This window comes from Achromobacter sp. FW305-C-28 (assembly GCF_058783235.1).
In genome coordinates this window covers 1-107,876 of sequence record NZ_JBYSYL010000011.1, presented here as the reverse complement: position 1 = coordinate 107,876, position 107,876 = coordinate 1, and the positions used below count along the sequence as shown (strand labels likewise).

The following is a 107,876-nucleotide window of genomic DNA, read 5'->3' as shown; positions in this document are numbered from 1 at the left end:
GGCCTGGGAAAAACGCAGCGCGCGCGCCGAACCCGACGTCAACGCGCTGCGGCGCGATCCCGCCTTCATGATGCGGTCGGTCTAGCCGGCCGCGGCGCACCCTTGATTCAGGGGCCTTAGCTGGCCTTCTGGATCACGCCCTTGAGCGAGTCCGCGATCTGCTTGGTGATCGTGCTCTGGATCTCGATCAGCATGGTCCATTGCTGCACCTGTTGCTGCATCTTCAGCATGTCTGCTTGCGACACGCTGCCGTCGGCGTTGGTGCGCATGTTCGACAGCGTCGTCTGCAGATTGCTTTCCTGCGAACGGATGCTGTCGTAGATCGTGTTGTTCACACTGTTGAAATTCAGGCCGGACGAGCCGGTCAATCCGTTCAGTGCCATGGTGCGTCTCCTAGCGGGTCAAGGGGGCGAAGGCGGGCGGCGCCGAGGCGTCGGCCGGGGATTCAAGGGAGTTTTCAGCCAACACGTCGCGCGCGGCGGCCGCGGCTTGCGCCACGGCCTGGCATTGCTGGAACGCCACCGGCACCAGGCCGGAATCGAGCCGTGTGCGTGCGGACTGTTCCAGCGTGGCCAGCTGTTGCATCAGGCGGGCGCGCAGGTCGGCGCCGCCCGGGGCGGCCAGGCGTTGTTCCAGTTCGGTCAGGGCGGTGGAGGTGTCCATGCGGGCGAGGGCGGTTGGAGGAATCAACGGGTCACGATGGCCGAGCGGGGGCCTTCGAAGATGATGCGGGTGGTTTCCACGGAGACCAGGCGGTACTTGCGGTAGACGCCGCCCACCAGGAGCTTACTGCCGTCTTCCAGCACGACAAAGGGCTGGGGCCCGCCGACCACGCTGCGGATCACGAACGGCACGCTGTCGGCGGCCGGCGCGGCGCTGGCCGCAGCCAGCTTGGCCACGCCCAGGTAATGCTTGTTGAAGTCGTCCACCAGCTCCTGCAGCCGGGTCTGCTGATCGTCGTCCAGTGCGCCGGGCGCGATTTCGAGGTGATCGGGCTTCCAGGCCAGCATCACGCCCGACAGGCCGGCGTCCACCAGCTGGCTGGACAGCGTGTCGCTCAATTGCTGTGTCAGCGCGATGTCGTTGCCCAGCACCGTCATGCCGGGCAGTTGCGCCCGCAGCGCATCCAGCGCCGAAGCGCGCTCGCGGGCGCTGCTCGCGATGCCGGCGATGTTCAGGCGGCCATCGCCTTCGTAACGCGGCTCGTAGCGCACATTGAACGCGCGCAGCGCGCCACGGGCGGTGCGCACGACCTCGTCTTCGTTGCTGACGCGCATGGCCGGCATCGGCCAGATCTGCGACAGCGCCGAGGCTACGGCGTCCTGTTCGGCAGCGTTGCGCACCCAGCCCGACACGGTCACCGTGCCGTCGCGCGACAGGGACACGTGCAGCCGCGAGGCCAGGCCCATGCGGTCGAACACGGCGGATATCTGGCCCACCGATTTTTCCGCGGCGGCCAGGCGCGGGTCGACTTGCGGGGCGCGCGTGGCGGTGGACGTGGGCATCAGCGCCAGGCCGATGGCCACCAGGATGGTCAGCACCACAGCGGCCAGGCCCAGCACCATCGGCCAGGAATCGCGTTTGCGACGCCGGCCCTGGGCGGGCGGCAAGGGCAGGCGCTGTTCGAGCTGGCGGTCTTCATCGCTGGAAGCGAGGGCGCCCACGGCCGGTGCGCGTGAGTCGGCGGCGGGCGCCGGCGCGGGCGCTACGCTTGCCGCGGCAGACTCGGCCGTCTGGGCCACGGCATCGTTGGCCGCATCGGGCACATGGGCCCAGGGATCTTCGCGTCGCGCGACCGTGATCCACACCGGTCCCAGCGGCACCGGGCGATTGAACGGCGTGCCGGGCGGGGCATCGGCGTGCGCGCCGGCCTGGCCGTCGTCCACGGCCAGGTCCCAGCCGCCCGCGCCGATGCGCACGCGCGCGGCGCGCGGACCCATGCCGTCGTCGGCCAGCACGATGTCGCATGCCGGGTCGGCGCCCAGCACCGAGCCATCTTCGACCAGGCAGCGGGCGTCGCGGTGCAGTCCGGACAGGACCCGCAGTTCCAGCGCTTCGCTCATGTCGGGGCTCCGGTTGCGCGCGAGGTCACAGGTCCACCCTGGCCAGCGGCTGCACGTTGATTTCCTGCGTCAGTTCCTGGTAGGACAGCACCGGCAGCTCATACAGGTCCTGCTCGATCATCTTGCGCAGGTAGCGGCGGATGTCCATCGACGTCAGCAGTACGGGTTTCTGCGCCGCGGCCGTCAGGTCGCCGGTGGCGCGCTTGATGTTGTCGACCAGCTTCCTGGAAGCGCCCGGGTCCAGGGCCAGGTAACTGCCGGCCGAGGTCTGGCGGATGGCGCCTCGCACGGTCTCTTCCACGTTCGGCGCCAGCAGGTAGGCGGGCAGGATGTTCTGGCCGCTGGAATATTTGTAGCTGATGTGGCGCTTGAGCGAGACCCGCACGTATTCGGTCAGCAGCACCGAATCCTTTTCCTTCTGGCCCCATTCGATCAGCGCTTCCAGCACGGCGCGCAGGTTGCGCACCGAGATGTCTTCGGACACCAGCCGCTGCAGGATCTCGGCGATCTTCTGCACCGGCATCACCCGCAGCGCTTCCTTGACCAGGTCGGGGAAGCGGTCTTCCATCGCGGTCAGCAGGAAGCGGGTTTCCTGGATGCCGATGAAGTCCGATGAATATTTCTTCAGCACGAAGGCCAGGTGCCAGGTCAGCACCTGGTGCGGGTCCAGAAACGGAATGCCGGCCGCGGACAAGGTGGGCGCCAGCGCGGCATCCACCCACAGGGTGGGAATGTTGGGCAGGAAGCGCTTGTCGGTGTCGTACGGCACTTGCAGCGCCTGCAAATTCTGTTCGGTATCGCGCACCAGTACCGCGCCGGGCCGCAGCTTGCCTTGCGACACCGGCACTTCGGACAGCAGGATGTTGTAGGTGTCCGGCGCCAGCGCGTCGTTGAAGCGCAACTGGATGCCCGGGAACGGCACGCCCAGGTCGAAGTACAGCGCGCGGCGTATTTTGAGCAGTTCGTCGTTCAGCTCGTCGGCATTGAAGCTGCGTTGCAGCGCGGCGGCCACGTCGATCATCAACGGCAGCGTGGGCGCGAATTCGGCGCTGCCGTCGGCGCGCGGCTTGGCCTGGGGCTTCTGGCCGTCGGCGGCCAGCGCCGGGATCTCGGTGATTTCGCCGGTCTTCTCGTCCACCACCTTGCGGGTGCCGCGCAGCAGCACGAAGCCGATGGTTCCCACCACGGCGGCCAACGCCAGGAAGGTCAGGGTGGGCATGCCGGGAATCAGGCCCATGCCGACTGCGATGGCCGCGGCGATCAGCAGCGCGCGCGGCTGGGCCAACACTTGTGCCCCGATGTCCTTGCCGACGTTGGACGGACCGTCGCCGGTCTGCACACGGGTCACGATGATGCCGGCGCAGATGGCGATGAATAGCGCCGGGATCTGTGCGATCAGGCCGTCGCCGATGGTCAGGATGGAATACACCTGCACCGCCTCGCCCGCGGTCAGGCCGCGCTGCATGGTGCCGATCAGAATGCCGCCCAGCAGGTTGACCGCCACGATGATCAGCCCGGCGATGGCGTCGCCCTTGACGAACTTCATTGCGCCGTCCATGGCGCCGTACAGCTGGCTTTCCTTTTCCACCACCGAGCGGCGCTTGCGGGCCTCGTCCATGTCGATGGTGCCGGCGCGCAGGTCGGCGTCGATGGACATCTGCTTGCCCGGCATGGCGTCCAGCGAGAAGCGCGCGGCGACTTCGGCCACACGCTCGGCGCCCTTGGTGATGACGACGAACTGCACGATGGTGAGAATCAGGAACACCACCAGGCCCACGATCAGGTTACCGCCCACCACGAAGTTGCCGAAGGTCTCGATGATGTGGCCGGCGTCGCCCTGCAACAGGATCAGGCGAGTGGTGGCGATGGAGATGCCCAGGCGAAACAGCGTGGTGACCAGCAGCACCGACGGGAACGACGAGAACGCCAGCGGCGACGGCAGGTACATGGCCACCATCAGCAGGATCGCCGACAGCGTCATGTTGGCGCCGATCAGCACGTCGACCAGGGTGGTGGGCAACGGCAGGATCATCATGAAGATGATCGAGACGATCAAGATCGCCAGGACGATATCGTTGCGGCTGGTGGCGACGGCGACGGCGCGGTTCAGGGCTTGCATGGGGCGGCTCAAAGCGTTTCCGTCTCGGTGGTCGCGGACGCCGGGGCGGGGCGCAGGGCAACATAGGCGCGCATGGCCGCGGCGGCTTCGTCGCGGCGCGCCAGGGCCAGCAGGGCCTGGGCGCGAATCAGGTGGAACGGCGCATCGACGCCGCCTTGCATGGCCAGCAGGTCCAGCGTCGACAGCGCGGCGTCGGCCTTGCCGGCGCGCAGCTGGGCCAGCGCCAGCGTGGCGAGCTGGCGCGCATCGGCCAGCCCCAGCGTCTGCAGGGCGCGCAGCACTACGGCGGTCTTCTCGGGCCGGTTGTTTTCCAGGTAGACGTACGCCAGCAGGCTGAGCAGCTCGCGGGCGTCGGGCGGCAGGGGCATGGCGGCGCTCATCCCTGGTACAACGCGCTGCGGTACATGGCGACCAGGTCGCGCAGGCCGGCTTCGTCTTTCAGCAGCCGCACGGCGCGGTTCAGCGCGCGGGCGTCTTCCGGGTTGCTGCCCTGGGCCTGTTCGGCTGCCGTGGCCAGCCCGTCCAGCGCCGACTGCAAGGCCTGGCCGAACTTGCCGGGCAGCAGCAGGTCGCGGTTGGCCAGCGGCGGGCGCAATTGGCTGTCCAGGTAGCGATCGGTGCCGGGGGTGTCCAGCAACTGGGCCAGCTGGGCCTTGACGCCGTCAGTGGGCGGGGCCAGTTCGTGGCGGTCCGGCAGATGCTGGCCGGCGGCTTCGCGGCCGGCGTAGGAAATGCCGTCCAGGCCCCGGTCGAAGGCATAGCCGTTGATGCGCATATCGGACATGGTGTGGGTCTCCGTCCCGGTCAGTCGGTGCGTGCGTCGTCAAGCCAGCGCGACAGCGCGTCCACCGCCTGCTTGAGCGCCGGGGCGCCGGCCTGGGCGGCAGGCAGCCGCGTCACGGCCAGCAGGCGCGGCAGGCCGTCTTGCTCGCGCAGCGCGGCCTGCACCGCATAGCCTTCCAGGCGGGAATGGTGGGCCCGCTTCCAGGCTTGCAGCAGGCGCTGCGGGGCGTCGTAGGGCACCGGTTCGGACACGTACACCAGTACTTCGTCGCCGGCCGCCTCGATGGCCACCCGGCGGCCCGATTCCAGCTGCAGCGCCACATTGCCGCGCGGGCCCAGGGCCAGCCCGTCCATGCCGATGTGCTCGCCGAAGGCGCTCAGCGCGCGGTCCAGGCTGTTCATTCGTATTCCTCGTCGATGGCCGCATCCAGGGCCAGTTGCGCCGCGTTCAGGACGGATTGGCGCGCGTCCAGGTCGGGAAACATCGGCACCGGCAGATCCTTGAGCACGGCGCGCACGCCACCCAGGAAAACGATGCGCGCACCGACCGACTCCACGCCATGGCCGGACGCCAGCGCCGAAAAGCGCGATTCCGATACCCATTTTTCGTTGCTGACGTTGACCAGGTCCTGCATCAGCCGGTCTGCCGCCAGCGTCGTGCCGTGTTCGCTGGCCAGCTTCTGGCCCAGCTCGGCGCAACCGTCCAGCACGGTGACGGCCACGCCTAATTGATACAGGTCTTGCATCAGGGCTTGCAGCCGGTCCGGATTGGTGGATGGGCGCGCGGCGGCCAGGTCCTGGCCCAGCGCCTGGATCAGTTGCTGCAGCCCGCGGGCCACATCCTTGCCGCCGAACCGTTCCAGCGCCAGGCCCAGGGTCTTGGCCAGCGACGATTCGCCCAGCACCACGTCCTGGTAGGTGCGCTGGAAGTCGGCGATGCCGCGGGCATCGTCGGCGTAGCCCGCCGCGGCGCCGATGGTGTTCAGGCTGGCGCGTATCTGCGGACCGCTTTCCAGTTCCAGGTCGGCCAGCGCCTCACGCAGGCCGTCCAGCACGTCTTCGGGGGCACCGTCGCGTTCGCCCTGGCGCAGGGCGTATTGCAGGCCCAGGTATTGGCGCGCCGCGTCGCCGAACGCCTGGGCGGCCGCCTGGCGCGGGTCGGCCTGGCCGGCCAGCAGGTGGCGGGCCAGCTCGATCAGCTTTTCCTGGGCGTCGGCGTCGTGGGCCTCGGCCAGGAAGGCGACGATCGCTTCGGCGCTGAGCAGTTGCAGCGGCGCTTCACGGCCGACCTTGCGTTCGGCGTGGTGCTTGTCCTCGGCCTTCTCGGCCATGTGCAGGCTGAGCTCTTCGGCGGAATCCGCCAGTGACACCTCGCCGTCCACCTTCACCGCGGTCTGGCCCAGCATCGTGCCGACCTGCGGCTGGCCGGACTGGATATCGGCGTCGGCGGTCGAGGACGAGAAAGCGGAGGAAGCGGGCAGGCCGGTATCGATACGGTTCATGGGGACGCGGGTAGGCGGCGGGCGAGAGCCGCGCATGGTCTGGGGTAGTAACGGTTGGGGCGGGAAAGTTCCATCCCGATTGCAGGGAACCCTGGCGCGGCATCCGTTACGTACACGGGGCAGGCAGCGGAAGTTTCAGGACCGGTGCTGCCAAGCCGAATTTAAGGGTTAACCCGTGATGGATCAGGGGCGCGCCGCAGACAGCGGGCGACCGTCAAAGGAGAATGGAATGTCTACGGTTTCCGGATTGGGAGTGGGCAACGTAGCCGGCATGGATCTGTCGGGCATGGACCTGGAGACCGCACTGATGACGGTGCAGACCCAGCGTTCGCAGATGCTGGAAGACGCCTTGCGCCAGCAGCTGGACGCGGTGAACGGCCGCAATGGCCAGATGGCGGGCATGAACGAGGCCATGAATGCCAAGACGGCAGACAACCTGAAGCTGGAGTCGGCCAACGTCAGCCTGCAGGACCAGATCGGCCAGTTGAAGGACCTGCAAGGCCGCCTGTCGGCCAGCAAGTGCCCCAATCCCGAGGGCTGGTACGGCCTGTCATGGGGGCAGGGCGATGACAAGAAGCTGTCGCACGATACCTTGGCCCAGATCAAGGCGGCTGGCTTGACGATCCCGACCGGCGACGACGCGCCCCGCGACGTCGACCGCAACGGCACCATGGACGCCAAGGGCCGGGTCGTGCAGAACTTCGTGGACCAATTGAACGGCAAGATCGCGGCGCTGGAAGCGAAGATCGTCGACAACGGCAAGACCATCGACGCCAACAAGCAGGCCGTGAACGAGATCAAGTCGTCGCTGGACAACCTGAGCAATACCCAGCAGATGGAAATGCTGCGCTTGCAAAGCCTGACCGGCAAGCGCAACGAGGCCTTCGACGTCATGACCAATTTCCTGAAGAAGATGCAGGAAAGCCGGTCGTCGATCATCGGCAACATGCGTTGAGCCCCCGGACGGCGAAAGCACAGAGGGGTGACCGATGAGCGGACCGGTGAGCGGCAGCCAGCCCATGCTGGGCGGGGTGAGCCTGGAGAGTTCCAGCGGGGTGCGCGGCGCGGACCTGGTGGGCGCCGACCAGGAAACGGCCATGCTGAGCGTGCAGGGTGAGCGCGGCCGCCTGCTGGACAAGCAGATCGAGACGCAGATCCAGGAACTGCGTGCGCTGAACCGCCGGCTGGAGCTGCTCAATACGGTGCAGGCCGGCTTGAAAGGGGTGCAGGCGCAGTTCAACGCCAACGCCAAGCACAACAAGGAATGGGACGATGCCAGCGGCGGCTGGAGCTTTCGCCGGGCCGACGAGATCAACCGGGCGGCCGCCGAGGCGGGCCTGAACCTGGGGTTTGCCTCGGACAGCAACACCTGGCGCCTGTTCGGCCACATGGGTGACATGAAGGAATTCGCCCACGCCTACCTGCCGCCCGACCAGGCCGACCTGCTGGTCAAGTGGCGCGACAAGGGCGACCTGCGCGGCCACTTCCTGGCCGAGACGCTGGTCAAGAAAATGGCCGGCGGCGACGGCTTCATGACGCCCGATTACCCAGGCCAGACGCTGAACCGCTGCCCGGGCGGCATCCGCTACGACTCGGACTATGGCGAACTGCGCCAGGCCGTGCAGCGGGTGCAGGGCGCCATCGACGAGACGTCCAACCAGCAACAGGACCAGATGCTGCGTCTGCAAGCCCTGACCAACCGCCGCAACGAGTCGGCGGAAATGCTGAGCAACTACGTCAAGAAGATGCAGGACAGCAAGATGTCGATTTCGGAAAAGATTCGTGGAACCTGAGGCCGGGTTCCGTTACTTACGCTGCATCGTCGGTCAACCGTCTACATCGAATCCGGGCAGTCAGCCCGGGCCAGGAGCCCATCTTGAACATGAACGTGAACAGCGCCAACGTCGGCAACGTCGGATTGAGCAACCTCGCCGGCATGGATATCGAGACCGCCCTGATGATGGTGCAGTCCGAACGCACCAAGCTGCTGGACAGCCAGCTCAAGAGCCAGATCGAGGAAGTGCAGAAGCGCAATGAGATGACCGGCGCCCTGAACGACATGCAGGCCAAGCTGAACGGCATGAAGGGCTCGCTGGAGTCCAAGGACGCCAAGCCGGGCGACGTGGTCAAGGGCAACGTCGGCACGCCGACGAACGACGCGCTGGCCAAGGACTACGCCATCCTGGCGTTCAAGCTGGGCATGGACCCGGCGCCCGTCAAGGCCACGCCGGTCAAGGATGCTCAGGGCAACGTCACCGGTGCGAACGTCACCGGCCTGCCGACCCGTGAAGGCCTGGAAAAGGCGATCCCCGACCTCAAGAGCAAGCTGGACGCCGCCAGCAACAGCCAGCAGATGGACATGCTGCGTCTGCAAAGCCTGTCGAACAAGCGCAACGAAGCCTTCGACACGATGACCAACTTCGTCAAGAAGATGCAGGACAGCCGTTCGTCGATCATCGGCAACATGCGCTGATCTGCCCCCAATAAATACGCCCACCCCGGAGAACGGCAATGGCCGATACCCAAGAGCAGAACATCCAGGACATCATCGAGCGCGCCGAAGCCGCCGTGCGCGATGCCCAGCGGTCCATCGAGGAATCCGACGACAAGCTGCGCAAGCTGGGCCTGGACCCGGACAAGGTCCGTTCGACGCTGCAGGCGCAGCCGATGGACGACCGCCAGCGCGACGAGGCCCAGGCCCTGTTTCGCCAGGACATGGAAGCGATCGACCGTGAAGTCGAGCAAGAAGCGGCCTATGCCCGCCAGCGCAGCGCACCGCGGGCCGCCGGCGCCCCGGTCAAGCGTCCGCGTACGATGGTCTGAACGACACGCACCAGGAGCCGCCCGATGACAACCGCCCAGGCGCCGATGACCGGCGAAGAGTACGCAGCGCTGCACGACCAGATCGTCGGCCAGTTGGCCCGAGGCGGCAGCCTGGGCCAGCTCAAGGGCATGACCGCCGACGAATGCGAGGCGCTCTATAGCCTGGGCTATGGCCTGTATGAAAAGGCGCGCTACGCCGACGCGCTCAAGGTGCTGGCCTACCTGGTGTCGCTGGACCACACCGAACACCGTTACCTGGTGGCGCTGGGCGCCACCGCCCAGGCCATGGGCAAGCATGCTGACGCGCTGCAGCAATACATGGCGGCCACCCTGCTGGACCCGCTGGAGCCGGCCCCGGTGTTCTACGCCGCCCAGTGTCTGCTGGAAATGGGCCAGTCTGACGCCGCGCTGCAATCGTGCGACCTGGCGCTGGCCATGTGCAAACCCGACCGCCACGCCGTGCTGGCCGAACGCGCACAGGCCCTGCGGACCCTGCTCGCCGCGCGCGGCGCCAAGGAGAATTGACATGATCAACATCAATAACGCCGGCATCAATCCGGCGCTGCTCAATCCCCTGGCCGGCGCCGATGGCGCGCCGCCGCCCGCCGCCGGCTTTACCGAGCTGGACGCCACGCAGTACGTGGCCAGGGGCGGTGCGGCCGACAAGCTGGCCGCGCTGGGCCTGCCGCCGCCGCCGGGCAACGCCTCGGCGGGTGTGGCAGAGGCCATGAACAAGCTGATGGCGTCTGCCGACACCGATATGTATGCGGTGATGGCGCTGCTGCAGAAGATCTCGCAAGAGCAGCGCAACGCTGCCCGAGCGGATCGGGCCGCGTCGATGGATGCGCAGACCCAGGCGCTGATGTCGGCGGCGGACAAGATCAAGGAAGCGGCCGAAGAACGCTTCAAGGGTGCGCTGGCCCAGGGCATCAGCCAGATCGTGGGCGGCGCCATCCAGGCCGGCGTCGGGCTGGGCGGCATGGGCGCGATGGGGGCATCGGCGCGCATGACCACCACGTCCAGCCCGTTGACGGCGCAGCAGACGGTCACGCAGGCCAAGCTGGACGGCTTTGCCGCCAATTCGTCGGGTATCGGCCAGGGCCTGAGCGGCATGGCCGGCGGCGTGGGCGGCATCGTCCAGGCCGCTTACGACCGCAAGGCTGGCGAAGCCGACGCGGCGCGGGCGCGGCTGGAAGCGGACGCCAAGGTATTCGAATCCGGCGCGCAGCACGCCAATGACTTGATGCAGCAGATGATGGATGTCATCCGCGACGTTCGCGACAAGCTCGGCGCCATTGAGCAGAGCCGCAGCGAAACGACCCGCGGCATCGCCCGCAACCTCTGAACCCGCCTGGGGAGCCACCACTATGGATATCCGGCCTTCTACCGGCAATGCGGGCCTGCCGCCCGCGCTGGACCCGTCCGGCGCAGGAGCGGTTGCGGGCGCCGCGGCCCAGGCCGCCTTGCAGGCCGCCAGCGGCCTGGACCTGGCGGCGCTGGCCTCGCAGTGGGCCTCGAGCGTGGCGCAGGCGCGCAACAGCGCGGGCGACGGCGTCACCAACGCCAACGGCAAGCCGGCCATCGCGCCGCCGGCGAGTGAATTCTCGGCCTCGGAAATGGTGGACCTGCTGCGCGCGCTGCAAGGCAAGACGCAGGATGCGCAGCTGCGCAGCGCCAAGGAAAACATCGAGAACAACCGCATCGAGCAGGCCAAGAACAACGAAGAGCAGTTGCGCAAGGTCGACGAGTGGATCCAGAAGAGCAAGGACGCCGAGAAGGGCGGCATCCTGGGCAAGATCTTCGGCTGGATCGGCGCCATCGTCGCCGCGATTGCGGCCGCGCTGATGGTGGTGGCCGCCGTGGCGGCGACCGCGGTGACTGGAGGCGCGGCGGGTCCGCTGATGGTCACGCTGGCGGCGATTGCCGTGGCAGGGGCGGTGAGCCTGCTGGCCAACCAGATATCGGCCGAGTGCGGCGGGCCTGAAATCAGCATCAGCAACCTGGTGACGCAGGTGGTCAGCAAACTGTTGCAGGCGTTTGGCGTCGAGCCTGAAATGGCCGAGAAGATCGGCAATATCGTGGCGGGTGCCGCCATGCTGATGACCGGCGCGATCCTGATCGAACCCGGCGCGTTGGGCAAGATGGCTGGCGCCATCGCGGTGCTGGCCGGGGCGGACCCGCAGACCGCCGGCTACATCGCCATGGCTGTCGGCCTGGTGGCCACGATCACCGTGGGCATCGTGATGGCGGTGGCCACCTTTGGCGCGGGCGCCGTGTCGGCCGGGGCCAATGCCGCGGCCAATGTCGGCTCGCAAACCGCGCGCACCGTGGCCGATTCGGCCAAGACGGCCGGGCAGGTGGCCTCGGGTGTGGCCTCCGTCGCCAAGGGGGCGGGCCAGATCGCCACCGGCGCCGAAACCATCAAGTCGGCCCAGGCGCAAGAGGCGGCCGACAAGGTGCTGGCTGACAAGAAAGCGCTCGAGGCCCTGCTGGTCAAGCTGCAGGCGTCGATGGAAGACGAGCGTGAAAAGATCAAGAGCGTGATGCAGGCCATGGATGAGTCGATGCAGATGGTCAGCAAGATGATCAACGCCGCGGCCGACAGCATGAGCCAGGTCACCGCCAATATCGGCAAGCGCGCGATGGTCTGACCCGCGCAACATCGGAACCCACACCATGTCCCAATCTTCATCCGCGAATGTGCGCAGCCCCTTCGGGCAGCAACTGTATGACGGCCTGGCGGCGCTGCCCGGCAGCCACCGGCTGACGGCTGACCAGCTTGAAGTGATCTACGCGATGGCCTATGCCCATGTGGCCCAGGCCCAGTACGCGCAGGCCTTGCCTATGTTCGCCTTTCTGTCGCAGTACGGTCCGACCCGCAAGCATTACCTGGCGGGCCTGGCTTTGTGCCTGCAGATGCAGGCCCGTTTCGAAGAGGCGATCCGCATCCAGTCGCTGATCGGCGTGCTGTTCCCGCCGTCGCCTGACGCGACCTTGCGCGTCGCCGAATGCCAGCTGGCGCTGGCTCAGTCCGATGCCGCGCGCGAATCGTTGCGGCTGGTGGTGGCGGCGGCAGAGGCCGACAGTGCCTATGCCCAGGCCGGCGCGCGCGCCGCTTCGTTGCTGGCGCTGGCCGACAAGGAGGCCCGCCCATGAGCGGCAAGCATCATGAACGATAGGGTGGGCGCAGGCTCGGCAACGGCCGTCTCGGGTGAGACGGCTTTTGTACTTGAAGCGGACGACGCGCGCTGCCTGGCCGAAGTCGGCTTCCTGGCCGCGGGCCGAGGCGACGTCGCACGCGCCGACGCCATCTTTCTTGCCCTGCGCGCCTTGCGCCCCGGGCGCGCCTACCCATGGCTGGGGCTGGCCGTGGCGCGCCTGAATGCGGGCCGGGCCGATGAAGCCGTGCGGCTGCTGGAGCAGGGCGAGGCCAGCGCCGCGGGCGAGCGCACGCTGCTGGCGGCCTGGCGTGGCCTGGCGCTGCAACTGGCGGGCCGCAACGCCGAAAGCGTGCGCTTGCTGCAGGCTTGCGCCGACACAGATGCCGGTGGCGAGGGCGCCGCGCTGGCGCGTTCGCTGTTGGGATTGCAAACCGATCAAGGTTAGGAAAATCATGGAAATCACCGCGCTTGCCGCCGCTTTGTCGCCGGCGCTGGACTCGGTCAAGGCCGCGCCGGCCGCCACGCCGTCCGAGCTGGTCACCGAACGCTTCAACCAGTTGATGGCCGCGCCCGAGGCGGGCGCGCCGTCGTTGACCGGCCTGCAGGCCGCGTTGCAATCGGCGTTCACGCCCGGGGTCGACGCGGCCCCGGCCACGCTGGGCAACCAGATCCTGTCCAGCCTGCGCAGCACCACCACCGAGTATTCGGAGAAGTGGCAGAACATCTCCGGCCGCCTGGACGCCATGTCCACCGAGCCGTCCATCGCCGACATGCTGCGCCTGCAAGCCGATCTGGTGCAGATCTCGGTGCAGTACGAAATGGTCGGCAAGGCCGTTTCGCGCACCACGCAAAACATCGATACGCTCGTCAGGATGTCCTAATGCACGCCGTTGCCACGTTGTCCCTTCCTGCCGACCAAGCCGCCTCACCGCTGCGCCGCCTGCGCTGGCTGTTGTTCGCCCTGGCGTTGCTGCTGGCCGCCTGCGGTTCGCGGGTCGAGCTGTTTTCGGCCGCCAATGAAAGCGAGGCCAACGAAGTGCTGTCGGTGCTGCTGGATGCCGGCATCTCGGCGCAGAAGGCCACCACCAAGACGGGCGTGGCCGTATCGGTGGACGGCCAGCAGGTGGCCCGCGCACTGGATATCCTGCGCGCTCGCGGCCTGCCGCGCGAACGCTTCGACGGCATGGGCCAGATCTTCCGCAAGGAAGGCCTGGTGTCGTCGCCGCTGGAAGAGCGCGCCCGCTACATCTACGCCCTGTCGCAGGAACTCACCAACACGCTGTCGCAGATGGACGGCGTGTTGGCCGCCCGGGTGCACGTGGTGCTGCCCGAGCGCGGCGGCGTCGGCGAGACCACCACGCCGTCCACGGCCGCGGTGTTCATCAAGCACCAGACCGGCTACAACCTGGACGCGTTGCAGCCGCAGATCCGCAAGCTGGTCACGCACGCCATTCCCGGGCTGACCGAAGACCGGGTGTCGATCGCGCTGGTGTCGGCGCAACCGGCCGGCGCGGCGGCGGCTGCGGCCAATGCGGCGCGCCAGGCCATGGGCATCGACCCCGGTGAAGGCGCATCCACGACGCTGACCGCGTGGCTGGTGGGGCTGGTCGTGCTGGTGCTGGCGTTGGCCGGCGTCGTCGGCTACCTGCTGTGGCGCTACGGCATGCCCAGCCGCACCCGGCCCGAGCGCCGCGAACCCGTGTCCGAAGGGCGCTAGCGATGACGCTGGCGTTGACCGTGCTGGACCGCCGGCTGGTTGAATTCAACCAGCTGCCCAGCCGTACCCTGCACCCCAGCCGCCATGCGGCCTATGCGTCGCCGGCCACGCTGGCGGCGATGGCCGCCGCGCCTGCGCTGGCGGCGCGTTGGCACCGGCATTGGTCGCGCGACATCCTGGATGCCCTGGGCCTGCGCCAGCGCCCCGTGACCGACCCGGAGCGCCCCGAACTGGCGCTGGCGCTGTTGGCCCCCGACGCGTTGGCGCAGTGCGCGCGTCGGCTGGGCGCCGTGCTGTGCGGCCCGCGGCTGCGCCGTGCCATTGCCGGCGACGAAGTGCGCGCGCTGATCGCGGACCTGGGCGCGGACTTGCTGGACTTTACCCGGCGCACCGCCGGGTCGCTGCACGGGGGCATTGTCGCCAGCAGCGCCTGGTCGCTGGCCGAGACGACCGCCGCGTTGGACACGCTGGGGCGCGACGCACTGCGCACGGCGCTGGCCGGCGGCGGCCCTGAATTGGCGCAGCGCGCCGAATTGAAATTGCCCGACCTGCCCGCCGGCCCATCCCCCCTGTCGGGGCAAGAGGCGCTGTCGCTGGGCTTGTCCCTACTGAAGAAAACGGACCCCACATGGCTTTCCTCATTCCCCGCGATCCGCTGACGCCGCGGGCTGCCGCCGGCCGCATCGATCCGGCCCTGCGCGTGCTGCGGGCCGCCGACCACGCGGCCTGGGCGGATGCCGAGCGACTGCTGGCGCAGGCGCGGGCGCAGGCCGACGAGATCGTCGGTGGCGCCCAGGCGGCCTTCGAGGCCGAGCGCGAACGCGGCTACGAGGAAGGCCGCGAATCCGCATTGCTGGACCAGGCCGAAAAGATGATCGAAACCGTGGGCCGCACGGTCGAATATTTCGCCGGTGTCGAAAACGAGATGGTCGAACTGGTCATGTCGGCCGTGCGCAAGGTGGTCGATGGTTTTGACGACCGCGAGAAGGTCATGGTGGTGGTGCGCAATGCCCTGGCAGTGGTGCGTAACCAGAAGCAGATGACGCTGCGCCTGAACCCGGCCGAAGTGGACACGGTGCGCGAGCAGATCAACGACCTGCTGGCTGCCTACCCCGGCGTGGGCTACCTGGACATCCTGGCTGACGGGCGGCTGGCGCGCGGCGCCTGCATCCTGGAAAGCGAGATCGGCATGGTCGAAGCCAGCCTGGAAGGGCAGATCCAGGCGTTGCGCCAGGCCTTCCAGCGCACCCTGGGCAGCCGGGTCTAGCCATGCGGCAATTCGACTACATCTCGGAAATGATGTCGCTGGCGCTGCAGGACACGCCGACGCTGCGCATCAAGGGCCGGGTCACGCAGGTGATCGGCACCATCATCAAGGCAGTCGTGCCGTCGGTGAAGGTGGGCGAGGTCTGCATTCTGCGCAACCCAGGCGAGAACTTCGAGATGAAGGGCGAGGTCGTCGGCTTTGCCCGCGACGCCGCACTGCTCACGCCCATCGGCGACATGTACGGCATTTCCACCGCGACCGAGGTCATTCCCACCGGCCGCGCCCACATGGTGCCCGTGGGGCCGGGGCTGCTGGGCCGCGTGCTGGACGGCTTGGGCCGGCCGCTGGATGAAGCCGAACTCGGTCCGCTGGAGGCCAGCAAGTTCTACCCCGTGTTCGCCGAAGCGCCGGACCCGCTCAAGCGCCGCATCATCTCCGAGCCGCTGGAACTGGGCGTGCGCGCGCTGGACAGCGTGCTGACCTGCGGCGAAGGCCAGCGCATGGGCATCTTCGCGGCGGCCGGTGGCGGCAAGTCGACGCTGATGGGCATGCTGGTCAAGGGCGCCGACGTCGACGTGACCGTGGTGGCGCTGATCGGCGAACGCGGCCGCGAGGTGCGGGAATTCCTGGAACACGAACTGGGCCGTGAAGGCCGGCGCAAGAGCGTGATCGTCTGCGCCACCAGCGACAAGTCGTCGATGGAACGGGCCAAGGCCGCCTATGTGGCGACCGCCATCGCCGAATATTTCCGCGACCAGGGCAAGCGCGTGCTGTTCCTGATGGATTCGGTGACGCGCTTTGCCCGCGCCCAGCGCGAGATCGGCCTGGCGGCGGGCGAGCCGCCGACCCGCCGCGGCTATCCGCCGTCGGTCTTCGCCACGCTGCCCAAGTTGATGGAGCGTGCCGGCATGAACGAGCATGGCTCGATCACCGCGCTGTACACCGTGCTGGTCGAAGGCGATGACATGACCGAGCCCATTGCCGACGAAACCCGCTCGATCCTGGACGGCCACATCGTGCTGTCGCGCAAGCTGGGCGCGGCAAACCACTACCCGGCCATCGACGTGCTGGCCTCGGCCAGCCGCGTCATGAACGCCGTCATCACGCCCGAACACAAACAGGCCGCCGGCCGGCTGCGCGAGCTGATGGCCAAGTACCAGGAAGTGGAACTGCTGGTGAAGATCGGCGAATACAAGCGCGGCGGCGACGCGGTGACCGACGAGGCCATCGACAAGATCGGCGCGATCAACCAGTTCCTGCGCCAGCGCACCGACGAACGGGCCACGCTGGCCGATGCCCTGGCGCAGATGAGCGCCATCGTGGGGACGCGATGAACGTCTTTGACGAGCTGCTCGCCATCAAGCGGTTCCGCGAAGGCCAGGCCGAGATCGCGGTGTCGCGCCAGCGCCTGCGCCAGGCCGAGGCCGATGCCGCCCGGCAGGCCTCGGAACAGGCGCTGACGGATTTCCGCGAAGCGGCCGACAGGCGCGAGCGCGAGATGTACCGCGACCTGTGCAGCCGTGTCGTGCGGGTGCGAGAAATCGAAAACGTGCTGCAGGGCGTGGCCGGCCTGCGCGAGGGCGAGCGCCAGTGCGAAACCGCGCTGGAACAGGCTGCCCAGCGCCTGCAGGAAGAAAGCCAGGCCCTGGCCGACAGCCGTGCGCGTCACCAGCAGGCGGTGCGCCTGACCGGCAAGTTCGTCGAGCTGGCCAGCATTCACCTGGCCGAGCACCTGAAGGCGCTGGAGCATAAAGAAGACATGGAAATGGAAGAGGCCGCCACGTTGTCGCGCGACCGCGAAGACTGGGAACAGCACGAGGAGTTCGAGCCGGCATGAGCATCGACCGACGCATCGGCCTGGAAACCGCGATACCCCAGGGAACCGGCCTGGCCCAATCCGATGGCCAGGCCCCCGGCCGCCACGCCAGCGACGCCGACCGGCGCGCGTTCGAGCAGGCGCTGGCGCAGGACCCCGACGCCGATGGCAAGCCGCCCGCGCCGCCTGCGGCGGCGACGCCGTTCTCGCTGTTTGGCGCCGCCGCATCGGCCGCGCCCGTGCCTGCCGAGGCGCCATCGTCGGCGTTGGCCGACGCGCTGCTGGGCAGCGCGGAGCAACTGTTGGTGGCCGACGGCAGCCAGGGCCGGCGCCAGGTGCGCGTGGAATTGAAGGACGACGTGCTGCCCGGCGTGAGCGTGTCGGTCTATGAAGAAGAAGGCCGCGTCGTCGCCGATTTCGTCTGCGCCAACGAGGCCTCGCGTGAACGCCTGAATGCCATGGCCCGGCCGCTGGCCGAGCAGTTGGCCGACAGCCTGGCGCGGCCGGCGCGCGTGCGCGTCAGCGCCGACGATCCCGAATATCCCTGCCTGGCCGAGACCGACGCTTCGGCGCCGGCTCGTTGACCCCTGGAACCCATGACCGCAAGTTTGCAACATCCCTTGCCGCGCCTGACCGCCAACGAAGCCCGCGCCCGCTCGCTGATCGCGCGCCACGGCGCCGACCTGTCCGTGACGCTGGCGCCGTTGGCCGGCACCGACGCCGAGCCGGCGCACTGGCGCCTGGGCTTCACGCCCGGCGTGCCCGACGCCCTGCGCCAATCCGCCACCCTGTCCGCCGACCTGGAATGGGCCGGGGCGCGCCTGCGCCTGGGCCTGCCGGCCAGCGCCGCCGATGCCTGGCTGGCCGCCCGGCTGCCGGGCATGGAAGCCGACGCGCTTCCGCCCGCCCTGGTGTCCACCGCTATCGAGACCCTGCTGGCCGAAGTGGTGGCCGGCCTGAGCGAGGCCTCGCCTGGCGGACCGGTGCGCGTGGTGGGCCGTGACGGCCCGGCGCCCACGTTGGCGCAGGCCTGGACGGTGGCCGCGCGCCATCCAGCCACGGGCCATACTGTCTACGCGACGCTGGAAGCCGACGGCCTGGGCCTGATGCTGCTGGCCGGCCTGGTGGGCCGCGCCGCGCCCGCCTCCAACGAGATCGACACCGACGCGGTGCCCGTGCGCATCGCCGCCTGCCTGGGCTGGACCTGGCTGCCGGCCGCGGACCTGCGCGCCCTGGCGCCGCGCGACACCGTTTTCCTGGACCACAGCCTGGTCACGCCCGACGGCGAACTGTGGCTGGGTGCCGGCGGCCAGGGGCTGCGGGTGCGCCGCCAGGATTCCTCATACCTCATCACTCAAGGCTGGACTTCCCTCATGACCGAGACGCCGCAAACCCCGGCCGATGCCGAAGCGGGCGCCCAGGCGCCGCTCGATATCGACGCCATTCCCGTTCGGCTCACGTTCGAGCTGGGCGAGCGCCAGATCACGTTGGGCGAACTCAAGCAGTTGCAGCCCGGCGAGACCTTCGACCTGGAACGGCCGCTTGCCGACGGCGCTGTGCTGGTGCGCGCCAACGGCGCACTGGTCGGCAGCGGCGAACTGGTCGAGATCGACGGGCGCATCGGCGTGACCTTGCATCGCCTGGGCAAGGCGGGCGCATGAGCGGCGCGGATCCCATCAGCCTGGCGGTCGTACTGGCGCTATTGGCGCTAGTGCCGTTGGCTGCCGTCATGACCACCTCGTTCCTGAAGATCGCGGTGGTGCTGACGCTGGTGCGCAACGCCATGGGCGTGCAGCAGGTGCCGCCGAACATGGCGCTGTACGGTCTGGCGCTGATCCTGTCGGCCTACGTGATGGGGCCGGTGGTGATGCAGATCGGCGATGAACTGCGCGCCCCGCCCGCCGTGGTGGCGCCGGGCCAGCCCCAGCCTGACCGGCTGGAAGGCATCCTGGATGCCGTGGCGCGCGGCGCCGAACCGATGCGCGCCTTCATGCTCAAGAACAGCCGCCCCGAGCAGCGCGACTTCTTCATGCGTACCGCGCGCGGCCTGTGGGGCGAGCAGCAGGCGCGCAACCTCAAGCAGGACGACCTGCTGGTGCTGATTCCGTCGTTCCTGCTGTCGGAACTGACCGCGGCGTTCCAGATCGGCTTCCTGCTGTACCTGCCGTTCGTCATCATCGACCTGATCGTCTCCAACATCCTGCTGGCAATGGGCATGATGATGGTATCGCCGGTCACGATCTCGATGCCCCTGAAGCTGTTCCTGTTCGTCATGGTCGACGGCTGGACGCGGCTGATCCAGGGCCTTGTGCTGTCCTACGCCTGAGGCCGCCATGGGAACCGTCGACCTCGTCTCCTACATGACCCAGGCGCTGTACCTGGTGCTGTGGCTGTCGCTGCCGCCGATCGCCGTGGCGGCGATCGTGGGTACGCTGTTTTCGCTGTTCCAGGCGCTGACGCAGATCCAGGAACAGACGCTGTCCTTCGCCGTGAAGCTGATCGCCGTGTTCGCGACCATCATGCTGACCGCGCGCTGGCTCAGCGCCGAGCTCTACAACTTCACGATTTCCGTGTTCGATCTCTTCTACAAGATCCACTAGGAGCGACACGCGGCCATGATCTCGGGCATCACCTACGTCGAAGCGAAAGTCTTCCTGGGCACGCTGGCGCTGACGCAGCCGCGGATCCTGGCGCTGTGCGCGATGCTGCCCCTGTTCAACCGCCAGCTGCTGCCCGGCATGCTGCGCTACGCCATCTGCGCGGCCATCGGGATCGTTCTGGTGCCGGCGCTGTCGCCACGCTACGTGCAGATGGACCCGTCCGCCATCGAACTGGTGCTGCTGGTCGTCAAAGAAGTCTTCGTCGGCCTGGTGATGGGCTTTCTGGTGGCGATTCCGTTCTGGATCTTCGAGGCTGTGGGCTTCGTGGTGGACAACCAGCGCGGCGCCAGCCTGGGCGCCACCATCAACCCGGCTACCGGCAACGATTCGTCGCCGCTGGGCATCCTGTTCAACCAGGCCTTCATGGTGTTCTTCCTGGTGGGCGGGGGCTTCACGCTGATGCTGACGATGCTGTACGACAGCTTCCGGCTGTGGGACCTGTGGGACTGGGCGCCTACGCTGCGCCGCGAAAGCGTGCCGCTGATGCTGGATCAGCTGGGCCGCTTCCTGCGGCTGACGCTGCTGTTTGCCGCGCCGGCGATCGTCGCCATGTTCCTGGCCGAAGTCGGCCTGGCGCTGGTCAGCCGCTTCGCGCCGCAGTTGCAGGTGTTCTTCCTGGCCATGCCGATCAAGAGCGCGCTGGCCCTGCTGGTGATGGTGCTCTACATGAACACGCTGTTCGAGTATGCCGCCGAGGCCACGGGGCAGATCAGTTCGGCCTTGCCGTTCCTGGACAACCAATGGCGGGCGCCATGAGCGGCGAAAAGACCGAACAGCCAACCACCAAGAAACTGCGCGACGCCCGCCAGAAGGGCGACGTCGCGCACAGCAAGGACTTCACCCAGACGCTGCTGGTGCTGTCGCTGTTCGGCTACATGCTGGGCAACGCCCATGGCATCGTCGAGGCGCTGGGCCGGCTGATCCTGATTCCTTCGACGCTGGTAGGGCAGCCGTTCGAGCAGGCGCTGCCGCTGGCGCTGGACGCGGCGCTGCGTGAAGCGGTGTACCTGGTGCTGCCGTTCGTGCTGATCGTGCTGGTGGTGGGCATGTTCTCGGAATTCCTGCAGGTGGGGGTGGTGCTGGCATTCGAAAAGCTCAAGCCGTCGGCCAAGAAGCTGGACGTGATGAGCAACCTGAAGAACATCTTCTCGAAGAAGAACCTGGTCGAACTGATCAAGTCCATCGTCAAGATCGCCTTCCTGTCGGTGCTGGTGACGCTGGTGGTGCGCGACGCGCTGCCGGAACTGATGGCGGTGCCGCACAGCGGCCTGGCCGGTCTTGAGGCCGGCGTGGGCGGCATGATGCGCACGCTGATCATCAACATCGCCGTCGCCTACGTGGTGATCTCGCTGGCCGATTTCGTCTGGCAGCGCATGCAGTACCGCAAGGGGCTGATGATGAGCAAGGAAGATATCAAGCAGGAATTCAAGGAGATGGAGGGCGACCCCCACATCAAGCATAAGCGCAAGCACCTGCACCAGGAAATGGTGATGCACGGCGCGGTGGCCAATACCCGCAAGGCGTCGGTGCTGGTGACCAACCCGACCCACCTGGCGGTGGCGATCTACTACGAGCCCGGTGAAACGCCGTTGCCGATGGTGCTGGCCAAGGGCGAGGGCGCCCTGGCCGAACAGATGATGCAGGCCGCGCGCGAAGCCGGCGTGCCCGTGATGCAGAACATTCCCCTTGCGCGCGCGCTGATGGCGTCCGCGCAACCCGATCAATACATTCCCAGCGAGTTGATCGAGCCCGTTGCCGAAGTCTTGCGGCTCGTCAGGAAACTGGCTGGCAATCCGGACGCCCCGACATGAACGCACATCCCCTGATTTCCGCCTATGCCACGCGCCACGGCCTGGCGCCTTCCGCCCGCCCCGACGGCCGCGTGACGATGGTGATCGACGACACCTATCGGGTACACCTGCAACCGGGCCGCGACGGCTGGCTGGCCATGAGTGCGCGGCTGTGCGCCTTGCCCGCCAGGAACGCGGGCCGCGACGAGCTGGTGCAGGAAATCGGCAAGCTCGCCGCCGGCATGCTGGCGCAGCATGCCGCCGCCTGCGTGGTCGATCCGCAAGGGCGGGCGCTGTGGCTGCAGCAATCGCTGCGCCCCGGCAGCAGTGAGCTGGATCTGGACGAAGCCATGGGCGCGTTTGCCAACGCGCTGTCTTTTTGGGCCGGCGCCGTGCGGCGGCTGGCATGAATATGCGATACGGGCGCTGCGCCCGAGGAGAAAGCGTGTTGAAGCGGATGATACTGGCGACCGCGTTGTCGCTGGGCCTGACGGCAGGTGCGCAAGCCGCGCCGAACTGGCCGAACGTACCTTATAGCTACTATGCCCGCGATGAAAACCTGCAGACGCTGCTGCGCGAATTTGCCGGCGGCTTCAGCCTGTCGCTGCAGCTCGGGCCCAACGTCACGGGCACCGTCAACGGCAAGTTCAACGCGAATACGCCCACCGAGTTCCTGGACCGGTTGGGCGGCGTCTACGGCTTCAACTGGTTCGTCTATGCGGGCACGCTGTTCGTCAGCCGCACCAACGACATGAAGACGCGTTCGGTCAGCGCCATGGGCAGCTCGATCAGCGCGTTGCGCCAGGCCTTGCAGCAGCTGGGCGTGCTGGACCCGCGCTTCGGCTGGGGCGAATTGCCGGACCAGGGCATTGCGCTGGTGTCCGGCCCGCCGGGTTACGTGGACCTGGTCGAGCGCACCGTGGCCGCGTTGCCGATGGGCGCGGGCGGCCAGCAGGTGGCGGTGTTCCGGCTCAAGCATGCCTCGGTCAACGACCGCACCATCAGCTATCGCGACCAGAAGGTGGTGACGCCGGGCCTGTCCACCGTGCTGCGCAACCTGATCACCGGGGGCGGCGGCGGGGCCAATAACGAAACGCTGGCGGCCATCGCCGCGCCGCTGCGCGATAACCCGCCCGCCTTTCCGCTGGTGGGCGGCGACAGCGCCGCGCCGGCAGCCAGCGCAGGCGGAGGCCAGGCGCCCGCGCCCGCCAGCGCCGGCAAATCGGGCCTGCGCCTGCGCGAGCCGACGGTGCAGGCCGATGCGCGCTTGAACGCCATCATCGTGCAGGACATTCCGGACCGCATTCCCATCTACCGCAGCCTGATCGAACAGCTGGACCTGCCCAGCACGCTGGTCGAGATCGAGGCCATGATCGTGGACGTGAATTCCGATCTGGTCAGCGAGCTGGGCGTGACCTGGGGCGCGCGCGCCGGCACGACCTCGTTCGGCTACGGCAACCTGGGCCTGGGGCCCAGCGGCGGCCTGCCGCTGGAAAGTGGCGCGGCGCTTTCGCCCGGCACCATCGGCATCAGTGTGGGCAACACGCTGGCGGCGCGCTTGCGCGCGTTGCAGACCAAGGGCCAGGCCAACATCCTGTCGCAGCCATCCATCCTGACGGCCGACAACCTGGGCGCCATGATCGACCTGTCGGACACCTTCTACATCCAGACCCGCGGCGAGCGCGTGGCGACCGTCACGCCGGTCACCGTGGGCACGTCGCTGCGCGTGACGCCGCGCCACATCGAGGCCAAGAGCGGTTCACGGGTGGAACTCACGGTGGACATCGAAGACGGCCGCATCCAGGAAGAACGCCAGATCGACAACCTGCCCACCGTCAGGAAGAGCAACATCAGTACCCTGGCCATTGTCGGCAACGACCAGACGCTGCTGATCGGCGGCTACAACAGCAGCCAGAATTCCGAGCAGGTCGACAAGGTGCCGATCCTGGGCGACATCCCGGGCCTGGGCATCCTGTTCTCCAACAAGTCCAAGACCGTGCAACGGCGCGAACGCCTGTTCCTGATCCGCCCGAAGGTGGTGGCGATCAATGGCGAAATGGTGGCTACGCCGGGCGGCGCGGGCACCGGGCCGATGCTCAACGCCACCTGGGGCGGCGATGGCCGCATGACGGCCGGGCAGTACCTGGACCTGGCGCAGAGCCAGCGCACCCGTATCCTGTTCGGGCCGAACGTGGAATTGCGGCGTTCGTCCGGGCCGTTGCGGGCGTCGGAATGGCTGGAAGGCACGCCGACCGCCGATCCGGTCGCCACGCCTGTGCTCGAAGGCAAGTCGAGCGCGCGGCAGGGGCCGGTGATCCAGATCGAGCCGGTGGCCGCGCCAGGAACGGGCAGGGCGCCGTGAGGATGGGGGTGTGACGAGCGAATGCAGCCGCCGGGACGGCTCGTGCGGCGGCACGGCCGCACGCCGTCCGCGCTCAGTCGTCCAGGTGCAGGCCTTTTTCGGCCAGCTTGTCGCGCAGGGCGGAACGCGCGCGCGACAGGCGGCTGCGCACGGTGCCGATCGGCACGGTCAGCAGGGCGGCGGCTTCTTCGTAGGAAATGTCGTCCAGGCCGACCATGAGCAGAATGTCGCGCATGTTCGCCGGCAGTTCGTCCAGCGATTCCTGCAGTAGCGCCATGGTCTGGTTCTGTTCCAGGATGCGGTCGGGGGTCAGGTCATTGGAGGCATGCTCGGCCAGCACGCTGTCGCTGACGAAGTCATGGCGTCGTTCGGGGGCCCGCGACAGGTAGTTGCGCACCAGGTTCAGCGCAATGCCGTACAGCCAGGAAGACAGTTGTGATTCGCCGCGAAAGCTGCGGTATGAGCGTGCGGCTTCGACAAACGCCTGCTGGGCCAGGTCTTCGGCCTCGGTGGTGTTGCCGATGTGCTTGATGATGAAGCGCTGCAGCCGGGTGGAATGTTCCCTCACCAGGTCCCGCAGCAGGTATTCCTCGCCCGTGTCCCAACCCGGCCCGTCGCCGTCAGCGCGAATGGGCCGCAGATCCGCTTCCGGGGAAGCGGTTGTGCAATCGCTGGGGTTGTTCATGGAAGGGGAAAAGAAACGTGTATTAAGCTACAAGTTACTACCGGCATGAGGCGAATTATCGCAGCATAGCGGTGTCACAATATTTCGAAAATGGAAATATTGAGGCAAAAGTAGCTTTTTTTTAGTCAGAAATGTAAAGATAAGTAAACCGCTTCGGCTCGGTTTTTAAGGCTGACAATCGGGGACGCAATGCGGCGAAGGCGGACTCCGTGCCTCGAGGGGGGGCCGGGGGGCGGCGGCGTCCAGGCGCGTCGAATGCCTACGACTTGAGCAGTTCGCGCAGCCAGCCGGCTGCGGTGCCGAGCGCAACCGGGCTTTGGCCCGATTGGGCGGCTTGTTCAAAGCGGGCTTGCATCGCCTGATCCAACGCGCTGCGGCGGGCGGCATCGAGGCTGGCCGGCGCGACGCCGGCATCGGCACAGGCCTGCTGGAAAGCCGGTGCGCCGTGGGCGGCCGACAAGGCGAGCCGCGTCAGGAAATCGACGCCGGAAAGCGCGTCGCGGGATGTCTGCGCCATATCGAGCGCCAACGCGACGGTGCGTGCCGATAGCGGTTTGCCAGGGTTGGGCTCCAGGCCCAGTTCGCGCGACACGGCGCTGGCAATGCCTTGGCCGTAGCTGCGGGCCAGTGCCTGGGCGAACATTTCGGTCGTGTCGACATTGGGCGCGACCCATGCCACGCTGCGGCCGCCGGGCGTGGTGCCCATGCCCAGGACCTGAAGCTTTTCGCCCGCGATGTCGACATAGATGTCTTGACCGCTCTCGGCGGCCTTGGCAAAGGCGTCGAGGGAGACGAATGACGACGAAGGGGTAACCGATGAGATTGTCATGCAGCCAATAAATCCGGCGTGTCCGAAATCCGGCCAGAAAGAGGTCTTAACGGCGGGGTCTGATTGCCCCTGTGATTAAGTAACCCCGATGGCGCTTTAGTTCCATCGCCAGGACACGTACGCGGATTTTAAGCTATTGCGAGCGCGCGGACGGGCGCTGCGAAACAGGGCGTTACCGGCTTCGCAGGCGCAGCCGTGCGTCATTGCGCCTCGTAGACTTCGTCCGCCGCCAGCAGGATATCGACGGGCGGGTCAAAGCCGATGACCCGCGCGGTCTGCAGGTTCAGCGCGATCTTGGCCGGGTCGATCCACACCTGGCTCAGTTCGCGGGCCTTGGCGCCGTTGAAGATGCGGGCCATCGTCTCGGCGTAGAACAGGCCCACGTACGAGTAGTCCGCCTGGGCCAGGCTCAACAGCAGCCCGTGCTTGACCTCTTCCGACCCCAGCATCGAAAAGCTGGGCACGCGCGCCTGGCGCAGGATCTCGGCCACCGTGTCGACCGACGTGGGCGTCACGCCCCGGTGCACCGTCACGTAGGCCGCATCGATCTGCGGCGCCAGCTTGGCATAGCATTCCAGCGCGTTGCGGGTGGCGACTTCGGGGGCGATGCCGTTGGACGGCGCGTTGCACGTCAGCACCTTGAAGCCCTGTTCGCGCGCCACCTGTTCCACCGCATCGACCGCGCTGTAGGTGCGGCCTTCGGGGCTGTCTTCATAGACCAGGCCCAGCCGCTTGAATGGCACGATCTCGTGGAACAGGCGCACCTGGCGCTGGTAGCGTTCGGGCTGCACGCGGGCATGCAGGTTGTCCAGCCCGCTGTCCTGCGCCGACCGGGTGATGCGGGCGCCGACGGCATCGCTGGTCGAGGCCACGATGGTCGGCACCGGCGCGCCCATGCCCGCCATGTCCTGGCCGGCCCAGGTGCCCATGGCGATGATCAGGTCGATGTCCTTCTTGCCTTCCAGCCGCTGCTTGATCGATTCGCGCACGGCCGGGCGCTGGGCGGCGTCGAAATTGCCGGGCTGCCACCAGGCATCGCGCACGAATTCCAGCGTGTCGCTGCGGGTGTTGTCGGCCAGGAATTCCCACATCTGCTTGCCGCTCAAGCCGTCGGGAATGGTGGGCACGGTGATCCAGCCCAGCTTCTGCAGGCCGTCCACGGTCACGCGCAAGGTGCGGGGATATTCGCTGTAGTCGCCGCTTTCGAAATAGCCGATGCGCCATTTCTTGCCATCCGGCCGGGGTACGGGCTTGGTGGGAAACACTTGCGGGGCCGCAGCGGGCGCGGCCGCTGCCGGCGTCCCGGTGGGGACCGCCGATGCGCCAGACGCCGCGGCCTGGGCCAGGCACGCGGCGGGCGCCAGCAGGGCCAGACTCAGCATTAGGGTGGGCAGCGATGTCTTCATGGGCGGCGGATCACGATCAAGGTGATGTCATCGGATTGTTCCGCGCCGTCGGCAAAGGCCTGCACGTCTTCCAACAGACGCTTGGCCAGGCTGGCCGCCGGCACGGGGGGATTGGACAGCACGGCCAGCAGGCGCGGATCGCCATACTGCGCATTCTGCGGATTGACGGCCTCGGTGACGCCGTCGGTATAGCCCACCAGCATTTCGCCGGGCGCCAGCAGCGTCGACAGGCAGCGGTACTCCAGGTCTTCCTGCACGCCGCAGGCGGGGCCGCTGCGGCCCTGCAGCAGCCGCACCACGCCGTCGGCGCCCACCACCGCGGGCGGCAGGTGGCCGGCATTGGCCCACTGCAGGTCGCCCGTGGTCATGTCCAGCACGCCGATCAGCAGCGTGACGAACATCATGTTCGGGTTGTTTTCGGACAGCCGATTGTTGATCTTCTGCATCATCAACGCCGGGTCGGTCTCGTCCTCGGCGGTGGCGCGGATCAGCGTGCGCGTGACCGCCATGAACAACGCGGCCGGCACGCCCTTGTCCGACACGTCGCCGATGGCCAGGCACAGCCTTCCGTCGGGCAGCGTGAAGTAGTCGTACAGGTCGCCGCCCACTTCCTTGGCCGGCAGCATCACGGCGTTCAGGTCGATGCGTTCGCGCGTGATGGCCGACAGCGGCACCGGCAACAGGCCCAGCTGGATCGCGCGGGCGATGTTAAGTTCGCTTTCGAAGCGTTCGCGCGCCGTGGTTTCGCGCATCAGGCGGGCGATGTTCTCGCGCAGCTTGCGGTCCATGAACAGGAACGACGACGCCAGCCGGCCGACCTCGTCCTTGTGCTTGGCCGGCAGCGCCGCGATATGGGCGGGCACGCTGGATTCGGCGGTCAGGTCCTGCTCGGGCAGCAGGCGGGCATAGCGGGTCAGCGTTTCCAGCGGGCGCACGATGCGCGCGGCCACCAGCCAGGCGCAGACCAGCGCCACCAGCATCATGCCCACGAAGATCAGCGCCTGGCGGTTCAGCAGTTCACGGGCCGGGGCGGTCAGGTCGCTCTCGGGCACCACCGCCACCACCGTCCAGCCCAGCGGCGCGAAGCGCGCGCTGTCGATCTGCCAGGGGCCGTCGCCGCCATCGAAGCGCAGGCTTTTCAGCTTGTCGCCATTATCTTGCCGGGCCAGCAGGGCGCGCAGCGTTTCGCCGCTGCCGTCCTTGGCGTCCAACAGGCCGGCGCGCGCCTGCGGCGGAGGCACCACCATGCGGCCGTCGTCGGTGGCGATGAAGATGAAGCCCGATTGGGCCAGCGTCAGTTTCGAGAGCGTGTCGCGCACCGAATTCTCGAGCTGGGTGCGGCGGGTCTCGATCTGCTCGATCACATCCTGGGCGCTGTCCGAAATGGCGAACACCCAGTTCCACGGGCGGAAATAGCCGAAATAGGCGTAGCGCGTTTCGCCATCGCCGCGCTGGGCCGATGGCGGCCAGCGATAGATGGCAAAGCCGTAGCCGGACGTGCGGCTTTCTTCCAGCAGCGCCTGCGCCAGCGGTCGGTTCTTGAAGTCGGACAGCGCCGACAGATCGCGGTCGATCATGTCGGCATTGCCGCTGGCCAGCACCTGGAAGTCGGCGTCGTAGACAAACGCGTAGCGCCGGTCGTCCAGTTTCAGGCGGTTGATCCAGGCGCGGGCCATGCCCTTGGCCGCGCCGGGGGTGATGATGCCGCGCTCGGCCAGGTCGGCGTAGGCGCCCAGCGCCGCCGCCACCACCGTGCCGCTCTGCATCAGCTGGCGCCGGCCGCTGCGCACGGTGGATATCTTGTCCGACAGCAGCGCGCCCCAGCGGGCCTCGGCATCGCGCAGCACCAGCTCCATCACATTGCTGACGGCGTGGCGTTCGCTGTTCATCACCGTGCGCGTGACATTGCGCTGCGTCGTCAGCATCACGAATGCCGCCACCGCCAGGAGCAGCGCTACGACCAGTAGAAAAATCTTGCTACGGAGCGAGCGCAACGACATGGGGGATAGTGGGGGCGGGTGAGGTGATGACGTGAAATAAGATGCAATTTGCATTAATTGTAAATACCATTGGTGCCCGTGTGTAAATACTTTGCGGCGGCGGGGCCCCATGCGTAGCGAACCAATACAAATAGTGCTCGATGGGTTGCGTCGCCGCCCCGTGCTGGAAGTCACATTGGCCTGTCTGGCCGTGCTGCTGCTGGCGCAGGCGCTGATCGGCGCCCTCAGCCTGTCGGCCCTGAACCGGCTGGTGGTGGACACCACCGCCGACCGCGTTGAAGTGGTGGCGCGGCGCGTCGCCGGCAACATCGAAAACGGCTTGCGGTTGGGCAAACCCCTCGAACAGTATTTCGGCCTGCGCGACACGTTGCGCGACGGCGTGGCCGGTTCGCGCGGCGTGCAGGGCGCGACGGTGCTGCTGGCCGATGGTCAATCGCTGGCCGCCCAGGGCGAGCTGCCCGAGGACGCGGCCGAACTGGCCCGCACGCTGGACACGCGCGGCACGCCCGGCGCCGGCCTGGCGCGGCGCGGCTCGGGCGCCATCGTGGCGGTGGCCGACGACCGCGTCACCGTCGCCGTGCCCTTGACCGCGGCGGGCGGCAAGGCGGTGGGCGCGGTGGTGCTGTCGGCCGCCAAGGATGGCGAAGCCAGCCGCCGCCTCATCATCGACAACCTGCAGGTGCTGCTGATCGTCACGGTGCTGGTCGGGTTGGGCCTGGCCGCGGTCTTCAAGTACGTCGTGCCGCTGACCTCGCTGGCTGCCGGCGGCCGTGCCCGCTTCGTGGTGCCGCTGCTGGCGCTGGTGGTGGCGCAGGGCGTGTACGCCGCCTACACCATCCATACCTTTCGCAGCGGCTGGCTTGAGGTCACGCGCAATAACGTAGGGCTGCTGGCCGAAGGCCTGCAACGCGACCTGAACCGCGTGCTGGGCTATGGCTTGGAAGTGGATCGGCTGCGCGGCGTCGATGCGCCATTCTCGCGGCTGGCCGGCACGTTCCCGGCAGTGGCGCAGATCGAACTGGCCGACCTCAACGGCCGCGTGCTGTACGGGGCCGACGCGCGCGGTCCGCTGGATGTCTCGACGCTGCCGCAGACGCGTCCGCAGCCCGACGACCTGACGCTGGTGCTGCCGCTGGGGGCGGCGCTGGCCGACCCCAAGGCGCATGGCGACCTGGTGCTGCGGCTGTCCAGCGACGTGATCGCCGCGGGCGTGCGCAGCCGCGCGCTGGATGCGGTAACGGTGGTGGGCGTGGCGCTGGTGGCCGCCATTGAAATGCTGTTGCTGCTGTCTTTGCTGATGAATCGCGCGTTCGCCGCGCGGGCCACGCTGCCGGATGGGTCGCGCGTGGGGCCCGACGACGAATCCGAAGTGGGCCGCATCGCGCGGCCGGTGATGTTCGGCTTTCTGTTTGCCTGGGCGTTGCCGCTGGGCTTTCTGCCGCTGTACGCACGCAGCTTGTCCGCGGGCGGCCTGGACCTGCCGGCCAACCTGCTGCTGGCCTTGCCGATCTCGGTGGAAATGGGCTGCGGCCTGCTGACCTCGCTGCTGGCGGGCCGCCTGACCGACCGCAAGGGCTGGCAGGTGCCGGTGCTGGCCGGACTGGGCGTGTCCGCCGCCGGCATGCTGGCCTGCGCCGCCGCCACCAATCTGTTGATGTTCAGCGCGGCCCGCGGCCTGGTGGGCCTGGGCTACGGCCTGACCTGGATGGGCTTGCAGGGTTTCATCGTCACGCGCAGCCCGCCGCAGTTCCGCGGCCGCAACATGACCGGCGTGATCGCGGGCCTGTTCGCCGGCCATCTGTCGGGCGCCGCGGTCGGCGCGATGCTGATGGAACAAGTGGGCTTTCGCGCCGTGTTCGCGGTGGGCGCCGTGATGCTGGCCATGCCGCTGGCTGGCGTGCTGGTGCTGATGCGGCCTTACATGGATCGCGGCCGCAAGCTGGCCGCGCAGACGGCGGGGCGCGCTCGCGCGCATTTCTCGGACACCCTGAAGCTGCTGTTCACACGCGATTTCGGCTTGCTGTTGCTGGGCAGCGTGATTCCGTTTTCGATCGCGCAGGTCGGCCTGCTGTCGTTCGCGCTGCCGCTCTACCTGGAAGCCGAAGGCGTGGCCGCGTCCAGCATCGGTCGCGTGCTGATGATCTATGGCCTGTGCGTGATCTACGTCGGCCCGTTGATGGGGCGCGTGGTGGATCGCAGCCGCATCAAGAAAAGCTGGATCGTGCTGGGCGGGCTGGTGGGCAGCATCGGCATGCTGGGCCTGTACTTCAACAGTGGCCTGTTGGCGGCCGCGGCGGCCGTGCTGTTGCTGGCGCTGGCCAGCTGCTTTGCCGGCGCCTCGCAGTCGCCCTACATGCTGGCGTTGCCGGATGTGCAGCGCTACGGCGCGGCCGGCGCCACCAGCGTCATGCGCGCGGCCGACAAGCTGGGCCAGATGGCCGGACCGCTGGTGGTTGGCGCGATGTTCGGCGCCGCCGGCATGGGCGCGGGCCTGGCCGCGACCGGTGTGATCTACCTGTGCGCGACGTTGCTGTTCCTGCTGTTCGCACCGGCCCGGCCGCGCGAAGAGACGGCCTGATCGAAGGAGGGCGCCGCGATGCGTGGGCGCCGCCATTCAGCGCGCCGGACCCGCGCCGGCCTGCGCCACCGGCACCCGGGCCGACAGGCCCGTCAGCAATTGCGCGGCGATGGTGCCCGCGGACGATGCCACTTCTTCCACCGACAGGCCGTCCGCACCCCATAGCGTGACGGGCGCGCCGATGGCCGCTTGCGGCACGGGGCCCAGGTCCACCGCCATCATGTCCATCGACACGCGTCCCAACAGGCGCGTGCGCGTGCCCGCCACCATCACCGGCGTGCCGGTGGGCGCGTGGCGCGGATAGCCGTCCGCATAGCCGCAGGTGACGATGCCTACGTCCATGGATTCGGTCGCCTGGAAGGCGCCGCTGTAACCTACGCCGGCACCGGCCTTGACGCGCTGGATGCCCACCACCTGCGAGTGCAGCGACATGGCGGGCAGCAGGTCCAGGTCAGCCGCGCTGCGGTCGGCGAACGGGCTGGCGCCATACAGTGCCAGTCCGGGCCGCACCCATTGCGTGGCGGCAGCCTGGGCGCCATGACGCAGCACGGCGGCGGAATTGCTGGTGGATACCGGGCCCGGCAGGCCGCGGATCACCTCGCGGAACTGGGCATCGGCCGTGGCGACGCCATCGGCCTCGTCGGCACGGGCGTAATGATTCAGGTGGCCGACTTCACCCACCAGGCCGCGTGCGGCCAGTGCGCCAGCGAATTCGAACGCCGCGCGGTAGTCGTCGGCGCTGAAACCGGTGTGGTGGATATCGCCCGCGAAACGCAGCCACACCCCGGGCCGTTCGGCCGCAGGCGATTGCGCCAGCCATTGCAACTGCGCCGCATGGGTAATGACCAGGTGCAGGCCGGGCGTGTCCAGCAGCAGCGTATCGGCCTGCGAATACAGGCCGCCGTACACCAGCACCGGGCCGCGCCAGCCCAGGCGGCGGCAGTTGCGCGCCTCGTCCAGGTGCAGCACCGCCAGGCCGTCCGCATCGCGCAGTGCGGGCAGCACGCGCGCCAGGCCATGGCCATAGGCGTCGGCCTTCACGGTGGCCCACAGGCGCGGCGCGCCGGCAGCCGGCAGCGCCGCGCGCAGGCGGGCAAGGTTATGGGCCACGGCGCCCGCGTCGACGCGGGCATACAGGGGGCGGGCAAGCAATCCTTCTGGACGATAGGGTGCGTTCACGGGCGGCATCTGGGCGTGGGCTGCGCGCAGGTACGCGCGCAGTCTATGCATGAGTGACAGATCGACCGGTTTTGTTCGGTACTTTCTGTCTATGCACTGCAAGTTGTCGATAGCGCGTATTGATCGGACGCGCCAGGGAAGGTCACGCGGCGCGCATGATGAGCGTCAGGCGGTTTTCGTCGCCCTGGCGCTCGTAGCGCAGGTCGTGCAGATAGTGCTGCATCAGCCGCACGCCGTGGCCGCCGATCTCGGCGTCATCGAGCGTCGCAGCCAAAGGCGGAGGCGGGGTCTGGGTGGGATCGTACGGCCGGCCATTGTCGATTATCTCCAGCGATATCCATTCGCCGTCCTGGCGGCAGGCAAGGCTGACGCGGGCGGGGTCCGGGGCAAGAAGGGGATCGTCGAAGGCGTATGAAACGATGTTCGTCAGCGCTTCGTCCAGGCTCAAGGACAGACCGAAACTCAGCTTGGGCGACCAGGTGTCGCGCTCGGCGATGGCCTCGATCCATTGCATGGCGGAGGCGACAGCGTGGGCGTCGGGAACGAGGTCAAGCGTATCGGGCTGAGAGGGCATGGTCGCCTTGCGTTCAGGGGTACACGTGCAGGTGCAAGTATGCCCGATTGGAGGCGGCAGGCGTAACGGGCAGCGCTGTCCGGCGTATGGAAGATTGCGTTTGGCAGCGCGGGCGCCTCGCGTATCATCTCGGCATCGCGCCGCCACCCGCATGGGCCGGGACCTGGGGCGCCGGTCACTTATCGGGAACCACTATGAATCTCGCAGTCGAGAAAGTTGGAGAAGTGCTGGTTGTCTCGCCCGAAGGCCAGATCAACAGCGGCAATGCCGCAGGCATCGAAGCCGACCTGCTGGCGCAGGTGGAAAAAGGCGAACGCCGCTTCGTGCTGGACATGTCCAACCTGAACTACATCTCCAGCGCAGGCCTGCGCGTGGTGCTGGTGCTGGCCAAGCGCCTGAAGCAAGGTTCGGGCGCGCTGGCGCTGTGCGCCATGCAGCCGCATGTGCGCGAAGTGTTCGACATCAGTGGTTTCCTGGCCATCCTGACCGTGGTCGACACGCGCCAGGAAGCCGTGGCCAAGGTCGCCTGAGCGACCCCTGGCCAGGCTTTACCGGGCTCAGCCCTTGCGGTTTTCGTAGGACGTATCCAGCACGTCGTCTTCGGGCGTGATGATGCCCGGGTCGCCAGGTTCTTCGATGGCGCGGCCGCGTCGCGGCATGCCGGCCACCGTCTCGCTCTGATCGGGCATCGGCAGGATGCCGGTGCCTTTGCGAGGGTCGACGGGCGGGGGGTGTTCGGCCGGCGTGGCGGGCTTGGTGGCGACGGGATCGGGCGTGTTTTTCAACATGGTCTCGGCTCCGGTTGCGGGCGTCCCAGGATGGCGGCGCACCGACAGTCACGTCCCATGTTAGGGCCGCGCGCCCGCCATCAGGGGGCTTTGCGCTGTCACGTTTGCAAGGGGCTGTTGCAGGGCCCGAACCTTATAATGCCGAGCGCCTCGCAGCGCCCGGTTTCCACCCTATTGCCACACCTACCTTGACCGAATCCGTCGAACGCTCCGTGCATGCCGAACTCGTCGCCGTCCTCGTCGCCGTCACCAACGGCGAACCGCGGGTCCTGACGACCGACGACGCACGAGCCTTGCCGGCCGGGCCGTTCGAACTGTCCCACCGGTCCTTGCAGGCGGGCTTGCGCGCCTGGGTCGAAACCCAGACGCATCATCCGCTGGGTTATGTCGAACAGCTCTACACCTTTGCCGACGGCGATCGCTCCGACGAATCGGGCGCGCGCGTCATGTCGGTCAGCTACCTGGGCCTGACACGCGAGGCCGGCGAAACCGGCGTGGCGCAGGTGGGCTGGCAGGACTGGTACCGCTATTTCCCCTGGGAAGACCGGCGCGCGGGCACGCCCGCCCTGGTCGACGCGCAGATCGTGCCGCGCCTGCTGGCCTGGTGCGACGACACGGCCGACGCCGCCACCCGCAACCGCCGACGCCAGCGCGCCGCCATCACGTTCGGGTTGGACGGCGCGGCCTGGAATGAAGACATGGTCTTGCAGCGGTACGAACTGCTGTTCGAGGCTGGCCTGGTGCCTGAAGCCGCCCGCCGCCAACCGGGCGCCGCGGTGGCCGTACTGCCGGGCGAACCCATGCGCCACGACCACCGCCGCATTCTCGCCACCGGCATCGCGCGGCTGCGCGCCAAGATCAAGTACCGCCCGGTGGTGTTCGAACTGATGCCGGCGCAATTCACGCTGCTGCAATTGCAGTTGGCCGTCGAGGCCCTGGCCGGCCGCGGCCTGCACAAGCAGAACTTTCGCCGCCTGATCGAGCAGCAGGCGCTGGTGGAAGAAACCGGCGGCATGGCCACCGGCACGGCGGGCCGGCCCGCCAAGCTGTTTCGCTTTCGCCGCGACGTGCTGCTTGAACGCGCCATTGCGGGCAGCAAACTGCCCTTGTCACGCGGTCTCTGACGCGTCACCCCTCCCGACGCGGTGCCTGTCCGGCATGCTGCGCCGCAGCTTGACAAGCAATATGCTCATCTCTAGCATAAGTGGTGCGCATTCCTTGCGCGCCTTTTTTAACTACTAAATACTCAAAATGAGCATAAAAGGTGTAGTGCCCGCTGCCGCCCGTTTGGCCGTTCCCGCCTTGCCGGATGTGATGCTGGAGCCGCTGGTACGCGCGGCCTTGCTCGAAGATCTGGGCCGCGCCGGCGACCTGACGACCGACGCCATCGTGCCCGCCGACGCCGTGGCCGAGACGCGCCTGGTGGCGCGCCAGGAAGGCGTGCTGGCCGGATTGGATCTGGCGCGCCTGGCGTTTCGCGCCATGGATCCCGCCATCGAATTCATCGTGGCGCAGCGCGATGGCGCCGCGCTCGAACCCGGCATGGAAATCGCGCGCATCCGCGGCAACGCCCGCGCCATGCTGACCGCCGAGCGGGCGGCGCTGAACTTCCTGTGCCACCTGAGCGGCGTGGCGACTGCGACGGCCTCGATCGCCCGCGCCATCGAAGGCCATGGCGCCCGCGTCACCTGCACCCGCAAGACCTTGCCGGGCCTGCGCGCCGTGCAGAAGTACGCGGTACGCGTGGGCGGCGGCAGCAACCATCGCTTTGGCCTGGACGATGCCGTGCTGATCAAGGACAACCACATCGCCCTGGCCGGCGGCGTCGAAGCCGCCGTGCAGCGCGCCCGCGCGGGCGTGGGCCACATGGTCAAGATCGAGCTAGAAGTCGACACGCTGGCCCAGCTGGAAACCGCGTTGGCGCTGGGCGTGGACGTGGTGCTGCTGGACAACATGAGCCTGGACGAACTGCGCCATGCGGTCGCCATGGCGCGCGGCCGCGCCATTACCGAAGCGTCCGGCCGTATCACCCCCGACACCGCCGCCGCGGTAGCCGCCACCGGCGTCGACCAGATCGCCGTGGGCTGGCTGACCCACAGCGCCAAGGTGCTGGACATCGGCCTGGACGCCTGAGCCCGGCCCCGACACGACAGTCAGAAACCATGAAACGCGCGCTGCTTTCCACTTCGCTGCTGCTGACCCTGGCGCTGGGCGCCTGCGGCAACCCGCCGTCCGGCGATACACCGTCCGATGCGTCCTATCCGACCCATCCCGTCACGATCGTGGTGACCTTTCCGCCGGGCGGCGGCACCGATCTGCTGGCGCGCCGCCTGGGCGCCAGCCTGCAAGAGCAGTTCGGCCAGCCCGTGGTGGTGGAAAACCGTCCCGGCGCCAGCGGCAATATCGGCGCGCGCATCGTGGCGGAGTCACCGCCTGACGGCTATACGCTGCTGATGGTCAACAGCTCATTCGCCATCAATCCTGGCGTGTATCGCAACCTGGGTTTCGCACCCAAGCGCGATTTCGCGGCGGTGATCAACGTGGCCTTCGTGCCGTCCGTCTTCGTGGTGCCGGCGGCATCGCCGCTGCACAACCTGGACGATGCCCTGAACGCCGGCCGCGTCGACAAGCCGCTGCCGTTTGCCTCCTGCGGCAACGGCACGCCCCAGCACCTGGCGGGTGAGATGCTGGCGCGCGCCACCGGCGCGTCGTTGCAGCAGGTGCCTTACAAGGGGTGCGGGCCGGCGCTGACCGATGTGATGGCTGGCCAGGTGGGGATGGGTGTCGTCACGGCCTCGAGCGCCGCGCCGCTGATCGCGGCGGGCAAGCTGCGGGCGCTGGCGGTCACCTCGCCGCAGCGGTCGCCGTTATTGCCCGAGGTGCCGACGGTGGCCGAACAGGGGGTGCCGAATTACGCGCTGGACCAGTGGCATGGCCTGCTGGCGCCGGCCGCCACGCCGCCGGCGGTGGTGGCGAAGCTGAACGCGGCGGTCGCCCGGATCGTGCAGCGGCCGGATGTGCAGGCGTCGCTGCGCGAGCAGGGCTTCACGCCGACCATCAGTTCGCCAAGGGCGTTCCAGGACATGATCAATGCGGATATCGACCGCTATACGGCGCTGACCGAGGCGATCGGGTTGCGCGCGGACTGAGAGGGGCGATCGAGGCCTCGGGAAGCAAACCCGAGGCCTCGATTGCACGGCCCCAAGCCTGGCCTCAGGCCACCGCCGCGCGGGCGTGCTGTTCCAGCTGTTCCTTCAAGCCCGGCTGCAACTGCAGCCGGCGCGCCAGTTCGTCCAGGTAGGCGCGTTCCATGTAGCTTTCCTCGTCCACCACCAGCAGGCTGGCCAGGTACATCTCGGCCGCCATTTCCGGGGTCTTGGCCGATTGCGCGATGGCGGCCGGGTCCAGCGGACGGGCCAGTTCGGCTTCCAGCCAGCGCCGGTCCTGCGCGTCGGACGACAGCTTGCCCATCTCGGTTTCCAGCAGGGCGCGTTCCTCGGGGCCGATGTGGCCGTCGGCCTTGGCTGCACCGATCATGGCCGTCAGCACCGCCGTGCTGTGTTGCTCGGCTTCGGGCGGGGGCAGGCGGTCCAGCGTCTGCGGCGGCCCGGACGGCGAGCCGGCCTGGTTGCGCTGCCAGTCGCCATAGGCCCGGTAGGCCAGGGCGCCCAGCGCCGCCATGCCGCCGTACATGGCGACTTTGCCGCCAATCTTGCGGGCCTTCTTGCTGCCCAGCAGCAGGCCCAGCGCGCCGGCGCCCAACGCGCCGCCGCCCAGCCCGGTCAGGAACGAGCCCTTGCCGCCCGTGGCGCCCTGCACCTTGGAACTGGCGTCGGACAGCAGGCCCTGGCCGGATTGCAGCAATTGATCGAGAAGTTGTCTGGCGCTCATGCGGCCCCCTGGGTGAACGCAAAGGATCTTGCGGATAGCAGTATCCGACCTTCGTCGCGCCAGGAAGTTCAGCTTACAGTCAGAAATGGATGTAGCGCACCCGGGTGGGCGCCATCGGCGGATGCTACAACGTCGGGCAGAGGCGGTGCGCGCGCGCCGCCCGCAACGCAAGGAGCCCCGCCCATGACGATCCACGTGCGCCAGAACGCGCCCAACACCCTGCAATTCACCGCCACGGCCGAAGGCCACGACCTGCCGCTGGACATGCCGCAGCCGCAGGGCGCCGGCCCGGACCCGCACGACTATTTCGATACCGCATTGGGCGGCTGCAAGGCCATGACGCTGATGGTCTACGCGCAGCGCAAGGGCTTGCCGCTGGAATCGGTGGGCGTGGACGTGGTGCGCGATGCCGGCGAAGAGCGCAAGGGCATCTACCGCCTGACGGCCAAGCTGACGCTGCACGGCGAACTGACCGACGCCCAGATCGATGAATTGCTGGCCGTGGCCGAAAAGTGCCCGATCCACAAGCTGATGACGGCGGTGGACGTGCAGGTGTCCACGCTGATCGTGCGGCCGGCCTGAACCAAAAAAAACGGACCCGCAGGTCCGTTTTTTTACTGCCCAAGGCAGGCTGGGCCGACCCAGGCCGGGTCAGGCCCCGTCCGGTATCAGTCTTCCATGCCCGGGACGACGGTCGAGAAGCCCGCATCCACGTGGGTGATCTCGCCCGTGACGCCGGCGGCCAGGTCCGACAGCATGAAGGCGGCCACGTTGCCGACGTCGTCGATGGTGACGTTGCGGCGCAGCGGCGCCTGGGCCTCGACGAACTTCAGGATCGCCGAGAAGTCCTTGATGCCGCTGGCGGCCAGGGTCTTGATCGGGCCGGCCGAAATGCCGTTGGCGCGGATGCCGCGCGGGCCCAGCGCCGTGGCCAGGTAGCGCACGCTGGCTTCCAGCGAGGCCTTGGCCAGGCCCATGGTGTTGTAGTTGGGCACCACGCGTTCTGCGCCCAGGTAGGTCAGCGTCAGCACCGAACCATTGCGGCCTTCCATCAGCGGCAGGGCGGCCTTGGCCATGGCGGCGAAGCTGTAGGCGGAAATGTCGTGGGCGATGCGGAAACCTTCGCGCGACAGGCCGTCCAGGAAGTTGCCGGCAATGGCTTCGCGCGGCGCGAAGCCGATGGAGTGCACCAGGCCGTCCAGGCCGTCCCAGCGCTTGGCCAGGTCGGTGAAGGTGGCTTCGATCTGGCTGTCTTCGGCCACGTCGCACGGCAGCACGATGTCGCTGCCGAACTCGGCGGCGAATTCGCTCACGCGGTCCTTGAAACGGTCGCCCACGTAGGTGAACGCCAGTTCGGCGCCTTGCTGGTGACAGGCGCGCGCGATGCCGTAGGCGATGGAGCGGTTCGAAAGCACCCCGGTGACCAGGATGCGTTTGCCGGCGAGAAAGCCCATGTGTGGTTCCTTTGAATTTTTTCCTTCTGGAGACCGCCTATTTTAAGGAGTTTGGCGGCTCCGCGGATAAAACGCCGCGGCGCCCTGGTGGGCGCCGCGCGATATGACGGGAGGGCCGGATCTCGGCCCCGGACTTCAACCGCGGGCGTTGGTGCCCGGCACGCGCAGCTGGGCGCCGATCTTGAGCGCATTGCCCTTCAGGTTGTTCAGGGCGCGCAGCGCATCCACCGAAGTGCCGTATTGCTTGGCCAGCGAGAACAGCGTGTCGCCCTGGCGGACCTTGTGGGTGCGCACGTTGGGGCGGGCCGACGCGCCGCGCGCGGCGGGGGCCGCGGCCTTGCCGCGCGGCGCCGGCGTCTTGGTGCTGGCCGGGGCCGAATCCAGCGCGCCCACGGGGGCGGCCAGCGAGGCCAGCTGCACGCCGCCCGTGCCGGGGTCGCCCGGCACCAGCAGCGACTGGCCCGACGCGACCTTCTGGCGCGAGCCGATGTCGTTGGTTTCACGCAGCTTGGCTTCGGTCACGCCGAAACGCTTGGCGATCGACGCGTACGATTCGCCGCGGCGCGAGTGGTAGACCTTCCAGGCGCTCAGGTCGCCCTTGTAGTTGGTCAGGTTGGCGTTGAAGATTTCGACGCGGTCGGCGGGCAGCAGCAGCGTGGGGCCGTGGTCGCCGCGGATGACGGGGCGGTTGAACGACGGGTTCAGGGCCTTGAATTCGTCCAGCGGCATTTCGGCCAGCTTGGCGGCGATTTCCAGGTCGATGTCGCTGTTCTTCTGGACCGTCACGAAGTAGGGCGTGTTGCCTACCGGGGGCAGCGCCACCGCGTAGCGCTGCGGGTCGGCGATGATGTTCTTGATGGCCTGCAGCTTGGGGACGTAGTTGCGAGTCTCGTCCGGCATGTTCAGCGACAGGTAGTCGGTGGGCTGGCCGGCGGCTTCGTTCTTGGCCATGGCGCGCTGCACCGAGCCTTCGCCCCAGTTGTACGAGGCCAGGGCCAGGTACCAGTCGCCCTGCATTTCAAACAGCTTTTCCAGGTAGTCCAGCGCCGCGTTGGTCGAGGCGATGGGGTCGCGGCGTTCGTCGCGCCACCAGTCCTGCTTCAGGTTGAAGTGCTGCCCGGTGGCCGGCACGAACTGCCACAGGCCGGAGGCCTGGGCGCGCGACAGGGCGGTCGGGTTGTAGGCGCTTTCGACGAAGGGTAGCAGGGCCAGCTCGGTCGGCAGGCCGCGGCGGTTGATTTCGTCGACGATGAAATACAGGTACTTGCCGGCGCGTTCGGCCATGCGCTGCACTGCCTCGGGGTGGGACGCGTAATAGTCGGTCCACTGCTGCGAGAGGTCGGTGTTCAGGTTGGGGATGGCGAAGCCGCGGCGGATGCGGTCCCAGGCGTCGGCCGGCGGGTTGGTCAGGTCAACCGTGCGGGACGTGTCGCGGGCGATGTAGCGCCCTTGGGAGTTGGTGGTGAGGTTCTTGCTGTCGGGGGATTTGGTTCCTGCGCAACCGGCGAGGACTGCCATCAGAAGTGGCAGAAGGAGTCGGGATAGCTTCATCGGGCGGTCACTTGAATTCGTTCTTCCATTCACGAAGGGAGGCAAAAACCTCTACCGGCGTAGTTTGGTCGCGGCCGGCCCAGTCAATTGCGGCGCGGACGACGTCAGCTTGCTGCGTACGCAAAAACGGGTTGGTCGCGCGTTCCTGACCGATGGTCGAGGGAAGCGTGGGAAGACCTTCTGCGCGTAATTGCTGGGCCCGCTGATACCACTGTTGCAGGGTGCGGTTGGCGGGTTCGACTGCCATGGCCCAGCGCAAGTTCGCTAGAGTGTACTCGTGTGCGCAAAAAACCTGTGTATCTGGCGGTAAAACAGAAAATTTTTCCAAGGAATCATGCATTTGCGCGGGAGTCCCCTCGAAAAGCCGGCCACACCCCCCCGCAAACAATGTGTCCCCACAGAACAGCACAGGCTGTTTTCCCGCCGCCCGGCCGACGTAGGCGATGTGTCCGGCGGTGTGGCCGGGCACGTCCAGCACGGTCAGGTCCAGGTCCAGTTCGGGGATCTCCACCCGATCGCCCTCGACCAGCGGCACGTCGCAGCGCGGCAGCGTCTCGCGGGCGGGCCCATATACCGTGATGCCGCCAATGCGGGACAATTCCAGGACGCCTCCCACATGGTCGCCGTGGTGGTGCGTGAGTAGAATGGCGCGCAGCTTCAGGCCTTCGCGGGCCAGCCATTGCAGCACGGGGCCGGCTTCGCCGGGGTCGACCACGGCGGCTTGACCGTCGCGCACGATGGCCCAGATATAGTTGTCGGTGAAGGCTGGCAAAGGCAAGACCGCGGCAGTGCTTTCGCGGCCGCCTGCGGGGGCGGTCAAGGCTTGCATGAGATTCGAAGGAATAAGACGTGGCAGAAGAGACTGCGCCGATTGTAGAACTGGCTGAATGGTTCCAGACGCCGCCCGGGCAGTATGCCCTGGCCTGGGAACGCGCGCAGTTCGACGCGGCCGTGGCGGACGTGTTTGGATATTACGCCTGGCAGGTCGGCCTGGCCGACATGAACCTGCTGCGCGCCAACCGCATGCCCTTCAAGGGCTATGTCGGCACCGAAACGCCCACGCCCGACAGCATCGCCGGCTGGCAGTCGCGGGTGGTGCTGGCCCAGCCCGAGGCCCTGCCGTTCGAATCCCAGAGCGTCGATCTGCTGATCCTGCCGCACGCGTTCGAATGCGCGGCCGAACCGCACAACGTGCTGCGCGAGGTCGAGCGCGTGCTGGTGCCCGAAGGGCGGGTGGTGATTTCCGGTTTCAATCCCTGGAGCATGTGGGGCGCGCGCACCCGCATGCCCGGCATGGAACCCTGGCTGCCGCAGCCGCCGTCGTCGCAGGTGTCGCTGCCGCGCCTGAAAGACTGGTTCAAGCTGCTGTCGCTGGAAGTCGAGCAAAGCCATTTCGGCTGCTACGCGCCGGCCTGCCGCAGCGAAAAATGGCTGCAGCGCTGGGGCTTCCTGGAATCGGCGGGGGCGCGCTGGTGGAGCCTGGGCGGCGCCGTCTACCTGGTGTCGGCCGTCAAGCGGGTGGCCGGCATGCGTATCATTGGGCCCGCCTGGAAGACCAAGCCCAAGCGCGCGCGCGCGGCGTCGGTGGTGGTCAATCGCCAGGCGGACGACGGTTTCGACCGCTCCTGAAGCGGCCCCGTCGCTTTCACTGTGACAGTACAAGGACATACCAGCAGCACCATGCAGGACAACAACGCGAACGACCAGAAAGTGGAAATGTGGACCGACGGCGCCTGCAAGGGCAATCCCGGTCCGGGCGGTTGGGGGGTGCTGATGCGCGCCGGCGCGCACGAAAAGACCATGCACGGCGGCGAGGCCCAGACCACCAACAACCGCATGGAACTGCTGGCCGTCATCGAAGGCCTGCGGGCGCTCAAGCGCCCGTGCATCGTCACGATCCACACCGACTCCCAGTACGTCATGAAGGGCATGACCGAATGGCTGGCCAACTGGAAGCGCCGCGGCTGGATGACGGCCGACAAGAAACCGGTCAAGAACGCCGAGCTGTGGCAGGCGCTTGACGACCAGGTGCGCCGCCACACGGTGTCCTGGCGCTGGGTCCGCGGCCACGCGGGCGACCCCGGCAACGAACGCGCCGACCAGCTCGCCAACCAGGGCGTGGAATCCATCAAGCGCGGCTGATCGGGTCGCGCCCAGGCCGGCGGCCCCCACGTCGCATCGGGATATACCCTGGGTCGGGCGGATTAGTGCTTTCAACGCGCTACAGGATTGTTCCAGTATGTAAATCCGGGTGCTAAAGTGCCAAGCCTTATTCCAGATCCAGCGGCGCCGCCCCTGCGGGGCATGCATGGCGCGCGCCGCGATACCGCCACATTCGCGCATGAAAAAAGCTGTACTGTTGGCCGCCGTCGCGGCCGGGTTGGCCGCGGGGGCCGCGCTTGGCGTATTCGTGCCGCGCTGGCTTGCGCCGGCGGCCGTCGAATCCAAGGCGGCCGCCAAACCGGTGCCCAAGGCCGCCGCCGCGCGGGTCGAGGTCGCCGCCGTCACTGAAATCCCGTTCGCCCGTGGCCTGTCGGCCGTGGGCAGCCTGCGTTCGGACGAGGCCGTCGTGCTGCGGCCCGAAGTGGCGGGGCGCATCCAGTCCATCGAATTCAAGGAAGGGCAGCCCGTCAAGCGCGGCCAGCCCCTGATCCGGCTGGACGACTCGGTGCCGCGCGCCGAATTGGCCCAGGCCCGCGCCAACCTGACGCTGGCGCAAAGCCACTACCGCCGCGCCGTGGCGCTGCAGGGCAAGGGCTTCGTCAGCCAGCAGGCGCGCGACGAATCGGCCAGCACGCTCAAGGTGCAGGAAGCCGCGGTGGCGCTGGCGCAGGCGCGCCTGGACAAGATGACCATCACCGCGCCCTTTGCCGGTTTTGCCGGCCTGCGCAGCGTGTCGGTGGGCGACTACGTCAACCAGGGCCAGGACCTGGCCCCGCTCGAAGCCATCGACCCGCTCAAGGTGGATTTCCGGGTGCCGGAAATGTATCTGAGCAAGGTCGGCGTGGGCCAGCAGCTGACGCTGCGCCTGGACGCGCTGCCCGGCCAGGAACGCCAGGGCCTGGTGTACGCCGTCAGCCCGCTGATCGACGCGGGCGGGCGTTCCATCCTGCTGCGGGCCACGGTGGCCAACCAGGATTCGGTGCTGCGCCCGGGCATGTTTGCCCGCGTGCAACTGATGTTCAATCAGGACAAGGCGCTGGTTGCGCCCGAAGCCGCGCTGTCGCCGTCCGGCGAAACGCAGTACGTCTACCGGGTCAAGGACGGCGTGGCCGAGCGCCGCGAAGTCACCATCGGCGAACGCCGCGAAGGCCGCGTCGAGATCCTGACGGGCGTGGCGCTGGGCGATCAGCTGGTGGTGTCCGGCCTGCAGCGCGTGACCGACGGCGGCGCCGTGCAGGTCGTGAACAACGGCGCCTGACGCCACATCCGCGAGCGGCTGCCCCATGCGTATCTCCGAAACCTGTATCAATCGGCCGGTGTTCGCGTCGGTGCTGTCGCTGATCATCATCCTGATCGGCCTGATCTCGTATTCCCGCCTGTCGGTGCGCGAATACCCCAAGATCGACGAACCCATCGTGTCGGTGGACACCACCTACAAGGGCGCCTCGCCCGAGGTGATCGAATCGCAGGTGACCAAGCCGCTGGAAGACCAGCTGGCCGGCATCGAAGGCGTGGACGTGATGACGTCGCGCAGCCGCTCAGAGCGCAGCCTGATCAACATCAAGTTCAACCTGTCGCGCAACCCGGACGCGGCCGCGGCCGAGGTGCGCGACAAAGTCTCGCGCGCCCGGCGTTTCCTGCCCGACGAGATCGACGAGCCCATCATCGGCAAGGTCGAGGCCGATTCCCAGCCCATCATCTACATCGCGGTGGAATCGGGTTCGTACTCGGCGATCCAGACGTCCGACTACATCAACCGCTACATCAAGACGCGCCTGTCGGTGCTGCCGGGGGCAGCCGAAGTGCGCGTGTTCGGCGAGCGCTTGCCGTCCATGCGCATCTACGTCGACCGCGACAAGCTCGCCGCCTACGGCCTGACCGTGCAAGACGTCGAGACCGCGCTGCGCAGCCAGAACGTCGAAATTCCCGCCGGCCGCATCGAATCGCGGGCGCGCGAATTCTCGGTGGTGTCATCCACCGACCTGCAGACCCCGACGCAGTTCGAGAACGTCATCGTCGCCAACGTGAAGGGCTATCCGGTGCGGCTGCGCGACGTCTCCAAGGTCGAGATCGGCGCCGCCAACGACCGCGTGCTGTCGCGGTTCAACGGCAAGCCGGCCATCAACATCGGCGTCACGCGCCAGTCCACCGCCAACCCGCTGGAACTGTCCAAGGCGGCGCGCGAGGAAATCGTGCGCCTGAACGAGAATCTGCCGGCCGGCATGAAGCTCACCATCGCGTATGACTCGTCGGTGTTCATCGAGCGGTCCATCGATTCGGTGTTCCACACCATCGGCGAAGCCATCATCCTGGTGGTGCTGGTGATCTTTTTCTTCCTGCGCAACCTGCGGGCCAGCATCATCCCCATCGTCACCATTCCGGTGTCGCTGGTGGGCGCCTGCGCGCTGATGTACCTGTTCGGCTTTTCCATCAACACGCTGACGCTGCTGGCCATGGTGCTGGCCATCGGCCTGGTGGTGGACGACGCCATCGTGGTGCTGGAAAACATCTTCCGCCACATCGAAGACGGCATGCCGCGCAAGGAAGCCGCGCTGCGCGGCTCGCGCGAGATCGGTTTTGCGGTGGTGGCCATGACCATGACCCTGGTCACCGTGTACGCGCCGCTGGCGTTTGCCACCGGCCGCACCGGACGCCTGTTCATCGAATTCGCGCTGGCGCTGGCCGGCGCCGTGCTGGTGTCCGGCTTCGTGGCCCTGACGCTCACGCCCATGATGTGCTCGGTGCTGCTGCGCCACCAGAGCAGCCACAGCCGCTGGTACAACCTGATCGAAGGCTGGCTCAACGGCATGAGCAACGGCTACCGCCGCCTGTTGGGCGCATCGCTGCGGCATCGCTGGCTGGTGGTGGTCATCGGCGTGGCCGTGGCCGCCGGCAGCGGCGTCCTGTTCAAGGTGGTCAAGAGCGAACTGGCGCCCATCGAAGACCGCGGCGTGGTGTTCGGCATCGTCAGTGCGCCCGAAGGCGCCACACTGAACTACACGCTGGACAGCATGCAGGGCATCGAGGGGTTCTACGCGGCCATTCCCGAAGCCAGCGGCAGCCAGGTCACGGTGGGCTTTCCCACCGTCACCGACGGCACGGCCATCCTGCGCCTGAAACCCTGGGAAGAGCGCGGCCGCAAGCAGCAGGCCATCACGCAGGAATTGCAGCCGCTGTTCTCGTCGCTGCCCGGCGTGCGCGCGTTCCCCACCAATCCGCCGTCGCTGGGCCAGTCCGCCCGGTCCAAGCCGGTGGAATTCATCATCATGAGCCAGGCGTCCTATGAAGAGCTGGCGCGCCTGACCGACGTGTTCCTGACCGAACTGCGCAAGTATCCCGGCCTGATGAACCTGGACACGGACCTGCGCCTGAATACGCCTGAATTGCGGGTGAGGGTGGATCGGGACAAGATGGCGGACGTGGGCGCCAACGTCGACACCGTGGGCCGCACGCTCGAATCGATGCTGGGCGGCCGCCAGGTCACCCGCTACAAAGACCAAGGCGAGCAGTACGACGTGATCGTGCAGGTGACCCCGCGCGACCGCGCCAACCCCACCGACATTTCCGGCATCCACATCCGGGCGCGCGACGGCAGCATGGTGCAACTGGACAACCTGCTTGGCGTGCACGAAGGCGTGTCGCCGCAGTCGCTGAACCACTTCAACCGCCTGCGCGCGGTCAAGATCGACGCCGCCGTGGCGCCCGGCTACGCGCTGGGCGAAGTGCTGACCCACATGCACCAGGTGGCCCGCGAAGTCCTGCCCAACACGGTCGTGACCGACCTGGACGGCCAGTCGCGCGAATTCCGCGATTCGTCCGGCAGCATCTACCTGGTCTTCGCCATGGCGTTGGCCTTCATCTACCTGGTGCTGGCCGCCCAGTTCGAAAGCTGGCGCAACCCCTTCATCATCATGCTGTCGGTGCCGCTGTCCATGACCGGCGCGCTGCTGGCGCTGTATCTCACCGGCGGCACGCTGTCGATCTACAGTCAGATCGGGCTGATCACGCTGGTGGGGCTGATTACCAAGCACGGCATCCTGATCGTGGAATTCACCAACCAGCTGCGCGACGAGGGCAGGGAACTGTTCGAGGCCGTCACCGAGGCCAGCGTGCTGCGCCTGCGGCCTATCCTGATGACCACGGGCGCGATGGTGCTGGGCACGGTGCCGCTGGCGCTGTCGACCGGCGCGGGCGCCGAATCGCGCCAGCAGATCGGCTGGGTCCTGGTGGGCGGGCTGATGCTGGGTACACTACTGACCTTGTTCGTCGTGCCGGTGGCCTACACCCTGATCGCCACCGCACGCAAGAAACCCGGCCCCGCCGGCAGCGCAGCGCATCCCCCGGCCGAGCCGGGCGCCCCGGATGCCCACACGCGGCCGACGTCTGCGGCCCAAGCGTCGGAATAGCTTTATGCGCCAGATCATCTTTGACACTGAAACCACCGGGCTGGACCCGGCCCAGGGACACCGCATCGTCGAAATCGGCTGCGTCGAACTGGTGAACCGGATGGCCACGGGCAACAACCTGCACATCTACCTGAACCCGGACCGCGACAGCGACCCCGAGGCGCTGGCGGTGCACGGCCTGACCACCGAATTCCTGTCCGACAAGCCGCGTTTTGCGGAAGTGGCCGACGAATTCGTCAAGTTCATCCAGGGCGCCGAGCTGATCGCGCACAACGCCGCGTTCGACGTGAAGTTCTTCAACGCCGAACTGGCCAAGACCGGCCGTGGCGTCATCACCGAATACTGCGACACGGTCACCGACTCGCTGCTGCACGCGCGCTCGCTCTTCCCCGGCAAGCGCAACTCGCTGGATGCGCTGTGCGACCGCTTCGGTATTTCGAACGCCCACCGTACGCTGCACGGCGCCTTGCTGGACTCGCAGTTGCTGGCCGAAGTCTGGCTGGCCATGACCCGTGGGCAGGACGCACTGCTCATCGACGTGGACGATAACGACCAGGGCGCCAATGGCGGCATGGTGCTGGCCCGCTTCGACGCCTCCGGCCTGCCGGTGGTGAAGGCCAGCGAGGCCGAACTGGCCGAGCACGAAACCTACCTGGCGGCGCTGGACAAGTCGGTCGGCGGCGAATGCGTCTGGCGCAAAATGGACGCGCCGGTGGCGGTCAACTGAAGTTTTTCACAGGCGACTTGCACACTTTCAAAAAAGCGTGCTAATATTTCGCCTCTTTCGGGGTGGTTAGCTCAGTGGTAGAGCACTGCCTTCACACGGCAGGGGTCACAAGTTCGAAACTTGTACCACCCACCAAAGACCCTCGAAGAACCTGGCCTGGCTGCAAAGCGGGTCAGCGTGATTCGAGATTGCGGTGCAAAGCAAGGCAGCAGTACAAAGCAATAGAGCCAAAGCATTAGAGCCAAAGCATTAGGCCAACCCCAGCGGTTGGCTTTTTTGTTTTCTGCGCCGGCTTTCTGTGTCTTCCTTGACGTGGCGCAAGCCACGCGATGGCGCTTGCGCGCTATCGTCCCCGGGGTTGTCTATGATGGAAGCTGAAGTATCGAGCTGACCTATCCAAGCCGACAACCCCGCTCCGGGAGACCCCCTTATGCACCCCAGCACCAACACCATGTTGATCATCATCGTCACAGGCGTGGCGCTCATGCTGGTCGGGTTCGGACTGCGGGACCGCAATATCGGCATGGGCTTGATGGGCATCGGCCTCATCACGGCCATCGGCACCATCATCTACAAGGCGTACATCACGTTCTATTGAGGTTCGTGTAGCCCGCGTGGGCCACGCGACGGCGGGCCGGGGCCTGCCGCTCAGCCCTTGGGCGCCGCCTGGCGCGCCACCCGTGCCAGCAAGGTATCGAGCTGGTTGGCGAAGGCCTTGCGGTCCGCCTGGCTGAACGAGGGCGGTCCGCCCGTATCGACGCCGCTGGCGCGCAATTCTTCCATCATGTCCCGCACCGCCAGCCGTTCGCGGATGGTTTCCGGCGAATAGCGTTCGCCGCGCGGGTTCAACGCCATCGCACCCTTTTCGAGCACCTGCGCCGCCAGCGGAATGTCGCCGGTGATGACCAGGTCGCCCGCGGCCGCGCGTTCGACGATATGCGCGTCGGCCACGTCAAAGCCGCGCGGCACCTGCACCGCGCGGATCAGCGGCGACGGCGGGGTGTGCAGCGCCTGGTTGGCCACCAGGGTCAGCGGCACCTGCCAGCGCTGCGCGGCGCGAAACAGGATGTCCTTGATGACCCCGGGACAAGCGTCGGCGTCGACCCAGATATGCATCAGCCCAGGGCCTTCTGCAGGGCTTCGGCCACGAGGTCGTTGGTGGTGATGCCGCGTTCGGCGGCGGCGGCGCGCAGCGCGTCGGCTTGCGCCTGCGACAGCTTCAGCGGAAACGGCACCAGGCCGGCGGCCTGGTCCAGCTTGCGCTGTTCGCGACGGTCGGGCGCCTGCGACGCCGTGCCGAAGCGGTCGGGCGTGGCGGCTTGCTTGAGTTGGCCGGCCAGTTTCAGCGCCTGATTCTTTTGCAGATCGAATTTATTCATGAAGATTCCTGATTGGGATCGCAATCATAAGCGCAAGCGCGATCAAGGCTTGCCGGGTTCGGTGGACGCCGGGCGGGTTTTGGGGTGTTCCAGCGCGGCCAGCCCTTCCTCGGCGCCGTCGTGCAGCGGCACCGTCAGGCCGCGCCGGGCTGTCGCCACGCTGACCTGGGCGCCCTGGGCCGAACCGGCGGCCAGCAGGTCCTGGCCAGTCTGGTAGACCGCGCGCACCACCTGCAGGGCCTCGTCGCGGGTCAGGTCGGACGTGGTCAGCAGCAGCGCGGCCATGCCGACGGTGGCGACCGGTTCGGGCTGGTTGGGGTAGGTGCCGGCCACGATGTCCATCGGCATCAGCGCGCTGTCCTGGGCCGCCAAGGTCTTGATCGCGGCGGAATCCAGCGGCAACAGCTTCAGATGTGCCTGGGTCAGCGCATCGCGCAGCGGCGTGGCAGGCACGCCGATCACCTGCGCCGCGGCGTCGATTGCGCCGGAATTCAGCGCCGACAGCGAACCGGCGAAGGGCGTGGGCACGGCTTCATAGTCGCGGCCCGCCTGCAGCCCATGCGCCGCCAGCACCGTTTCCAGCGTGGCGCGCACCGCAGAGCCTTCGGCCCCCAGCGCGATCTTCTTGCCCTTCAGGTCGCGTACCGTGCGCACCTTGGCATCGTCGCGCACGACGATGTGCACCAGTTCGGGATACAGGCTGCCCAGCGCGCGCAGCCCGGTGAACGGGCCTTGCGAAGCGAAGGGGCCGCGGCCTTCGTAGGCCAGCTTGGCCGTGTCGGCCTGGGCCAGCCCGACCACCGCATCGCCGCTGCGCAGCAGGGCGATGTTCTCGGCGCCGCCGCCGGTGATGAGCGGCGTGACGCGGATCTGGCGGGCCTGGCCCACCGCGCCCAGCGCCCGCGCGAAGGTGACGTACTCGCCCCGATCGGGGCCGCCCGCCAGCGGGTAACCCTGCTGCATCCGGGCCAGGCGGCCGTTGATGCGGGCCACCGAGCGTTCCAGTTCCTGCTGCACCACGTGCTGCGCCGTGCTGGATGCGCTGTAGGCGACCGAATGGGTGATCTGGTCCAGCGTATCCAGCAAGCGCTGGGTCACGGGTGGCGGCGCGCCGGTATCCAGCGACGGCGCCTCGGCGGCCTTGAAGCCGGCCGGCGTCACCAGCGTCCAGGCGTCGCCGTCCTGGCGGTAGATGGCGCTGGCGTGCGCCACGATGCGGTCGCCGGCCTGGTTGCCGCTGGATTTCACGCCGCTGATGCTGCGCGGGCCGGCGCCCAGCAGCGTCACCAGGGCGGCAGCGCCGGGCTGGTCCCAGGCGCCCAGCGAGATGTCGCGGGTCACTTCCAGGCGCAGGTCGTAATACACCACGCGGCGGGTCTCGCCGGCCGGCGCGCTGCTGTCGGCGGCCGAGCCCATGCGCTTGAGGTCATCGATGCGAAACAGGCCCGCGCCATAGGTGGCGGCCAGGCCGCGTTCGACATCCGCGCGCAGCGCATCGGTATCGGGCGCGCGGCCGCAGGCGGCCAGCAGCAGGCACAGAGCGATCAGCAGAAAGCGTTTCAGCATGCTCACATTCCCCCCACGAACGGCAAGGAGATCAGGGACGTCAGCACGATCACGTTCAGGATGTCCACCAGGAAGGCGCCGGTTACCGGCACCACGATGAAGGCCTGACGCGCCGGGCCGTGGCGGCGCGTCAGCGCCTGCATGTTGGCGATGGCGGTGGCGGTGGCGCCCAGCGAGAAGCCGCAGAACGCCGCCGACATGACAGCGGCCTCGTAGTCGCGCTTGAGCAGGCGGAACACCACCACGCTCGCATAGAGCGCGCAGAACAGCGTCTGCACCGCCAGGATCAGCGCCAGCGGTCCGGCCAGCCGCGCTACGCTGGTCAGGTCCAGCGTCATCATCGTCATGGCCAGGAACAGCGACAGTGTGATGGTGCCGATGATCTCCGTGGCGCGGTCGTCCAGCTTCAGCCCCAGGTGTTCGCCGCCGTTGCGGATCAGCACGCCGGTTGCCAGGCACCACAGGAAGTTCGGCAGGCTGACGGGCGCGCCTTCGACCAGCGTCGCCAGGAAGCCGCCCGCCACCAGGCAGACGAAGGCGGCGGTCATGGACGTGATGAACGAGGCCGCGGTCGAAGGCGCCTGCGCCTCGGCCAGGTCGGCGGCCTCGTGGCCGCCGTCGGCCTGCGGGTCCAGGCTGCCGCGCAGCTTGTGGCGCCGCATGATCCATTCGGCCACCGGGCCGCCCACCACGCCGCCCAGCACCAGGCCGATGGTGGCTGCGGTCATGGCCAGCGCCATCACGTCCTGGATGTTGTTGACGTCGGCAAAGCGCGTGGCATAGGCCGCGCCCGTGCCGTGCCCGCCCACCAGCGTGATGGTGCCGCCCAGCAGGCCCATCAGCGGATGCATGTCCAGCAGCCAGGCCATGCCCAGCCCCACCGCGTTCTGCAGCACCAGGAAAGGAATCAGCGCCAGCAGGAACGCAATCAGGCGCGGGCCGCCCTTGGCCAGCAGCTTCAGGTTCGCGGTCAGGCCGATGCAGCCGAAGAACAGCAGCAACAGCGTCGGCTTGACGCTGGTTTCCAGGGCCACCGACACGCCGCCCCAGGTGGACAGCAAGTAGGCGGCCACGGCGAACAGCAAGCCGCCGACGATCGGGTCGGGGATGCTGTAGCGCGCCAGTACGCCGATCCGGGAGGTCAGGACGCGGCCGATGGCGAGCACCAGGCAGCAGGCCAGCAGGGATTGGACTGGGGAAAGCGAAATCATGGATACCTTCGCGCCCCGCGGGGCGCAGTGAATTCAGAGCGGAAATGCACGCGCCATGTAGCTGGCTTGCGGCCCGTAGCCTTCAAGCTTGGCCGCCAGGTCTTGCCCGCCGGCGGCAACGGGTGCATAGCCGTGGCGGACCCAATACCCCACCGCCGAACCCAGCGACACCAGGCTGGCCCGCTGTAAACCGCACTGCATGGCGCCTTGGGCCGCGGCGTGCAGCAACGCCTGCCCGACGCCCAGGCCCTGGGCCGACGGCGCTACCGCACAGTCGTGCAGGAACCAGTGATCGGCCGGCTCGGGCAGGGCGGTCAGCGGCGCGTCCAGTGTCGGCGGCAGGCCGGCGTCCCAGGGGTATGACACCAGATAGCCCAGCAAGGCCGATGCAGGTTGCGGCGCGGCGGCATGCGCCACCCAGCAATGGGCGGGCGCAAGCGCCAGTCGGTTCAGGAAGAAGTCAGCGCTTTCCAGCAGAAAACCCGGGTAAGCCACGGCCTGGACCTGCAGGATGGCGTCGACGTCGCTGGCCAGCATGGGGCGAACTCGATAGTGCATAACCACCTTGTAAAACAAGAACTTCGCGCATTTTACCGGCGCGGGAAACCGGGGGCGGATGGCGTCCGGCCCCCTGCTTTACGTCCCTTCACATATCGGGGACAGAGATTCACGCGGCTTCATACATTTGGCCCGATCGGCTGCCTAGAATCGGTCGCAGGGACACCGCAATGGCCTGCGAAGCATTTCATGAAAATTCGACGAGCCCCTGCGCATACTGCTTGCCATACCGTCCCGCATTCCAGTTTTTCAGAGCCTTATGCACATCCAATTCCGGTCCGAGCCCCTGGGGCAGCAAGTCCTGACCAAAGCGTTTCCCGTGGAAACGGTCTGGCCGACGGCTGCCGCCAACGTGCCCTACGATGCCTGCGTGACTTGCGTCATTCCCTGCCTGAATGAATGCGAGAACCTGCGCGTGCTGCTGCCGTTGCTGCGCAGCCGCCTGGCCGCGCTGTGCAGTGGCTGGGAAATCATCGTGGCCGATGATGGCAGCACGGATGGCACCGAAGCGCTGATGGCCGAATGGACTCAATACGACGGCTTCCGCTACGTGCAGCTGTCGCGCAATTTCGGCAAGGAAGCCGCGCTGAGCGCCGGCCTGGAAAGCGCCACCGGCGACGTGGTCATCTGCATGGATGCCGACATGCAACATCCTCCCGCGCTGATCGAGCAGATGCTGGCCCGCTGGGCCGCTGGCGCTGAAATGGTCTACGCCGTGCGTGAAACCCGTGAGGACGAATCCTGGATCAAGCGCACGGGTGCGCGCTGGTTCTACAAACTGCTCAGCGGCGCCCGTGGCGTGGATGTACCGGCCCATGCCGGCGATTTTCGCCTGATGAATCGCGGCGTGGTCGACGCGTTGAATGCGTTGCCCGAGCGCACGCGTTTCATGAAAGGCCTATATGCCTGGGTGGGCTTCAAGGGCGAAGCGTTGCCCTACACGCCAGAAGAGCGCATGCATGGCAACAGCCGCTTCGGCAGCATGCGCCTGGCGCGGCTGGCGCTGGACGGCCTGACCGCCTTCACCACCTGGCCCTTGCGTCTGGTCAGCCTGGTCGGCGTGCTGTTCGCCGTGCTGTCCATGGCGTACGCCACCTACCTGGTGGTCGAATATCTGGTGTCCGGCAATGAAGTGTCGGGCTGGACCACGATCGTGACGGCAGTGCTGTTCTTTGCCGGCGTCAACCTGATATCGCTGGGCGTGGTTGGGGAATACGTCGCCCGCATCTTCGATGAGGTCAAGGGGCGCCCGCTGTTCGTGGTGCGCCGCCGTCAAGGGCATGCCGCCCGTTCCGACAAGGCCGCACACTGATGAGCACCGATACGCAACGCCCGGCGCGCTCCGAATGGATCCCGCCGGCTGGGTGGTTCCTGCTCGCGATCGGCTTCTGGCTGGCCTTCCTGGCCTGGGTAAGGCCTCTGACGTTGCCCGATGAAGGCCGCTATGCCGGCGTCGCCTGGGACATGCTGCGCAGTGGTTCGCATGCCGTGCCGCTCCTCGATGGCATGCCGTATTTCCACAAGCCGCCCCTGTATTACTGGATGACCGAACTGTCGTTCACCCTGTTCGGCGTACATCCGTGGGCCGCGCGCGTGCCGTCGCTGCTGGCGTCATGGGCGGCCATCGCCGGGCTATACGCTTTCGTGCGCCGCTACCGCGACGCCGCCAGCGCCTCCATGACCGCGCTGCTGCTGGCTACCTTGCCGTTCTTCTATGGCGGTTCGCAGTTCGCCAATCTGGACATGCTCGTCGCCGGCCTGATCACGCTGTGCGTGCTGGCCGCGGCGGATACCGTGCTGCGCGCCGAACGCGGCCAGGCCTATCGCTGGATGTCGCTCGCCGCCGCCGCGTTGGCCGGCCTGGCGGTGTTGGCCAAGGGCCTGATCGGTCTGGTGCTGCCCGGCGCGATCCTGTTCATCTGGCTGGTCTGGGGCCGCCGCTGGCGCGGCCTGGCCGCGCTGGTGTGGCCGCCTGCATTGTTGGTGTTCGCGATCGTCGCCGTGCCGTGGTTCGTGCTGATGCAGATCCGATATCCGGGCTTTTACGACTATTTCTTCGTCTACCAGCACTTCCAGCGTTTCGCTGCAAGCGGCTTCAACAACGCTCAGCCATTCTGGTTCTATCTGCCGGTCGTGGTCGGGCTGGCGCTGCCCTGGTCGTTGTGGGGCGGCGGCATCCTGCGCAAGGCTTTCTGGGCCGACGGCCCGCAGCGCGACCTGCGCCGCCTGGCCCTGATCTGGTTCGTCGTCGTGGTCGGTTTTTTCTCGCTGCCCAGTTCCAAGCTGGTCGGCTATGTGCTGCCTGCGTTGCCGGCGCTGGCATTCCTGCTGGCCGAAGTCATCGTGGCCGCCTGGCGCCAGAAGGGAGATTCCCTGGCGCCCCGACTGGTGCGCATCTGTGTCGGGGTCGGGGCGGGCATCTGCGTGCTGGCCATCGGCATCGCGGCGCATAGCGCCCGTGGCAGCGCCGGTCCGCTGGCCGCCGTGATCCGCCCGCTGGTACAGCCTGGCGATACCTATGTGTCGCTGCATACCTATCCGTTCGACCTGGCGCTGTATGCCCAGGCGCCGCAGCCGTCGTGGGTGGTGGACGATTGGCTCAATCCGGACGTGCCGGTGCGCGACAACTGGCGCAAAGAACTCTACGACGCCGCCAAGTTCGAACCCCAGATTGGCAAGCAGGTACTGATCAGCCACCAGGAATTCGATGCCCGCCTGTGCGCCGCGCCGGAAGGTTCGCGCTACTGGGTCTGGGGCACCAGTTCAGATGGCGGTAGCTACCGGGCGCTGCAAGGCTTGCAGCCGGTGGCGACCAGCGTGAAATACGTGATTTGGCAGGTGGTGGCGGATGCCGCCTTCAAGCAGCGGGCTTGTGGCGGAATGCCCAAAGCCGGCTCGTGATGAAGGTGCCGACCGCCAGGGCGATCAGGATGAGGGCCAGCAAGACGTCGTAGCTCACGGCCGTTACGCGCAGCAACCAGGCGTAAGCGGATTCATTGATGATGAAGCCCACGGCTGAAATGAAGAAGAAACGGCGGACTGCTATGGTCCAGGGTGTGTGGGAATGTCTGAACGTAAGCCGGTAGTGCCCGCTGAAGGAAACCACGAACGCCGCCAGCCAGCCGATCAGGTTGGCCACGAGCGGCGCGGCGCCCAAGCCCTCGACGCAGGCGACGGCGACGCCCCAGTGAGTGGCGGATGCTGCACATCCAACGGCGATGAACAGGCTGATTTGTTGAAGCAGGGCGCGCATGTGGGACGTGTCGAAGAAGAATGGCGGGGTGAAAGCATGAGCAAACGCATAGTGGTCTGCGGTGACGATTTTGGCATGAATGCCGACATCGATGAAGGCATGATTGCGCTGGCCGGCATGGGTCGCCTCAGTGCCGTCAGCTGCCTCGTGCAAGGCCCGACCTTTGCCGCCAACGCGCCGCGTCTGGCAGCCCTGGACATCGACATCGGCCTGCACCTGAACTTCTCCGAATCGCTAGGCCCGGACGATGCCGACGTACCGTCGTTGTCGCGCCTGATCTTGCGCGCCTATGCTCGCCAACTGGATGCGGCGTGGGTCGAGCAACGCCTCGAACGCCAGTTCGACGCGTTTGAAGCTGCATTCGGCGGCGCGCCCGATTACGTCGATGGCCACCAGCATGTACACCAGTTGCCGATCATCCGCGAACGACTGCTGAGCCTGCTCAAGCGCCGTTACGGCGCCAGCATGCCCTGGTTGCGCCAGACCACCCCCGGAGCGCTCTGCGGCATTCCCGCCAAGGAATCCATCAAGGCCCGCATCATCGGTGCGCTGGGCGCGGCCGAACTGGGCCGCCAGGCTCGCAAGGATGGCCTGCGCACCAATCGCCGGCTGCTGGGCGTGTATGGCTTCGAAGGCGGCAAGCGGCGCTATGCGGATCTGCTGCAGAACTGGCTGTTCAACGCCCACGATGGCGATCTGCTGATGTGCCATCCGGCGCTGGACACCCAGGGTGCCAGCGTCATGGCGCGCCAGCGCCGTGCTGAATACGACGTGCTGGCCAGCCCCAAGCTGGGCGAATGGCTCGCTGCCAATGGCGTGCGCATCACGCGCCTGCCGCTGGTGCTGGCCGGCGCTGCCGCACGCACCTCACGCACGCGGCGTCGCCAGGCCGCGCCGGGCTAGGGCGAAGCGTTCATCCCTGCCGCCTGGTGATGACGCCGCCGCCTAGGCCTGCGTCAGATTCTGCAGCAACCACGCACCGGCAGGCCCCAGCGGCCGCCGGGTCGACCAGACCGCATCCACCCGGATCTGCCGCGGCCAGCCCGGCACCGCCAGTTCCACCAGCTGCCCGCGGCCAAAGCGCTGCAGCATCCAGCGCGGCAGCTCGGCCCAGCCGAAGCCCAGGTTGGCCATTTCCAGCAGCATCAGGTAGCCCGGCGCCGACCAGGTCGACTGCGCGGGCGCGGGGTCCTTGTCGTCGAGCTCGTAGGTGCTCAGGCGCAATTCGCGTTCGCTTTTCAAGTGGTCGGCCGTGACGTCCTTGAGCGCGGCCAGCGGATGGCTGCGCCCCACGCACAGCACGATCTCGGACGCATCGCGCAGGCTGGCATGCGCCATGTCCGGCGGATAGCTGTCCTGCGCCGCCATCAGCCCCAGGTGGGCGCGGCCCTGCTGCACCAGCGCCACCACGTCCTCGTATTCCGCGATCAGGCATTCGAAGCGCAGCGCCGGATAGCGCTGGTCGATCTGGCTGAGCATGTTTTCAAAGGTTTCGGACTGAAACGTGTCCGACAGCACCACGGTCAGGCGCGGTTCCAGCCCGGCCGATAGCTGGCTGGCGCTGCGGTTCAGGCGGTCGTTCGCGGCCAGCACCTGCAAGGCCTGGGTCAAGAGCACCTGGCCGGCCTCGGTCAGCGCCGGTTGGCGCTGGCTGCGATCGAACAGGGTCACGTTCAGGTCGACTTCCAGATTGGCGATGGTTTCGCTGACGGTGGACTGGCTTTTGCCCAGCTTGCGGGCCGCGGCGGAAAACGTGCCTTCGGCGGCGACCTGGGCGAAGGTGGCCAGGGATTCCAGGGAGTGGCGCATAAAGGGGTGTTTATATCGGTTTTTCCGATGGATATTATCTTTATCGTACCGGAAATATCGTCGAAAATCGCCCCGTTACTCAAGCAACCGACCTCAGGTGGGTCATGACGCAAGCCAAGAAAACCCTCAAAGAACGCTTTTTCCACGCCTTCCTGTTCGAAATCCTCGCCATCGGCCTGTGCGCGCCCATCGCCGCCTGGGCCATGGGCAAGTCACTGTTCGAAATGGGCGTGCTGACCGCCGTGATCGCCTGGATCGCGCTGGTCTGGAACATGATCTACAACGCTGCGTTCGACCGCCTGGAAAACCGCCTGGGCATCACCCGCAACCTGCGGGTGCGGGTGGTGCATGCGTTCGGCTTCGAGCTGGGGCTGATCCTGATCGTCATCCCGCTGGCGGCCTGGTGGCTGCAGATCAGCCTGTGGCAGGCGTTCGTGCTGGACATCGCCCTGGTGCTGTTCTACCTGCCCTATGCGTTCTTCTACAACCTGGGCTACGACCGGGCCCGCCCGCGCGTCATGGCCTGGCTGACGCGTGGCGCCACCGACGCGGCCACCCCCGCCGCTGCTACGCGTCAATGACCTTGCGCGTGAACATCTCCAGGTAGTCCATCAGCGAATCGGCGCCGCGGATGGCCGCGGCGGCATCGCCCGTGGCGATGCCCTCGGCCATGGCCATGTGGCGCCGCGCGCCTTCCGTAATGTCGCCTTCGTGCTGGTAGGCATACCAGAAGCGGCGGCACTGGATGATCAGCGGTTCCACCGCATTCACCGCCGACACATTGCGACAGGCGTTGTGGCAGACGTGGTCCAGAGATTGGTCGGCCTGCATGTAGTCATCCAGGTTGCCGCCTTCGGCCGCACGGATCATCTGGGCCGCGCATTCCACGATCTGGCTGCGCTGCGCCGGCGTGGCGCGGCGCGCGGCGCTGGCCGCGATCAGCTGTTCCAGCGCCCGGCGGGTCTGGATCAGGTCCATGTGGTCCGCCAGCTGGATCATCGACACCCGCAGCCCGCGGCGGGGTTCCTGGCGGATCAGCCCGGCCGCCACCATGCGTAGCAGCGCTTCGCGCAGCGGGGTGCGGCCCAGGCCGGTTTTCTCCACCAGATCCGCTTCCACGACCGCGCTGCCGGGTTGCAATTGCAGCGTGGCGATCATGCTTTCGATCTGGTCGTAGGCGACGTCGGCGGCGCGCCGTTTGGGTTCTGCTCCGGCCATCAATTATTGTTTTCCTTCGTTTTGCGCCACTGCGTGCAGGCCAGCCATTCGCCGACGAACCCGCGCCGGAAGAACGACACGCACAACACGAAAATCAACCCGATGACGATGGTGACGACATCGCCCAGGGTGGCAAGGTAGTTCTGCAGGCTGACCACCAGGGTGGCGCCCACCACGGGGCCCCACACGGTGCCGATGCCGCCCAGCAGCGTCATCAGCAGCACCTCGGTGGAGGTGGCCAGCGACACGTCGTTCAGCGCCACCAATTGCAGCACCAGCGCCTTGAGCGAGCCGGCCAGGCCGGCGACCGAGGCGGACAGCACGAAAGCCAGCAGCTTGCACCGATCCGTATCGTACCCCAGTGAAATCGCCCGCGGCGCGTTGTCGCGGATGGTCTTGAGCACCTGTCCGAAGGGCGAATGGATCACCCGATACACGAACAGGAATCCCAGCACGAAGACCCCCAGCGCGAAGTAGTACATATGGGTGTCCGAGCTCAGGTCCACCAGCCCCAGGAACTTGCCGCGCGGGATGCCCTGCATGCCGTCCTCGCCGCGCGTCCATTTCACCTGCACGGCCATGAAGTACGCCACTTGCGACAGCGCCAGCGTGATCATCGCGAAATAGATGCCGGTGCGGCGGATGGCCAGCCAGCCGATCGCATAGCCGATGGCAGCGGCCATGGCCACGCCGCACAGCATGGCGATTTCGGGCGGCAGGCCGGCCGCGCCGTACAGGATCATCATCTGGCCGGCGGCGTAGCCTGCCCAGCCGAAGAACGCGGCATGGCCGAACGACACCAGGCCGGTGAAGCCGGTCAACAGGTTGAAGGCCAGCGCAAACAGCGCGAAGCACAGCACCTTCATGACGAACACGGGGTAGACGACCTGCGGAAAGAACGGCACCAGCAGGGCCGGCGCCAGCAGCAGGGCCAGGATACGGATCGAAAGCGGGAAGCGGGACACCTTATTTCTCCTTGCCGAACAGGCCCGCGGGGCGCATCAGCAGCACCACCGCCATCACGATGAACACGACCACGGTGGACGCTTCGGGGTAGAACACCTTGGCCAGCCCTTCCAGCAGGCCCAGCGCCAGGCCGGTGACGATGGCGCCCATGATCGAACCCAGGCCGCCGATCACCACCACCGCGAACACGATGTTCAAGAGGTTGGACCCCATCAGCGGATTGATCTGCATCACCGGCGCGGCCAGCACGCCGGCCACGCCGGCCAGCGCCACGCCAAAGCCATAGGTCAGGGTGATCATCACCGGCACATTCACGCCAAAGGCCTGCAGCAGCCGGGCGTTTTCGGTGCCGGCCCGCAGCAGCGCGCCCAGCCGGGTGCGTTCGAACAGGTACCAGGTCACCAGGCACAGCGACAGCGACGCCACCACCACGAAGGCGCGGTACACCGGCAGGAACATGAAGCCCAGGTCGAAACCGCCTTGCAGGATCTCGGGCGGCTCGTAGCCCACGCCCGAAATGCCGTAGAAGTAGCGAAAGCCGCCCTCCATCATCAGCGCGATGCCGAAGGTCAGCAGCAGCCCGTACAGGTGGTCCAGGTGGTAGAGCCGCTTGAGCAGCGTCTTCTCGATCACCACGCCGACCGCGCCGACGATCAGCGGCGCCAGCACCAGCGCGGCCCAGAAATTGACCTGGACGCCGGGACCCAGCAACTGCGGCAGTTGGGTAAAGCCGATCCACGCCAGGAAGGCCGCCATCATGAACTGGGCGCCGTGGGTGAAATTGACGATGTTGAGCAGGCCGAAAATGATGGCCAGCCCCATGCTGAGAATGGCGTAGAAGCAGCCGTTGATCAGCCCCACCAGCAGTTGGGCGAGCAGGGCGGGAAGCGATATGTCGAACATAGTGGGCGGCAGGCGGACACGCGGACGCGTCGGTTTCCAGGAAGGCGCGCAGACGGCGCGCGCCTCGTGCAGGTCGAACCGGCGCCGGGCGTGGCCGCCCGGCGCCGGCCACGCATTACGACTTGTTCAACGGGCAGGCGGCCTGCGGCTTGGGGAACACCTCGTCGCCCTTGAGCACCGATTTCACGTGGTAGTAGTCCCACGGCGCCTTGGATTCGGCCGGCGCCTTCACCTGCAACAGCAGCATGTCGTGCACCAGCGCGCCGTCGGCGCGCAGCTTGCCGTTGCGGATCACGGCATCGTTGATGGTCATCTCGCGCAGCTTGGCCATCACGGTCGGGGCGTCGTCGGTGCCGGCCGCTTCCACCGCCTTCAGGTAGGACAGCGTGGCCGAATACACGCCCGCCTGCGAAGCGGTGGGCATCTTCTTGGCCTTGTCGAAGAACTTGCGGGCCCAGGCGCGCGAGGCGTCGTCGAAGTCCCAGTAGAACGCCTCGGTCAGGTACATGCCCTGCGCCTTGGCCAGGCCCATGCTGTGCACGTCCGAGATATAGGTCAGCAGCGGCGCCACGATCTGCTTCTTGGTGATGCCGAATTCGTTGGCCTGCTTGACTGCGTTGACGGTGTCGTTGCCGGCGTTGGCCAGCGCGATCACGTCGGCCTTGGATGCCTGCGCCTTCAGCAGGAACGACGAGAAGTCGTTGCCGGGGAAGGGGTGGCGCGACACGCCGACCACGCTGCCGCCGTTTTCCTGGATCACTTCCGTGGCGTCCTTTTCGAGCGAGTGGCCGAAGGTGTAGTCGGCGGTGATGAAGTACCAGGTCTTCTTGCCTTCCTTGACCAGTGCGCGCGCCGTGCCCGCCGCCAGGGCGTAGGTGTTGGTGGTCCATTGCGCGTTCAGCGGCGAACATTTCTCGCCCAGGATGGCCGTGGACAGGCCGGCCGACGGCATCGTCACGCGATTCTTCTGCCGGGCGATTTCCATCACGGCCAGCGCGGTCGACGCGGTGGGGAAGTCGGTGATCATGTCGACCTTGCCCTGGTCGAACCATTCGCGCGCCAGGTTGGCCGCGACGTCGGGCTTGTTCTGGTGGTCGGCAGCCACTACTTCCACGGGCTTGCCCAACACCTTGTTGCCCATTTCCTCGGCCGCCATGCGGGCTGCGATCACGGAGCCGTTGCCGGCCAGATCGGAATACACGCCCGACAGGTCGGTCAGTACGCCGACCTTGACGACGTCATCGCTGATGCCGCCCTGGGCGTGGGCCACGCCTGCCAGGCCAAGCGTGCACAACGCTGCTGCGATTCGATTCAATTTCATCTGACTACGCTCCGGATAGGAATGGGGGGAACTGCGGTCGGAAAACCACGGGAAACTGCAACGACGGGGAACTGCGCGAACTGTCAGATGCCGAGCAGCGCGTTCAGCCGGTCTTGCGACTGCTGCACTTCGGCGCGGTCGATCACGGCGGCCACCTGGCCGTGCTCGATGACGTAATGGCGATCGGCCAGGTGCTGTGCGAAGCGGAAGTTCTGCTCGACCAGCACGGTGGTGTAGCCACGCTCTTTCAATTGCCGGATCACCCGGCCCAAGGCCTGCACGATCACGGGGGCCAGGCCCTCGGTGATTTCATCGAGCAGCAGCAGCCGTGCGCCGGTGCGCAGGATGCGCGCCATCGCCAGCATCTGCTGCTCGCCGCCGGAAAGCCGCGTGCCGGGGCTGTGGGCGCGCTCTTTCAGGTTGGGGAACATGGCGTAGATCTCATCGATCGACATGCCGCCCGGCCCCACCGAGGGCAGCAGCATCAGGTTTTCTTCGGCGGTCAGCGATGCATAGATGCCGCGCTCTTCCGGGCAGTAGCCGATGCCCTTGCGGGCGATCTTGTGCGGCGGCAGGGCGATGGTTTCCTGTCCCATCACCTTGATCGAGCCGCTGCGGCGTCCGACCAGTCCCAGCACCGACTTCAGGGTCGAACTGCGGCCGGCGCCGTTGCGGCCCAGCAGCGTCACGCATTCGCCCGCCCGCACGTCCAGGTCGATGCCGTGCAGGATGTGCGACTCGCCGTACCAGGCGTGCAGGTTGCGGATTTCCAGCATGGCCTGCGAGGTCGCGGCGCGCTGCGGGGCAGTGTCGATCGCCAGGGTCTCATTCATCTTCCGCTCCCATGTAGGCTTCGCGCACGGCCGGGTTGGCCGCGACCTCGGCGTACGGCCCTTCGGCCAGGATTTCGCCGCGCTGCAGGACGGTGATGGCATCGCAGATGTCGGCCACCACCTTCATGTTGTGTTCCACCATCAGGATGCTGCGGCCGGCGGACACCTGCTTGATCAGGTGCTTCACGCGGTCCACGTCTTCGTGGCCCATGCCTTGCGTGGGCTCGTCCAGCAACAGCAGTTCGGGTTCCAGCGCCAGCGTGGTGGCGATTTCCAACGTGCGTTTGCGGCCGTACGGCAGATCGCCGGCCGCCACGTCCAGCTGGCCCCGCAGGCCGACCTGGTCCAGCAATTCGTCCACGCGCTGGTGCAGCCGTTCCAGCGTGCTTTCCGAGCGCCAGAAGCAGTAGTCCACGCCCAGCTTGCGTTGCAGCGCCACGCGCACGTTCTCGCGCACCGACAACTGCGGGAACACGGCGGAAATCTGGAACGAACGCACGATGCCGCGGCGCGCGGTCTGCGCCGGCCGTTCGGCGGTGATGTCCACGCCGTCGTAGACGATCTCGCCGCGCGTGGGAATATGGAATTTGGTGAGCAGGTTGAAGACCGTGGTCTTGCCGGCCCCGTTCGGCCCGATCAGCGCATGGATCGCCCCGCGCCTGACGCTCAGGTTGACGTCGTTGACCGCCACGAAGCCTCGGAATTCCTTGGTAAGGCCCCGGGTCTGAAGGATGATGTCGCTTTGCATGGTGTCCGAGAGGCTGCGGGAAGACCGCGCGGCCTTTGGGGGCCGCGCCTGTTCTTCGTCCGGGGCGGGTGGCTTACTTCGACTGGTATTGGCGCGGCCGCTTGGCCAGCTGCGCCTCGATGATGGCGGTGCAGCGCTCGCGTTCGGCGCCCACCAGCGGCAGGCGCGGGCGGCGGACGTGTTCGTTGCCCACGCCGGCCAGCGTCTCGGCCAGCTTGATGTTCTGCACCAACTTGGTCGAGACATCCAGGTGCAGGAGCGGCGTGAACCACTGGTACAGCGCCAGCGCTTCCTGCCACTTGCCGGCCTTCATCAGGTCATACAGCGCCACGGTTTCGCGCGGGAAGGCGGTCACCAGGCCGGCCAGCAGGCCGTCGGCGCCCAGCGCCAGGGCTTCGAACGACAGGTCGTCCACGCCGATGAACAGCTGGTAGCGGTCGCCCAGCGTATTGCGCAGGTCGGTCACGCGGCGGATGTCGTCGCTGCTTTCCTTGATGGCCACCAGCCACTTGCAATCGGCCAGCTCGGCCATGTGTTCCGGCTTCAAGTCCACCCGGTAGGCCACCGGGTTGTTGTAGATCATGCAAGGCTTGGCGGCGGCTTCGGCCATCGTGCGGATGCTCTGCATCGCTTCGCGCGAATCGGCCACGTAGATCAGCGACGGCATCAGCATGAAGCCGTCCACGCCCAGCGCCACGGCTTCCTTGATGAAGCGCAGCGCTTCGCGGGTGCTGGTCTCGGACACATTGGCCAGCACCGGAACGCGGCCGGCGCTGACTTCCACGGCGCAACGCGTCACGGCCAGCTTTTCTTCCAGCGTCAGGGTGCTGGCTTCACCCAGCGAACCGCAGGTGACAAGGCCATGTACGCCGTTGTCGATCAGGAAGCCGAAATGCTTGCGCATGGCTTCGAAGTCGAGGGTTTCGTCGGCATGGAACTTACTGGTTACGGCAGGAAAGACGCCCTGCCAACGCACGTTACTCAACTTGGTTCTCCTCGTAAGGCCTGCGCCGCGAGGGGGGGAGCGGCGGGCAGGAGAAAGTCTAATATCGGTTAAATATATTTAGAAGATATTTTGATGTGGGAGTTTCCCCAGAGCGGGTTTTCCCCGGGGCAGGCGACAGAAGGGAACGCGTCGGCAGGGCGGCGCCTGCCATCCAGAGGGGGGGCCGGTCAGCCCGACTTGCGCTGGAACGCCCGGCTGGCGTCCTGCATGAAGGTCTTCACGGCCTGCTCGTATTGCGCGCCGCTGCGGAATGCGCCCGAGTGGGTGGCGCCTTCGATCTTGACCAGCCGCTTCAGGTCCGGCGATACGTTGCGGGCGGCGGCATACAGCTCGTCGCTCATGGTGTGCGGCACCACGCGGTCGGCGGTGCCATGCATGAACAGCATGGGCGTGTGCAGGGCGGCCAGCTTGTCGACCGAGTCGAACGGCTGCGTGACCAGGAGGCCCGCGCCGGGCACCCGGCCCCACTTCATGGTCGCCAGCATGGCGCCGATGCTGGTGAAGCTGGATTCGACGATCAGGCCGGCGAAGTCGGGCTGTTCCGGCCGCGCGGCCAGGTCGATGGCGATGGCGCCGCCCAGACTGTGACCGTAGACGAAGCGGCGGGACGCGTCCGGCTGCAGCCGCGCCAGTTCCTTCAGCCCGGCCATGGCGTCTTCCAATGCACTGGCCTCGGACGGCAGGCGCGGCGTCGACGCGCCGAAGCCGCGGTAGTCGATCGCCAGCACCGAATAGCCCATGCGGGTCCAGCCGTCGATGCGAAAGGCGCTGCCGTTCAGGTTCCAGCGCGCGCCATGCAGATACAGCACGGTGGGTGCATTGGCCTGCGGGCTTTGCCAGTACCAAGCGCGCACCTTGTCGCCATTGGCCAGCGCCAGGTCATACACCTGGGTGCCCGTGGCAGGCTCGCGCCACCAGGTCTGGGGTTCGGCTTGCGGCGAAAAAATGGTCTGCCGCTGCCAGGAATCCAGCTGCGAGCAGCCAACCACGCCGGCGGCGGTCAGCAGGGCGGCGCCGAACAGGCGGCGGAAAGTGAATCGGGGCAGGGCAGGCATGGAGAATATGACTCGCGCGAACGGATGCGGTTCCGCCGGCAGCTTACAACGCGGCCCGGCGGCCGATCGCATCAAGCCGTATCCGGATGCATCTCCCGGGCCAGCGCCAGCCAGGCTTGCGCGGCCTGCGACAGGTAGCCGCCGCGGCGCCACACCAGGCCCATCTCCCATTCCGTGCGGGCATCGCTCAGCGGCACCTGCGCCACGCCCGCGCAGCGTTCCTCGTCGGCCTTGATGCGCGGCAGGAAGGCCACGCCCAGGCCCGCCGTCACCAGCGCCACGATGAAATCGATCTGTCCGCTGCGGGCCGCGACGGCGGGCGCAAAACCCGCCCGCAGGCAGGCGTCCTGGATGATGCGGTTCAGCGCAAAGCCGCTTTCGAACAGGATGAAAGGCGAATCCCGCAGGTCGGCCAGGCTGACGGATGCCGCATTGGCGCAGGGGTGGTCGGCGGGCAGCAGCGCGATCAGCGGCTCGCGCGCCACCGGCTGCCATTCGAAGTTGGCGGACTCTGGCCGCAGCGAGGCGGCCAGCTCGATGTCGCCGGCCATGACCATCTCTTCCAGCCGATGGCCGCCATGTTCCAGCAGGCTGATCTCGATGCGCGGATAGCGGCTGCGAAAGCGCGCAAACATCGGCGCGAACAGTGCGTTGCTGCCCAGCGGCGGCAGGCCCAGGCGCAGCGAGCCACGCGCCAGGCCGCGCAATTCGTCCAGTTCGGCGTACAGATCGTCGCGTTCGGCCAACATCTTCACGGCGCGGCGGTAGACGATGTCGCCTGCCTCGGTCAGCCGCGGCGGCTGGGCCTGGCGGTCCAACAGGGGCATGCCGATTTCGTCTTCCAGCTGGCGCACGGCCTTGCTGACCGTGGGCTGGGTGGCGAACACCGTCTTGGCCGCCTGGGAAAAACCGCCCTGGCGAACCACCTCCACCAGCGCGCGCAAGGTACGCAGATCCATGGATATTCCTATATGGAATAGGGTGAATTCAACAAATTCATTTTATCTATGGCGTGCGCAGGCGTAAAACGTTTCCATCCGCTGGAATCGCCCCATGTCACCGCTGCTCTTGCTTCCTACCCGCACCGCCGTCCGATTGCGCAGCCTGCTGCGCCGCAGCCGCGTGCTGCAGATCACCCTGCTCATCCTGTTCTCGCTGCTGGGCCAGGCGCTGGCCAATGCCGCCGGCCTGCCGGTGCCGGGCGGCGTGATTGGCATGGCGCTGGTGCTGGCGCTGCTCGCCAGCGGCCTCCTGCGCGTGCGCAACGTGCATCGCGGCGCCAACTGGCTGCTGGGCGAGATGCTGCTGTTCTTCGTTCCCGCGGTGATGTCGCTGCTGGATCACCGTGAATTCCTGGGCGTGCTGGGCCTGAAACTGCTGGTGGTCATCCTGGTGGGCACCGCGCTGGTCATGGCCGGCACCGCGCTCACGATCGATCTTTGCTACCGCTGGATGAACCGCCATGCGGGCTGATTTCAATCTGCTGTTCTGGCCGCTGGCGACCGTGCTGGCCTACGTCTGCGCGCGGCTGTTCTATCGCCGCTACGCCTACTGGTGGACGTCCACGCTGGTGGTGGCGCCGGCCTTGCTGCTGGTCCTGGCCCTGGCGCTGCACACCGGCTATCGCGACTATATGTCCGGCTCGCATTGGCTGATGATGATGCTGGGCCCGGTCATCGTGGCCTTCGCGCTGCCGCTGTACGAGCAACGCGCGCTGATCCGCCGTTACTGGCCGGTGCTGGTGGCCGGCGTGGCGGTGGGCAGCCTCATCGCGGGCGCCAGCGCCTGGCTGTTGGGCAGCCTGCTTGATCTGCCGCCCGACCTGCGCCTGAGCCTGTTGCCGCGGTCGGTGGCCACGCCGTTCGCCATCGCGGTATCGGCGCATGTCGGCGGCGTGCCGGACCTGACCGCGGTATTCGTGATTGTCACGGGGGTGTTCGGCGCAGCCATCGGCCAGTTGATGCGCGGCTGGCTGCCCTTGCGTTCGGCGCTGGCGCGCGGCGCGCTGTTCGGCATGGGCGCCCACGGCGCCGGCACTGCCAAGGCCCGCGAACTGGCGGCCGAAGAAGGCGCCGTGGCCGGCCTGGTCATGGTGATGGCGGGCTTGTTCAACGTGCTGGTCACGCCCGCCGTGGTGGCGGGCCTGCTGGCCTAGGCGCAGTGCCGGATCGGGTTGGCCGGCCGTGGGGTGCGATGCCGAAGCCGGGCAGCAGTCAAAGGATCAGTGCAGCGCTTCCAGCACCACGGGGTACAGCGAGGCCACCAGCAGCAGCGCCATGCCGATATTGAACGCGCGGATCGCCCAGGGCTTGTGCAGCACGCGGCGCAGCGCCGTGCCGAACGTGACCCAGATGCCGATGCTGGGCAGGTTGACGATGCCGCACACCACGGTGGCGATGACCAGGTTGGCAAAGAAGCCGGCCTGCGGCGTGTAGGTGGCCACCACGCCCACCGCCATTACCCAGGCCTTGGGGTTGACCCACTGGAACGCCGCCGCCTGCAGAAAAGTCAGCGGCTTGGCGCGGGCCTCGCCTTCTTCCATGCCGCCCGAATTGGCGATCTTCCAGGCCAGGTACAGCAGGTAGGCGGCGCCCACGTACTTCAGTACCGTGTACAGCACGGGCACTTGCTGGAAAACCGAGCCCAGCCCGACGCCCACCAGGAAAATCATCAAGGTAAAGCCCAGGTTCACGCCCAGCAGGTGCGGCATGCTGCGGCGGAAACCAAAATTCAGGCCGGACGAGGCCAGCATCACGTTGTTCGGGCCGGGCGTGATCGAGCTGACCAGGGCGAACAGCGCCAACGGGCCCAGCAACGATAACGAGGCAAGCGGCACATCGGCCAGATTGGCGGGGAACAGCGTCATTTCTTGACTCCAACGATCGCGCGGCGCCCGCCGGCGATGACAACGATGACGGCGGCGGCAAACAGGAACGTCGCCAGGTCCACCGATTCATCAAAAAACAGGGCAGCGGCCAGCACCGTCAGGAACGGTTGCAGCAACTGGATCTGGCCGACGCGCGCGATGCCGCCCGCGGCCAGGCCACGGTACCAGGCAAAAAAGCCCAGGAACATCGACCCGAACGCCAGGTAAGCGCAGGCCCAGACCACGTTCGCGCCGGGCCAGCTGGCCTGCTGCGCGGCCATCCAGCCCGCCGGCACGGCAATCACCGGTGCGCTGATGGCCAGCGCCCAGCAGATGGTGCGCCAGCCGCCCAGGGTGCGCGCGGCGCGGGCGCCTTCGGCATAGCCCATCCCGCCCAGCACCACGGCCAGCAACAGCCAGAAGTCGCCGATGGCCAGCGTGCCGTGTCCCTGGCGCAAGGCGAACGTGCACACCAGCGCGGCGCCCACCAGGGCCCAGGCCCAGAACGACGGCGAGGGTCGCTCGCCGCTGCGCCACGCCGCGAAGGCCGCGGTCGACAGCGGCAACAGGCCGTTGAACACTGCCCCGTGCGACGACGACACACTTTGCATGGCCAAGGTCGAGGCCAGCGGCCAGCCCACCACGATGCCCACCGCCGCCAGCGCCACGCCCGGCCATTCACGCCGGTCGGGCCGGCGGCTGCGCGTGATCCAGAGCAGGGCCAGCGCCGGTACAGCGGCCAGCAAGGCGCGCCCCAGGCCCACCATCAAAGGCGGCAATTCCGACACCGCCACGCGGGTCATCGGCAGGGTCAGCGAAAAAATCAGTACACCCAGGAAGCCATAGCCATAGCCCTCCCAGGGCGACGCCACCGACGCGGCGGGCGCGGTCTGGGCCGACGGATACAGCACGGAGGGGCGCATGGAGATCATCCAGAAAACAGGGCCCCATGGTCGCCACTTGCGGGCCTGGGGCATTGCTGTCACTCTACCCATAGTTGTCGGTACAGTACCGGTACACTTCGGCATATCACTTTAACCACTGGCCTGGTGAAATCCCCATGACAGTTGCTCCCCCCTCCATGCCCTGGCAGCCCGTGCGCCAGGCGGACGCCACCCTGGTGGCGCAGTTGGCCGACGGCGTGGCCCGGCGCATCGACGAACAGGGCCTGCGCCCCGGCACTCGCCTGCCGTCCATCCGCAAGATGGCCGAGCAGTCGGGCGTCAGCCGTTTCACGGTGGTGGAAGCCTATGACCGGCTGGTGGCGCGCGGCCTGGTGCAGTCGCGCCGCGGCGCCGGCTTTTTCGTGCGCGCCCGCAGCGGGCCGCTGGCCCCGGCCGCCGCCCAGGCGGCGCCGCCGTTCGCAGCGCCCGCGCGCATCGATGTGGCCTGGCTGCTGCGCAGCATGTTCCGCGCCGGCGGCGGCCCCGGCATGCCGGGCGGCGCAGGCCTGTTGCCGGCCGAATGGCTGGACCCGGAGATGGTTGCCGGCGCCGTCCGCGCCGTGGGCCGGTCGGTGCGTGGCCAGTTGGTGTCCTACGGGCACCCCCAGGGCTTTGCGCCGCTGCGCCAGCAAATTGCCGCCTCGTTGCAAAGCGAAGGGGTGCCGGCCCACCCGGAACGCAACCTGTTGACCACCAACGGCGTCACCCATGGCCTGGACCTGATCGCCCGCCATCTGGTGCATCCGGGCGATGTGGTGTTGGTCGAAGACCCCGCCTGGTTCGTCATCTTCGGCCGCCTGGCCGAGTTCGGCGCCCGCCTGATCGGCGTGCCGCGCGGCCCCAATGGCCCCGACGTCGCGCAGCTCGATCAATTGGCCGCACAGCACAAGCCCAAGCTGTTCATCATCAACAGCGCGGTCCACAACCCTACCGGCCATACCTTGTCGGCCGGCATCGCCTACGACATCCTGCGCATCGCCGAGCGCCATGATTTCATGGTGGTCGAAGACGACACCTACGGCGACCTGCACCCCGGCGGCGCCATGAAGCTGGCCGTTCTGGACCGGCTCAACCGCGTCATCCTGGTCAGCGGTTACTCCAAGATGCTGGCGGCCAGCCTGCGGGTCGGCTATGTGGCCGCCAACCCCGACATCCTGCAGAAGCTGGCCGACCTGAAAATGCTGGCCGGGCTGACCTCGCCCGAACTGGGCGAACGGGTGGTGCACCGGGTGCTGATGGAAGGGCAGTACCGGCGCCACATCGAACGTGTGCGCCTGCGGGTCGACGAGGCCCGCCAGCGCTGCGTCAAGGGGCTGCTGAAACTGGGCCTGACGATTCCACACGAGCCGCACGCCGGCATGTTCGTCTGGGCCGATTGCGGCCGCGACAGCGAAGTGCTTGCCCGCGCCGCCGCCGACCGGGGCATGCTGTTGGCCCCCGGTACGCTGTTTTCGCCGTCGCAGGCGCCGTCCACCATGTTGCGCTTTTCCGTGTCCATGGCGGACGACCGCGGCGTCTGGAACGTCCTGGAAAAACTGTTCGCCTGAAACCGCCCCGACAAGCAATAATATTTAGCTGTCCCCATCAAGGAATCGCCATGTCCGCACCCATCAAACCCCTTACCGAGAACTTCGCCGTCGCCCCGCAACTGGGTCCCGACGACATGGCCGACGTGGCCGCCGCCGGCTATAAAAGTGTCATCATCAACCGCCCTGATTTCGAAGGCGGCCCCGACCAGCCCACCGCAGCCGACGTCTCCAAGGCCGCGGCCGCCGCGGGCCTGAAAATCGAATACCAACCCGTTGTGGGCAGCGCCATGACCGCCGCCGACGTCGTCCGTTTCGCCGAATTGCTGCGCACCCTGCCGGGCCCGGTGCTGGCGTACTGCCGCACGGGCACCCGTTGCACCAACCTGTTCGCTGCTGCCCAGCAGCTGGGTTGACGCGCATCAAGCGCCCCGGGTTCGCTTGATGTGAACCTGGCGGCTTTCCGGTAGCATGGAGCTTCCTCTCAAACAGGAGCAGGCAAGATGTTCAAGAAGATCCTGATTCCCACCGACGGCTCGCCGCTGTCGGCCCAAGCCGCCAACGCCGGCATTTCCTTCGCACGTTCCGTGGGCGCCGATGTCGTCGCGCTCTACGTGACGCAGCCTTTCGCCGCCACCATCGGTTTTGACGGCATGGCCGCCGCCTACGCCATCACCGACGAAGACTACGAAAAGGCTTCCGCCGAACAGGCCGACAAGTACCTCAAGCAGATCACCGACCGCGCCGACACCGGCGGCGTGAAGGCCGAGGCGCGTGCCGTGTCCAACTTCAACGTGGCCGACGGCATCGTCCAGGCCGCCGCCGACGCCGGCTGCGACCTGATCTTCATCGGCAGCCACGGCCGCAGCGGCCTGTCGCGCCTGCTGCTGGGCAGCGTCACCGCCAAGGTGCTGTCGCTGGCCAGCACCGCCGTGCTGGTCTACCGCGTCAAGGAAGAAAAGAAGTAATCGCTAAAGCGTCAGGCGGCTGTCAGGCCGTCCGGCGTTGCCAGGCCAGAAACCTGGCCGATGCATGGCTAAGCCCCTCGTCTTGCGAGGGGCTTTTTTCATGTCCGGCCCGCCGTCCAGGCCATCCCCTATGGCGCTTATGGCTAAAGCTTGTAAACGCGCCTGCGGCGCGTAATATTTACGGATAAGTGCGGGCGCGATTTCGCAACATCCCGAGCACACCTCTCACGCGGCATGGCGCCCGCCGCGGCAGCGTCCGGTCGGACCCTGCCGTCCATTCCTGGTGATTACTGCAAGGAACGAGGCCATGACTCGCAAGACGCCTATCGAGCTATACCGGAACATCGGCATCAGCGCCCACATCGACGCGGGCAAGACGACGACCACCGAGCGCATCCTCTTCTATACCGGTATCACCCACAAGATCGGCGAGGTGCACAACGGCGCCGCCGTGATGGACTGGATGGAACAAGAGCAGGAACGCGGCATCACCATCACGTCCGCCGCCACCACGGCCTTCTGGAAGGGCATGGCTGGCAACTATCCCGAACACCGTATCAACATCATCGATACGCCGGGCCACGTCGACTTCACGATCGAGGTCGAACGCTCGATGCGCGTGCTGGACGGTGCCGTGATGGTCTACGACGCCGTGGGCGGCGTGCAGCCGCAATCCGAAACCGTCTGGCGCCAAGCCAACAAGTACCGCGTGCCGCGCCTGGCGTTCGTCAACAAGATGGACCGCGTTGGCGCCGACTTCCTGCGCGTGCAGCGCCAGATACACGAACGCCTGAAGGGCGACGCCGTGCCGGTGCAGCTGCCGGTGGGCGCCGAAGACGGCTTCGAGGGCGTCATCGACCTGGTCAAGATGAAAGCCATCATCTGGGACGACGCCAGCCAGGGCGTGCGCTTCGAATACCGCGACATTCCCCCCGCGCTGCAAGCGCAGGCGCAGGAATGGCACGACAAGATGGTCGAGAAAGCCGCCGAGGCCAACGAGGCGCTGCTTGAAAAATACCTGGGCGGCGAAGCGCTTACCGAAGCCGAGATCAAGCAGGGCCTGCGCCAGCGCACGGTCGCCAACGAAATCGTCCCCATGTTGTGTGGCAGCGCGTTCAAGAACAAGGGCGTGCAGGCCATGCTCGACGCCGTGATCGACTACCTGCCGTCACCGGTCGACGTGCCCGCCATTAAGGGCCACGACGAACGCGACCGTGAAATCGAACGCCATCCCACCGACAAGGAACCGTTCTCGGCACTGGCGTTCAAGATCATGACCGACCCCTTCGTCGGCCAGCTGGTCTTCTTCCGCGTGTATTCCGGCGTGGTGAAGTCCGGTGACTCGGTCTACAACCCGGTCAAGGAAAAGAAGGAACGGCTGGGCCGCATTCTGCAGATGCACGCCAACGAACGGCGCGAGATCACTGAGGTCTACGCGGGCGACATCGCCGCGGCCGTGGGTGTCAAGGACGTCACCACGGGCGACACGCTGTCCGATCCCGCGCACGTCATCGTGCTCGAACGCATGGTCTTTCCCGAGCCCGTCATCTCGCAGGCGGTCGAGCCCAAGACCAAGGCCGACCAGGAAAAAATGGGCATCGCCCTGGGTCGCCTGGCGCAGGAAGATCCCTCGTTCCGCGTGCGCACCGACGAAGAATCCGGCCAGACCATCATCTCGGGCATGGGCGAGCTGCACCTGGAAATCCTGGTCGACCGGATGAAGCGCGAGTTCGGCGTCGAGGCCACGGTGGGCAAGCCCCAGGTGGCCTACCGCGAAACCATCCGCAAGACCTGCGACGAGGTCGAAGGCAAGTTCGTCAAGCAGTCCGGCGGCCGCGGCCAATACGGGCACGTCGTGCTCAAGCTTGAGCCGCAAGAGCCGGGCAAGGGCTACGAATTCGTCGATGCCATCAAGGGCGGCGTGGTGCCGCGCGAGTTCATCCCCGCGGTGGACAAGGGCATCCGCGAAACGCTCAACGCTGGCGTGTTGGCGGGCTACCCGGTGGTGGACGTCAAGGTGACCCTGTTCTTCGGCTCGTACCACGACGTCGACTCCAACGAAAACGCCTTCAAGATGGCGGGTTCGATGGCCTTCAAGGACGGCATGCGCCGGGCCGACCCGGTATTGCTCGAACCGATGATGCAGGTCGAGGTCGAAACGCCCGAAGACTTTACCGGCAACGTCATGGGCGACCTGTCGTCACGCCGCGGCATGGTGCAGGGCATGGAAGACATCGCCGGGGGCGGCGGCAAAGTGGTGCGCGCCGAGGTGCCGTTGGCCGAGATGTTCGGCTATTCGACCTCGCTGCGTTCCCTGACGCAGGGCCGCGCCACCTACACGATGGAGTTCAAGCACTACGCCGAAGCGCCTCGCAACGTGGCGCAGGAAGTCATCGCGGCCCAAGGCACGGGCCGCTGATCGGCGGCGGTCGGCAGCGCTGTCGCTGCCGACCGCCCGCCTTCACGCGGCGGCGGTGGCCGTCGCGGCGCGAGCGCGCAGCCGCGTCGACGCCAGCTTCACCCCCAGCAGGATCATCACGAAGCCGTAGGCGTGGAACAATTGCGGCGCCTCGCCCAGCAGCGGCCAGGCCAGCAGCGCGGCATACACCGGCACCAGGAACATCGACAGGCCCGCCGTCGCCGGTCCGGCGCGGCTGATCAGCCGGCCATAGACGTAATACGCGCCCAGGCTGGGCACCACCGCCAGAAACAGCAGCACCGCCGCCAGACGCGGATCGGTCCAGGGCGGCGTGGCGCCGGCCGCGGCCTCGATGCCGGCAAACGGCGCCAGGGTAATCACGCCACCCAGCATCATCGTCGCCAGGCGCGCGCTGTCCGGCACCGCCGGCAGCGTCAGGCGCTTTTGCAGCACCGTGTAGAACGCCCAGCCGGTGGCCGCCAGCAGCACCCACAGATCTCCCTGGCCGAACGCCAGCCGCGCCAGGGCGTGGGCATCGCCGCGCGTCAGCACGACCAGCACGCCGCCCAGCGCCAACGCCAGGCCGGCCACGCGCAGCGGCGGCAAGGGCTTGCGCCACAGCAGGGCTTCCAGCAGCGCCACCAGGAGCGGGCTGCAAGAGAAGATCAGGGCGATGTTGGTGGCGCTGGTGGACTGGGCGCCGATGTACTGCGGCGCCACGGCCACGCCCATGCCCAGCACCGCCAGCGGCAGCAACGCGGGCAGCCCGCGCCACAGCGCCTGGCGATGCCGCAGCAGGGCCGGTGCGGCCAAAGGCAGCAGGATCAGCAGGGCGATCAGCCAGCGGCCGAAGGCCAGGAAAACGGGGGGCAGGGCGGCGTCGTGGGCCCAGCGGGCGGCCACCATGTTCGAGGCGAATAGCGCCGGTGCGGCCAGGAGCATGGCGGTGCCAGAGAGGCCCAGGCCGGTTCTTGCGGGTACTGCTGCTGCGTGAGACATGATTTTCCACCGCGCGGATCGACGCGCGGCATGCTGCGGTAGACGCCCGGCGCGGACGCCGGGTTGTGCCGCGGCGCTTCACGCTGGATACGACGGGCGGGGTGGTGCCCGTCTTGCTGGAAAGTCTACGGCCGTGCAGGGAAAATAGGTTTCCTGATTCTCGCCAGTTTGTTTGAAAAAGGAAAAGGCTTATCCTCTAAAATCGTCTTTTGCAGGGAAATTATCTTTTACGGATCCGTCGCTATGTCCTCCGCCCCGAAAATCGACGAAACCGACCGCAAGATCCTGCGCGCGCTGCGCGCCGACGGCCGGCTCACCAATCTCAAGCTGGCCGAACAGGTCGGCCTGTCGCCCACGCCGTGCTGGAACCGGGTCAAGGCCCTGGAAGATGCCGGTGTCATCGAGGGCTACGCCGCCCTCTTGAACCAGAAGGCGCTGGGCCTGCCCGACACGGTCATGATCGAGGTCACCCTCGAACACCACGATGACGACACCCTGGCGCGCTTCGGTGATGCCATCACCCGCTTGCCGCAGGTGGTCGAGGCGTTCCTGGTCACCGGCGAATACGACTACCTCATCAAGGTGGCCGTGGCCGGTACCGAGGGCTATGAGGAATTCCTGCGCAAACGGCTCTACAAGCTGCCCGGTGTGCGGCACAGCCGCTCCACCTTCGTGCTCAAGCGCCTGAAGCACACGCCGTCGGTCGAACCCTGACGGCGCGAGCGGGCCAGGCGGCTGGCAGCCGCGAATGGGCCGATGATCGACTACCCGCCTAGCCGCGCAGAAAGGCTTCGATGGCGCCGTTGAAGGCGCGCGGATTGCCCAGGTTCATGCCATGGGACGAGCCCGCGATGGTCACGCGCTGCGATTGCGGCAGCCACTGTTCCAGCGTGTCGAGCAGAGCCGGGTAGGGGGCAGGGCTGAGCGCACCGCCAATCAATAGCGTGGGCAGCGTAATCGATCCGATCTCGGCGGCGCCCAGCGCGGCTGGCGTCTCGCGGGCCTGGCCGAACAGCGTGCCGACGTTGTCGCGCACCATGTCCTTGAACCACGGCACCATGCGCTGCCAGGTGTCTGGCCCGGTCACCGTATCCACGAACAGCGCCAGGCCTTCCTCGATGGCGCCGTCGCGGATCAATTCCAGCGCCCGCTGGCGAAAGCCGCCTCGCGCATCGTCATCGCCGGGCAGCGCCAGGCCGGGGTCGGCCAGCGTCAGACTGCGCAGCGCGTCCGGCCGCGTCAAGGCGGCTTCCAGCGCCACGCGGCCGCCGCGCGAATGGCCCACCAGGTGGGCGGGCTCGCCCGCCACGCGGTCGATGAACTCCAGTACGTCGGCGGCATGCTGGGCCACCGAGAAGCCGTCGCCTTCGCCATCCCAGGTCTCGGGCCAGTAGCGCCGCAGGCACACCGCCAGCACCCGGAACGAGCGCCCCAGCGGCGCCATCTGCGATTTCCAGTAGCGGCTGTCAGACAGCGAACCGTGCACCAGCACCAGGGGCGCACCCTCGCCGTATTCGGTGTAGGACAGGGCGTAGCCGCCGATCTCGGCGGTTTGCAGGGGCAGGACGGGTTCGGAACGCATGGGATACGGGTAGGAAAAGCCAGGCCCGCATTTTAGGCTGATACACTCGTTTCCCGATTTCTTGCCTACGAACGGAGTCCGCCAGATGTCATCCGCCACGCCCGCCGAGCTGCCCGAATCCGCCCAGCGCGTTGCCCGCCTGCTTCAGCAATTAGGCCACGACAAGCCCGTGGTGGTACTACCGCAAACCGGCAAGACCTCGGCGGAAGCGGCGGCGGGCCTGGGCTGCGAAGTGGCGCAGATCGCCAAGTCGATCATCTTTCGCCGCGCTTCCGATGACGCGCCGGTGCTGGTCATCGCCAGCGGCGTGAACCGCGTCGACGAGGCCAAGGTGGCGGATCAAGTCGGCGCACTGGCCAAGGCCGACGCCAAGTTCGTGCGCGAAATGACCGGCTACGCCATCGGCGGCGTCTGCCCCATCGGCCACGCCGTCAAGCCGGTCATGCTGCTCGACCAGGACCTGTTCCAGTACGACAGCCTGTGGGCCGCCGCGGGGCATCCGCACGCCGTGTTCAACCTGACCCCGCAGCAACTGGCCGCCATGACGGGCGCGCCGGTGGCCGATGTGGCGCTGCGCACCTGAAACAGCGCCGGGCGCGCGGCTCGGGCGCTCCATTTTGGGGCGGGCGGGCAGCCTGCACCCGGCTTCGCCCAGATCGGGTCAGTGCGGCCGCGCTTGCAGGTCGTCGATCAGCACTTGCAACCGGCCGCGTGAGCAGGCCTCGACCCGGCCCTGTACGCCGTACACGGCCGCCAGCGCGGCCGGCGTGATCACCTCGGCAGGCGCGCCAGCCGCCACCAGCCGGCCGCCATGGATCATCACCGCGCGGTCGGCGTGCTGCAACGCCACGTTCAGGTCATGCAGCACGATCACGGTGATCAGCCCGTGGTCATCGGTTTCCTGCTTCAACAGCCGCATCACATGGAACTGGTAATTCAGGTCCAGCGCCGATAGCGGTTCATCCAGCAGCAGCACCCGCGGTCGGCGCACCAGCGCCTGGGCCAGGCCCACCAGCTGCTTCTGTCCGCCGGACAGGGCATCCAGGTAGTGCTGGGCCAGGTGGCCGATGCCCAGCCGTTCCAGCAGGCGATCGATATCGTGCAGGCTGGCCGGCGGCCCCACGGCCTCGCTGGCGCGAGCCGCCACCAGCACCGACTCGAATACCCGCAGGTGCACCGCGGCGGGCAGGCTTTGCGGCAGGTAGACCAGGTGCCGCGCACGCGTGGCGAAATCCAGGTGCACCAGGTCCAGCCCATCCAGCCTCGCGTGGCCGCTACGCACTCGTATCAGGCCGGCCAAGGCCTTGAGCAAGGTCGACTTGCCGCTGCCGTTCGGGCCCAGCAGGGCGGTGACTTCCCCCGCCTTCAGATCAGGCAGCGACAGGTCGTGCAGCACGTCCCCGCCGCCATAGCCTGCGCTGATGTGGCTGACCGCCAGCATGGGGGGCGGGGCAAGCGCCGCCGTCACGGCATGCTCCGGCGCAGCACCACCGCCACGAAAAAGGGAATGCCGATCAACGAGGTCACGATGCCCACCGGCACGATCACGCCTGGCGACAGGTTCTTCGATGCCACCGACGCCAGCGACAGGATGACGCCGCCCACCAGGGCGCTGCCCGGCAGGAAAAAGCGGTGGTCCTCGCCCACCAGCCGGCGGGCGATATGCGGGGCGATCAGGCCGATGAACCCGATCGTGCCGACGAACGCCACCGCCAGGGCCGACAGCAGGCTGACGCGCGCCAGGGCGGTCACGCGCACACGGCGCACGTCGACGCCGAAGCTGGCCGCGCGCTCTTCGCCCAGCCGCAACGCCGTCAGCTTCCAGGACTGCCGCATGGCCAGCGGCAAGGCCAGTGCGAACGCCAGGCCCAGCGCGGCCACCGTGGTCCAGCTGGACCGCGACAGGCTGCCCATCGTCCAGAACACCAGGTTTTGCAACGCCTCGGCGCTGGCTGTGAACTGCACCAGCGACACCAGCGCATTGAAGGTGAACACCATGGCGATGCCGAACAGCACCACGCCGGACGTGTTCATGCCGCCGCGGCGCGCCACGAAATCCAGCAGCAGGGCGGCCACCATGGCAAACAGGAATGCATTGCCGGCGATCAGCCAGCCATCCGGAATGCCGGGGATGCCCAGCCCCAGCACGATCGCCAGCGACGCGCCGAAGGCGGCGGCCGATGACACGCCCAGGGTAAAGGGGCTGGCCAATGGGTTGTTCAGAATGGTCTGCATCTCGGCGCCGGCCAGGCCCAGCGCCATGCCCACCAGCGCGGCCATCAGCGCATAGGGCAGCCGGATGTCCCAGACGATCACCCGCAGCGTCGGGTCGGCCGTGGCCGGCCCGGTCAGGGTGCGCCACAGCTCGCCCCAGCCCAGGCCCGAAGGCCCCAGGGTGAAATCCAGCAGCAGCCCAATGAAAATCGCCGCCAGCAGCAGGGCGATGAGCCCTGCGCGGCGGCGCAGGATGTGCCGATAAGCGGCGACCGCGGATGCGGCGTCGGCCATTACTGCAGCAGTTGCAGGCGGCTCTTGGCCGTGCTGGCAGCCGGTGCGGTGGGGTAGTCGCGAACGATGCGCTGCAGCGTCGTCTTGGCGGCGGCGCGGTTGTTCATTTCGATCTGGCTGCCGGCAATGACCAGCAGCGCATCGGGCGCGCGGCCGTTGTCCGGGGCCTTCTGCACCATCGCGTTCAGCTGTTCGATCGCGCCCTTGAAGTCCTTCAGGGCGTAGCGGCTGCTGCCCAGGTAGAACTGGGCGCTGGGGGCCAGCTGGCTGGCGGGGTAGAGCGCGGTAAAGGCGGCCAGCGATTCGGACGCTTCCTTGTACTGGCCCTTGCGGAACAGGTCGATGGCGCCGTCATAGGCGGCCTGCTCTTGCGGATCGCCGGCGGTCGCGCCCGGCGGGTTGGCGCCACCCGCGGCGCCGCCCGGCTTGTTGGCGCTGGGCTGCTGGCGCGACACCAGCTCGAGCTGGTCACGCAGTTGGGCAACTTCCTGCTGCAGGGCTTGAATCTGGTCGGCCAATTGAAGCTTGGCGCGTTGGCTCTGCTCGTTCTGCTGCTGTACTTGCTGGCGCAAATCCAGGATGGCCTTGCGGGCCTCATCATCGGAAAAAGCGTGGGCGGGCGCCGTCAGGGCCGCAAGCACCAGGCCGGTGGCCACAATCAAAGGACGCAGGGACAGAACGTTATCGCGCATGAAAATTCCCGGGTGTAAAAACAAACGTCGGGACGGCCGGCTGACCGTCCCGACGCGTGGTGGGGCACTTGGCTATACGGAAAGCTTAACGCTGATATTCGATATCGGCGCGGCGGTTTTCCGCAAAGTCGGCTTCCGACGTACCAGTCGCCTTCGGCTTTTCTTTACCAAAGCTGATGGTCTCGATCTGGTTGTCGCTGACGCCCAACAGGGTCATCATGCGACGCACTGCGTCGGCACGGCGCTGGCCCAGGGCCAGGTTGTACTCGGCGCCGCCGCGTTCGTCGGTGTTGCCTGCGATCTTGATTTTCTGCTGCTGGTGCGAAGCCAGGTAACGGGCGTGGGTTTCCACCAAACCGCGGTACTGGTCGGACACCGTGTAGCTGTCGAAGTCAAAGTACACCGAGCGCTGTTGCGCCAGGATGCTTTGGGGGTTGAAGGGATCAAGGATCTGGCCAGAGGCCGATCCTTGGCCAGCGCCTCCGCCCTGACCCGCTTTATCGTCGAGAGGGACGGAGCTGCAAGCTGCCAGGGTGGCGGCCAGAGCGGCGATGGTTAGGCTTTTGGCAATGCGCGACTTCATGATAGTTCCTTTGCAAAGAGAGTCACACGTGTTATCGGGTAAATGGGCCCCAAGTCGGTTCACGTATTTCCCCGTTCAGTACCGAAAGCGTTTGTCGTACGCGGCCATCGCTCGAGACGCCTGCAAGCACGCTACGGCCATTTTGGATGGCGGCGTAAAGGACTTGCATGCCGTTCGGCGCGAAGCTTGGCGACTGATCGTCACGACCATCGGTCAACAAGTTCTCCGAGCCGGAGGACAGGTTCAACGATGCGATCCGGAACGCGCCGTCGCGTCTGGCAACGTACAGCAACGTCGATCCATCGGGGGAAATTCGGGGTGAGATGTTGTAACCACCATTAAACGTGAGGCGGCGAGCATCGCCACCGTCCAGGCCGGTTTGATAAATCTGCGGCCCGCCGCTGCGGTCACTGGTAAAGATAATGGAACGGCCGTCTGGCGTAAAGCTCGGCTCGGTGTCAATCCCGGGAGAACGCGTAACTCGCTTCATATTCGAGCCGCCGGCGGCGCTAACGATGTAAATTTGCGACAAACCGTCACGCGTCAGAGCCACGGCCAGCTGGGTGCCATCGGGCGACCAGCCGGGGGCGCTGTTATTGCCCTTGAAGTTGGCGACCGGCACGCGGGCGCTGGTGGCCAGGGTGTGCACATACACCACCGGCTTGCCCGACTCGAAGCTCACGTAGGCCAGCTTGGCGCCATCCGGCGACCAGGCCGGCGAAATGATCGGCTCGCGCGAACGCAGGGCAACCTGCGGGTTCTGGCCGTCGGCATCAGCCACTTGCAGTTCGTAGGTCGGGCCTTGCTTGAGCACGTAGGCAATGCGGGTCGAGAACACGCCGCGCACGCCGGTGATCTTTTCGTAGATGCGGTCGGCGATCTGGTGGGCCACGCGGCGCAGTTCCTGCTCGGTACCCGAGAACGCCACGCCGTCCAGCTGGCCCTTCTTGACCGTGTCGGCCAGGCGGTAGCGCACGTCGTAGCGGCCATCGCTGCCGCGCACGATGCTGCCGTAGGCGATGAAGTCGGCGCCCTTGCCGCGCCAGTCGTCGTGGGCGATGGGCGAATCGACGTTCAGGCCCGAACCGGCGGCGCTGATCAGGCGGAACTGGCCCGTGCGGGTCAGGTCGGCGCGGATCACTTCAGCCAGGGCGCGGCCATGGGTGTCATCCACCGCGAAATCGGCGATGGCGACCGGGTATTGGGTGGCGCCGGTACCCGAGATGTCGACACGAAGCTGCGCCTGGGCGGGCTTCATGGCCATCAGGCAGGCCAGCGCGAGCAGCAGCAGTCCGAGTCCGTACAGTCGCCACAGGGCGGGTTGAGGGGCTCGTCGGCTAGGGGCGGGAGTCATAATCAGCAATCTCCTGTCTATTAGTACATGCTGTACTCACCGTAGATACTCGGTTCGTAGCGGCCATTAGAAGGTTTCGGGAACGGGTTGCAGCGGCGGATGCCGCTTTCGATTGCGCGGTCAAAGGCGGGAATACCCGAAGATCTGGTAATCGTAACCGCAGTGACCTTTCCGTCTGAGGTATTCAACTTTACTTGGTATTCGGCCGTCGGGTTATCGGCGCCGCTGCGAGGCGGAGTCGGATAGGCCACGCCCGGTTGCACGCAAGCGCGCACCTTGGCGCCGTAGCCCGCATCGCGGCCGCCCGCGCCACCCGTCTGGTTGCGGTCGGCGGTGCCGCCGGGGATGCCGGCTGCGCCCAGGGCGTCGTTGCGGAACGCGTCCTTCAGCGCCTTGTCGGCGGCGGCCTTCTTGGCGGCTTCTTCCTTGGCCTTCTTCTCGGCAGCGGCCTTCTCGGCGGCGGCCTTGTCAGCGGCGGCCTTTTCCGCCGCAGCCTTGTCTGCTGCCGCCTTGTCCGCCGCGGCCTTGTCGGCGGCGGCTTTCTCGGCGGCCGCCTTCTTGGCGGCGTCGTCCTTGGCCTTCTTTTCGGCAGCGGCCTTCTCAGCCGCGGCCTTGTCGGCGGCAGCCTTCTCGGCAGCCTGGCGTTCCTGCTCCAGGCGCTTCTTTTCCTTCAGTTCAGCCTGCTTGCGCTCGTCTTCCAGGCGCGCCTTTTCCTTGGCGGCCTCGGCGGCCTGGCGGGCCTGCTCTTCCTGTTCGCGCTTTTTCTTGGCTTCCTGCAGCGCAATTTCCGGATCCACTTCTTCGGTCTTGGGCTGGACCTGGGGGTCCGGCTTGGGCGGCGGGGGCGGGGGCTCGGGCGCTTTTTCAGGCTCGGGCTGGGGCTGCGGCTTCGGTTGAGGCTGCGGCTTGGGCGGTTCGGGCTGGGGCTTGGGCGGGGTCGCGTCCGGCGACACGCCGTCGGCCCATAGCTGGACTTCCACGGGGCCCGGCGTCTCGGTGCGCCAGTTCAGGTTGAAGATCAACACGGCCAGCAGCAGGGCGTGCACCAGCAACGCCAGGATCAACGCGATCCGGTTGTCGTTGTTGGGCGGGGTGGCCGGCGGGCCGCTGTGGTGTCGAATAATGGGTGGCGTCATGAGCGTTGCAAGCCGGCAGGGCCGGCGGAGGGCGTCGCGTTAGCGTTTTTTCGCGGGGGCAGGCTGATTGCCGCCGGCGGACTGGTCCACCAGCAGGCCCAGGCGGGTAATGCCATTGGTACGCAGTTCGTCCATGACCTTCACGACCGTCTCGTAGGGCACCTTGCCGTCGGCGGCGATCACCACCGGCGTTTCGGCGGTGATGCGCGAGCGCACTTGCGCTACCAGCTCGGGGCGGGCGATGTCCTGCAGGGTGGCGCCGGGCTCGCGCATGCGCAGCGCGATCTTGCCGTCTTCCGAAATCTGGACTTCCAGCGGCTTGACCGGCACGTCGGATGCCGCGCCGACCGAAGGCAGCTGGATCAGGCCCGGCGTGATGAGAGGCGCGGTCACCATGAAGATGACCAGCAGCACCAGCATCACGTCGATGTACGGCACCACATTGATGTCGGCCTTCATGCGGCGGCCGGACCTGCCGCGCGAGCTTACCGAGGGCATTAGCGCACCTGCCGTTGCAGAATGTTCAGGAATTCATCGACGAAGCTGTCGAAACGGATCGAGATGCGGTCGATGTCGTTGGTGAAGCGGTTGTAGGCGACGACGGCAGGAATGGCGGCGAACAGGCCGATGGCGGTGGCGATCAGCGCTTCGGCAATACCGGGGGCCACCGAGGCCAGCGTGGCCTGCTGCATGTTCGACAGGCCGATGAAGGCGTGCATGATGCCCCACACGGTGCCGAGCAGGCCGATGTACGGCGATACCGAACCGGCCGAGGCCAGGAAGTTCAGGTGCGATTCCAGCGCGTCCATTTCGCGCTGGTAGGCCGCGCGCATGGCGCGGCGCGGGCCGTCCAGCAGGGCGGTGGCGTCGCTGCCGGCGTTGCCGCGGCGGGCCTTCAGGAATTCGGTCATGCCGGCATCGAAGATGCGGGCCAGGGCGCCTTGCTCGTCGCGGCGCGAGGCCACGGCCTGTTGCAGCATGGACAGGTCGCCGCCCGACCAGAAGTCGTCTTCGAAGCGGCGGGTCTGGGCGTGGGCGCGCTTGATGGCGAGCCGCTTGGCGAAGATGTACGTCCAGGACATGATCGAGATGCCCAGCAGCATCAGCATGATCAGCTGGACCGGCACGCTGGCGTGCGAAATCAACGAAAGCAACGACATGTCGTTGGTGGCTTGCATGGTTATTCCTGAATTGATTCCAGTTTGGCGCGGACGTCGGCCGGTAGTTCCACCGGCCGCATGTTGACGGCATCGACGCAGCAGACTTGGATGTTGCCTTCGGCAAGCAGTTCCCCGTCCCGTTCTGCGCGCTGCGCGAAGTGTATCGAAGCGCGGCCCAATTTTGTGACCCGGCTGCGAATAGTTAGCAAATCGTCCAGTTTGGCGGGTTTGCGGTAGGACATGTCCAGCGAGCGGACAACGAACAGGCGTTGCTCGCCGGTGGCCAGGTCGGATTGGTTGACGCCCAGGTCGCGCAGCCACTCGGTGCGGGCGCGTTCCAGGAATTTCAAATAGTTAGCGTAGAAAACCACCCCGCCCGCATCCGTGTCTTCGTAGTAGACACGGACTTGCAGGCGGGATTCGGCGGACTTCGGATCGGTCACGATGCGGGCTTCGATAATGCGGGTTGGGACGCGAAAAGTCCGTAGTTACTTTAGGGTTTACAGCGTGTCGAGTTTCGTCAGCACGGCCTCAAGCGCGGACTCTACCGGAATCTTGGCCGCTTCGGTTTCCCGACGGGCCTGCAATTCCACCACACCGTCGTTCAATCCGCGTTCTCCAACTGTTACGCGCAGCGGAGCACCGATCAGTTCCCACTCGGCAAACATCACGCCGGGGCGGGCATCGCGGTCGTCCAGGATGACGTCCACGCCGCGCGCCAGCAGCGATTCGTACAGCTTCAAGGAGGTGTTACGCACGGTTTCGCTTTTGCCCCAACCCACCGGGCAGATCACCACTTCGAACGGCGCAATGGCACGGGGCCAGATGATGCCGCGGGCGTCATGGTTCTGCTCGATGGCGGCGCCGACGATGCGGGTCACGCCGATGCCGTAGCAACCCATTTCCAGGGTGGCCGGCTTGCCGGTTTCGTCCAGGAAGGTGGCCTTGAGGGCTTCGGAGTACTTCTTGCCCAGGTAGAACACGTGGCCGACTTCGATGCCGCGCTGGATGGACAGCGTGCCCTTGCCGTCCGGCGACGGGTCGCCCGCAACCACATTGCGCAGGTCGGCCACGAGCTCGGGCTCGGGCAGGTCGCGTCCCCAATTTACGCCCTGGATGTGGAAGTCTTCGCGGTTCGCGCCGCAGACGAAATCGGCCATATTGGCCACGGTGCGGTCGGCAATGACGTGCACCGGGCGGGCGGTGCGGACCGGGCCCAGATAGCCCGGCTTGCAGCCGAAGTGCTCGACGATCTCGGTTTCCGTGGCGAAACGGAAGCCGGCCAGGCCCGGCAGCTTGCCGGCCTTGATTTCATTGAGTTCGTGGTCGCCGCGCAGAAGCAGCAGCCAGACGTCGACCTTGCCCTTTTCGCCGTCGGTGGCCAGGACGATGGATTTCACCGTCTTTTCGAGCGGGATGCCCAGCAGGCGGGCCACGTCTTCGCACTTGGCTGCACCCGGGGTGGCCACGTCGGCCATCGCCTGGGCGGCGGCGCCGCGCGTCGGGTACAGGCTGACCGCCTCGGCCAGCTCGATGTTGGCGGCGTAGTCCGTCTCGGCGTTGTAGACCAGCAGGTCTTCGCCGGTGTCGGCGATGACCTGGAATTCATGGCTGCGGGTGCCCCCGATCGAGCCCGTATCGGCGGCCACGGCGCGGAATTCCAGCCCCAGTCGGCCGAAAATGCGCATGTAGGCGGCGTACATGTTGTCGTAGCTGCGCTGGGCGCCGGCTTCGTCGCGGTCGAAGGAGTAGGCGTCCTTCATGGTGAATTCGCGGCCGCGCATCAGGCCGAAGCGCGGGCGGCGCTCGTCCCGGAACTTGGTCTGGATGTGATAGAAATTCAGCGGCAGCTGGCGGTAGCTGTGGATTTCATTGCGGGCGATGTCGGTGATCACCTCTTCCGAGGTGGGCTGCAGCACGAAATCGCGCTGGTGCCGGTCCTTGATGCGCAGCAGTTCGGCGCCGTACTGCTCCCAGCGGCCCGATTCCATCCAGAGCTCGGCCGGCTGGACCACCGGCATCAGCAGCTCGATCGCGCCGGAGGCGTTCATTTCCTCCCGGACGATGGCCTCGACCTTGCGGATGATCTTCAGGCCCAGGGGCATGTAGGTGTAGATGCCGCCCGCGAGCTTGCGGATCATCCCGGCCCGGGTCATCAGCTGGTGGCTGGCGACTTCGGCTTCGGAAGGGGCTTCTTTGAGGGTGTTGATGTGGTAGTTGGATGCGCGCATGTTTAAAGGTGGCAGCAGATACGTATAATCGACTGTAATTGTATTGAATTCGGTGGGGGTGGCCCATGCTTGACCGCGAAGGCTACCGCCCCAATGTCGGCATCATTCTCGTCAATAGCAGAAACGAGGTCTTTTGGGGCAAGCGTATCAGGGAACATGCCTGGCAGTTCCCTCAGGGTGGCATCAAGTACGGCGAAAGCCCGGTGCAGGCCATGTATCGCGAGCTCCATGAAGAGGTGGGCCTAAAGCCCGAGCATGTCCGTATTTTGGGGCGTACACGCGATTGGTTACGTTATAACGTGCCCGATCACTTCGTCCGGCGTGAGTGGCGTGGCCACTATAAAGGACAAAAACAGATTTGGTTCTTGTTGCGCCTGGTGGGACGTGACAGCGACGTGTGCCTGCGCGCGACGCAGCATCCGGAATTCGATGCCTGGCGCTGGAGCCAGTATTGGGTCCCCCTGGATGCCGTCATCGAGTTCAAGCGAGACGTCTATACCCAGGCGTTGAACGAGTTGTCAGCAATCCTCTTTCGGCGTCATCACGAAACCCGCTACCTGCGTCAGCGCGTGCATGGGCAGCGGGCGGCAGAGAACTTGCCCGAAGGAACGGACGGTCATGCGCATATTGTTGGTTGAAGATGAACGGGACATGGCGTCCTGGCTCATGCGCGCGCTTGCGCAAAGCGGGTTCGTGCCCGATCACGCGGCCGATGCCCGCACGGCGGAAGCCTTCATGGCGGGCACCGAATACGACGCCATCGTCATGGACTTGCGCCTGCCGGACAAGCACGGCCTGGTCGTGCTGCGCGAAATGCGCAATCGCGACGACCGCACGCCCGTCCTGCTGCTCACCGCCCAAGGCGCGCTGCAGGACCGGGTGCGGGGCCTGAACCTGGGCGCCGACGACTTCCTGACCAAGCCGTTTGCCCTGGAAGAACTCGAGGCCCGCCTGACCGCCCTGGTGCGCCGCAGCCGTGGCCGCCAGCATCCGCGGCTGCAGTGCGGCTCGCTGTCCTACGACAGCGAAAGCCGCGCCTTCACGCTCGACGGTTCGCTGCTGTTCCTGACCCCGCGCGAACATGCCGCCCTGGCGGCCCTGCTCACCCGCAGTGGCTACCCCGTGGACAAGTCGCAGCTGTTTGGCAAGGTCTTCACGCACGACAGCGAAGCCAACCCCGACGCCATCGAAGTGGTGCTGCACCGCCTGCGCAAGAAATTGGCCGGCAGCGACGTACGCATCGTGACCGTGCGCGGGCTGGGCTACATGCTGGAAAGCGTCGCCAGCGAAGCCACCGACACCTGATCGGTCACCCGTGAGCCTCCGGATACCTGGATTGCCGCGGGTCGGCATTCGCGCCCTGCTGATCATCCTGCTGCTGCCCGGCGTGGTGGCGCTGCTGGTCATCGACAGCCTGAACGACTACCGCACCCTGTCCGAGATCACCAACGAGGCCTACGACAGCGCGCTGGTCGAACCGGCCAGGGTGCTCGAAAGCAGCCTGGAATTCGCGCCCGACGGCTCGCTGCAGGTGGCTACGCCCCTGTACGCCCAGGTCATGCTGGAATCTCGGGCGGGCCTGCGCAAGTATTTCCGGATCGAACAGATCGATCCGCCCCTGCCAGACGATTCGCCCGTGCCCACCGAGCAGGGCAAGACGCTTCTCGGCATGCCCGAGCTGCCGCGTCCGCCCACCTGGCCCCGCGCCAATGGCCAGCCCGTGTTTTACGACGGCGTCTACCGCAACGACCCCGTGCGGGTCGTGTCGGTGGTGCGCGATCTGTATTACCAGGGCAACCATCGTCAGGTGCTGGTGCTGGTTGCCGAAAGCACCGGCAAGCGCATCGAGGCCGAAAATAGCGCGCGGCGCCAGGAAATCCTGCGCGATGCCCGCATGCTGGGGCTGGTCGTGCTGCTGGTCTGGTGGGGCGTGTCCTGGGCGCTCAAGCCGTTGCGCCGGCTGCGCGCCGACATCCGCAACCGCCGGCCCGACGACCTGACGCCCCTGGACGCCTCGCGCGTGCCCAGCGAAGTGGCGCCCCTGGTCGATGCCGTCAATCATCACATCGCCCGCTATCGGCGCGTGCTCGAAGAGCAATCGCACTTCCTGGCCGACGCCTCGCACCAGTTGCGCACCCCGTTGGCCATCATGCTGACGCAGGCGCAGTACGCGCTGCGCGAGCGCGACCCGGCGCGGGCCCAGGAAGGCTTGCGCGCCATCGTCGACCAGCTTGGCCGCACCCGCCGCCTGACCGAACAGTTGCTCTCGCTGGCGCATGCCAACCAGGCCGACCCGCTGCCCCGCCAGTTGCTCGACATGAACGCGGTCTCGCGCGAAGTGGTGTTGCAGTACCTGCCACTGGCGCACGAAAAGCAGCAGGACCTGGGCTGGGTGCAGGCCGTCAACGAGCAGGGCCAGGAAGTCGGCGCACCCGTGTCCGGCAACGAGGCCGAACTGCACGAGGCCCTGTCCAACCTGGTGCACAACGCCATCCATTACGCGCCCGTGGGCGCGCGCATCACAGTTTCGGTCAGTCGGGTCGATAACCGCGCCGAAGTCGCCGTGTCCGACAACGGTCCCGGGCTCGAGCCGCTGCTGCGCGCCCGCGCCTTCGCCCGCTTCGAACGGGTCGGCACCGACAAGCCCGTGGCCTCGTCGGGCTCGGGCCTGGGGCTGGCGATTGCCCGCGCCTATGCCCGCCGCAACGATGGCGACATCGAACTGCGCGACGGCGAACCCAACGAGCAGGGCGGGGTCGGGCTGGCGTCTGTCGTATGGCTGCCGCTGGCCCCTACGGTCTCTCAGTATCCGCGTCCCGCAGACGTTGAGTTCACGGGCGAACAGTAGATTTGTCCAACCCAGCTTTCATTCTTTCCTCCTAGCCATCATTGCCGAAGCGGCCTGTTTCCATCAGGGATAACCCCTGGATTCAGGAATGCGACAGCGCATAGAAAGCGGATTAGCAGCTTGCTTCCGTAATCTGCGAGCCGGTCTGTCGTAAAGGGCCGGGTGGCGCTCGATCTGAGCGGCGCCTCAAGGGCTGCACGGCCCTGCTTCAGGAGGATGGAAGTGCAAAAAACAATTAATAGAAAGGACTACTACGGCGGCGCGCTGATGGTCCTTATCGGATTGGGGGCGATTTACGGTGGTACGGACTATCACATCGGATCGCTCAGCCACATGGGCCCGGGGTTCTTTCCCGCGGCATTGGGCGGCCTGCTGGCGCTGACCGGAATACTGATCGCGATTTCCGCGCGTTCGGGCGAGGCGACCCCGCCGGCGCCGGGCGACGGCCACGCGCACGGCCTGCCGGATTTCCGCGGTGGCGCCTGCATCCTGCTGGGCACCCTGGCGTTCCTGGTGCTGGGTCACTGGGGCGGCCTGCTACCTGCCACGTTCGCGATCGTCTTTATTTCCGCCCTGGGTGATCGCAAGAACACGATCAAGCAGGCATTCGTACTGTCGCTCGGCATGTCCGTGATTGCGGTGGTGGTTTTCTGGTGGGCGCTGCAACTGCAGCTGCCGCTGTTTCGTTGGGGTTGAAGCGCCATGATCTCTCAATCTTTGATGGACCTCTGGTACGGCTTCGGCGTCGCGTTCCAGTTCCACAACCTGATGTGGTCGTTCTTCGGCGTGCTGGTGGGCAACCTCATCGGCGTGCTGCCCGGCATGGGCGCGCTGTCGGCCATTTCCATCCTGCTGCCGCTGACCTACGTGATGCAGCCGGTGCCCGCCATCCTGATGCTGGCCGGTATCTTCTACGGTTCGCAATACGGCGGCGCCATTGGCGCGATCCTGCTCAACCTGCCTTCGCATCCGCCGCACGCGGTGACCTGCCTTGACGGTTATCCCCTGACCAAACAGGGCAAGGGCGGAACCGCGCTGGGCATCACGATGATCTGTTCGTTCTTCGCGGCTTCGGTCGGGATCATCGTCATGATCTTCGCCTCGCCCTTGCTGGTCGAAGTGGCGTTCAAGTTCGGTCCGACCGAGATCTTCTCGATCATGCTGCTGGGGCTGCTGGCCGGCGCGACCATGTCGCGTGGCTCGCCCCTGAAGGGCGTCGCCATGACGCTGTTCGGCCTGATGTGCGGCGTGGTGGGCACTGACGTCAACACCGGCACCATCCGCTTCTCGTTCGGCCTGCTGGACTTGTCCGATGGCCTGGAACTGGTGGCGATTTCGATGGGCCTGTTCGGCGTGGCCGACTTCCTGATGAGCGTCAATCGCATGACCATCATCGGCAGCGGCGCCAAGCTGCGCCTGCGCGACATGCGGCCCAGCAAGCAGGAACTGAAGACGGCCTTCTGGCCCATGGTGCGCGGCACCGCGGTGGGCACGCTGTTCGGCGCCATGCCCGGCACCGGTCCCACCATCACGACCTTCGTGGCCTACGCGCTGGAACGCAAGATCTCCAAGACGCCCGAGAAATTCGGCACCGGCATGATCGCCGGCGTGGCCTCGCCCGAAGCATCGTCGCACTCGAAGACGCAGGTCGACTTCATCCCGACGATGAGCCTGGGCATTCCGGGCGACGCCGTGATGGCGCTGATCCTGGGCGCGCTGCTGATCCAGGGCATCCAGCCCGGCCCGCAGCTCATCACCGAGCATCCGGACATCTTCTGGGGCCTGATCGCCAGCTTCTGGGTTGGCAACGTGCTGCTGATGGTGCTGAACGTGCCGCTGATCGGCGTGTGGGTCAAGCTCTTGCAGGTGCCGTACCGCTACCTGTTCCCGTCCGCGCTGTTCTTCATCGCAGTGGGCGTGTTCAGTACGCAGAACAGCCTCTTCCAGATCTGGGAAGTGCTGGCCTTCGGTGTGATCGGCGCCATCCTGATGACGCTGGAATTCTCGGTTGCGCCCATCCTGCTCGGCTTCGTGCTCGGCCCCATGGTCGAAGAGAACTTCCGCCGCGCGCTGCTGTTGTCGCGCGGTGACCTGGCGGTGTTCGTGCAGCGCCCGATCAGCGCCTGGTTCATCGGCGCCAGCGCACTCTTGATCCTGTTGCAGGTGTGGGCCTTCCTGCGCCGCAACAAGGGCAAGAACAAGCCGCAGGTCACGCAGACGGCCTGATCCGGCTGGCGGTACCTGATGTGCGCACGGCCCGGCTTTCATGCCGGGCCGTTTGATTTACGGGCGGCCTTGCCGCATGCTTGTGGTTTCTCCAGCCCGCACAGATTCCCGCCATGCACATACTCTTTGCCTGCCCCCTGCACGATCCCGATGTCTGGGTCCCGCGCCTGGAAGCCGCCATGCCCGGCTGCCGCATTTCCGTCTGGAATCCCGATGGCCCGCCGTCGGGCGCCGAAGTTGCCCTGGTCTGGCGGCCGCCGGCAGAACTGTTCAGCCACGAAACCGGCATCACCACCTTGTTCAATCTGGGCGCGGGCGTGGATGCCTTGCTCAAGATGCCCGAGATTCCGCCGCAGGTGCGCATCGTGCGCCTAGAAGATGCCGGCATGTCGGTGCAGATGGCCGAATACGCGCTCTACGCCTTGCTGCGCGTGTCGCGTGATTTCCAGGCCTTTGACGAGGCTCAGGCGCGCCAGCATTGGGATACGCGTGAAGGCACGCGCCAGGCAGACTGGCCGGTGGGTGTGCTGGGCCTGGGGCAAGTCGGCGCCCGCGTGGCGCAGACGCTGGCCGAATTCGGCTATCCGGTGGCGGGCTGGTCGCGCACGCCGCGCGATATCCCTGGTGTGCAAACGTTCTCCGGGCAGGATGCCTTGCCGGCCTTCCTGGCCCGCACGCGTTTCCTGGTCAACGTGCTGCCGCTCACGCCCGACACCCGCGGCATTCTCAATCGCGACACGCTGGGCCAGTTGCTGCCCGATGCACACCTGGTCAACGTCGGCCGTGGCGAACACCTGGTCGAAGAAGACCTGGTGCAGATGCTCGAAGAAGGCGAGATCGCCGGCGCCACGCTGGATGTCTTCCACACCGAGCCGTTGCCCAAAGACCACCCGTTCTGGCGCGATCCGCGCGTGCACGTCACGCCGCACATCGCCGCCCGCACCCTGCGCGACGAAAGCATCGAGCAGATCGCGGCCAAGGTGGCGCTCTTGATGCGCGGCGAGCCCATCACGGGCGTGGTCGAGCGCTCGCGCGGTTACTGAGCCGGCAACGCAGTGCCTTGCTTTTCCAGCCGTTGGTAGGTGGCGGGCAGGCGCTGCGACAGGAAATCCAGCAACGTGCGCACTGCGGGCATCATGCCGCGGCGCGACGGATAAATGCAGTGCACGATGCCTTCCGGCGATTGCCATTGCGGCAGCACCGGCACCAGCTGGCCGCGCCGCAGTTCCTCGTGCGTCGCAATGGAGGGCAGCAGCGCGATGCCGCGGCCGCGCACCGCGGCCTCCACCAGCACGATGAAGTCGTTGCACGACAGCTGCGGCTTCAATTCGATGTGCACCTCTTCGCCCTTGTCGTTGCGCAGTGGCCAGCGCACCTCATTCTGCGGATCGCTGAAACTCAGCGTCGTGTGCGAGGCCAGGTCCTGCGGCGTATCGGGCGTGCCGTGGCGTTGCAGGTAGCCGGGGCTGGCCACCAGCGTGCCGCGTGCCGTGCCCAGGTGGCGCACCACCAGTTCGGCATCGGTATCCAGCTTGGTCCGTACGCGCAGCGCCAGGTCCACGCCTTCGCGGATCAGGTCTACCCGCCGGTTGGTCACCAGCAACTGCACCGAAATCGCCGGCCAGGCGTCCAGAAATTCGGGCAGCAGCGGGGCCAGCACGTCCTGCGCGATCGATACCGGGCAGCTGACGATCACCGGGCCGGACGGTTCGGACTGCAGCTGGCGCATGGCGTCGTCTGCCGCCCGGGCCGAGGCCGCCATTTCGCGGCAGTAGTGCAGGTAGCGTTCGCCCGCAGCTGTCAGCCGAAGCCGGCGGGTCGTGCGTTGCAGCAGCCGCACGCCCAGGCTTTCTTCCAGGTGCGAGATGCGGCGTGACAAGCGTGATTTGGGGATATCCAACGCCCGGGCCGCCGCGCTGAAGCCGCCCTGCTCGACGACTTGGGAGAAGTAGTAGAGGTCGTTCAGATCTTGCATGATTGTTCTATGTGTGGAACGAGTAGTTCATCATACAGGGGTTTATGTGATCAATTAAGCGATCTACAGTGAGGCCATGCATTCAGGACCTGCCCCAATCGCGCGGTCCCCACTGGAGATTAAGTCATGAAGACCCTGGTAATCCTTTCCTCGATTCTCGGCGACCGCTCGCACAGCAAGCAATTGGCCGACCACCTCGTTGCCCGCGTCAAGCAGGCCGAGCCGGCGGCGGTGATCACCACCCGCAATATCGGCGCCGCGCCGCTGCCGTACTTCGATGGCGCCACCGCTGGCGCATTGTTTACCCCGGCCGATGCACGTACGCTCGAACAACGGCGCATCGTCGAACTCAGCGATACGCTGGTGGCCGAACTGAAGGAAGCCGACCGCATCGTGTTCGCCGTGCCGGTCTACAACTTCAACCTGCCCGCGCAGTTCAAGACCTACCTGGACTACGTGGCCCGTGCCGGCGTCACGTTCCGTTATACGCCGGAAGGCGTGCCCGAGGGCTTGGTCAAGGGTAAGCAGGTGTTCGTGTTGACCGCGCGTGGCGGCAAGGCCGAAGGCACCCCGTCGGACACGATGACGCCTTACCTGCGGCAGATGCTGGCCTTCCTGGGTATGACCGATGTCACCTTCATCGCCGCCGAAGGCATGGCGATGGGCGAGACCGCTGCGCTGGAAGGCGTGGCGCTGGCCCGCGAGCGCATCGATGCGCTGCTGCAAGTGCCGGCCTCGGCCGCGCAGCAGGCGGCCTGAATGAAAAATGCGGACCCCTGGGTCCGCATTTTTTTGCCGATTCGGCCGGGTCAGTCGCGCAGGCGCTTGACCAGGCTGGACGTATCCCAGCGGCCGCCGCCCAGTTTCTGCACGTCGCCATAGAACTGGTCCACCAGCGCCGTCAGCGGCAGGCGCGCACCATTGTGGCGGGCCTCGGCCAGCACCAGGCCCAGGTCCTTGCGCATCCAGTCCACTGCGAAACCGAAGTCGAACTTGTCGTCGACCATCGTGCCGCCGCGGTTTTCCATCTGCCAGCTCTGGGCCGCGCCCTTGCTGATCACGTCCAGCACCAGCTTCATGTCCAGGTCGGCGGCCTGGCCGAATGCCACGGCTTCCGACAGGCCCTGCACGATGCCGGCGATGCAGATCTGGTTGACCATCTTGGCCAGCTGCCCGGCGCCCGGCGGGCCCACGCGGGTGACGGCGCGGCCAAAGGCCTGGGCCACCGGCTTGATGGCATCGAACACGGGCTGTTCGCCGCCGCACATGATGGTCAAGACGCCATTGACCGCCCCTGCCTGGCCGCCGGATACCGGCGCATCGATGAAATTCAGGCCCAGGTCCTTGGCTTGCGCGTAGAGCTCGCGCGCCACGTCGGCCGACGCGGTGGTGTGGTCCACGAACACGGCGCTCGGCGCCATGCCCGAGAAGGCGCCGTCCGGGCCCAGCACCACGCTGCGCAGGTCGTCGTCATTGCCCACGCAGGCGAACACGATCTGTGCGCCGGCCACGGCCTCGCGCGGCGTCATGGCGCTGTGGCCGCCGAACTCCGCGGCCCAGGCCTGGGCTTTGGACGGCGTGCGGTTGTAGACGGTGACGTCGTGCCCGGCGCGGGCCAGGTGGCCAGCCATGGGCAGGCCCATCACGCCCAAGCCGAGGAATGCGACTTTCTGGGCCACGACCGCGTCGTAGCTCTTGGTACCGATCGATGCCATGCAGGGGACTCCGCAGAGGAAAGGAAAACCTGAGGCAGTAACCTTAACGCAATCAAAAGCCGGCGGCGAGTCCATCGCGACGGCTGTCGCTGGCGCTGACGTAGCCATCGACCGCCGGGTCGCCCAGGCGCCAGATGAACTGGCCCGAGCCGAAGTCCATGTAGGGGTCTTCGATGCCTTCCAGCACGTGGCCGCGTGCGCGCAGGCCGTCGGCCACGGAAGGCGCCATCGAGGGCTCGACGTCCACCGCCAGCCCCTGGTTCCATTTCCAGCGCGGGGCGTCGCAGGCCGCCTGGGGCTGCTGGCCGTAGTCCAGCATGCGCACCAGCGCCTGTACCTGGCCCTGCGGCTGCATGTTGCCGCCCATCACGCCGAAGCTCATCACTGGCGCGCCGTCGCGCATCAGGAAGCCCGGAATGATGGTGTGGAACGGTCGCTTGCCGCCCGCCACGACGTTGGGATGATCGGGCAGGGTACTGAAGCAATGGCCGCGGTTCTGCAGGCTGACGCCCGTGCCCGGCACCACCACGCCCGAGCCGAAGCCCATGTAATTGGACTGGATGAAGCTCACCATCATGCCGTTGCGGTCGGCGGCCGTCAGGTAGACCGTGCCGCCCTGCGGCGCATGGCCACAGGCGAACGCCTGCGCCACGTTCGGGTCGATCAGTCGCGCGCGTTCGGCCAGATAGTCCGCGCGCAGCATCTGCGCCACGGTCAGGCGCATGTGTCGCGAGTCGCCCACATGCGTATAGACGTCTGCGAACGCCAGCTTCATGGCTTCGAGCAGCAGATGCTGGGTCTCGGGGTGATCGACCGGCCTGGATGCCAGGTCGAAATTCTGCAGGATGCCCAGTGCGATCAGGGCGGCGATGCCCTGGCCGTTGGGCGGAATCTGGTGCAGCGTATGGCCGCGATACAGCTGGCTGATCGGCGTGACCCATTCGGGCGCGTAGTCGCGCAAGTCGGCCAGGGTCAGCGCCGCATCATGGGCCTGCGCGTGCGCCACCAGCTTGTGGGCTGTTTCGCCTTCATAGAAATCACGGCCACCGCTGGCCGCAATGCGCTTGAGGGTAGCGGCGGCGCCTTTCAGCACGAAATGCTCGCCCACGTGCGGCGCACGGCCGCGCGGCAGGAAGTGCTCGGCAAAGCCGGGTTGCGGCTGCAGCACATCCGCTTGCGCGGCCCACTTCTGGTGCACCATCGGGCTGATGGCAAAGCCCCGCTCGGCATAGTCGATCGCGGGCGCCAGCACGTCGGCGAACGCCATGCTGCCCAGCTTTTCATGCAACGCGGCCCAGCCGGCCACGCAGCCGGGCACCGTGACGCTGTCCCAACCTCGGGTCGGAATCACGCCCTGGTGGCGGCGGCGGAAATACGCCAGGTTCCAGGCGGCGGGTGCAGGGCCCGAGGCGTTCAGGCCATGCAGCTTCGAGCCGTCCCACACGATGGCGAAGCAATCCGATCCCAGGCCGTTGCTGACCGGCTCGGTCAACGTCAGCGTGGCCGCCGCCGCGATGGCCGCGTCCACGGCGTTGCCGCCATTGGCCAGGATGCGCAGGCCCGCCTGCGCCGCCAGCGGCTGCGAGGTGGCTACGACGTTGCGCGCAAATACCGGCGTACGCGGGGTGGGATAGGGGTTGTTCCAGTCGAAATTCATGTCGAATCATCGCGTGGGGTAAACCCGTAGCTTAACGTAGAAGATCGGCGTTGCCGCGCATTTTGTAGCGCGTTGTAATTATCAGTAGCTTTTGCCGGACCTGGCATGCCGCGTTGGCGTTACGCGCGGCCAAACAAAAACCCCCGGCAAGCCGGGGGTCTGGAAGGGGGCTGCAATCGCTGCCACGAGGGCAGCGATCAAGGCATCACTCTTCTTCGACGAAGGTCTCTTCGCGCTTCTTGCGGATGGCCGGCAGGGCCACCAGGATCACCAGGAACACGGCCACGGCCAGCAGCGATGCCGACAGGGGGCGCGTCACGAAGGTGGTGAAATCGCCACGCGACAGCAGCAGGGCACGGCGGAAGTTCTCTTCCATCATGGGGCCCAGCACCAGGCCCAGCAGCAGCGGGGCGCCTTCGCACTTCAGCTTCGACCAGACATAGCCCACGATGCCGAACATGGCGGTCGTGAAGATATCGAACGAGTTGTAGTTCAGCGAATACACACCGATCGTGCAGAACACCAGGATCGCCGGGAACAGGATGCGGTAGGGCACCTTGAGCAGCTTGACCCACAGGCCGATCAGCGGCAGGTTCAGCACCACCAGCATCAGGTTGCCGATCCACATCGAGGCGATCAGGCCCCAGAACAGCTCGGGGTGGCTCGTCATGACTTGCGGGCCGGGCTGGATGTTGTGGATCGTCATCGCGCCCACCATCAGCGCCATCACGGCGTTGCCCGGGATACCCAGGGTCAGCAGCGGGATGAACGACGTCTGCGCGGCGGCGTTGTTGGCCGATTCCGGGCCAGCCAGGCCGGCCGGGTGGCCCTTGCCGAAGCGTTCCGGATTGCGCGAGATCTTCTTTTCCAGCGTGTACGAGGCGAACGACGACAGCACTGCGCCACCGCCCGGCAGGATGCCCAGGGCCGAACCCAGGGCCGTGCCGCGCAGGACAGCGGGGTACGATTCCTTGAATTCCTGCTTGTTCGGGTACAGCGAACCGATCTTGTCGGTGATGTCGACGCGGTTTTCCTTCTGCTCCAGGTTGGTCATGATTTCGGCAAAGCCGAACACGCCCATGGCCACGATGGCGAAGTCGATGCCGTCTTGCAGTTCCGGCACGCCGAAGTCGAAGCGGGCAACGCCCGAGTTGACGTCGGTGCCGACCATGCCCAGCAACAGGCCCAGGATGATCATCGCGATCGCCTTGGGCAGCGAGCCCGAGGCCAGCACCACGGCACCCACCAGGCCCAGGCACATCAGCGAGAAGTATTCGGCGGGGCCGAACTTGAAGGCGACTTCAGCCAGCGGGGGCGCGAAGGCGGCCAGCAGCAGCGTGGCCACGCAACCGGCAAAGAACGAACCCAGGGCGGCAATTGCCAGGGCGGCGCCAGCGCGGCCATTGCGGGCCATCTGGTGACCGTCCAGCACGGTCACCACCGCGGACGTTTCCCCTGGCAGCGCCACGAGAATCGCCGTGGTCGAGCCACCGTATTGGGCGCCGTAGTAAATACCGGCCAGCATGATCAGGCCAGCCACCGGCGGCAGCACGTACGTGATCGGCAGCAGCATGGCGATGGTCGGGACGGGGCCGATGCCCGGCAGCACGCCGATCAACGTACCCAGGACGCAGCCAAGCAGCGCATACAACAGGTTCTCGGGCGTGAACGCCACCGAGAAACCCAACATCAGGTTGTCAAACAATTCCATGACCGGTTGCTCCTTAGTTCATGCCCAGAAACGACGGCCACAGCGGGAAAATCAGCCCCAGCCCCTTGACGAATGCGAGATACGAGAACACCACCAGGAAGATGCCGTTCGCAACGGCGACCTTCAGGCTGAACTCGTGGCTCGCCAGGCTGCTGATCACAACCAGGATGAACACCGAGATATAGATGCCCAGCAGCTTGAGGACCAGGCCGTAGATGACCACGGATCCGACCACCAGCAGGACGATGCGCCAGTCGAACTTGTCGACGTGGGTCTCCTGGGCCTTCTTGGACAGCGAGCCAAGCAGCACGATGGCGCCCAGCAATGCCAGAACAATGCCTAGCCAGAAAGGAAAATACCCGGGGCCCATCCGGGCGGCAGTACCCATTTGGTAGCTGCTGGCTTGCCAGGCGAATCCCAGTCCGAGGGCGATGAACATCACCCCCGACCAGAAGTCCTGTCGATTGCGTAGCTGCATGATTGGTTGGCTCCTGTTTACAGCATGTAGATAAAAAAGGGCTTGTGATCTGCCAGACGGGCCGAAAGGCGAGTGACAGGCACAAAAAAGGCACGTCGCGGTGCCTGGGGTCTTTTGAAAGCGTCGGCGAGGCTTCTTGAAAGGCCGAATGGTAATGGACGCCCGCGGCGATGCAAACCCTGTAAGCTCGGTGAAAGCCTGGGGTTTTCCCTAGAATTGGGGAACTCCCGATCCCCAGATGTAACGGGGCGGGCAGATTGATGGCGTTTTGAAAGCTAAGTGAAAGTTTATAGAAAGAAATGCGAAAGCGGACCGAGTCGATCCGTCGAATTCCAGGCGCGCGGGACTTTTCTAGTTGGTCCTGATCGGTTATGTTGCCGGCCGCTGGAATGACAGCTGCATTTCCTACTGAATATTGCCGTGTTTCTCACCTTGCGTGAAGAGGCCCGATTCCCACCTGGATGGTTTACGATAGCGCCCATGCTGCAAGACCTAGACCAACTCGCCGCCCGTATCGGGCAACTGGTGCAACGCACCCGGCACCTCCACGCCGAGCGCGACGCGTTGCGCGCGCGCCTGAACGAATCCGAAGCCGAGCAGCGCGTGCAGAAGCAACGCGCTGCCGAGCGTGACGCCGACATCGCCGCCTTGCAGCACAAGCTGCAGGACAACGACGGCGCCGTCACCGCGATGCTCGAGCAGGCGCAGAAGGCCGAAGTGGCCCTGCGCGAACAGCTCGCCCGCGAAACCGCCGAACGCCACTCGCTCGAAGCGCGTTTCTCCGCCCGGGAAACCGAGCTGCAGGGCAGCCTGCAAGTGCGCGACACCGAACTACAGCGCTTGCGCGCGGCCGCTGCCTCGGCCCGCGAGCGCATCGACGCCGTCCTGGCCCGCTTGCCGGGTGCGCCGTCCGGAGAGCAACACTGATGGAACGCGTTGACGTAACCATATTGGGGCGCGACTACTCGCTGGCATGCTCCCCCGAAGAAAAACCCACCCTGATGGCCGCTGTGCGCCACGTCGACCAGCTCATGCTGCGCATCCAGGGCACCGGCAAGGTCTCCAGCAACGAACGCATCGCCGTGATGGCCGCGTTGCAGGTCGCTGGCGAGCTGCTTGCCATGAAAGCGCCCGACGGTCCGCTGGGCGGTTTGGCGGTCGGCGACTTCAAGCGTAGAATTGAGGACATGAACGCAGTCCTCGACGATGCCTTGTCGGGCCAAGAAAAACTGCTCTAACGTTCATACGCGGTTTTCACCAGTTTTTTCAGTATTTTCAGTTTGTCCCTGCCGTGTCCGTGACTTGGCCATACATTCTCTGAACCTATGTCTTATGGCATATTGGTTGCGGGAGTGCAGAGCTGGCGTGATTGTCTCTCGTAGATGAACCCAAGGCTCTTCGGAACGCGACCACCTTGAACCTCAGGGTTCGAGATGCCGGCCTTGACGGCACAGGCGGGGCATCTATCCCAGCGGGCCTGCCATTAGCGCAGGTCCGCGTCGGGCGCCTCCCCATCGTCCTCCCTCATAGGACCAGTCCATGTTCAAACCCCCCGTTTTTTCGCTGACCAAACTTGGCGCGGCGTGCGCAGCCGTGGCCGCTCTGTCCGTGGCTCAGCCCGTTTTCGCGCAGGCCCAGACGCCCGCGCCGACGGAAGCCACGGCCAATCGCTCGCCCGAGTTGACCCTGCAGGCCACGGCCTCGTCCGAGGTCAAGCAAGACACGGTGCGTATTTCGCTGTCCGCCGAGGTCGAAGCCGCCGATCAGCCCACGGCCGGCCAGAAGCTGACCGCCATGCTGGACGACGTGGCCAAGCGGGCACGCGATACCAAGGGGGTGGATGTGCGCACCGGCAGCTTCAATGTCTGGCCCAATTCCAGCAGCGGCAGCAAGGTGTCCAAGAATGCCGGCTGGCGCGGCCAGGGCGAGATCATCCTGGAATCCAAGGACTTCGCGGCTGCGGCCGCGCTGGCTTCCAAGCTGTCCGACAAGACTGCCATTTCGAACATCAGCTTTTCGCTGTCGCGCGAAGTGCGCGAAGCCGAAGAACGCAAGCTGCTGAAAGAAGCCGCGCAGGCCTTCAAGGACCGCGCGCTGGCGGCATCGAACGCCTTTGGCTTCTCGGGCTACCGCCTGAGCAAGCTTGAGCTGGGCGGTTCGGGCGGCGTCACGCCGATGCCGCGCATGATGGGCGCGATGGCCAAGGATGCCTCGGGTGGCGCCGGCTTCAGCGCGGACGTCCCCCTGGAAGCGGGAGACGTCACGGTCAGCATCTCGGTCAACGGGACGATCGTTTTGCAGTAAGGCTGAACATGATGGCGCCCAGGGCGACCATCGGCAGGGACAGCCACTGTCCCATGCTCAATCCGCCCGCGAGCAGGCCCAGGAAGTTGTCCGGCTCGCGGGTGAATTCCACCAGGAAACGGAACGTTCCGTAGCCCATCAGGAATACCGCGCTCACCTGTCCCAGGGGGCGCGGCTTGCTCGAAAACCACCACATCAGCGCGAACAGCACGATGCCTTCCAGGCCCAGCTCATAGAGCTGCGACGGATGGCGCGGTACGCCGTCACCGCTGCTTGGGAACACCATCGCCCACGGCACGTCAGTGGGGCGGCCCCACAGTTCGCCGTTGATGAAGTTGCCCAGGCGGCCAAAGCCCAGCCCCAGCGGAATCAGCGGTGCGATGAAATCGCTGACCGCGAAAAACGGCAGGCCCTTCTTGCGGGCGAACAGCAGCATCACCAGGATCACCCCGATCAGGCCGCCGTGGAACGACATGCCGCCTTCCCACAGGTACAGCACTTCCAGCGGGTGCGCCAGGTAGTAGCTCGGCTTGTAGAACAGCACGTAGCCCAGCCGGCCGCCCAGCACCACGCCCAGCACGCTGTAGAAGATCAGGTCTTCGAGGTCGCGTACGTTCAGCGACGTGGTGTGGCCGCGCGTGATACGCCGGCGGCCCAGGAAATACACCAGGGCGAAGCCCAGCAGATACATCAGCCCGTACCAATGGATAGCCAAGGGCCCGATCTGCAGGGCAACGGGGTCGAATTTTGGATATTGCAGCATGTTCCGCCCGACACAATGAAGTTGAATGATAATAACCGGCGAGCCTTGAAGATTCGCATGCGAGCGAGCCAGGCCACCCTCCCGGGCGCGGTCGCCATGTCCGCGCCCTGACGGCCGACAGGAGACAACAGACCATGTCGCACAACGAACGTTCCCGCCATATCACCCACGGCGTTGCCCGGGCGCCCAATCGCGCCATGTATTACGCGCTGGGCTACCAGGAAGCCGACTTCGATAACCCGATGATCGGCGTGGCCAACGGCCATTCCACCATCACCCCCTGCAACAGCGGCCTGCAGCGCCTGGCCGACGCCGCCATTGAAGCCATTCGCGGCGCCCACGCGAATCCGCAGGTATTCGGCACGCCCACCATCTCGGACGGCATGTCGATGGGCACCGAGGGCATGAAGTATTCGCTGGTGTCGCGCGAAGTCATCGCCGACTGCATCGAAACCGCCGCCCAGGGCCAATGGATGGATGGGGTGGTGGTCATCGGCGGTTGCGACAAGAACATGCCCGGGGGCATGATCGCCCTGGCGCGCATGAACGTGCCCGGCATCTACGTCTATGGGGGCACCATCAAGCCGGGCCACTACAAGGGCAAGGACCTGACCATCGTGTCGGTCTTCGAAGCCGTGGGCGAATACACCATGGGCCGCATGCCCGAGGCTGACTTCAAGCAGATCGAGAAGTGCGCCATCCCCGGGTCGGGCTCCTGTGGCGGCATGTACACCGCCAACACCATGAGCTCGTCCTTCGAAGCCATGGGCATGAGCCTGCCGTACTCCAGCACCATGGCCAACGAAGACGACGAAAAGGTCGTGTCCGCGGCCGAATCGGCGCGGGTCCTGGTCGAAGCGGTCAGGCGCGGCCTGCGGCCGCGCGACATCATCACCCGCGAATCCATCGAGAACGCCGTCTCGGTCATCATGGCCACGGGCGGCTCGACCAACGCGGTGCTGCATTTCCTGGCCATCGCGCATGCCGCCGAAGTGCCCTGGACCATCGACGATTTCGAACGCATCCGCAAACGCGTGCCCGTGCTTTGCGACTTGAAGCCTTCCGGCAAGTACGTCGCCACCGACCTGCACCGCGCCGGCGGCATCCCGCAGGTCATGAAGCTGCTGCTCAATGCCGGCTTGCTGCACGGCGATTGCATGACGATCACCGGCAAGACCATCGCCGAGACCCTGGCGGACATCCCGGATGCGCCGCGCGCCGACCAGGATGTGATCATGCCGCTGGACCGGGCCCTGTACCCGCAGGGCCACCTGGCCATCCTCAAGGGCAATCTGTCGCCCGAGGGCTGCGTGGCCAAGATCACGGGCCTGAAGAATCCGGTCATCACCGGGCCGGCGCGCGTCTTCGATTCCGAAGACGACGCCATGGCCGCCATCATGGCGCGCCAGATCAAAGACGGCGACGTGGTGGTGATCCGCTACGAAGGCCCCAAGGGCGGGCCCGGCATGCGTGAAATGCTAGCGCCGACTTCGGCGCTGATCGGGCAGGGCCTGGGCGAAACCGTCGGCCTCATCACCGACGGCCGCTTCTCCGGCGGCACCTGGGGTATGGTCGTGGGCCACGTGGCGCCCGAAGCCTTCGTGGGCGGCCCGATCGCGCTGATTCGCGAGGGCGATTCGGTTACCATCGATGCCCACAAGCTGCTGTTGCAGCTCAATATCAGCGACGAAGAAATGGCGGCTCGTCGTCAGGCCTGGGTCCAGCCCAAGCCGCGTTATACACGCGGTGTGCTTGCCAAGTTCGGCAAGCTCGCCAGCACCGCGAGCCGTGGGGCAGTAACCGATGCATTTGATACGTAGTTTGTGGGTAGTCGCCGCCGGCCTGCTGGTCGCCGGCACGGCGCAGGCCCAGACCACCGGCCTGGACCTGGCCAAGAGCAAGGCCTGTATGGCGTGCCACCAGGTGGACGCCAAGCGCGTGGGCCCGCCGCTGGCCAGCGTGGCCGAGCGCTATGCGGGGCAGGGCGACGCCATGGTGGATTACCTGGCCGGCAAGATCCGCGGGGGCGGCCGCGGCGCCTGGGGCGCCGTGCCCATGCCTGCGCAAACCCACGTCAGCCCTGAAGACGCGCGTCTGCTGGCCGAATGGATCTTGTCGCTCGCGCCGCCCAAGCAGTAGTCTTATCGTCTTCTAGAAAGGAATCGTCATGGCAGAACAACCTTCCCCGGGCAATGAAGTCGCCGTTCTTGGCGGCGGCTGCTTCTGGTGCGTCGAAGCGGTCTTCGAGAATCTGCGCGGCGTCAAGAGCGTGCTGCCCGGCTACAGCGGCGGCCACGTGGACAACCCCAGCTACGAACAGGTCTGCGGCAAAGACACCGGGCACATCGAAGTGGCCCGCGTCGAATTCGATCCGGCCGAGCTTTCCTACAGTGACCTGCTGCGCGTCTTCTTCGCCACCCACGACCCGACCACCCCGGGCCGCCAGGGCAACGATATCGGTCCGCAGTACGAATCGGCCATCTTCTGGCAGAACGACGCCCAGCGTGAACAGGCCGAAGCCGTCATCGCCGAAGTCGATTCGCAGAAAATCTACGATGCGCCCATCGTCACCAAGGTGTTGGCGCCCGCCAGGTTCTGGCAGGCCGAAGACTATCACCGCAATTATTTCGCCCTGCACCCCGAGCAAGGCTATTGCCAATTCGTCATCGCGCCCAAGGTGGCCAAGTTCCGCAAGCAGTTCCAGGACCGCCTGACGAAGTAACACCGGCGAAAAAAAACCTCACGCAAGGTGAGGTTTCAAGGCCAGCGCGCGGCGCAAGACGCCGGGCGCTGGAGGGGGAAGCGGTCAGTCGACGTTTTTCACCACGCCGCGGCGCATCTGGTCCAGCTCGATCGATTCGAACAGGGCCTTGAAATTGCCTTCGCCGAAACCGTCGTTGCCCTTGCGCTGGATGATCTCGAAAAAGATCGGGCCGATCTGGTTTTCGGTGAAGATCTGCAGCAGCAGGCCGCCGTCGGGGGCGCCATCCAGCAGGATGCGGTTCTTTTGCAGGCGGGCCACGTCTTCGCCGTGGTTGGGCAGGCGGCGGTCCAGCAGCTCGTAATAGGTTTCCGGCGTATCCAGGAACACCACGCCGTTGGCGCGCAGCGCCTCGATGGTGCCGTAGATGTCTTCGGTGGCCATGGCGATGTGCTGGATGCCTTCGCCGCGGTACAGGTCCAGGTATTCCTGGATCTGGCCTTTCTCTTCCGTGCCTTCCTCGTTGATCGGAATGCGGATATTGCCGCAAGGCGACGTCATCGCCTTGGACTTCACGCCCGTCACCTTGCCTTCGATGTCGAAGTAGCGCACTTCGCGGAAGTTGAACAGGCGCTCGTAGAACTCGGACCATTCGGCCATGCGGCCCTTGTGCACGTTGTGCGTCAGGTGATCCACCAGCGTCAGGCCCGCGCCGCGATGGTTCAGGTCGGCCTGCGCGTTGTCCGGGTCCACCGGCACGAAGTCCACGTCATAGATGCTGATGTCGCCGATGCCGCCGTGACCTTCCTTGCCCTGCCAGCGATCCACCAGGTAGATCAGCGAATCGCCGATGCCCTTGATGGCGGGAATGTTCAGCTCCATCGGGCCGCTGTGCGAATCAAAGCCCCAGGCACCCAGTTCCAGCGCGCGCTTGTAGGCAGCCGCGGCATCTTGCACGCGAAAGCCGATGGCACAGATGGACGGGCCATGCAGGCGGGCAAAGCGCTGGGCGAACGAATCGGGTTCGGCATTGATCAGGAAGTTCACACCGCCCTGGCGGTATAGCGTCACGTCCTTGTGGCGATGCTTGGCGATGGCCTTGAAGCCCAGCAGTTCGAACACCTTGCGCAGCGCGGCGGGGTCCGGCGCGGCGTACTCGATGAATTCGAACCCGGCGGTGCCCATCGGGTTGTCCCAGGGTTGGAAAGCGCTGGTCATAGGTCTGCTCCCTTGAATCGTTGTGCGGTCGACTTGTTCTCCAAGTCCAGGATGAAGATTGTAGGGAGGAACGCCAGGCAGACAATTGCAAACATGTCGCGAAAGCGGCAAGGTTGGGCAATAATATTGCTGAAGATAAAACATCTGGGGCGAAATATGTCTGACTTGGAGCTTGATAGGACAGATCTAAGGATTCTGGCCGAGTTGCAACGCGATGGCCGGCTCAGCAATCAAGAACTGGCCGACCGCGTATCCCTGTCGCCCAGCCCCTGCCTGCGCCGGGTCCGGCGCCTGGAAGAGAAGGGCTTCATCAAGAAGTACGTGGCGCTCATCGACGCCGAAAAGGTGGGGCTTGGTCTGCTGGCCTACGTGAACATCCGCCTGAACAAATACAGCGGGTCCAGTCACGCCCCGATGAGCGACTTCGCGCGCGACGTGCAGCTCTGGCCCGAAGTGGTCGAGTGCTACGCCATGTCTGGCGACATGGACTACCTGCTGCGCATCCAGGTTGCCGACCTGGCCCACTTCTCCAAATTCGCCATGGACACCTTGATGCGCCACCCCGCAGTGGTCGACATGCGATCGTTCTTTGCGCTCCAGCAGATCAAGGAAACCACCGAGCTGCGGCTGTAGTCCTTTGGCGGATTCGGGTCCTCTATATATAAGGGGGGCGTATAAGCGGGCGGCGCAGGGGCGGTCTGCATAGGAAGCAAGGACAAGCGGATCCTCGTTTTACGCTTCCATATATAGGCAGGGCTTCGGCCGCCAGACGCCTGCGGTGGCGGAATCGCGGGACACGACGCGCTTCTGTACGGGATGCGCCTTGTCCCTATATAGAGAGGGTCCAGTGCCTGCTTCGTCTCCATATAGAGAAGAAGCTACAAGAACTGCCTGTCAGCAAGGGGTGCGTCCCCCGAAAACATCATCTTTCTGCAAAGCGGGTGTCATTCTGGCGTGACAAGCCAAAATTCTGTGCTATAGTCTCGCTCCTTCGCAGTTCAAGCAGTTTTGTGAACAGCGAGGCCAAGCAAGTGCAACGGATCTGGATGCCTCGGCAAGACGGATTTGCCGCAGGGCTTCAAGGCGATGGATTGAGTAGCAAGTGCCACCCGATCCTCGAACCAGCAGTCAGCGGGTTTTGCAAAAGAGGGTGCAAATCAGGCAGAAGCCAGTTGCACAATCTGCAAAAATT

General features: G+C 66.6%; 118 protein-coding genes, 1 tRNA gene and 1 other RNA gene (1 of these 120 running past the window's edge). 64 read left to right on the top strand and 56 right to left on the bottom strand.

Translation table 11 applies throughout. From position 1 onward, the window contains the following. On the top strand, positions 1–85 hold the 3' portion of the coding sequence (locus tag AC3WMR_RS24210; RefSeq protein WP_492265772.1) for a type III secretion system chaperone. 359 nt of this gene lie to the left of the window's left edge; the window shows 85 of its 444 coding nt (coding positions 360–444); its start codon lies beyond the left edge, outside the window; its stop codon occupies positions 83–85. 31 nt (positions 86–116) lie between these two features. On the opposite strand, the gene AC3WMR_RS24205 is transcribed toward AC3WMR_RS24210, so the two are convergent. Genes AC3WMR_RS24205 through sctW form a run of 8 tightly spaced genes read right to left on the bottom strand, consistent with a single transcriptional unit; the run spans position 117 to position 6,467 of the window. Next, positions 117–383, bottom strand: coding sequence for an EscF/YscF/HrpA family type III secretion system needle major subunit (locus tag AC3WMR_RS24205; protein WP_025137564.1), 267 nt, complete (start codon positions 381–383; stop codon positions 117–119). 10 nt (positions 384–393) lie between these two features. Beyond that, positions 394–663, bottom strand: a complete 270-nt coding sequence (locus AC3WMR_RS24200) for a hypothetical protein (protein ID WP_492265773.1) — start codon at positions 661–663, stop codon at positions 394–396. Positions 664–686: 23 nt separating this feature from the next. Then, positions 687–2,063: a type III secretion system inner membrane ring subunit SctD gene (gene sctD / locus AC3WMR_RS24195; protein WP_492265774.1), complete on the bottom strand. Its 1,377-nt coding sequence runs from the start codon at positions 2,061–2,063 to the stop codon at positions 687–689. A gap of 25 nt (positions 2,064–2,088) precedes the next feature. Next, the gene (gene sctV, locus AC3WMR_RS24190) at positions 2,089–4,182 is read right to left on the bottom strand and encodes a type III secretion system export apparatus subunit SctV (protein ID WP_492265775.1); all 2,094 of its coding nucleotides are present in this window, start codon (positions 4,180–4,182) and stop codon (positions 2,089–2,091) included. 8 nt (positions 4,183–4,190) lie between these two features. Further along, positions 4,191–4,550, bottom strand: coding sequence for a type III secretion apparatus assembly chaperone SctY (sctY, locus tag AC3WMR_RS24185; RefSeq protein ID WP_492265776.1), 360 nt, complete (start codon positions 4,548–4,550; stop codon positions 4,191–4,193). An 8-nt stretch (positions 4,551–4,558) separates the two neighbouring features. Next, positions 4,559–4,966: a type III secretion apparatus assembly protein SctX gene (sctX, locus tag AC3WMR_RS24180; protein ID WP_025137559.1), complete on the bottom strand. Its 408-nt coding sequence runs from the start codon at positions 4,964–4,966 to the stop codon at positions 4,559–4,561. Positions 4,967–4,986: 20 nt separating this feature from the next. Further along, complete coding sequence (locus AC3WMR_RS24175) at positions 4,987–5,367, bottom strand: type III secretion system chaperone family protein (protein WP_492265777.1); 381 nt, start codon at positions 5,365–5,367, stop codon at positions 4,987–4,989. Beyond that, positions 5,364–6,467: a type III secretion system gatekeeper subunit SctW gene (gene sctW, locus AC3WMR_RS24170; protein ID WP_492265778.1), complete on the bottom strand. Its 1,104-nt coding sequence runs from the start codon at positions 6,465–6,467 to the stop codon at positions 5,364–5,366. Before sctW ends, AC3WMR_RS24175 begins: the two co-directional genes overlap by 4 nt. 229 nt (positions 6,468–6,696) lie before the next feature. Here sctW and AC3WMR_RS24165 point away from each other — a divergent pair, with 229 nt between their 5' ends. The 23 genes from AC3WMR_RS24165 (at position 6,697) to sctC (ending at position 24,063) form a co-directional block, all read left to right on the top strand. Continuing rightward, a complete protein-coding gene (locus AC3WMR_RS24165; protein ID WP_232786528.1) occupies positions 6,697–7,422 on the top strand; it encodes a hypothetical protein in 726 nt (241 codons plus the stop codon). Between the two features lie 34 nt (positions 7,423–7,456). Further along, positions 7,457–8,260, top strand: coding sequence for a hypothetical protein (locus tag AC3WMR_RS24160; protein WP_492265779.1), 804 nt, complete (start codon positions 7,457–7,459; stop codon positions 8,258–8,260). An 89-nt stretch (positions 8,261–8,349) separates the two neighbouring features. Then, positions 8,350–8,940, top strand: a complete 591-nt coding sequence (locus tag AC3WMR_RS24155; protein WP_492265849.1) for a hypothetical protein — start codon at positions 8,350–8,352, stop codon at positions 8,938–8,940. 38 nt (positions 8,941–8,978) lie between these two features. Beyond that, positions 8,979–9,290, top strand: a complete 312-nt coding sequence (locus tag AC3WMR_RS24150) for a hypothetical protein (RefSeq protein ID WP_492265780.1) — start codon at positions 8,979–8,981, stop codon at positions 9,288–9,290. 24 nt (positions 9,291–9,314) lie between these two features. After that, positions 9,315–9,815 carry a SycD/LcrH family type III secretion system chaperone gene (locus AC3WMR_RS24145; RefSeq protein WP_492265781.1) on the top strand — a complete coding sequence of 167 codons (501 nt, stop codon included), beginning with the start codon at positions 9,315–9,317 and terminating at the stop codon, positions 9,813–9,815. Between the two features lies 1 nt (position 9,816). Further along, positions 9,817–10,635, top strand: a complete 819-nt coding sequence (sctB, locus tag AC3WMR_RS24140) for a type III secretion system translocon subunit SctB (RefSeq protein WP_492265782.1) — start codon at positions 9,817–9,819, stop codon at positions 10,633–10,635. Between the two features lie 22 nt (positions 10,636–10,657). Then, positions 10,658–11,941, top strand: a complete 1,284-nt coding sequence (gene sctE, locus AC3WMR_RS24135) for a type III secretion system translocon subunit SseC family protein (protein WP_492265783.1) — start codon at positions 10,658–10,660, stop codon at positions 11,939–11,941. A gap of 25 nt (positions 11,942–11,966) precedes the next feature. Beyond that, positions 11,967–12,446: a CesD/SycD/LcrH family type III secretion system chaperone gene (locus AC3WMR_RS24130; RefSeq protein ID WP_492265784.1), complete on the top strand. Its 480-nt coding sequence runs from the start codon at positions 11,967–11,969 to the stop codon at positions 12,444–12,446. Positions 12,447–12,458: 12 nt separating this feature from the next. Continuing rightward, positions 12,459–12,896 (top strand): hypothetical protein, encoded by a 438-nt coding sequence (locus AC3WMR_RS24125; protein ID WP_492265785.1) that lies wholly within the window; start codon positions 12,459–12,461, stop codon positions 12,894–12,896. Between the two features lie 7 nt (positions 12,897–12,903). Further along, on the top strand, positions 12,904–13,332 hold the full coding sequence (gene sctI, locus AC3WMR_RS24120) for a type III secretion system inner rod subunit SctI (protein WP_175193354.1): 429 nt from the start codon (positions 12,904–12,906) through the stop codon (positions 13,330–13,332). Continuing rightward, positions 13,332–14,168: a type III secretion system inner membrane ring lipoprotein SctJ gene (sctJ, locus tag AC3WMR_RS24115; protein WP_492265786.1), complete on the top strand. Its 837-nt coding sequence runs from the start codon at positions 13,332–13,334 to the stop codon at positions 14,166–14,168. The genes sctI and sctJ overlap by 1 nt, the downstream gene beginning before the upstream one ends. Positions 14,169–14,170: 2 nt before the next feature. Further along, entirely contained in the window at positions 14,171–14,827 is a 657-nt protein-coding gene (locus AC3WMR_RS24110; protein WP_492265787.1) for a SctK family type III secretion system sorting platform protein, read from the top strand. After that, positions 14,797–15,435, top strand: a complete 639-nt coding sequence (locus AC3WMR_RS24105; RefSeq protein ID WP_492265788.1) for an HrpE/YscL family type III secretion apparatus protein — start codon at positions 14,797–14,799, stop codon at positions 15,433–15,435. The genes AC3WMR_RS24110 and AC3WMR_RS24105 overlap by 31 nt, the downstream gene beginning before the upstream one ends. Positions 15,436–15,437: 2 nt before the next feature. Continuing rightward, positions 15,438–16,769 carry a type III secretion system ATPase SctN gene (gene sctN, locus AC3WMR_RS24100; RefSeq protein WP_025137543.1) on the top strand — a complete coding sequence of 444 codons (1,332 nt, stop codon included), beginning with the start codon at positions 15,438–15,440 and terminating at the stop codon, positions 16,767–16,769. After that, entirely contained in the window at positions 16,766–17,272 is a 507-nt protein-coding gene (sctO, locus tag AC3WMR_RS24095; RefSeq protein ID WP_492265789.1) for a type III secretion system stalk subunit SctO, read from the top strand. Before sctN ends, sctO begins: the two co-directional genes overlap by 4 nt. After that, complete coding sequence (locus AC3WMR_RS24090; RefSeq protein WP_492265790.1) at positions 17,269–17,835, top strand: hypothetical protein; 567 nt, start codon at positions 17,269–17,271, stop codon at positions 17,833–17,835. The genes sctO and AC3WMR_RS24090 overlap by 4 nt, the downstream gene beginning before the upstream one ends. Before the next feature lie 12 nt (positions 17,836–17,847). Then, positions 17,848–18,912 carry a type III secretion system cytoplasmic ring protein SctQ gene (gene sctQ, locus AC3WMR_RS24085; protein WP_492265791.1) on the top strand — a complete coding sequence of 355 codons (1,065 nt, stop codon included), beginning with the start codon at positions 17,848–17,850 and terminating at the stop codon, positions 18,910–18,912. Further along, positions 18,909–19,577 (top strand): type III secretion system export apparatus subunit SctR, encoded by a 669-nt coding sequence (gene sctR, locus AC3WMR_RS24080; protein ID WP_025137539.1) that lies wholly within the window; start codon positions 18,909–18,911, stop codon positions 19,575–19,577. Before sctQ ends, sctR begins: the two co-directional genes overlap by 4 nt. Positions 19,578–19,584: 7 nt before the next feature. After that, positions 19,585–19,851 (top strand): type III secretion system export apparatus subunit SctS, encoded by a 267-nt coding sequence (gene sctS / locus AC3WMR_RS24075; protein ID WP_008163300.1) that lies wholly within the window; start codon positions 19,585–19,587, stop codon positions 19,849–19,851. Between the two features lie 15 nt (positions 19,852–19,866). Continuing rightward, the gene (gene sctT / locus AC3WMR_RS24070; protein ID WP_025137538.1) at positions 19,867–20,667 is read left to right on the top strand and encodes a type III secretion system export apparatus subunit SctT; all 801 of its coding nucleotides are present in this window, start codon (positions 19,867–19,869) and stop codon (positions 20,665–20,667) included. Continuing rightward, positions 20,664–21,722: a type III secretion system export apparatus subunit SctU gene (gene sctU / locus AC3WMR_RS24065; RefSeq protein ID WP_025137537.1), complete on the top strand. Its 1,059-nt coding sequence runs from the start codon at positions 20,664–20,666 to the stop codon at positions 21,720–21,722. The genes sctT and sctU overlap by 4 nt, the downstream gene beginning before the upstream one ends. Then, positions 21,719–22,111 (top strand): CesT family type III secretion system chaperone, encoded by a 393-nt coding sequence (locus tag AC3WMR_RS24060; RefSeq protein WP_492265792.1) that lies wholly within the window; start codon positions 21,719–21,721, stop codon positions 22,109–22,111. Before sctU ends, AC3WMR_RS24060 begins: the two co-directional genes overlap by 4 nt. Before the next feature lie 47 nt (positions 22,112–22,158). Further along, the gene (gene sctC / locus AC3WMR_RS24055; protein WP_492265850.1) at positions 22,159–24,063 is read left to right on the top strand and encodes a type III secretion system outer membrane ring subunit SctC; all 1,905 of its coding nucleotides are present in this window, start codon (positions 22,159–22,161) and stop codon (positions 24,061–24,063) included. Positions 24,064–24,136: 73 nt separating this feature from the next. Here the strand turns inward: sctC and AC3WMR_RS24050 are convergent, their stop codons facing one another. The 4 genes from AC3WMR_RS24050 to AC3WMR_RS24035 form a co-directional block, all read right to left on the bottom strand. Then, on the bottom strand, positions 24,137–24,748 hold the full coding sequence (locus AC3WMR_RS24050; protein WP_492265793.1) for an RNA polymerase sigma factor: 612 nt from the start codon (positions 24,746–24,748) through the stop codon (positions 24,137–24,139). A 259-nt stretch (positions 24,749–25,007) separates the two neighbouring features. Then, positions 25,008–25,577: a BspR family type III secretion system anti-sigma factor gene (locus AC3WMR_RS24045; protein ID WP_492265794.1), complete on the bottom strand. Its 570-nt coding sequence runs from the start codon at positions 25,575–25,577 to the stop codon at positions 25,008–25,010. A gap of 200 nt (positions 25,578–25,777) precedes the next feature. Further along, positions 25,778–26,983 carry an ABC transporter substrate-binding protein gene (locus AC3WMR_RS24040; protein WP_492265795.1) on the bottom strand — a complete coding sequence of 402 codons (1,206 nt, stop codon included), beginning with the start codon at positions 26,981–26,983 and terminating at the stop codon, positions 25,778–25,780. Continuing rightward, on the bottom strand, positions 26,980–28,983 hold the full coding sequence (locus AC3WMR_RS24035; RefSeq protein ID WP_492265796.1) for a SpoIIE family protein phosphatase: 2,004 nt from the start codon (positions 28,981–28,983) through the stop codon (positions 26,980–26,982). The genes AC3WMR_RS24040 and AC3WMR_RS24035 overlap by 4 nt, the downstream gene beginning before the upstream one ends. Positions 28,984–29,092: 109 nt before the next feature. Between AC3WMR_RS24035 and AC3WMR_RS24030 the strand changes: the two genes are divergently transcribed. Continuing rightward, complete coding sequence (locus tag AC3WMR_RS24030; protein WP_492265797.1) at positions 29,093–31,561, top strand: MFS transporter; 2,469 nt, start codon at positions 29,093–29,095, stop codon at positions 31,559–31,561. A 36-nt stretch (positions 31,562–31,597) separates the two neighbouring features. Here the strand turns inward: AC3WMR_RS24030 and alr are convergent, their stop codons facing one another. Together alr and AC3WMR_RS24020 are read right to left on the bottom strand one after the other, a co-directional pair. Next, positions 31,598–32,749 carry an alanine racemase gene (alr, locus tag AC3WMR_RS24025; protein ID WP_492265851.1) on the bottom strand — a complete coding sequence of 384 codons (1,152 nt, stop codon included), beginning with the start codon at positions 32,747–32,749 and terminating at the stop codon, positions 31,598–31,600. Positions 32,750–32,882: 133 nt separating this feature from the next. Then, entirely contained in the window at positions 32,883–33,314 is a 432-nt protein-coding gene (locus tag AC3WMR_RS24020) for an ATP-binding protein (protein ID WP_492265798.1), read from the bottom strand. Positions 33,315–33,508: 194 nt separating this feature from the next. Between AC3WMR_RS24020 and AC3WMR_RS24015 the strand changes: the two genes are divergently transcribed. Beyond that, positions 33,509–33,844 (top strand): STAS domain-containing protein, encoded by a 336-nt coding sequence (locus tag AC3WMR_RS24015; RefSeq protein ID WP_025137527.1) that lies wholly within the window; start codon positions 33,509–33,511, stop codon positions 33,842–33,844. A 27-nt stretch (positions 33,845–33,871) separates the two neighbouring features. Here the strand turns inward: AC3WMR_RS24015 and AC3WMR_RS24010 are convergent, their stop codons facing one another. After that, positions 33,872–34,102, bottom strand: a complete 231-nt coding sequence (locus tag AC3WMR_RS24010) for a hypothetical protein (RefSeq protein WP_492265799.1) — start codon at positions 34,100–34,102, stop codon at positions 33,872–33,874. A 188-nt stretch (positions 34,103–34,290) separates the two neighbouring features. Here AC3WMR_RS24010 and AC3WMR_RS24005 point away from each other — a divergent pair, with 188 nt between their 5' ends. The 3 genes from AC3WMR_RS24005 to AC3WMR_RS23995 all read left to right on the top strand — a co-directional run bounded on the left by AC3WMR_RS24005 (position 34,291) and on the right by AC3WMR_RS23995 (position 37,251). Then, positions 34,291–35,226 carry an NUDIX hydrolase gene (locus tag AC3WMR_RS24005; RefSeq protein WP_492265800.1) on the top strand — a complete coding sequence of 312 codons (936 nt, stop codon included), beginning with the start codon at positions 34,291–34,293 and terminating at the stop codon, positions 35,224–35,226. Between the two features lie 127 nt (positions 35,227–35,353). Continuing rightward, positions 35,354–36,235, top strand: coding sequence for a carboxylating nicotinate-nucleotide diphosphorylase (gene nadC / locus AC3WMR_RS24000; RefSeq protein ID WP_492265801.1), 882 nt, complete (start codon positions 35,354–35,356; stop codon positions 36,233–36,235). 29 nt (positions 36,236–36,264) lie between these two features. Next, positions 36,265–37,251, top strand: a complete 987-nt coding sequence (locus AC3WMR_RS23995; protein ID WP_492265802.1) for a tripartite tricarboxylate transporter substrate binding protein — start codon at positions 36,265–36,267, stop codon at positions 37,249–37,251. A 64-nt stretch (positions 37,252–37,315) separates the two neighbouring features. Here AC3WMR_RS23995 and AC3WMR_RS23990 read toward each other — a convergent pair whose 3' ends face one another. After that, complete coding sequence (locus tag AC3WMR_RS23990) at positions 37,316–37,993, bottom strand: tellurite resistance TerB family protein (protein ID WP_492265803.1); 678 nt, start codon at positions 37,991–37,993, stop codon at positions 37,316–37,318. A gap of 183 nt (positions 37,994–38,176) precedes the next feature. Between AC3WMR_RS23990 and AC3WMR_RS23985 the strand changes: the two genes are divergently transcribed. After that, positions 38,177–38,575 carry an OsmC family protein gene (locus AC3WMR_RS23985; RefSeq protein WP_025137521.1) on the top strand — a complete coding sequence of 133 codons (399 nt, stop codon included), beginning with the start codon at positions 38,177–38,179 and terminating at the stop codon, positions 38,573–38,575. A gap of 86 nt (positions 38,576–38,661) precedes the next feature. Here AC3WMR_RS23985 and fabI read toward each other — a convergent pair whose 3' ends face one another. The 3 genes from fabI to gloB form a co-directional block, all read right to left on the bottom strand. Then, positions 38,662–39,447, bottom strand: a complete 786-nt coding sequence (gene fabI / locus AC3WMR_RS23980; protein WP_029953785.1) for an enoyl-ACP reductase FabI — start codon at positions 39,445–39,447, stop codon at positions 38,662–38,664. Positions 39,448–39,582: 135 nt separating this feature from the next. Then, positions 39,583–40,998 carry a transglycosylase SLT domain-containing protein gene (locus AC3WMR_RS23975; RefSeq protein ID WP_025137520.1) on the bottom strand — a complete coding sequence of 472 codons (1,416 nt, stop codon included), beginning with the start codon at positions 40,996–40,998 and terminating at the stop codon, positions 39,583–39,585. A 7-nt stretch (positions 40,999–41,005) separates the two neighbouring features. Then, positions 41,006–41,827 carry a hydroxyacylglutathione hydrolase gene (gene gloB / locus AC3WMR_RS23970; RefSeq protein WP_175195604.1) on the bottom strand — a complete coding sequence of 274 codons (822 nt, stop codon included), beginning with the start codon at positions 41,825–41,827 and terminating at the stop codon, positions 41,006–41,008. Positions 41,828–41,847: 20 nt separating this feature from the next. Here gloB and AC3WMR_RS23965 point away from each other — a divergent pair, with 20 nt between their 5' ends. The 7 genes from AC3WMR_RS23965 to AC3WMR_RS23935 all read left to right on the top strand — a co-directional run bounded on the left by AC3WMR_RS23965 (position 41,848) and on the right by AC3WMR_RS23935 (position 48,892). After that, positions 41,848–42,627 carry a class I SAM-dependent methyltransferase gene (locus AC3WMR_RS23965; RefSeq protein ID WP_492265804.1) on the top strand — a complete coding sequence of 260 codons (780 nt, stop codon included), beginning with the start codon at positions 41,848–41,850 and terminating at the stop codon, positions 42,625–42,627. Between the two features lie 51 nt (positions 42,628–42,678). After that, on the top strand, positions 42,679–43,140 hold the full coding sequence (rnhA, locus tag AC3WMR_RS23960; RefSeq protein ID WP_025137517.1) for a ribonuclease HI: 462 nt from the start codon (positions 42,679–42,681) through the stop codon (positions 43,138–43,140). 199 nt (positions 43,141–43,339) lie between these two features. Beyond that, positions 43,340–44,419, top strand: coding sequence for an efflux RND transporter periplasmic adaptor subunit (locus tag AC3WMR_RS23955; RefSeq protein WP_492265805.1), 1,080 nt, complete (start codon positions 43,340–43,342; stop codon positions 44,417–44,419). Positions 44,420–44,444: 25 nt separating this feature from the next. After that, entirely contained in the window at positions 44,445–47,567 is a 3,123-nt protein-coding gene (locus AC3WMR_RS23950; RefSeq protein WP_175195597.1) for an efflux RND transporter permease subunit, read from the top strand. 4 nt (positions 47,568–47,571) lie between these two features. Then, positions 47,572–48,294, top strand: coding sequence for a DNA polymerase III subunit epsilon (gene dnaQ / locus AC3WMR_RS23945; protein WP_492265806.1), 723 nt, complete (start codon positions 47,572–47,574; stop codon positions 48,292–48,294). Between the two features lie 60 nt (positions 48,295–48,354). Continuing rightward, a tRNA-Val gene (locus tag AC3WMR_RS23940) sits at positions 48,355–48,429 on the top strand. Positions 48,430–48,724: 295 nt separating this feature from the next. Continuing rightward, entirely contained in the window at positions 48,725–48,892 is a 168-nt protein-coding gene (locus AC3WMR_RS23935; protein WP_025137513.1) for a hypothetical protein, read from the top strand. Between the two features lie 50 nt (positions 48,893–48,942). Here the strand turns inward: AC3WMR_RS23935 and AC3WMR_RS23930 are convergent, their stop codons facing one another. From AC3WMR_RS23930 to AC3WMR_RS23910, 5 genes are read right to left on the bottom strand one after another with little or no spacing between them, the layout of a single operon-like run. Further along, positions 48,943–49,410 (bottom strand): YaiI/YqxD family protein, encoded by a 468-nt coding sequence (locus AC3WMR_RS23930; RefSeq protein WP_025137512.1) that lies wholly within the window; start codon positions 49,408–49,410, stop codon positions 48,943–48,945. Continuing rightward, a complete protein-coding gene (locus AC3WMR_RS23925) occupies positions 49,410–49,673 on the bottom strand; it encodes a hypothetical protein (protein ID WP_025137511.1) in 264 nt (87 codons plus the stop codon). Before AC3WMR_RS23925 ends, AC3WMR_RS23930 begins: the two co-directional genes overlap by 1 nt. Positions 49,674–49,715: 42 nt before the next feature. Continuing rightward, on the bottom strand, positions 49,716–51,245 hold the full coding sequence (locus AC3WMR_RS23920) for a TAXI family TRAP transporter solute-binding subunit (protein WP_492265807.1): 1,530 nt from the start codon (positions 51,243–51,245) through the stop codon (positions 49,716–49,718). After that, the gene (gene gltS / locus AC3WMR_RS23915; protein ID WP_492265808.1) at positions 51,242–52,450 is read right to left on the bottom strand and encodes a sodium/glutamate symporter; all 1,209 of its coding nucleotides are present in this window, start codon (positions 52,448–52,450) and stop codon (positions 51,242–51,244) included. Before gltS ends, AC3WMR_RS23920 begins: the two co-directional genes overlap by 4 nt. Positions 52,451–52,483: 33 nt before the next feature. Beyond that, positions 52,484–52,987 carry a GNAT family N-acetyltransferase gene (locus tag AC3WMR_RS23910; protein WP_492265809.1) on the bottom strand — a complete coding sequence of 168 codons (504 nt, stop codon included), beginning with the start codon at positions 52,985–52,987 and terminating at the stop codon, positions 52,484–52,486. A 280-nt stretch (positions 52,988–53,267) separates the two neighbouring features. On the opposite strand from AC3WMR_RS23910, the gene AC3WMR_RS23905 reads away from it, so the two are divergent. Beyond that, complete coding sequence (locus tag AC3WMR_RS23905) at positions 53,268–54,320, top strand: glycosyltransferase family 2 protein (protein WP_492265810.1); 1,053 nt, start codon at positions 53,268–53,270, stop codon at positions 54,318–54,320. After that, on the top strand, positions 54,320–55,909 hold the full coding sequence (locus AC3WMR_RS23900; RefSeq protein ID WP_492265811.1) for an ArnT family glycosyltransferase: 1,590 nt from the start codon (positions 54,320–54,322) through the stop codon (positions 55,907–55,909). Before AC3WMR_RS23905 ends, AC3WMR_RS23900 begins: the two co-directional genes overlap by 1 nt. Here the strand turns inward: AC3WMR_RS23900 and AC3WMR_RS23895 are convergent. Beyond that, a complete protein-coding gene (locus AC3WMR_RS23895) occupies positions 55,866–56,261 on the bottom strand; it encodes a GtrA family protein (protein ID WP_492265812.1) in 396 nt (131 codons plus the stop codon). The genes AC3WMR_RS23900 and AC3WMR_RS23895 overlap by 44 nt on opposite strands. Before the next feature lie 36 nt (positions 56,262–56,297). On the opposite strand from AC3WMR_RS23895, the gene AC3WMR_RS23890 reads away from it, so the two are divergent. Next, entirely contained in the window at positions 56,298–57,164 is an 867-nt protein-coding gene (locus AC3WMR_RS23890) for a ChbG/HpnK family deacetylase (protein ID WP_492265813.1), read from the top strand. Between the two features lie 42 nt (positions 57,165–57,206). Here AC3WMR_RS23890 and AC3WMR_RS23885 read toward each other — a convergent pair whose 3' ends face one another. After that, positions 57,207–58,070, bottom strand: a complete 864-nt coding sequence (locus tag AC3WMR_RS23885; RefSeq protein WP_492265814.1) for a LysR family transcriptional regulator — start codon at positions 58,068–58,070, stop codon at positions 57,207–57,209. 104 nt (positions 58,071–58,174) lie between these two features. Here AC3WMR_RS23885 and AC3WMR_RS23880 point away from each other — a divergent pair, with 104 nt between their 5' ends. Continuing rightward, the gene (locus AC3WMR_RS23880) at positions 58,175–58,651 is read left to right on the top strand and encodes a multidrug/biocide efflux PACE transporter (protein WP_492265815.1); all 477 of its coding nucleotides are present in this window, start codon (positions 58,175–58,177) and stop codon (positions 58,649–58,651) included. Here AC3WMR_RS23880 and AC3WMR_RS23875 read toward each other — a convergent pair. From AC3WMR_RS23875 to AC3WMR_RS23835, 9 genes are all read right to left on the bottom strand, one after another. Continuing rightward, the gene (locus tag AC3WMR_RS23875; RefSeq protein WP_025137502.1) at positions 58,638–59,288 is read right to left on the bottom strand and encodes a GntR family transcriptional regulator; all 651 of its coding nucleotides are present in this window, start codon (positions 59,286–59,288) and stop codon (positions 58,638–58,640) included. The two genes, AC3WMR_RS23880 and AC3WMR_RS23875, sit on opposite strands and share 14 nt — an antisense overlap. Next, positions 59,288–60,253: a branched-chain amino acid ABC transporter permease gene (locus AC3WMR_RS23870; protein ID WP_492265816.1), complete on the bottom strand. Its 966-nt coding sequence runs from the start codon at positions 60,251–60,253 to the stop codon at positions 59,288–59,290. Before AC3WMR_RS23870 ends, AC3WMR_RS23875 begins: the two co-directional genes overlap by 1 nt. 1 nt (position 60,254) lies before the next feature. After that, positions 60,255–61,157, bottom strand: a complete 903-nt coding sequence (locus AC3WMR_RS23865) for a branched-chain amino acid ABC transporter permease (protein WP_492265817.1) — start codon at positions 61,155–61,157, stop codon at positions 60,255–60,257. A gap of 115 nt (positions 61,158–61,272) precedes the next feature. Continuing rightward, positions 61,273–62,478: an ABC transporter substrate-binding protein gene (locus tag AC3WMR_RS23860; protein ID WP_492265818.1), complete on the bottom strand. Its 1,206-nt coding sequence runs from the start codon at positions 62,476–62,478 to the stop codon at positions 61,273–61,275. A gap of 83 nt (positions 62,479–62,561) precedes the next feature. Further along, on the bottom strand, positions 62,562–63,311 hold the full coding sequence (locus AC3WMR_RS23855; RefSeq protein ID WP_492265819.1) for an ABC transporter ATP-binding protein: 750 nt from the start codon (positions 63,309–63,311) through the stop codon (positions 62,562–62,564). Further along, the gene (locus AC3WMR_RS23850) at positions 63,304–64,059 is read right to left on the bottom strand and encodes an ABC transporter ATP-binding protein (RefSeq protein WP_025137497.1); all 756 of its coding nucleotides are present in this window, start codon (positions 64,057–64,059) and stop codon (positions 63,304–63,306) included. Before AC3WMR_RS23850 ends, AC3WMR_RS23855 begins: the two co-directional genes overlap by 8 nt. 73 nt (positions 64,060–64,132) lie before the next feature. Beyond that, positions 64,133–65,044 (bottom strand): dihydrodipicolinate synthase family protein, encoded by a 912-nt coding sequence (locus AC3WMR_RS23845; protein WP_492265820.1) that lies wholly within the window; start codon positions 65,042–65,044, stop codon positions 64,133–64,135. Positions 65,045–65,232: 188 nt separating this feature from the next. Continuing rightward, a complete protein-coding gene (locus tag AC3WMR_RS23840; protein ID WP_492265821.1) occupies positions 65,233–66,120 on the bottom strand; it encodes an alpha/beta hydrolase in 888 nt (295 codons plus the stop codon). 71 nt (positions 66,121–66,191) lie between these two features. After that, on the bottom strand, positions 66,192–67,079 hold the full coding sequence (locus AC3WMR_RS23835) for a LysR family transcriptional regulator (RefSeq protein WP_492265822.1): 888 nt from the start codon (positions 67,077–67,079) through the stop codon (positions 66,192–66,194). 94 nt (positions 67,080–67,173) lie between these two features. Between AC3WMR_RS23835 and AC3WMR_RS23830 the strand changes: the two genes are divergently transcribed. Both AC3WMR_RS23830 and AC3WMR_RS23825 read left to right on the top strand, forming a co-directional pair. Further along, positions 67,174–67,593 carry a CidA/LrgA family protein gene (locus AC3WMR_RS23830; protein WP_492265823.1) on the top strand — a complete coding sequence of 140 codons (420 nt, stop codon included), beginning with the start codon at positions 67,174–67,176 and terminating at the stop codon, positions 67,591–67,593. After that, positions 67,583–68,275, top strand: a complete 693-nt coding sequence (locus AC3WMR_RS23825) for an LrgB family protein (protein WP_175219214.1) — start codon at positions 67,583–67,585, stop codon at positions 68,273–68,275. Before AC3WMR_RS23830 ends, AC3WMR_RS23825 begins: the two co-directional genes overlap by 11 nt. Positions 68,276–68,341: 66 nt before the next feature. On the opposite strand, the gene AC3WMR_RS23820 is transcribed toward AC3WMR_RS23825, so the two are convergent. Beyond that, complete coding sequence (locus AC3WMR_RS23820; RefSeq protein WP_025137491.1) at positions 68,342–68,986, bottom strand: LysE family translocator; 645 nt, start codon at positions 68,984–68,986, stop codon at positions 68,342–68,344. Then, positions 68,983–69,909, bottom strand: coding sequence for a DMT family transporter (locus tag AC3WMR_RS23815; RefSeq protein WP_492265824.1), 927 nt, complete (start codon positions 69,907–69,909; stop codon positions 68,983–68,985). Before AC3WMR_RS23815 ends, AC3WMR_RS23820 begins: the two co-directional genes overlap by 4 nt. Before the next feature lie 173 nt (positions 69,910–70,082). Here AC3WMR_RS23815 and AC3WMR_RS23810 point away from each other — a divergent pair, with 173 nt between their 5' ends. The 4 genes from AC3WMR_RS23810 (at position 70,083) to fusA (ending at position 74,843) form a co-directional block, all read left to right on the top strand. Further along, a complete protein-coding gene (locus AC3WMR_RS23810) occupies positions 70,083–71,477 on the top strand; it encodes an aminotransferase-like domain-containing protein (protein WP_492265852.1) in 1,395 nt (464 codons plus the stop codon). Between the two features lie 50 nt (positions 71,478–71,527). Then, positions 71,528–71,872 carry a protein tyrosine phosphatase family protein gene (locus AC3WMR_RS23805; protein ID WP_025137488.1) on the top strand — a complete coding sequence of 115 codons (345 nt, stop codon included), beginning with the start codon at positions 71,528–71,530 and terminating at the stop codon, positions 71,870–71,872. 87 nt (positions 71,873–71,959) lie between these two features. Next, positions 71,960–72,424 carry a universal stress protein gene (locus tag AC3WMR_RS23800; RefSeq protein ID WP_025137487.1) on the top strand — a complete coding sequence of 155 codons (465 nt, stop codon included), beginning with the start codon at positions 71,960–71,962 and terminating at the stop codon, positions 72,422–72,424. A 307-nt stretch (positions 72,425–72,731) separates the two neighbouring features. Continuing rightward, positions 72,732–74,843 (top strand): elongation factor G, encoded by a 2,112-nt coding sequence (fusA, locus tag AC3WMR_RS23795; RefSeq protein ID WP_492265825.1) that lies wholly within the window; start codon positions 72,732–72,734, stop codon positions 74,841–74,843. A 42-nt stretch (positions 74,844–74,885) separates the two neighbouring features. Here the strand turns inward: fusA and AC3WMR_RS23790 are convergent, their stop codons facing one another. Next, positions 74,886–75,842, bottom strand: coding sequence for a DMT family transporter (locus AC3WMR_RS23790; RefSeq protein WP_492281594.1), 957 nt, complete (start codon positions 75,840–75,842; stop codon positions 74,886–74,888). 243 nt (positions 75,843–76,085) lie between these two features. Here AC3WMR_RS23790 and AC3WMR_RS23785 point away from each other — a divergent pair, with 243 nt between their 5' ends. Beyond that, complete coding sequence (locus tag AC3WMR_RS23785) at positions 76,086–76,556, top strand: Lrp/AsnC family transcriptional regulator (RefSeq protein WP_492265827.1); 471 nt, start codon at positions 76,086–76,088, stop codon at positions 76,554–76,556. Between the two features lie 58 nt (positions 76,557–76,614). Here the strand turns inward: AC3WMR_RS23785 and AC3WMR_RS23780 are convergent, their stop codons facing one another. After that, the gene (locus AC3WMR_RS23780) at positions 76,615–77,424 is read right to left on the bottom strand and encodes an alpha/beta fold hydrolase (RefSeq protein WP_492265828.1); all 810 of its coding nucleotides are present in this window, start codon (positions 77,422–77,424) and stop codon (positions 76,615–76,617) included. Between the two features lie 85 nt (positions 77,425–77,509). Between AC3WMR_RS23780 and AC3WMR_RS23775 the strand changes: the two genes are divergently transcribed. Further along, a complete protein-coding gene (locus tag AC3WMR_RS23775) occupies positions 77,510–78,007 on the top strand; it encodes a YbaK/EbsC family protein (RefSeq protein ID WP_492265829.1) in 498 nt (165 codons plus the stop codon). Between the two features lie 78 nt (positions 78,008–78,085). Here the strand turns inward: AC3WMR_RS23775 and AC3WMR_RS23770 are convergent, their stop codons facing one another. The 10 genes from AC3WMR_RS23770 to AC3WMR_RS23725 all read right to left on the bottom strand — a co-directional run bounded on the left by AC3WMR_RS23770 (position 78,086) and on the right by AC3WMR_RS23725 (position 87,088). Next, positions 78,086–78,865 carry an ABC transporter ATP-binding protein gene (locus tag AC3WMR_RS23770; protein WP_492265853.1) on the bottom strand — a complete coding sequence of 260 codons (780 nt, stop codon included), beginning with the start codon at positions 78,863–78,865 and terminating at the stop codon, positions 78,086–78,088. Positions 78,866–78,888: 23 nt separating this feature from the next. Next, a complete protein-coding gene (locus tag AC3WMR_RS23765) occupies positions 78,889–79,932 on the bottom strand; it encodes a FecCD family ABC transporter permease (protein WP_492265830.1) in 1,044 nt (347 codons plus the stop codon). Continuing rightward, positions 79,932–80,624: a tol-pal system protein YbgF gene (ybgF, locus tag AC3WMR_RS23760; RefSeq protein WP_492265831.1), complete on the bottom strand. Its 693-nt coding sequence runs from the start codon at positions 80,622–80,624 to the stop codon at positions 79,932–79,934. The genes AC3WMR_RS23765 and ybgF overlap by 1 nt, the downstream gene beginning before the upstream one ends. Positions 80,625–80,709: 85 nt before the next feature. Then, on the bottom strand, positions 80,710–81,207 hold the full coding sequence (gene pal, locus AC3WMR_RS23755; RefSeq protein ID WP_025137478.1) for a peptidoglycan-associated lipoprotein Pal: 498 nt from the start codon (positions 81,205–81,207) through the stop codon (positions 80,710–80,712). Positions 81,208–81,238: 31 nt separating this feature from the next. Further along, positions 81,239–82,561: a Tol-Pal system beta propeller repeat protein TolB gene (tolB, locus tag AC3WMR_RS23750; protein WP_492265832.1), complete on the bottom strand. Its 1,323-nt coding sequence runs from the start codon at positions 82,559–82,561 to the stop codon at positions 81,239–81,241. Between the two features lie 20 nt (positions 82,562–82,581). Then, on the bottom strand, positions 82,582–83,697 hold the full coding sequence (gene tolA / locus AC3WMR_RS23745) for a cell envelope integrity protein TolA (RefSeq protein ID WP_025137476.1): 1,116 nt from the start codon (positions 83,695–83,697) through the stop codon (positions 82,582–82,584). 39 nt (positions 83,698–83,736) lie between these two features. After that, a complete protein-coding gene (locus AC3WMR_RS23740) occupies positions 83,737–84,195 on the bottom strand; it encodes an ExbD/TolR family protein (protein WP_006392914.1) in 459 nt (152 codons plus the stop codon). Continuing rightward, complete coding sequence (gene tolQ, locus AC3WMR_RS23735; RefSeq protein ID WP_025137474.1) at positions 84,195–84,875, bottom strand: protein TolQ; 681 nt, start codon at positions 84,873–84,875, stop codon at positions 84,195–84,197. The genes AC3WMR_RS23740 and tolQ overlap by 1 nt, the downstream gene beginning before the upstream one ends. A 2-nt stretch (positions 84,876–84,877) precedes the next feature. After that, the gene (gene ybgC / locus AC3WMR_RS23730) at positions 84,878–85,300 is read right to left on the bottom strand and encodes a tol-pal system-associated acyl-CoA thioesterase (RefSeq protein ID WP_025137473.1); all 423 of its coding nucleotides are present in this window, start codon (positions 85,298–85,300) and stop codon (positions 84,878–84,880) included. Between the two features lie 57 nt (positions 85,301–85,357). Continuing rightward, positions 85,358–87,088, bottom strand: coding sequence for a proline--tRNA ligase (locus AC3WMR_RS23725; protein ID WP_492265833.1), 1,731 nt, complete (start codon positions 87,086–87,088; stop codon positions 85,358–85,360). A gap of 65 nt (positions 87,089–87,153) precedes the next feature. On the opposite strand from AC3WMR_RS23725, the gene AC3WMR_RS23720 reads away from it, so the two are divergent. From AC3WMR_RS23720 to AC3WMR_RS23695, 6 genes are all read left to right on the top strand, one after another. After that, the gene (locus AC3WMR_RS23720; protein ID WP_006217428.1) at positions 87,154–87,726 is read left to right on the top strand and encodes an RNA pyrophosphohydrolase; all 573 of its coding nucleotides are present in this window, start codon (positions 87,154–87,156) and stop codon (positions 87,724–87,726) included. Beyond that, on the top strand, positions 87,707–88,393 hold the full coding sequence (locus tag AC3WMR_RS23715) for a response regulator (protein ID WP_492265834.1): 687 nt from the start codon (positions 87,707–87,709) through the stop codon (positions 88,391–88,393). The genes AC3WMR_RS23720 and AC3WMR_RS23715 overlap by 20 nt, the downstream gene beginning before the upstream one ends. A 10-nt stretch (positions 88,394–88,403) precedes the next feature. Then, positions 88,404–89,936, top strand: coding sequence for a sensor histidine kinase (locus AC3WMR_RS23710; RefSeq protein ID WP_492265835.1), 1,533 nt, complete (start codon positions 88,404–88,406; stop codon positions 89,934–89,936). Positions 89,937–90,152: 216 nt separating this feature from the next. Next, positions 90,153–90,632, top strand: coding sequence for a tripartite tricarboxylate transporter TctB family protein (locus tag AC3WMR_RS23705; RefSeq protein WP_175195624.1), 480 nt, complete (start codon positions 90,153–90,155; stop codon positions 90,630–90,632). A 6-nt stretch (positions 90,633–90,638) separates the two neighbouring features. Next, positions 90,639–92,162 (top strand): tripartite tricarboxylate transporter permease, encoded by a 1,524-nt coding sequence (locus AC3WMR_RS23700; protein WP_025137468.1) that lies wholly within the window; start codon positions 90,639–90,641, stop codon positions 92,160–92,162. Positions 92,163–92,275: 113 nt separating this feature from the next. Further along, complete coding sequence (locus AC3WMR_RS23695; protein WP_175219465.1) at positions 92,276–93,205, top strand: 2-hydroxyacid dehydrogenase; 930 nt, start codon at positions 92,276–92,278, stop codon at positions 93,203–93,205. On the opposite strand, the gene AC3WMR_RS23690 is transcribed toward AC3WMR_RS23695, so the two are convergent. Beyond that, positions 93,199–94,137: a LysR family transcriptional regulator gene (locus AC3WMR_RS23690; RefSeq protein WP_492265836.1), complete on the bottom strand. Its 939-nt coding sequence runs from the start codon at positions 94,135–94,137 to the stop codon at positions 93,199–93,201. The genes AC3WMR_RS23695 and AC3WMR_RS23690 overlap by 7 nt on opposite strands. Before the next feature lie 126 nt (positions 94,138–94,263). On the opposite strand from AC3WMR_RS23690, the gene AC3WMR_RS23685 reads away from it, so the two are divergent. Beyond that, positions 94,264–94,896: an FMN-dependent NADH-azoreductase gene (locus AC3WMR_RS23685; RefSeq protein WP_492265837.1), complete on the top strand. Its 633-nt coding sequence runs from the start codon at positions 94,264–94,266 to the stop codon at positions 94,894–94,896. A 50-nt stretch (positions 94,897–94,946) separates the two neighbouring features. Here the strand turns inward: AC3WMR_RS23685 and AC3WMR_RS23680 are convergent, their stop codons facing one another. The 4 genes from AC3WMR_RS23680 to AC3WMR_RS23665 all read right to left on the bottom strand — a co-directional run bounded on the left by AC3WMR_RS23680 (position 94,947) and on the right by AC3WMR_RS23665 (position 99,698). Beyond that, positions 94,947–95,852: an NAD(P)-dependent oxidoreductase gene (locus tag AC3WMR_RS23680; protein ID WP_492265838.1), complete on the bottom strand. Its 906-nt coding sequence runs from the start codon at positions 95,850–95,852 to the stop codon at positions 94,947–94,949. Between the two features lie 52 nt (positions 95,853–95,904). Then, complete coding sequence (locus AC3WMR_RS23675; RefSeq protein ID WP_492265839.1) at positions 95,905–97,509, bottom strand: gamma-glutamyltransferase family protein; 1,605 nt, start codon at positions 97,507–97,509, stop codon at positions 95,905–95,907. A gap of 205 nt (positions 97,510–97,714) precedes the next feature. Continuing rightward, positions 97,715–99,220 carry a tripartite tricarboxylate transporter permease gene (locus tag AC3WMR_RS23670; protein ID WP_492265840.1) on the bottom strand — a complete coding sequence of 502 codons (1,506 nt, stop codon included), beginning with the start codon at positions 99,218–99,220 and terminating at the stop codon, positions 97,715–97,717. Positions 99,221–99,233: 13 nt separating this feature from the next. Continuing rightward, on the bottom strand, positions 99,234–99,698 hold the full coding sequence (locus tag AC3WMR_RS23665; RefSeq protein ID WP_175195539.1) for a tripartite tricarboxylate transporter TctB family protein: 465 nt from the start codon (positions 99,696–99,698) through the stop codon (positions 99,234–99,236). 396 nt (positions 99,699–100,094) lie between these two features. On the opposite strand from AC3WMR_RS23665, the gene AC3WMR_RS23660 reads away from it, so the two are divergent. From AC3WMR_RS23660 to AC3WMR_RS23645, 4 genes are all read left to right on the top strand, one after another. Beyond that, positions 100,095–100,625 (top strand): hypothetical protein, encoded by a 531-nt coding sequence (locus tag AC3WMR_RS23660; protein ID WP_492265854.1) that lies wholly within the window; start codon positions 100,095–100,097, stop codon positions 100,623–100,625. Further along, on the top strand, positions 100,625–100,936 hold the full coding sequence (locus tag AC3WMR_RS23655) for a cell division protein ZapA (protein WP_199165131.1): 312 nt from the start codon (positions 100,625–100,627) through the stop codon (positions 100,934–100,936). Before AC3WMR_RS23660 ends, AC3WMR_RS23655 begins: the two co-directional genes overlap by 1 nt. Positions 100,937–100,978: 42 nt before the next feature. Continuing rightward, positions 100,979–101,163: non-coding RNA, 6S RNA (gene ssrS / locus AC3WMR_RS23650), on the top strand. A 74-nt stretch (positions 101,164–101,237) separates the two neighbouring features. Next, a complete protein-coding gene (locus AC3WMR_RS23645; RefSeq protein ID WP_025137458.1) occupies positions 101,238–102,002 on the top strand; it encodes an SIMPL domain-containing protein in 765 nt (254 codons plus the stop codon). On the opposite strand, the gene lgt is transcribed toward AC3WMR_RS23645, so the two are convergent. After that, entirely contained in the window at positions 101,977–102,765 is a 789-nt protein-coding gene (gene lgt, locus AC3WMR_RS23640; protein WP_492265841.1) for a prolipoprotein diacylglyceryl transferase, read from the bottom strand. The genes AC3WMR_RS23645 and lgt overlap by 26 nt on opposite strands. Before the next feature lie 134 nt (positions 102,766–102,899). Between lgt and ilvD the strand changes: the two genes are divergently transcribed. The 3 genes from ilvD to msrA are packed head-to-tail and all read left to right on the top strand — an operon-like array spanning position 102,900 to position 105,487. Continuing rightward, on the top strand, positions 102,900–104,585 hold the full coding sequence (gene ilvD, locus AC3WMR_RS23635) for a dihydroxy-acid dehydratase (protein WP_492265842.1): 1,686 nt from the start codon (positions 102,900–102,902) through the stop codon (positions 104,583–104,585). Then, on the top strand, positions 104,569–104,904 hold the full coding sequence (locus AC3WMR_RS23630) for a c-type cytochrome (protein WP_492265843.1): 336 nt from the start codon (positions 104,569–104,571) through the stop codon (positions 104,902–104,904). The genes ilvD and AC3WMR_RS23630 overlap by 17 nt, the downstream gene beginning before the upstream one ends. 28 nt (positions 104,905–104,932) lie before the next feature. Continuing rightward, positions 104,933–105,487 carry a peptide-methionine (S)-S-oxide reductase MsrA gene (gene msrA / locus AC3WMR_RS23625; protein ID WP_492265844.1) on the top strand — a complete coding sequence of 185 codons (555 nt, stop codon included), beginning with the start codon at positions 104,933–104,935 and terminating at the stop codon, positions 105,485–105,487. Positions 105,488–105,571: 84 nt separating this feature from the next. Here msrA and hppD read toward each other — a convergent pair whose 3' ends face one another. After that, positions 105,572–106,684, bottom strand: coding sequence for a 4-hydroxyphenylpyruvate dioxygenase (hppD, locus tag AC3WMR_RS23620; protein ID WP_492265845.1), 1,113 nt, complete (start codon positions 106,682–106,684; stop codon positions 105,572–105,574). A 156-nt stretch (positions 106,685–106,840) separates the two neighbouring features. Between hppD and AC3WMR_RS23615 the strand changes: the two genes are divergently transcribed. Next, a complete protein-coding gene (locus AC3WMR_RS23615) occupies positions 106,841–107,317 on the top strand; it encodes an Lrp/AsnC family transcriptional regulator (RefSeq protein ID WP_025137452.1) in 477 nt (158 codons plus the stop codon). The last annotated feature ends 559 nt before the right edge of the window (positions 107,318–107,876 follow it).

What these genes read in the sequence shown, in the direction of transcription:
- AC3WMR_RS23720 (WP_006217428.1), top strand. Translation starts at nt 87,154, where the DNA reads ATGCTTGACCGCGAAGGCTACCGCCCCAATGTCGGCATCATTCTCGTC.
- msrA (WP_492265844.1), top strand. Translation starts at nt 104,933, where the DNA reads ATGGCAGAACAACCTTCCCCGGGCAATGAAGTCGCCGTTCTTGGCGGC.
- AC3WMR_RS23680 (WP_492265838.1), bottom strand. Translation starts at nt 95,852, where the DNA reads ATGGCATCGATCGGTACCAAGAGCTACGACGCGGTCGTGGCCCAGAAA.
- AC3WMR_RS23900 (WP_492265811.1), top strand. Translation starts at nt 54,320, where the DNA reads ATGAGCACCGATACGCAACGCCCGGCGCGCTCCGAATGGATCCCGCCG.
- AC3WMR_RS23785 (WP_492265827.1), top strand. Translation starts at nt 76,086, where the DNA reads ATGTCCTCCGCCCCGAAAATCGACGAAACCGACCGCAAGATCCTGCGC.
- alr (WP_492265851.1), bottom strand. Translation starts at nt 32,749, where the DNA reads ATGCCGCCCGTGAACGCACCCTATCGTCCAGAAGGATTGCTTGCCCGC.
- AC3WMR_RS23840 (WP_492265821.1), bottom strand. Translation starts at nt 66,120, where the DNA reads ATGCCTGCCCTGCCCCGATTCACTTTCCGCCGCCTGTTCGGCGCCGCC.
- AC3WMR_RS23895 (WP_492265812.1), bottom strand. Translation starts at nt 56,261, where the DNA reads ATGCGCGCCCTGCTTCAACAAATCAGCCTGTTCATCGCCGTTGGATGT.
- AC3WMR_RS23630 (WP_492265843.1), top strand. Translation starts at nt 104,569, where the DNA reads ATGCATTTGATACGTAGTTTGTGGGTAGTCGCCGCCGGCCTGCTGGTC.
- ybgF (WP_492265831.1), bottom strand. Translation starts at nt 80,624, where the DNA reads ATGCGCGATAACGTTCTGTCCCTGCGTCCTTTGATTGTGGCCACCGGC.
- gloB (WP_175195604.1), bottom strand. Translation starts at nt 41,827, where the DNA reads ATGCAAGCCTTGACCGCCCCCGCAGGCGGCCGCGAAAGCACTGCCGCG.
- AC3WMR_RS23975 (WP_025137520.1), bottom strand. Translation starts at nt 40,998, where the DNA reads ATGAAGCTATCCCGACTCCTTCTGCCACTTCTGATGGCAGTCCTCGCC.
- AC3WMR_RS23875 (WP_025137502.1), bottom strand. Translation starts at nt 59,288, where the DNA reads ATGGCCGGAGCAGAACCCAAACGGCGCGCCGCCGACGTCGCCTACGAC.
- AC3WMR_RS24175 (WP_492265777.1), bottom strand. Translation starts at nt 5,367, where the DNA reads ATGAACAGCCTGGACCGCGCGCTGAGCGCCTTCGGCGAGCACATCGGC.
- AC3WMR_RS23740 (WP_006392914.1), bottom strand. Translation starts at nt 84,195, where the DNA reads ATGCCCTCGGTAAGCTCGCGCGGCAGGTCCGGCCGCCGCATGAAGGCC.
- fusA (WP_492265825.1), top strand. Translation starts at nt 72,732, where the DNA reads ATGACTCGCAAGACGCCTATCGAGCTATACCGGAACATCGGCATCAGC.
- tolA (WP_025137476.1), bottom strand. Translation starts at nt 83,697, where the DNA reads ATGACGCCACCCATTATTCGACACCACAGCGGCCCGCCGGCCACCCCG.
- AC3WMR_RS23645 (WP_025137458.1), top strand. Translation starts at nt 101,238, where the DNA reads ATGTTCAAACCCCCCGTTTTTTCGCTGACCAAACTTGGCGCGGCGTGC.
- AC3WMR_RS24040 (WP_492265795.1), bottom strand. Translation starts at nt 26,983, where the DNA reads ATGAAGACATCGCTGCCCACCCTAATGCTGAGTCTGGCCCTGCTGGCG.
- AC3WMR_RS23805 (WP_025137488.1), top strand. Translation starts at nt 71,528, where the DNA reads ATGTCCGCACCCATCAAACCCCTTACCGAGAACTTCGCCGTCGCCCCG.
- AC3WMR_RS24150 (WP_492265780.1), top strand. Translation starts at nt 8,979, where the DNA reads ATGGCCGATACCCAAGAGCAGAACATCCAGGACATCATCGAGCGCGCC.
- AC3WMR_RS24015 (WP_025137527.1), top strand. Translation starts at nt 33,509, where the DNA reads ATGAATCTCGCAGTCGAGAAAGTTGGAGAAGTGCTGGTTGTCTCGCCC.
- AC3WMR_RS23675 (WP_492265839.1), bottom strand. Translation starts at nt 97,509, where the DNA reads ATGAATTTCGACTGGAACAACCCCTATCCCACCCCGCGTACGCCGGTA.
- fabI (WP_029953785.1), bottom strand. Translation starts at nt 39,447, where the DNA reads ATGGGCTTTCTCGCCGGCAAACGCATCCTGGTCACCGGGGTGCTTTCG.
- AC3WMR_RS23890 (WP_492265813.1), top strand. Translation starts at nt 56,298, where the DNA reads ATGAGCAAACGCATAGTGGTCTGCGGTGACGATTTTGGCATGAATGCC.
- AC3WMR_RS23790 (WP_492281594.1), bottom strand. Translation starts at nt 75,842, where the DNA reads ATGTCTCACGCAGCAGCAGTACCCGCAAGAACCGGCCTGGGCCTCTCT.
- sctC (WP_492265850.1), top strand. Translation starts at nt 22,159, where the DNA reads ATGATACTGGCGACCGCGTTGTCGCTGGGCCTGACGGCAGGTGCGCAA.
- AC3WMR_RS23615 (WP_025137452.1), top strand. Translation starts at nt 106,841, where the DNA reads ATGTCTGACTTGGAGCTTGATAGGACAGATCTAAGGATTCTGGCCGAG.
- sctB (WP_492265782.1), top strand. Translation starts at nt 9,817, where the DNA reads ATGATCAACATCAATAACGCCGGCATCAATCCGGCGCTGCTCAATCCC.
- AC3WMR_RS24020 (WP_492265798.1), bottom strand. Translation starts at nt 33,314, where the DNA reads ATGCCCTCTCAGCCCGATACGCTTGACCTCGTTCCCGACGCCCACGCT.
- nadC (WP_492265801.1), top strand. Translation starts at nt 35,354, where the DNA reads ATGAGCATAAAAGGTGTAGTGCCCGCTGCCGCCCGTTTGGCCGTTCCC.
- AC3WMR_RS23725 (WP_492265833.1), bottom strand. Translation starts at nt 87,088, where the DNA reads ATGCGCGCATCCAACTACCACATCAACACCCTCAAAGAAGCCCCTTCC.
- AC3WMR_RS23880 (WP_492265815.1), top strand. Translation starts at nt 58,175, where the DNA reads ATGACGCAAGCCAAGAAAACCCTCAAAGAACGCTTTTTCCACGCCTTC.
- AC3WMR_RS24125 (WP_492265785.1), top strand. Translation starts at nt 12,459, where the DNA reads ATGAACGATAGGGTGGGCGCAGGCTCGGCAACGGCCGTCTCGGGTGAG.
- AC3WMR_RS23930 (WP_025137512.1), bottom strand. Translation starts at nt 49,410, where the DNA reads ATGCATATCTGGGTCGACGCCGACGCTTGTCCCGGGGTCATCAAGGAC.
- AC3WMR_RS23865 (WP_492265817.1), bottom strand. Translation starts at nt 61,157, where the DNA reads ATGTTCGACATATCGCTTCCCGCCCTGCTCGCCCAACTGCTGGTGGGG.
- lgt (WP_492265841.1), bottom strand. Translation starts at nt 102,765, where the DNA reads ATGCTGCAATATCCAAAATTCGACCCCGTTGCCCTGCAGATCGGGCCC.
- AC3WMR_RS23685 (WP_492265837.1), top strand. Translation starts at nt 94,264, where the DNA reads ATGAAGACCCTGGTAATCCTTTCCTCGATTCTCGGCGACCGCTCGCAC.
- AC3WMR_RS23885 (WP_492265814.1), bottom strand. Translation starts at nt 58,070, where the DNA reads ATGCGCCACTCCCTGGAATCCCTGGCCACCTTCGCCCAGGTCGCCGCC.
- AC3WMR_RS23985 (WP_025137521.1), top strand. Translation starts at nt 38,177, where the DNA reads ATGACGATCCACGTGCGCCAGAACGCGCCCAACACCCTGCAATTCACC.
- sctQ (WP_492265791.1), top strand. Translation starts at nt 17,848, where the DNA reads ATGACCGCAAGTTTGCAACATCCCTTGCCGCGCCTGACCGCCAACGAA.
- sctW (WP_492265778.1), bottom strand. Translation starts at nt 6,467, where the DNA reads ATGAACCGTATCGATACCGGCCTGCCCGCTTCCTCCGCTTTCTCGTCC.
- AC3WMR_RS23995 (WP_492265802.1), top strand. Translation starts at nt 36,265, where the DNA reads ATGAAACGCGCGCTGCTTTCCACTTCGCTGCTGCTGACCCTGGCGCTG.
- AC3WMR_RS23825 (WP_175219214.1), top strand. Translation starts at nt 67,583, where the DNA reads ATGCGGGCTGATTTCAATCTGCTGTTCTGGCCGCTGGCGACCGTGCTG.
- AC3WMR_RS23715 (WP_492265834.1), top strand. Translation starts at nt 87,707, where the DNA reads ATGCGCATATTGTTGGTTGAAGATGAACGGGACATGGCGTCCTGGCTC.
- AC3WMR_RS23835 (WP_492265822.1), bottom strand. Translation starts at nt 67,079, where the DNA reads ATGGATCTGCGTACCTTGCGCGCGCTGGTGGAGGTGGTTCGCCAGGGC.
- gltS (WP_492265808.1), bottom strand. Translation starts at nt 52,450, where the DNA reads ATGATTTCGCTTTCCCCAGTCCAATCCCTGCTGGCCTGCTGCCTGGTG.
- sctR (WP_025137539.1), top strand. Translation starts at nt 18,909, where the DNA reads ATGAGCGGCGCGGATCCCATCAGCCTGGCGGTCGTACTGGCGCTATTG.
- AC3WMR_RS23850 (WP_025137497.1), bottom strand. Translation starts at nt 64,059, where the DNA reads ATGCAAAGCGACATCATCCTTCAGACCCGGGGCCTTACCAAGGAATTC.
- AC3WMR_RS23700 (WP_025137468.1), top strand. Translation starts at nt 90,639, where the DNA reads ATGATCTCTCAATCTTTGATGGACCTCTGGTACGGCTTCGGCGTCGCG.
- AC3WMR_RS24105 (WP_492265788.1), top strand. Translation starts at nt 14,797, where the DNA reads ATGGCTTTCCTCATTCCCCGCGATCCGCTGACGCCGCGGGCTGCCGCC.
- sctD (WP_492265774.1), bottom strand. Translation starts at nt 2,063, where the DNA reads ATGAGCGAAGCGCTGGAACTGCGGGTCCTGTCCGGACTGCACCGCGAC.
- sctN (WP_025137543.1), top strand. Translation starts at nt 15,438, where the DNA reads ATGCGGCAATTCGACTACATCTCGGAAATGATGTCGCTGGCGCTGCAG.
- AC3WMR_RS23770 (WP_492265853.1), bottom strand. Translation starts at nt 78,865, where the DNA reads ATGCTGGCGGTCAGCCACATCAGCGCAGGCTATGGCGGCGGGGACGTG.
- AC3WMR_RS24050 (WP_492265793.1), bottom strand. Translation starts at nt 24,748, where the DNA reads ATGAACAACCCCAGCGATTGCACAACCGCTTCCCCGGAAGCGGATCTG.
- AC3WMR_RS24090 (WP_492265790.1), top strand. Translation starts at nt 17,269, where the DNA reads ATGAGCATCGACCGACGCATCGGCCTGGAAACCGCGATACCCCAGGGA.
- AC3WMR_RS23910 (WP_492265809.1), bottom strand. Translation starts at nt 52,987, where the DNA reads ATGCTGGCCAGCGACGTCGACGCCATCCTGCAGGTCCAGGCCGTGGCT.
- sctV (WP_492265775.1), bottom strand. Translation starts at nt 4,182, where the DNA reads ATGCAAGCCCTGAACCGCGCCGTCGCCGTCGCCACCAGCCGCAACGAT.
- AC3WMR_RS23935 (WP_025137513.1), top strand. Translation starts at nt 48,725, where the DNA reads ATGCACCCCAGCACCAACACCATGTTGATCATCATCGTCACAGGCGTG.
- sctI (WP_175193354.1), top strand. Translation starts at nt 12,904, where the DNA reads ATGGAAATCACCGCGCTTGCCGCCGCTTTGTCGCCGGCGCTGGACTCG.
- sctO (WP_492265789.1), top strand. Translation starts at nt 16,766, where the DNA reads ATGAACGTCTTTGACGAGCTGCTCGCCATCAAGCGGTTCCGCGAAGGC.
- AC3WMR_RS24035 (WP_492265796.1), bottom strand. Translation starts at nt 28,983, where the DNA reads ATGTCGTTGCGCTCGCTCCGTAGCAAGATTTTTCTACTGGTCGTAGCG.
- sctX (WP_025137559.1), bottom strand. Translation starts at nt 4,966, where the DNA reads ATGTCCGATATGCGCATCAACGGCTATGCCTTCGACCGGGGCCTGGAC.
- dnaQ (WP_492265806.1), top strand. Translation starts at nt 47,572, where the DNA reads ATGCGCCAGATCATCTTTGACACTGAAACCACCGGGCTGGACCCGGCC.
- AC3WMR_RS23950 (WP_175195597.1), top strand. Translation starts at nt 44,445, where the DNA reads ATGCGTATCTCCGAAACCTGTATCAATCGGCCGGTGTTCGCGTCGGTG.
- ilvD (WP_492265842.1), top strand. Translation starts at nt 102,900, where the DNA reads ATGTCGCACAACGAACGTTCCCGCCATATCACCCACGGCGTTGCCCGG.
- AC3WMR_RS24045 (WP_492265794.1), bottom strand. Translation starts at nt 25,577, where the DNA reads ATGACAATCTCATCGGTTACCCCTTCGTCGTCATTCGTCTCCCTCGAC.
- AC3WMR_RS23820 (WP_025137491.1), bottom strand. Translation starts at nt 68,986, where the DNA reads ATGACGCTGTTCCCCGCCAATCTGGCCGATGTGCCGCTTGCCTCGTTA.
- AC3WMR_RS24130 (WP_492265784.1), top strand. Translation starts at nt 11,967, where the DNA reads ATGTCCCAATCTTCATCCGCGAATGTGCGCAGCCCCTTCGGGCAGCAA.
- sctS (WP_008163300.1), top strand. Translation starts at nt 19,585, where the DNA reads ATGGGAACCGTCGACCTCGTCTCCTACATGACCCAGGCGCTGTACCTG.
- AC3WMR_RS23905 (WP_492265810.1), top strand. Translation starts at nt 53,268, where the DNA reads ATGCACATCCAATTCCGGTCCGAGCCCCTGGGGCAGCAAGTCCTGACC.
- sctE (WP_492265783.1), top strand. Translation starts at nt 10,658, where the DNA reads ATGGATATCCGGCCTTCTACCGGCAATGCGGGCCTGCCGCCCGCGCTG.
- AC3WMR_RS24060 (WP_492265792.1), top strand. Translation starts at nt 21,719, where the DNA reads ATGAACGCACATCCCCTGATTTCCGCCTATGCCACGCGCCACGGCCTG.
- AC3WMR_RS23775 (WP_492265829.1), top strand. Translation starts at nt 77,510, where the DNA reads ATGTCATCCGCCACGCCCGCCGAGCTGCCCGAATCCGCCCAGCGCGTT.
- sctU (WP_025137537.1), top strand. Translation starts at nt 20,664, where the DNA reads ATGAGCGGCGAAAAGACCGAACAGCCAACCACCAAGAAACTGCGCGAC.
- AC3WMR_RS23815 (WP_492265824.1), bottom strand. Translation starts at nt 69,909, where the DNA reads ATGCGCCCCTCCGTGCTGTATCCGTCGGCCCAGACCGCGCCCGCCGCG.
- AC3WMR_RS24165 (WP_232786528.1), top strand. Translation starts at nt 6,697, where the DNA reads ATGTCTACGGTTTCCGGATTGGGAGTGGGCAACGTAGCCGGCATGGAT.
- AC3WMR_RS23855 (WP_492265819.1), bottom strand. Translation starts at nt 63,311, where the DNA reads ATGAATGAGACCCTGGCGATCGACACTGCCCCGCAGCGCGCCGCGACC.
- AC3WMR_RS24200 (WP_492265773.1), bottom strand. Translation starts at nt 663, where the DNA reads ATGGACACCTCCACCGCCCTGACCGAACTGGAACAACGCCTGGCCGCC.
- AC3WMR_RS24145 (WP_492265781.1), top strand. Translation starts at nt 9,315, where the DNA reads ATGACAACCGCCCAGGCGCCGATGACCGGCGAAGAGTACGCAGCGCTG.
- AC3WMR_RS23780 (WP_492265828.1), bottom strand. Translation starts at nt 77,424, where the DNA reads ATGCGTTCCGAACCCGTCCTGCCCCTGCAAACCGCCGAGATCGGCGGC.
- pal (WP_025137478.1), bottom strand. Translation starts at nt 81,207, where the DNA reads ATGAAGTCGCGCATTGCCAAAAGCCTAACCATCGCCGCTCTGGCCGCC.
- AC3WMR_RS23670 (WP_492265840.1), bottom strand. Translation starts at nt 99,220, where the DNA reads ATGGAATTGTTTGACAACCTGATGTTGGGTTTCTCGGTGGCGTTCACG.
- AC3WMR_RS24110 (WP_492265787.1), top strand. Translation starts at nt 14,171, where the DNA reads ATGACGCTGGCGTTGACCGTGCTGGACCGCCGGCTGGTTGAATTCAAC.
- AC3WMR_RS23705 (WP_175195624.1), top strand. Translation starts at nt 90,153, where the DNA reads ATGGAAGTGCAAAAAACAATTAATAGAAAGGACTACTACGGCGGCGCG.
- AC3WMR_RS23925 (WP_025137511.1), bottom strand. Translation starts at nt 49,673, where the DNA reads ATGAATAAATTCGATCTGCAAAAGAATCAGGCGCTGAAACTGGCCGGC.
- AC3WMR_RS23690 (WP_492265836.1), bottom strand. Translation starts at nt 94,137, where the DNA reads ATGCAAGATCTGAACGACCTCTACTACTTCTCCCAAGTCGTCGAGCAG.
- AC3WMR_RS23830 (WP_492265823.1), top strand. Translation starts at nt 67,174, where the DNA reads ATGTCACCGCTGCTCTTGCTTCCTACCCGCACCGCCGTCCGATTGCGC.
- AC3WMR_RS23665 (WP_175195539.1), bottom strand. Translation starts at nt 99,698, where the DNA reads ATGCAGCTACGCAATCGACAGGACTTCTGGTCGGGGGTGATGTTCATC.
- AC3WMR_RS23655 (WP_199165131.1), top strand. Translation starts at nt 100,625, where the DNA reads ATGGAACGCGTTGACGTAACCATATTGGGGCGCGACTACTCGCTGGCA.
- sctT (WP_025137538.1), top strand. Translation starts at nt 19,867, where the DNA reads ATGATCTCGGGCATCACCTACGTCGAAGCGAAAGTCTTCCTGGGCACG.
- AC3WMR_RS23955 (WP_492265805.1), top strand. Translation starts at nt 43,340, where the DNA reads ATGAAAAAAGCTGTACTGTTGGCCGCCGTCGCGGCCGGGTTGGCCGCG.
- sctJ (WP_492265786.1), top strand. Translation starts at nt 13,332, where the DNA reads ATGCACGCCGTTGCCACGTTGTCCCTTCCTGCCGACCAAGCCGCCTCA.
- AC3WMR_RS24010 (WP_492265799.1), bottom strand. Translation starts at nt 34,102, where the DNA reads ATGTTGAAAAACACGCCCGATCCCGTCGCCACCAAGCCCGCCACGCCG.
- rnhA (WP_025137517.1), top strand. Translation starts at nt 42,679, where the DNA reads ATGCAGGACAACAACGCGAACGACCAGAAAGTGGAAATGTGGACCGAC.
- AC3WMR_RS23800 (WP_025137487.1), top strand. Translation starts at nt 71,960, where the DNA reads ATGTTCAAGAAGATCCTGATTCCCACCGACGGCTCGCCGCTGTCGGCC.
- AC3WMR_RS23990 (WP_492265803.1), bottom strand. Translation starts at nt 37,993, where the DNA reads ATGAGCGCCAGACAACTTCTCGATCAATTGCTGCAATCCGGCCAGGGC.
- tolB (WP_492265832.1), bottom strand. Translation starts at nt 82,561, where the DNA reads ATGACTCCCGCCCCTAGCCGACGAGCCCCTCAACCCGCCCTGTGGCGA.
- AC3WMR_RS24205 (WP_025137564.1), bottom strand. Translation starts at nt 383, where the DNA reads ATGGCACTGAACGGATTGACCGGCTCGTCCGGCCTGAATTTCAACAGT.
- AC3WMR_RS24160 (WP_492265779.1), top strand. Translation starts at nt 7,457, where the DNA reads ATGAGCGGACCGGTGAGCGGCAGCCAGCCCATGCTGGGCGGGGTGAGC.
- sctY (WP_492265776.1), bottom strand. Translation starts at nt 4,550, where the DNA reads ATGCCCCTGCCGCCCGACGCCCGCGAGCTGCTCAGCCTGCTGGCGTAC.
- tolQ (WP_025137474.1), bottom strand. Translation starts at nt 84,875, where the DNA reads ATGCAAGCCACCAACGACATGTCGTTGCTTTCGTTGATTTCGCACGCC.
- AC3WMR_RS24155 (WP_492265849.1), top strand. Translation starts at nt 8,350, where the DNA reads ATGAACGTGAACAGCGCCAACGTCGGCAACGTCGGATTGAGCAACCTC.
- hppD (WP_492265845.1), bottom strand. Translation starts at nt 106,684, where the DNA reads ATGACCAGCGCTTTCCAACCCTGGGACAACCCGATGGGCACCGCCGGG.
- AC3WMR_RS24030 (WP_492265797.1), top strand. Translation starts at nt 29,093, where the DNA reads ATGCGTAGCGAACCAATACAAATAGTGCTCGATGGGTTGCGTCGCCGC.
- AC3WMR_RS23860 (WP_492265818.1), bottom strand. Translation starts at nt 62,478, where the DNA reads ATGAAATTGAATCGAATCGCAGCAGCGTTGTGCACGCTTGGCCTGGCA.
- AC3WMR_RS23765 (WP_492265830.1), bottom strand. Translation starts at nt 79,932, where the DNA reads ATGGCCGACGCCGCATCCGCGGTCGCCGCTTATCGGCACATCCTGCGC.
- AC3WMR_RS23695 (WP_175219465.1), top strand. Translation starts at nt 92,276, where the DNA reads ATGCACATACTCTTTGCCTGCCCCCTGCACGATCCCGATGTCTGGGTC.